This window comes from Bacillus inaquosorum KCTC 13429 (assembly GCF_000332645.1).
Lineage (GTDB): Bacteria > Bacillota > Bacilli > Bacillales > Bacillaceae > Bacillus > Bacillus inaquosorum.
The window spans coordinates 168608-283950 of the sequence record NZ_AMXN01000002.1; the positions used below are offsets into that span (position 1 = coordinate 168608).

117 protein-coding genes, 20 pseudogenes and 1 other annotated feature (2 of these 138 running past the window's edge) are annotated in these 115343 nt (G+C 39.8%); of the genes and pseudogenes, 34 read left to right on the forward strand and 103 right to left on the reverse strand.

Annotated elements, in window-relative coordinates; translation table 11 throughout:
* From dnaG to rpsU, 21 genes are all read right to left on the reverse strand, one after another.
* A protein-coding gene (dnaG, locus tag BSI_RS15665) for a DNA primase (protein WP_003237053.1) crosses the window boundary here: on the reverse strand, positions 1–1794 show its 5' portion. 21 nt of this gene lie to the left of the window's left edge; 1794 of the gene's 1815 nt are visible here — the first part of the coding sequence; the start codon lies at positions 1792–1794; its stop codon lies off the left edge, out of view.
* Between the two features lie 33 nt (positions 1795–1827).
* Positions 1828–2322, reverse strand: coding sequence for a YaiI/YqxD family protein (locus tag BSI_RS15660; RefSeq protein ID WP_003237054.1), 495 nt, complete (start codon positions 2320–2322; stop codon positions 1828–1830).
* A gap of 253 nt (positions 2323–2575) precedes the next feature.
* Positions 2576–3388, reverse strand: a complete 813-nt coding sequence (locus BSI_RS15655) for a pyruvate, water dikinase regulatory protein (protein WP_003237056.1) — start codon at positions 3386–3388, stop codon at positions 2576–2578.
* A 25-nt stretch (positions 3389–3413) separates the two neighbouring features.
* On the reverse strand, positions 3414–4052 hold the full coding sequence (ccpN, locus tag BSI_RS15650; RefSeq protein ID WP_003237058.1) for a transcriptional regulator CcpN: 639 nt from the start codon (positions 4050–4052) through the stop codon (positions 3414–3416).
* A gap of 133 nt (positions 4053–4185) precedes the next feature.
* Complete coding sequence (gene glyS, locus BSI_RS15645) at positions 4186–6225, reverse strand: glycine--tRNA ligase subunit beta (RefSeq protein ID WP_003237060.1); 2040 nt, start codon at positions 6223–6225, stop codon at positions 4186–4188.
* Positions 6218–7105, reverse strand: a complete 888-nt coding sequence (gene glyQ / locus BSI_RS15640) for a glycine--tRNA ligase subunit alpha (RefSeq protein ID WP_003226213.1) — start codon at positions 7103–7105, stop codon at positions 6218–6220. Before glyQ ends, glyS begins: the two co-directional genes overlap by 8 nt.
* Positions 7106–7187: 82 nt before the next feature.
* Positions 7188–7363: a binding site (T-box leader), on the reverse strand.
* A gap of 39 nt (positions 7364–7402) precedes the next feature.
* Positions 7403–8170 carry a DNA repair protein RecO gene (recO, locus tag BSI_RS15635; RefSeq protein WP_003237065.1) on the reverse strand — a complete coding sequence of 256 codons (768 nt, stop codon included), beginning with the start codon at positions 8168–8170 and terminating at the stop codon, positions 7403–7405.
* Positions 8171–8206: 36 nt separating this feature from the next.
* Positions 8207–8350: a YqzL family protein gene (locus BSI_RS15630; RefSeq protein ID WP_003230053.1), complete on the reverse strand. Its 144-nt coding sequence runs from the start codon at positions 8348–8350 to the stop codon at positions 8207–8209.
* 143 nt (positions 8351–8493) lie between these two features.
* A complete protein-coding gene (gene era, locus BSI_RS15625) occupies positions 8494–9399 on the reverse strand; it encodes a GTPase Era (protein WP_003226207.1) in 906 nt (301 codons plus the stop codon).
* Positions 9380–9790, reverse strand: coding sequence for a cytidine deaminase (locus BSI_RS15620; protein ID WP_003237067.1), 411 nt, complete (start codon positions 9788–9790; stop codon positions 9380–9382). Before BSI_RS15620 ends, era begins: the two co-directional genes overlap by 20 nt.
* Before the next feature lie 120 nt (positions 9791–9910).
* Complete coding sequence (locus BSI_RS15615) at positions 9911–10282, reverse strand: diacylglycerol kinase family protein (protein ID WP_003237069.1); 372 nt, start codon at positions 10280–10282, stop codon at positions 9911–9913.
* The gene (ybeY, locus tag BSI_RS15610; protein ID WP_003237071.1) at positions 10263–10736 is read right to left on the reverse strand and encodes an rRNA maturation RNase YbeY; all 474 of its coding nucleotides are present in this window, start codon (positions 10734–10736) and stop codon (positions 10263–10265) included. Before ybeY ends, BSI_RS15615 begins: the two co-directional genes overlap by 20 nt.
* Positions 10737–12872: a cyclic-di-AMP phosphodiesterase PgpH gene (gene pgpH, locus BSI_RS15605; RefSeq protein WP_080010837.1), complete on the reverse strand. Its 2136-nt coding sequence runs from the start codon at positions 12870–12872 to the stop codon at positions 10737–10739.
* 78 nt (positions 12873–12950) lie between these two features.
* A complete protein-coding gene (locus BSI_RS15600; RefSeq protein WP_003237078.1) occupies positions 12951–13910 on the reverse strand; it encodes a PhoH family protein in 960 nt (319 codons plus the stop codon).
* Entirely contained in the window at positions 13907–15103 is a 1197-nt protein-coding gene (gene yqfD / locus BSI_RS15595) for a sporulation protein YqfD (RefSeq protein WP_003237080.1), read from the reverse strand. Before yqfD ends, BSI_RS15600 begins: the two co-directional genes overlap by 4 nt.
* An 18-nt stretch (positions 15104–15121) precedes the next feature.
* Positions 15122–15403, reverse strand: coding sequence for a sporulation protein YqfC (gene yqfC / locus BSI_RS15590; protein WP_003237082.1), 282 nt, complete (start codon positions 15401–15403; stop codon positions 15122–15124).
* Between the two features lie 56 nt (positions 15404–15459).
* Entirely contained in the window at positions 15460–15876 is a 417-nt protein-coding gene (locus BSI_RS15585; RefSeq protein ID WP_003237083.1) for a YqfB family membrane protein, read from the reverse strand.
* 24 nt (positions 15877–15900) lie between these two features.
* A complete protein-coding gene (gene floA / locus BSI_RS15580) occupies positions 15901–16896 on the reverse strand; it encodes a flotillin-like protein FloA (protein WP_003237085.1) in 996 nt (331 codons plus the stop codon).
* A 21-nt stretch (positions 16897–16917) separates the two neighbouring features.
* The gene (locus BSI_RS15575; RefSeq protein WP_003237087.1) at positions 16918–18231 is read right to left on the reverse strand and encodes an NfeD family protein; all 1314 of its coding nucleotides are present in this window, start codon (positions 18229–18231) and stop codon (positions 16918–16920) included.
* A gap of 130 nt (positions 18232–18361) precedes the next feature.
* Positions 18362–18808 (reverse strand): GatB/YqeY domain-containing protein, encoded by a 447-nt coding sequence (locus tag BSI_RS15570; protein WP_003230022.1) that lies wholly within the window; start codon positions 18806–18808, stop codon positions 18362–18364.
* 14 nt (positions 18809–18822) lie between these two features.
* Positions 18823–18996 carry a 30S ribosomal protein S21 gene (gene rpsU / locus BSI_RS15565; protein WP_003152957.1) on the reverse strand — a complete coding sequence of 58 codons (174 nt, stop codon included), beginning with the start codon at positions 18994–18996 and terminating at the stop codon, positions 18823–18825.
* Between the two features lie 172 nt (positions 18997–19168).
* Between rpsU and BSI_RS15560 the strand changes: the two genes are divergently transcribed.
* Positions 19169–20092 carry a Na/Pi symporter gene (locus BSI_RS15560; RefSeq protein ID WP_003237089.1) on the forward strand — a complete coding sequence of 308 codons (924 nt, stop codon included), beginning with the start codon at positions 19169–19171 and terminating at the stop codon, positions 20090–20092.
* 34 nt (positions 20093–20126) lie between these two features.
* Here the strand turns inward: BSI_RS15560 and mtaB are convergent, their stop codons facing one another.
* The 12 genes from mtaB to gpr form a co-directional block, all read right to left on the reverse strand.
* Complete coding sequence (gene mtaB, locus BSI_RS15555; protein ID WP_003237091.1) at positions 20127–21482, reverse strand: tRNA (N(6)-L-threonylcarbamoyladenosine(37)-C(2))-methylthiotransferase MtaB; 1356 nt, start codon at positions 21480–21482, stop codon at positions 20127–20129.
* Complete coding sequence (locus BSI_RS15550) at positions 21482–22252, reverse strand: 16S rRNA (uracil(1498)-N(3))-methyltransferase (RefSeq protein WP_003237093.1); 771 nt, start codon at positions 22250–22252, stop codon at positions 21482–21484. The genes mtaB and BSI_RS15550 overlap by 1 nt, the downstream gene beginning before the upstream one ends.
* Positions 22253–22274: 22 nt before the next feature.
* The gene (gene prmA, locus BSI_RS15545; protein WP_003237094.1) at positions 22275–23210 is read right to left on the reverse strand and encodes a 50S ribosomal protein L11 methyltransferase; all 936 of its coding nucleotides are present in this window, start codon (positions 23208–23210) and stop codon (positions 22275–22277) included.
* 24 nt (positions 23211–23234) lie between these two features.
* Positions 23235–24362, reverse strand: coding sequence for a molecular chaperone DnaJ (gene dnaJ / locus BSI_RS15540; protein WP_003237095.1), 1128 nt, complete (start codon positions 24360–24362; stop codon positions 23235–23237).
* A 199-nt stretch (positions 24363–24561) separates the two neighbouring features.
* Positions 24562–26397: a molecular chaperone DnaK gene (gene dnaK, locus BSI_RS15535; RefSeq protein ID WP_003237096.1), complete on the reverse strand. Its 1836-nt coding sequence runs from the start codon at positions 26395–26397 to the stop codon at positions 24562–24564.
* 23 nt (positions 26398–26420) lie between these two features.
* Positions 26421–26984, reverse strand: coding sequence for a nucleotide exchange factor GrpE (grpE, locus tag BSI_RS15530; RefSeq protein WP_003237097.1), 564 nt, complete (start codon positions 26982–26984; stop codon positions 26421–26423).
* A gap of 71 nt (positions 26985–27055) precedes the next feature.
* Positions 27056–28087 (reverse strand): heat-inducible transcriptional repressor HrcA, encoded by a 1032-nt coding sequence (gene hrcA / locus BSI_RS15525; RefSeq protein ID WP_003237098.1) that lies wholly within the window; start codon positions 28085–28087, stop codon positions 27056–27058.
* Between the two features lie 80 nt (positions 28088–28167).
* A complete protein-coding gene (hemW, locus tag BSI_RS15520) occupies positions 28168–29307 on the reverse strand; it encodes a radical SAM family heme chaperone HemW (protein WP_003237099.1) in 1140 nt (379 codons plus the stop codon).
* A 52-nt stretch (positions 29308–29359) separates the two neighbouring features.
* Positions 29360–31198 carry a translation elongation factor 4 gene (lepA, locus tag BSI_RS15515; RefSeq protein WP_003237100.1) on the reverse strand — a complete coding sequence of 613 codons (1839 nt, stop codon included), beginning with the start codon at positions 31196–31198 and terminating at the stop codon, positions 29360–29362.
* A gap of 132 nt (positions 31199–31330) precedes the next feature.
* Positions 31331–31669, reverse strand: coding sequence for a YqxA family protein (locus BSI_RS15510; protein ID WP_003237101.1), 339 nt, complete (start codon positions 31667–31669; stop codon positions 31331–31333).
* A gap of 16 nt (positions 31670–31685) precedes the next feature.
* Entirely contained in the window at positions 31686–32891 is a 1206-nt protein-coding gene (gene spoIIP / locus BSI_RS15505; protein ID WP_003237102.1) for a spore autolysin SpoIIP, read from the reverse strand.
* A 62-nt stretch (positions 32892–32953) separates the two neighbouring features.
* Positions 32954–34060 (reverse strand): GPR endopeptidase, encoded by a 1107-nt coding sequence (gpr, locus tag BSI_RS15500; RefSeq protein ID WP_003237103.1) that lies wholly within the window; start codon positions 34058–34060, stop codon positions 32954–32956.
* 202 nt (positions 34061–34262) lie between these two features.
* Here gpr and rpsT point away from each other — a divergent pair, with 202 nt between their 5' ends.
* Positions 34263–34529, forward strand: a complete 267-nt coding sequence (gene rpsT / locus BSI_RS15495) for a 30S ribosomal protein S20 (RefSeq protein ID WP_003229989.1) — start codon at positions 34263–34265, stop codon at positions 34527–34529.
* 14 nt (positions 34530–34543) lie between these two features.
* Here the strand turns inward: rpsT and holA are convergent, their stop codons facing one another.
* Both holA and BSI_RS22655 read right to left on the reverse strand, forming a co-directional pair.
* Positions 34544–35587 (reverse strand): DNA polymerase III subunit delta, encoded by a 1044-nt coding sequence (gene holA, locus BSI_RS15490; protein WP_003237104.1) that lies wholly within the window; start codon positions 35585–35587, stop codon positions 34544–34546.
* A gap of 39 nt (positions 35588–35626) precedes the next feature.
* Positions 35627–35776, reverse strand: coding sequence for a hypothetical protein (locus tag BSI_RS22655; protein ID WP_003229985.1), 150 nt, complete (start codon positions 35774–35776; stop codon positions 35627–35629).
* Between the two features lie 40 nt (positions 35777–35816).
* On the opposite strand from BSI_RS22655, the gene BSI_RS15485 reads away from it, so the two are divergent.
* Positions 35817–35951: a YqzM family protein gene (locus BSI_RS15485; RefSeq protein WP_003229983.1), complete on the forward strand. Its 135-nt coding sequence runs from the start codon at positions 35817–35819 to the stop codon at positions 35949–35951.
* A 39-nt stretch (positions 35952–35990) separates the two neighbouring features.
* Here BSI_RS15485 and BSI_RS15480 read toward each other — a convergent pair whose 3' ends face one another.
* The 3 genes from BSI_RS15480 to BSI_RS15470 form a co-directional block, all read right to left on the reverse strand.
* On the reverse strand, positions 35991–38321 hold the full coding sequence (locus BSI_RS15480; protein WP_032731956.1) for a DNA internalization-related competence protein ComEC/Rec2: 2331 nt from the start codon (positions 38319–38321) through the stop codon (positions 35991–35993).
* Between the two features lie 3 nt (positions 38322–38324).
* Entirely contained in the window at positions 38325–38894 is a 570-nt protein-coding gene (locus BSI_RS15475) for a ComE operon protein 2 (protein WP_003237106.1), read from the reverse strand.
* A gap of 66 nt (positions 38895–38960) precedes the next feature.
* On the reverse strand, positions 38961–39578 hold the full coding sequence (locus BSI_RS15470) for a helix-hairpin-helix domain-containing protein (protein WP_003237107.1): 618 nt from the start codon (positions 39576–39578) through the stop codon (positions 38961–38963).
* An 83-nt stretch (positions 39579–39661) separates the two neighbouring features.
* Here BSI_RS15470 and comER point away from each other — a divergent pair, with 83 nt between their 5' ends.
* A complete protein-coding gene (gene comER, locus BSI_RS15465; protein ID WP_003237109.1) occupies positions 39662–40483 on the forward strand; it encodes a late competence protein ComER in 822 nt (273 codons plus the stop codon).
* A 65-nt stretch (positions 40484–40548) separates the two neighbouring features.
* On the opposite strand, the gene BSI_RS15460 is transcribed toward comER, so the two are convergent.
* Genes BSI_RS15460 through BSI_RS15425 form a run of 8 tightly spaced genes read right to left on the reverse strand, consistent with a single transcriptional unit; the run spans position 40549 to position 45561 of the window.
* Positions 40549–41292 carry a class I SAM-dependent DNA methyltransferase gene (locus BSI_RS15460; protein ID WP_003237111.1) on the reverse strand — a complete coding sequence of 248 codons (744 nt, stop codon included), beginning with the start codon at positions 41290–41292 and terminating at the stop codon, positions 40549–40551.
* A complete protein-coding gene (gene rsfS, locus BSI_RS15455) occupies positions 41289–41645 on the reverse strand; it encodes a ribosome silencing factor (RefSeq protein ID WP_003237112.1) in 357 nt (118 codons plus the stop codon). Before rsfS ends, BSI_RS15460 begins: the two co-directional genes overlap by 4 nt.
* Before the next feature lie 17 nt (positions 41646–41662).
* A complete protein-coding gene (gene yqeK, locus BSI_RS15450) occupies positions 41663–42223 on the reverse strand; it encodes a bis(5'-nucleosyl)-tetraphosphatase (symmetrical) YqeK (RefSeq protein ID WP_003237115.1) in 561 nt (186 codons plus the stop codon).
* Positions 42213–42782: a nicotinate-nucleotide adenylyltransferase gene (locus BSI_RS15445; RefSeq protein WP_003237117.1), complete on the reverse strand. Its 570-nt coding sequence runs from the start codon at positions 42780–42782 to the stop codon at positions 42213–42215. Before BSI_RS15445 ends, yqeK begins: the two co-directional genes overlap by 11 nt.
* An 11-nt stretch (positions 42783–42793) precedes the next feature.
* Positions 42794–43084, reverse strand: coding sequence for a ribosome assembly RNA-binding protein YhbY (gene yhbY, locus BSI_RS15440; protein WP_003226133.1), 291 nt, complete (start codon positions 43082–43084; stop codon positions 42794–42796).
* Positions 43078–43920: a shikimate dehydrogenase gene (gene aroE / locus BSI_RS15435; protein WP_003237119.1), complete on the reverse strand. Its 843-nt coding sequence runs from the start codon at positions 43918–43920 to the stop codon at positions 43078–43080. Before aroE ends, yhbY begins: the two co-directional genes overlap by 7 nt.
* An 18-nt stretch (positions 43921–43938) precedes the next feature.
* Positions 43939–45039: a ribosome biogenesis GTPase YqeH gene (yqeH, locus tag BSI_RS15430; RefSeq protein ID WP_003237122.1), complete on the reverse strand. Its 1101-nt coding sequence runs from the start codon at positions 45037–45039 to the stop codon at positions 43939–43941.
* A gap of 3 nt (positions 45040–45042) precedes the next feature.
* Positions 45043–45561 (reverse strand): YqeG family HAD IIIA-type phosphatase, encoded by a 519-nt coding sequence (locus BSI_RS15425; RefSeq protein WP_003226126.1) that lies wholly within the window; start codon positions 45559–45561, stop codon positions 45043–45045.
* 361 nt (positions 45562–45922) lie between these two features.
* On the opposite strand from BSI_RS15425, the gene BSI_RS15420 reads away from it, so the two are divergent.
* Positions 45923–46063 carry a sporulation histidine kinase inhibitor Sda gene (locus BSI_RS15420; protein WP_003226124.1) on the forward strand — a complete coding sequence of 47 codons (141 nt, stop codon included), beginning with the start codon at positions 45923–45925 and terminating at the stop codon, positions 46061–46063.
* Between the two features lie 138 nt (positions 46064–46201).
* Here BSI_RS15420 and BSI_RS22955 read toward each other — a convergent pair whose 3' ends face one another.
* From BSI_RS22955 to BSI_RS15410, 3 genes are all read right to left on the reverse strand, one after another.
* Entirely contained in the window at positions 46202–46333 is a 132-nt protein-coding gene (locus tag BSI_RS22955) for a hypothetical protein (protein WP_019258943.1), read from the reverse strand.
* 75 nt (positions 46334–46408) lie between these two features.
* Positions 46409–47140 carry an SGNH/GDSL hydrolase family protein gene (locus BSI_RS15415; protein ID WP_003237124.1) on the reverse strand — a complete coding sequence of 244 codons (732 nt, stop codon included), beginning with the start codon at positions 47138–47140 and terminating at the stop codon, positions 46409–46411.
* A gap of 252 nt (positions 47141–47392) precedes the next feature.
* Positions 47393–48145, reverse strand: a complete 753-nt coding sequence (locus BSI_RS15410; protein WP_003237126.1) for a peptidoglycan recognition protein family protein — start codon at positions 48143–48145, stop codon at positions 47393–47395.
* A 194-nt stretch (positions 48146–48339) separates the two neighbouring features.
* Between BSI_RS15410 and BSI_RS15405 the strand changes: the two genes are divergently transcribed.
* A complete protein-coding gene (locus BSI_RS15405) occupies positions 48340–48966 on the forward strand; it encodes a TVP38/TMEM64 family protein (protein ID WP_003237129.1) in 627 nt (208 codons plus the stop codon).
* A gap of 18 nt (positions 48967–48984) precedes the next feature.
* Here the strand turns inward: BSI_RS15405 and gnd are convergent, their stop codons facing one another.
* The gene (gene gnd, locus BSI_RS15400) at positions 48985–49878 is read right to left on the reverse strand and encodes a phosphogluconate dehydrogenase (NAD(+)-dependent, decarboxylating) (RefSeq protein WP_003237130.1); all 894 of its coding nucleotides are present in this window, start codon (positions 49876–49878) and stop codon (positions 48985–48987) included.
* A gap of 312 nt (positions 49879–50190) precedes the next feature.
* Here gnd and BSI_RS15395 point away from each other — a divergent pair, with 312 nt between their 5' ends.
* A complete protein-coding gene (locus BSI_RS15395; RefSeq protein WP_032731892.1) occupies positions 50191–50913 on the forward strand; it encodes a YqeB family protein in 723 nt (240 codons plus the stop codon).
* Between the two features lie 32 nt (positions 50914–50945).
* Here BSI_RS15395 and nucB read toward each other — a convergent pair whose 3' ends face one another.
* Complete coding sequence (nucB, locus tag BSI_RS15390) at positions 50946–51356, reverse strand: sporulation-specific Dnase NucB (protein WP_003237136.1); 411 nt, start codon at positions 51354–51356, stop codon at positions 50946–50948.
* 194 nt (positions 51357–51550) lie between these two features.
* Here nucB and sigK point away from each other — a divergent pair, with 194 nt between their 5' ends.
* Positions 51551–52279 (forward strand): RNA polymerase sporulation sigma factor SigK, encoded by a 729-nt coding sequence (sigK, locus tag BSI_RS15385; RefSeq protein WP_003237137.1) that lies wholly within the window; start codon positions 51551–51553, stop codon positions 52277–52279.
* Between the two features lie 255 nt (positions 52280–52534).
* On the opposite strand, the pseudogene BSI_RS22960 reads toward sigK, so the two are convergent.
* From BSI_RS22960 to BSI_RS15370, 4 genes and pseudogenes are all read right to left on the reverse strand, one after another.
* Positions 52535–52713 (reverse strand): annotated as a pseudogene (locus BSI_RS22960) (hypothetical protein).
* Between the two features lie 124 nt (positions 52714–52837).
* Positions 52838–54052 carry an MFS transporter gene (locus BSI_RS15380; protein ID WP_003237139.1) on the reverse strand — a complete coding sequence of 405 codons (1215 nt, stop codon included), beginning with the start codon at positions 54050–54052 and terminating at the stop codon, positions 52838–52840.
* A 264-nt stretch (positions 54053–54316) separates the two neighbouring features.
* Positions 54317–55618: an MFS transporter gene (locus tag BSI_RS15375; RefSeq protein WP_003237141.1), complete on the reverse strand. Its 1302-nt coding sequence runs from the start codon at positions 55616–55618 to the stop codon at positions 54317–54319.
* Positions 55619–55840: 222 nt separating this feature from the next.
* Positions 55841–56605 carry an MBL fold metallo-hydrolase gene (locus BSI_RS15370; RefSeq protein WP_003237143.1) on the reverse strand — a complete coding sequence of 255 codons (765 nt, stop codon included), beginning with the start codon at positions 56603–56605 and terminating at the stop codon, positions 55841–55843.
* A 200-nt stretch (positions 56606–56805) separates the two neighbouring features.
* On the opposite strand from BSI_RS15370, the gene BSI_RS23225 reads away from it, so the two are divergent.
* Positions 56806–56928 (forward strand): winged helix-turn-helix transcriptional regulator, encoded by a 123-nt coding sequence (locus tag BSI_RS23225; RefSeq protein WP_323135013.1) that lies wholly within the window; start codon positions 56806–56808, stop codon positions 56926–56928.
* A gap of 235 nt (positions 56929–57163) precedes the next feature.
* Here BSI_RS23225 and BSI_RS15365 read toward each other — a convergent pair whose 3' ends face one another.
* Positions 57164–57700, reverse strand: coding sequence for a cysteine hydrolase family protein (locus tag BSI_RS15365; protein ID WP_003237147.1), 537 nt, complete (start codon positions 57698–57700; stop codon positions 57164–57166).
* Positions 57701–57815: 115 nt separating this feature from the next.
* On the opposite strand from BSI_RS15365, the gene lrpB reads away from it, so the two are divergent.
* Positions 57816–58265 (forward strand): transcriptional regulator LrpB, encoded by a 450-nt coding sequence (gene lrpB / locus BSI_RS15360; RefSeq protein WP_003237149.1) that lies wholly within the window; start codon positions 57816–57818, stop codon positions 58263–58265.
* 143 nt (positions 58266–58408) lie between these two features.
* Here the strand turns inward: lrpB and lrpA are convergent, their stop codons facing one another.
* On the reverse strand, positions 58409–58819 hold the full coding sequence (gene lrpA, locus BSI_RS15355) for a transcriptional regulator LrpA (protein ID WP_003237151.1): 411 nt from the start codon (positions 58817–58819) through the stop codon (positions 58409–58411).
* Between the two features lie 262 nt (positions 58820–59081).
* Here lrpA and BSI_RS15350 point away from each other — a divergent pair, with 262 nt between their 5' ends.
* The gene (locus BSI_RS15350; protein ID WP_032731960.1) at positions 59082–60083 is read left to right on the forward strand and encodes an LLM class flavin-dependent oxidoreductase; all 1002 of its coding nucleotides are present in this window, start codon (positions 59082–59084) and stop codon (positions 60081–60083) included.
* A 308-nt stretch (positions 60084–60391) separates the two neighbouring features.
* Here BSI_RS15350 and BSI_RS15345 read toward each other — a convergent pair whose 3' ends face one another.
* From BSI_RS15345 to BSI_RS22965, 9 genes and pseudogenes are all read right to left on the reverse strand, one after another.
* Positions 60392–61168: a sulfite exporter TauE/SafE family protein gene (locus tag BSI_RS15345; RefSeq protein ID WP_003237156.1), complete on the reverse strand. Its 777-nt coding sequence runs from the start codon at positions 61166–61168 to the stop codon at positions 60392–60394.
* Positions 61169–61230: 62 nt separating this feature from the next.
* Positions 61231–61458 carry a sulfurtransferase TusA family protein gene (locus BSI_RS15340; protein ID WP_003237159.1) on the reverse strand — a complete coding sequence of 76 codons (228 nt, stop codon included), beginning with the start codon at positions 61456–61458 and terminating at the stop codon, positions 61231–61233.
* Positions 61459–61492: 34 nt separating this feature from the next.
* Positions 61493–62624 (reverse strand): annotated as a pseudogene (locus tag BSI_RS15335) (MBL fold metallo-hydrolase); the annotation flags it as partial.
* A 35-nt stretch (positions 62625–62659) separates the two neighbouring features.
* Positions 62660–63054, reverse strand: a pseudogene (locus BSI_RS22010) (DsrE/DsrF/DrsH-like family protein).
* 21 nt (positions 63055–63075) lie between these two features.
* Positions 63076–63633, reverse strand: coding sequence for a sulfurtransferase TusA family protein (locus tag BSI_RS15330; protein ID WP_003237167.1), 558 nt, complete (start codon positions 63631–63633; stop codon positions 63076–63078).
* A gap of 66 nt (positions 63634–63699) precedes the next feature.
* Complete coding sequence (locus BSI_RS15325; protein WP_003237168.1) at positions 63700–64068, reverse strand: rhodanese-like domain-containing protein; 369 nt, start codon at positions 64066–64068, stop codon at positions 63700–63702.
* Between the two features lie 43 nt (positions 64069–64111).
* Positions 64112–64594: a DsrE/DsrF/DrsH-like family protein gene (locus BSI_RS15320; RefSeq protein WP_003237169.1), complete on the reverse strand. Its 483-nt coding sequence runs from the start codon at positions 64592–64594 to the stop codon at positions 64112–64114.
* A 153-nt stretch (positions 64595–64747) separates the two neighbouring features.
* On the reverse strand, positions 64748–65008 hold the full coding sequence (locus tag BSI_RS15315; RefSeq protein WP_003237170.1) for a metal-sensitive transcriptional regulator: 261 nt from the start codon (positions 65006–65008) through the stop codon (positions 64748–64750).
* Between the two features lie 18 nt (positions 65009–65026).
* Positions 65027–65391: pseudogene (locus BSI_RS22965) on the reverse strand (rhodanese-like domain-containing protein).
* A 169-nt stretch (positions 65392–65560) separates the two neighbouring features.
* Between BSI_RS22965 and BSI_RS22020 the strand changes: the two are divergent.
* Both BSI_RS22020 and BSI_RS23280 read left to right on the forward strand, forming a co-directional pair.
* Positions 65561–65677, forward strand: a pseudogene (locus tag BSI_RS22020) (suppressor of fused domain protein); the annotation flags it as partial.
* Positions 65678–65740: 63 nt separating this feature from the next.
* Positions 65741–65807 (forward strand): annotated as a pseudogene (locus tag BSI_RS23280) (hypothetical protein); the annotation flags it as partial.
* A 122-nt stretch (positions 65808–65929) separates the two neighbouring features.
* On the opposite strand, the pseudogene BSI_RS0120840 reads toward BSI_RS23280, so the two are convergent.
* The 5 genes and pseudogenes from BSI_RS0120840 to BSI_RS15295 all read right to left on the reverse strand — a co-directional run bounded on the left by BSI_RS0120840 (position 65930) and on the right by BSI_RS15295 (position 70407).
* Positions 65930–66059, reverse strand: a pseudogene (locus tag BSI_RS0120840) (hypothetical protein).
* A gap of 449 nt (positions 66060–66508) precedes the next feature.
* Positions 66509–67522: an NADP-dependent oxidoreductase gene (locus tag BSI_RS15310; RefSeq protein WP_032731893.1), complete on the reverse strand. Its 1014-nt coding sequence runs from the start codon at positions 67520–67522 to the stop codon at positions 66509–66511.
* Positions 67523–67785: 263 nt separating this feature from the next.
* Entirely contained in the window at positions 67786–68535 is a 750-nt protein-coding gene (locus BSI_RS15305; RefSeq protein ID WP_003237172.1) for an SDR family NAD(P)-dependent oxidoreductase, read from the reverse strand.
* 59 nt (positions 68536–68594) lie between these two features.
* Positions 68595–69170, reverse strand: a complete 576-nt coding sequence (locus BSI_RS15300; RefSeq protein WP_003237173.1) for a TetR/AcrR family transcriptional regulator — start codon at positions 69168–69170, stop codon at positions 68595–68597.
* Positions 69171–69672: 502 nt separating this feature from the next.
* The gene (locus BSI_RS15295; RefSeq protein ID WP_003237174.1) at positions 69673–70407 is read right to left on the reverse strand and encodes an NADPH-dependent F420 reductase; all 735 of its coding nucleotides are present in this window, start codon (positions 70405–70407) and stop codon (positions 69673–69675) included.
* Between the two features lie 222 nt (positions 70408–70629).
* On the opposite strand from BSI_RS15295, the gene BSI_RS15290 reads away from it, so the two are divergent.
* Complete coding sequence (locus BSI_RS15290; protein WP_003237175.1) at positions 70630–70989, forward strand: winged helix-turn-helix transcriptional regulator; 360 nt, start codon at positions 70630–70632, stop codon at positions 70987–70989.
* 390 nt (positions 70990–71379) lie between these two features.
* Entirely contained in the window at positions 71380–72120 is a 741-nt protein-coding gene (nfsA, locus tag BSI_RS15285) for an oxygen-insensitive NADPH nitroreductase (RefSeq protein WP_003237176.1), read from the forward strand.
* A gap of 95 nt (positions 72121–72215) precedes the next feature.
* Here the strand turns inward: nfsA and BSI_RS22025 are convergent.
* Positions 72216–72338, reverse strand: a pseudogene (locus tag BSI_RS22025) (recombinase family protein); the annotation flags it as partial.
* A pseudogene (locus BSI_RS22970) lies at positions 72287–72475 on the reverse strand (hypothetical protein). The pseudogenes BSI_RS22970 and BSI_RS22025, both read right to left, overlap by 52 nt.
* A 360-nt stretch (positions 72476–72835) precedes the next feature.
* On the opposite strand from BSI_RS22970, the gene BSI_RS15280 reads away from it, so the two are divergent.
* A complete protein-coding gene (locus tag BSI_RS15280; RefSeq protein WP_003226084.1) occupies positions 72836–73285 on the forward strand; it encodes a DUF1569 domain-containing protein in 450 nt (149 codons plus the stop codon).
* Positions 73286–73923: 638 nt separating this feature from the next.
* On the opposite strand, the gene BSI_RS15275 is transcribed toward BSI_RS15280, so the two are convergent.
* Entirely contained in the window at positions 73924–75051 is a 1128-nt protein-coding gene (locus tag BSI_RS15275; protein WP_003237178.1) for a Rap family tetratricopeptide repeat protein, read from the reverse strand.
* Between the two features lie 709 nt (positions 75052–75760).
* On the opposite strand from BSI_RS15275, the pseudogene BSI_RS0120850 reads away from it, so the two are divergent.
* From BSI_RS0120850 to BSI_RS15265, 3 genes and pseudogenes are all read left to right on the forward strand, one after another.
* Positions 75761–75890 (forward strand): annotated as a pseudogene (locus tag BSI_RS0120850) (phosphatase RapE inhibitor PhrE).
* Positions 75891–76114: 224 nt separating this feature from the next.
* Positions 76115–77998, forward strand: coding sequence for a ribonuclease YeeF family protein (locus tag BSI_RS15270; protein ID WP_032731894.1), 1884 nt, complete (start codon positions 76115–76117; stop codon positions 77996–77998).
* Between the two features lie 16 nt (positions 77999–78014).
* Positions 78015–78305 carry a contact-dependent growth inhibition system immunity protein gene (locus BSI_RS15265; RefSeq protein WP_003237183.1) on the forward strand — a complete coding sequence of 97 codons (291 nt, stop codon included), beginning with the start codon at positions 78015–78017 and terminating at the stop codon, positions 78303–78305.
* Positions 78306–78350: 45 nt separating this feature from the next.
* On the opposite strand, the pseudogene BSI_RS22030 reads toward BSI_RS15265, so the two are convergent.
* A pseudogene (locus BSI_RS22030) lies at positions 78351–78719 on the reverse strand (peptidoglycan-binding domain-containing protein); the annotation flags it as partial.
* Between the two features lie 196 nt (positions 78720–78915).
* Between BSI_RS22030 and BSI_RS15255 the strand changes: the two are divergent.
* On the forward strand, positions 78916–79113 hold the full coding sequence (locus BSI_RS15255) for a hypothetical protein (protein ID WP_003237189.1): 198 nt from the start codon (positions 78916–78918) through the stop codon (positions 79111–79113).
* A gap of 483 nt (positions 79114–79596) precedes the next feature.
* Here the strand turns inward: BSI_RS15255 and BSI_RS15250 are convergent.
* The 5 genes and pseudogenes from BSI_RS15250 to ynzI form a co-directional block, all read right to left on the reverse strand.
* A pseudogene (locus BSI_RS15250) lies at positions 79597–80463 on the reverse strand (LysM peptidoglycan-binding domain-containing protein); the annotation flags it as partial.
* Positions 80459–80626, reverse strand: a pseudogene (locus BSI_RS0120855) (phage holin family protein); the annotation flags it as partial. The pseudogenes BSI_RS15250 and BSI_RS0120855, both read right to left, overlap by 5 nt.
* Positions 80627–80671: 45 nt before the next feature.
* Positions 80672–81280, reverse strand: a pseudogene (locus BSI_RS15245) (phage portal protein); the annotation flags it as partial.
* Positions 81281–81542: 262 nt separating this feature from the next.
* The gene (locus tag BSI_RS15240; RefSeq protein WP_003237195.1) at positions 81543–81941 is read right to left on the reverse strand and encodes a hypothetical protein; all 399 of its coding nucleotides are present in this window, start codon (positions 81939–81941) and stop codon (positions 81543–81545) included.
* 199 nt (positions 81942–82140) lie between these two features.
* A pseudogene (gene ynzI / locus BSI_RS0120860) lies at positions 82141–82306 on the reverse strand (small membrane protein YnzI).
* A 261-nt stretch (positions 82307–82567) separates the two neighbouring features.
* Here ynzI and BSI_RS22660 point away from each other — a divergent pair.
* From BSI_RS22660 to BSI_RS15220, 6 genes and pseudogenes are all read left to right on the forward strand, one after another.
* Positions 82568–82771: pseudogene (locus BSI_RS22660) on the forward strand (ImmA/IrrE family metallo-endopeptidase); the annotation flags it as partial.
* A pseudogene (gene sknR, locus BSI_RS22665) lies at positions 82766–83017 on the forward strand (transcriptional regulator SknR); the annotation flags it as partial. The pseudogenes BSI_RS22660 and sknR, both read left to right, overlap by 6 nt.
* Positions 83018–83519: 502 nt before the next feature.
* Positions 83520–84362: a sialate O-acetylesterase gene (locus BSI_RS15235; RefSeq protein ID WP_029419308.1), complete on the forward strand. Its 843-nt coding sequence runs from the start codon at positions 83520–83522 to the stop codon at positions 84360–84362.
* The gene (locus BSI_RS15230; RefSeq protein WP_003237203.1) at positions 84359–84886 is read left to right on the forward strand and encodes a PadR family transcriptional regulator; all 528 of its coding nucleotides are present in this window, start codon (positions 84359–84361) and stop codon (positions 84884–84886) included. Before BSI_RS15235 ends, BSI_RS15230 begins: the two co-directional genes overlap by 4 nt.
* A gap of 580 nt (positions 84887–85466) precedes the next feature.
* On the forward strand, positions 85467–85985 hold the full coding sequence (locus BSI_RS15225) for an ImmA/IrrE family metallo-endopeptidase (protein ID WP_003237205.1): 519 nt from the start codon (positions 85467–85469) through the stop codon (positions 85983–85985).
* Positions 85985–86383, forward strand: a pseudogene (locus tag BSI_RS15220) (sigma-70 family RNA polymerase sigma factor); the annotation flags it as partial. The gene BSI_RS15225 and the pseudogene BSI_RS15220, both read left to right, overlap by 1 nt.
* Positions 86384–86621: 238 nt before the next feature.
* On the opposite strand, the gene BSI_RS15215 reads toward BSI_RS15220, so the two are convergent.
* The 3 genes from BSI_RS15215 to BSI_RS15205 form a co-directional block, all read right to left on the reverse strand.
* On the reverse strand, positions 86622–86951 hold the full coding sequence (locus tag BSI_RS15215) for a LysR family transcriptional regulator (protein WP_003237210.1): 330 nt from the start codon (positions 86949–86951) through the stop codon (positions 86622–86624).
* Positions 86952–87398: 447 nt separating this feature from the next.
* On the reverse strand, positions 87399–87548 hold the full coding sequence (locus tag BSI_RS15210) for a YrzO family protein (RefSeq protein WP_003237213.1): 150 nt from the start codon (positions 87546–87548) through the stop codon (positions 87399–87401).
* Positions 87549–87565: 17 nt separating this feature from the next.
* The gene (locus BSI_RS15205; RefSeq protein ID WP_003237215.1) at positions 87566–88531 is read right to left on the reverse strand and encodes a DMT family transporter; all 966 of its coding nucleotides are present in this window, start codon (positions 88529–88531) and stop codon (positions 87566–87568) included.
* A gap of 125 nt (positions 88532–88656) precedes the next feature.
* On the opposite strand from BSI_RS15205, the gene BSI_RS15200 reads away from it, so the two are divergent.
* Positions 88657–89523, forward strand: a complete 867-nt coding sequence (locus BSI_RS15200) for a LysR family transcriptional regulator (RefSeq protein WP_003237217.1) — start codon at positions 88657–88659, stop codon at positions 89521–89523.
* Positions 89524–89789: 266 nt separating this feature from the next.
* Here the strand turns inward: BSI_RS15200 and gmuG are convergent, their stop codons facing one another.
* Together gmuG and BSI_RS15190 are read right to left on the reverse strand one after the other, a co-directional pair.
* The gene (gene gmuG, locus BSI_RS15195; protein ID WP_003237220.1) at positions 89790–90887 is read right to left on the reverse strand and encodes a mannan endo-1,4-beta-mannosidase; all 1098 of its coding nucleotides are present in this window, start codon (positions 90885–90887) and stop codon (positions 89790–89792) included.
* Positions 90888–91394: 507 nt separating this feature from the next.
* Entirely contained in the window at positions 91395–92336 is a 942-nt protein-coding gene (locus BSI_RS15190) for a DMT family transporter (protein WP_003237222.1), read from the reverse strand.
* Between the two features lie 113 nt (positions 92337–92449).
* Here BSI_RS15190 and BSI_RS15185 point away from each other — a divergent pair, with 113 nt between their 5' ends.
* Positions 92450–93334 (forward strand): AraC family transcriptional regulator, encoded by an 885-nt coding sequence (locus BSI_RS15185; RefSeq protein WP_003237224.1) that lies wholly within the window; start codon positions 92450–92452, stop codon positions 93332–93334.
* A gap of 419 nt (positions 93335–93753) precedes the next feature.
* On the opposite strand, the gene BSI_RS15180 is transcribed toward BSI_RS15185, so the two are convergent.
* The 3 genes from BSI_RS15180 to BSI_RS15170 all read right to left on the reverse strand — a co-directional run bounded on the left by BSI_RS15180 (position 93754) and on the right by BSI_RS15170 (position 96534).
* Entirely contained in the window at positions 93754–94746 is a 993-nt protein-coding gene (locus BSI_RS15180; RefSeq protein WP_029878411.1) for a DMT family transporter, read from the reverse strand.
* Positions 94733–95392, reverse strand: coding sequence for a GntR family transcriptional regulator (locus tag BSI_RS15175; protein WP_003237229.1), 660 nt, complete (start codon positions 95390–95392; stop codon positions 94733–94735). The genes BSI_RS15180 and BSI_RS15175 overlap by 14 nt, the downstream gene beginning before the upstream one ends.
* A 638-nt stretch (positions 95393–96030) precedes the next feature.
* Positions 96031–96534, reverse strand: coding sequence for a DinB family protein (locus tag BSI_RS15170; RefSeq protein WP_003237230.1), 504 nt, complete (start codon positions 96532–96534; stop codon positions 96031–96033).
* A gap of 286 nt (positions 96535–96820) precedes the next feature.
* Between BSI_RS15170 and bltD the strand changes: the two genes are divergently transcribed.
* Positions 96821–97279, forward strand: a complete 459-nt coding sequence (gene bltD / locus BSI_RS15165; protein WP_003237232.1) for a spermine/spermidine acetyltransferase — start codon at positions 96821–96823, stop codon at positions 97277–97279.
* A 192-nt stretch (positions 97280–97471) separates the two neighbouring features.
* On the opposite strand, the gene BSI_RS15160 is transcribed toward bltD, so the two are convergent.
* Together BSI_RS15160 and BSI_RS15155 are read right to left on the reverse strand one after the other, a co-directional pair.
* Positions 97472–98752 carry an MFS transporter gene (locus BSI_RS15160; RefSeq protein ID WP_003237234.1) on the reverse strand — a complete coding sequence of 427 codons (1281 nt, stop codon included), beginning with the start codon at positions 98750–98752 and terminating at the stop codon, positions 97472–97474.
* A gap of 111 nt (positions 98753–98863) precedes the next feature.
* Entirely contained in the window at positions 98864–100252 is a 1389-nt protein-coding gene (locus BSI_RS15155) for an aminotransferase-like domain-containing protein (RefSeq protein ID WP_003237236.1), read from the reverse strand.
* Positions 100253–100323: 71 nt separating this feature from the next.
* Here BSI_RS15155 and BSI_RS15150 point away from each other — a divergent pair.
* A pseudogene (locus BSI_RS15150) lies at positions 100324–100508 on the forward strand (sigma factor-like helix-turn-helix DNA-binding protein); the annotation flags it as partial.
* Positions 100509–100812: 304 nt separating this feature from the next.
* On the forward strand, positions 100813–100890 hold the full coding sequence (locus BSI_RS22040; RefSeq protein ID WP_080030810.1) for a YjcZ family sporulation protein: 78 nt from the start codon (positions 100813–100815) through the stop codon (positions 100888–100890).
* 192 nt (positions 100891–101082) lie between these two features.
* On the opposite strand, the gene BSI_RS0120870 is transcribed toward BSI_RS22040, so the two are convergent.
* From BSI_RS0120870 to sigZ, 10 genes and pseudogenes are all read right to left on the reverse strand, one after another.
* Positions 101083–101454, reverse strand: a complete 372-nt coding sequence (locus BSI_RS0120870) for a YrdB family protein (protein WP_032731967.1) — start codon at positions 101452–101454, stop codon at positions 101083–101085.
* A 47-nt stretch (positions 101455–101501) separates the two neighbouring features.
* Positions 101502–101657, reverse strand: coding sequence for a hypothetical protein (locus tag BSI_RS22670; RefSeq protein ID WP_003237242.1), 156 nt, complete (start codon positions 101655–101657; stop codon positions 101502–101504).
* 207 nt (positions 101658–101864) lie between these two features.
* Positions 101865–101993, reverse strand: a pseudogene (locus BSI_RS22975) (hypothetical protein); the annotation flags it as partial.
* Between the two features lie 393 nt (positions 101994–102386).
* Positions 102387–102956: a flavin reductase family protein gene (locus BSI_RS15145; RefSeq protein ID WP_003237246.1), complete on the reverse strand. Its 570-nt coding sequence runs from the start codon at positions 102954–102956 to the stop codon at positions 102387–102389.
* A gap of 449 nt (positions 102957–103405) precedes the next feature.
* Positions 103406–104314: an arginase family protein gene (locus BSI_RS15140; RefSeq protein WP_003237248.1), complete on the reverse strand. Its 909-nt coding sequence runs from the start codon at positions 104312–104314 to the stop codon at positions 103406–103408.
* An 81-nt stretch (positions 104315–104395) separates the two neighbouring features.
* The gene (locus tag BSI_RS15135; protein WP_003237250.1) at positions 104396–105241 is read right to left on the reverse strand and encodes a MerR family transcriptional regulator; all 846 of its coding nucleotides are present in this window, start codon (positions 105239–105241) and stop codon (positions 104396–104398) included.
* 677 nt (positions 105242–105918) lie between these two features.
* Positions 105919–106251, reverse strand: coding sequence for an MmcQ/YjbR family DNA-binding protein (locus BSI_RS15130; protein ID WP_003237252.1), 333 nt, complete (start codon positions 106249–106251; stop codon positions 105919–105921).
* A 385-nt stretch (positions 106252–106636) separates the two neighbouring features.
* Positions 106637–108418, reverse strand: a complete 1782-nt coding sequence (locus tag BSI_RS15125) for an acid phosphatase (protein WP_032731896.1) — start codon at positions 108416–108418, stop codon at positions 106637–106639.
* Between the two features lie 349 nt (positions 108419–108767).
* Complete coding sequence (locus BSI_RS15120; protein ID WP_003237259.1) at positions 108768–109541, reverse strand: metal-binding protein ZinT; 774 nt, start codon at positions 109539–109541, stop codon at positions 108768–108770.
* A 145-nt stretch (positions 109542–109686) separates the two neighbouring features.
* On the reverse strand, positions 109687–110223 hold the full coding sequence (sigZ, locus tag BSI_RS15115) for an RNA polymerase sigma factor SigZ (protein WP_003237261.1): 537 nt from the start codon (positions 110221–110223) through the stop codon (positions 109687–109689).
* A gap of 134 nt (positions 110224–110357) precedes the next feature.
* Between sigZ and BSI_RS15110 the strand changes: the two genes are divergently transcribed.
* Positions 110358–111338: an aldo/keto reductase gene (locus BSI_RS15110; protein WP_003237263.1), complete on the forward strand. Its 981-nt coding sequence runs from the start codon at positions 110358–110360 to the stop codon at positions 111336–111338.
* A gap of 160 nt (positions 111339–111498) precedes the next feature.
* On the opposite strand, the gene csn is transcribed toward BSI_RS15110, so the two are convergent.
* The gene (gene csn / locus BSI_RS15105) at positions 111499–112335 is read right to left on the reverse strand and encodes a chitosanase (protein WP_003237265.1); all 837 of its coding nucleotides are present in this window, start codon (positions 112333–112335) and stop codon (positions 111499–111501) included.
* A gap of 445 nt (positions 112336–112780) precedes the next feature.
* Here csn and BSI_RS15100 point away from each other — a divergent pair, with 445 nt between their 5' ends.
* Entirely contained in the window at positions 112781–113044 is a 264-nt protein-coding gene (locus tag BSI_RS15100) for a CD3324 family protein (protein WP_003237267.1), read from the forward strand.
* A gap of 136 nt (positions 113045–113180) precedes the next feature.
* Positions 113181–114005, forward strand: coding sequence for an alpha/beta fold hydrolase (locus BSI_RS15095; protein ID WP_003237269.1), 825 nt, complete (start codon positions 113181–113183; stop codon positions 114003–114005).
* A gap of 122 nt (positions 114006–114127) precedes the next feature.
* Here the strand turns inward: BSI_RS15095 and BSI_RS15090 are convergent, their stop codons facing one another.
* Together BSI_RS15090 and BSI_RS0120875 are read right to left on the reverse strand one after the other, a co-directional pair.
* The gene (locus tag BSI_RS15090) at positions 114128–115003 is read right to left on the reverse strand and encodes a DMT family transporter (RefSeq protein WP_003237271.1); all 876 of its coding nucleotides are present in this window, start codon (positions 115001–115003) and stop codon (positions 114128–114130) included.
* Positions 115004–115316: 313 nt separating this feature from the next.
* Positions 115317–115343, reverse strand: the 3' portion of a protein-coding gene (locus tag BSI_RS0120875) for a sugar O-acetyltransferase (protein ID WP_032731897.1). The gene runs 534 nt beyond the window's last position; 27 of the gene's 561 nt are visible here — the last part of the coding sequence; its start codon lies beyond the right edge, outside the window; its stop codon occupies positions 115317–115319.

The following is a 115343-nucleotide window of genomic DNA, read 5'->3' on the forward strand; positions in this document are numbered from 1 at the left end:
TGTAACGATTTCTTGAGCCAGAGAAGCAGCTCTTAAAAAATCTTTTTGCCTTTCGGCTTCGGCTCTTTCCGCCTCTTTTTCTTTTATCATTGACCAATTTCTGTGATTCAACACTTTTTTTACATAATCTGATAACTCGGCTTCACTGAGCTCTTGATTGACCTGGAGCATTAAAATATCAGACAAGAGCTGGCTTATATGATCATCCGTCACTCTGGCCATCAGATGCTGAGGCGTCAGCTCGGCTCCCTCCTCATAAAAAGCGTAAAGATAGGCGGCTAATGCGCGATGCTCATCAATATTAAATTGAAAGCCTACCCGGTCAATCACTTTTTTGATGACGCTTCGATCTCGAAGCATGTGGGCGAGTAACAGCCTTTCCGCATTTTCATACGCCGGACGCAGACGTTTTTGCCTTGCTTTTGTCGTCAGATGCGCTCGCCGTGTTTTCGTTTCACCGCCACCATTGTCAGCAGGTTTGTTTTGCTTGCTGAAAACAGTCAGCTGCTCAGTTAAAGACTCCTGTGAAAGCGAAAACTCTGAAGCAAGCTGTTTTACATAGACTTCCTGCTCAAGAGACCCTGAAAGCGTGCTGATTTCTTTCAGTACGTCTTTAATGTAAGCTAAGCGATCGCCTTCATCGGACAGGTTCTTTCCTTTTCGGAAATATTGCATTTTGAACGCCATCACGGTGACACTAGCGTCGATAATGTCGTTTTTAAATTTGTCCCCGCCGAACTTTTTGATGTAATCATCAGGGTCCAATCCGTCAGGAATCATTGCAACTCTGACTTTGCAGCCTTTATTTTGCAGAAGCTCAGAAGCTTTTAAGGTGGCTTCATAACCGGCTTTATCAGAGTCATAGCAAAGAATGATTTCTTCGACATTTCTTCTCAGTATCTTGACATGATCATCTGTCAGAGACGTTCCCATCGTGGCTATGCTCTCTTTTACACCCGAGCTTACGGCCGATATGACATCGGCAAACCCTTCAAATAAGACTGCTCTTTCCTGCTTTCTGATATGAAGGCGGGCCTTATAAAAATTGTAAAGCAGTTTACTTTTATGAAAGAGCGGTGTTTCTGGACTATTCATATACTTAGGCTGCTGGCTGCCAAGAGCCCTGCCTGAGAATGCAATAACAGCCCCGTGATGATCATGGATCGGAAACATGACGCGGTTTCTGAAACGGTCAAAATATCCGCTTCCGTCTTCGCGTCTGATCAGGAGTCCCGCTTTTTCCATTTGCGCCTCACTAAAGCCCCTCTTCACGAGAAATTTCGTGATGAAGTCCCAAGAATCAAGGGCATAGCCGATCTGAAATTCATCAATCAGCTCTTTTGTAAAGCCCCTGGAAAGCAGATAATCCAATGCCTCTTGACCTTCTTTTGTATTTATTAACAAATGATGGTAAAATTTCTTCAGGAGCTCATGAGCCTCAGCCATTTTTTGATCTCCAGAAGATTCTGGCCGAGCTCCGGAATGGACTGTTATATCATCTGGAAAATCAATTTGGTATTTGTCAGCAAGGTGAGAAACAGACTCAGCAAATGAATAGCCTTCCATCTGCCTTAAAAAAGAGAAAACATTGCCGCCCGCTCCGCAGCCAAAGCAATGAAAAATCTGTTTGTCGGGCGATACGGAAAACGAAGGTGTGCTTTCTCCATGAAAAGGACAGAGTCCAAAGTAGTTTCGGCCTTGCTTCTTTAATTGAACATAATCACCTATGACTTCAACGATATCTGCCGACTTTTGTACCTGATCCACAATTTCATCTGGTATCCGATTTCCCATCTTATAACACTCCGTCGTACATTATTCGATGCTTTAGTGCAAAATCCCTTCATCGTTCGACAGGATTTTTTGCAGCAGTGTAATAAATCGTTCTCGATCTTCATTATTCAATTTTTTAGGCCCTTTGGCGTATATGCCTTTTCTCCTTTGTTTGCCTGAAAAATGACGGCTCTCAAGAGCAAAATCAATCGTGTCTTCTTTGTAAAGACGCCCTCTTTCCGACATGACGGAGACATTTCTGTTCAACAGCAGGGATGCTAATCCGATGTCCTGCGTTACAACGATATCTCCCGGTTTTACGTGATTTGCGATATATAAATCAGCAGCTTCTTTATGAGGATCAACATACTTCCATTTTTCTTCCTTGCTTCTGGAAAGCTGATAATGTTCAAATGAAGCGACAAAAAGAACTTGGACTTCATAATCGGATGCTGTTTGTAAAATTTCATCTTTTACCGGACAGGCATCAGCATCGACAAAAATCGTCTTTTCTTGTTCATTAAGAAGAGTAATTCTCCATCCCTCCATTAAACTCCTGCATAAAAGCAAGCAAAATCGCACATCCTTTATCATTGCGGATGTACATAAATTTGTCGAAAAATTTCCGGGAGAAATTCTTGACATCTTACCCATAATAGTTTATTCGTATCACACGAACCTTAAACCTAAAATTAATCATTTTATCACAATTTTTTATTATAATACAAACTTCACAAAGATGCTATTGTTTTTCATTATTCCCTTTTGGCATAGCCAAAAACCCAGGATAGAGCGTCCTGAGTTACATGTTTTTTGTTTTGAGATGATGGATGATATTCGCTGTTTCTTCAACCGCTTTATTTGAAACATCAACAACCTGGCACCCGATCCGATCCACAATCTTTTCGAAATATTCCAGTTCCTCTTTGATTCTGTTGATATTTGCATAGATCGCTTTGTCATTAAGCCCGAGTGATTTTAACCGTTCTTTTCTGATATGATTCAGTTTATCCGGGCTAATCTTTAAGCCGATGCATTTTTTCGGATCAACATTAAAGAGTTCTTCCGGCGGGTCAACCTCGGGAACAATCGGAACATTGGCAACCTTCAGGCGCTTGTGGGCGAGATATTGAGACAGCGGTGTTTTAGACGTTCTTGATACGCCGATCAAAACGATATCAGCTTTTAAAATCCCTCTTGGATCACGTCCATCATCGTATTTAACTGCAAACTCGATGGCCTCCACTTTTTTGAAATAGTCTTCATCAAGCTGGCGCACCCGCCCCGGTTCGTATTTCGCTGTTAAACCGTAGGCTGTTTCCATTTTATCAATTAACGGGCCGATAATATCATAATATAAAACATTTGCTTTTTCCGCTTCGGCAATCAAATATTCTCTGATTTCCGGCACCACAAGTGTAAAACAGATAATGCCGCCGTCTGCCTTTGCAAGTGAAATCACTTCATTGATAGTGCCTATATCTTCAACATAAGGAATTCTTCTTACATGTGTATCGTCCGCTGAACCGTTAAATTGGCTGAGCGCTGCTTTTACTACCAATTCAGCCGTTTCACCGACTGAATCCGATACGACATAGATGATGCGGTTATTCATATTATCCCCCCGTTAGTTTGCGATCTTATAGGATTTCATTTTCAGATAAACTGACAAGTATTTTTGTCATATTCGTTTTTGTCACTCTGCCGATCACTTCAAAGCCTTTATCGGTATCTTTGATGACAGGCAGTGCATCAATTTGTTTTTCTATTAAGTGCTTTGCAATGTCCATCACATAATCCTCGCGCCTGCACACCGTAATGTTCGGCATCCTTGTCATAATGATGTGAACAGGGACTGATGTAAGCTCCTGCTGGCCAATGCTCGCTCTCAGCAAGTCTTTTCGTGAAAGCACCCCGACTAAAACAGCATCGCGGTCCACCACAAACAGAGTACCTACATCTTCTAAAAACATGGTGCAAATCGCATCGTACACAGAAACGTTTTCGTGAATCACAACGGGGATAGATTGAAAGTCTTTCACCTGAAGCTTTTTGAGTTTATCTGCCAAAAGCTGTGTGCCGGTTTTTCCAGTGTAGAAATAACCGACTCTCGGGCGCGCCTCGAGGAATCCTGACATGGTGAGTATGGCTAAATCCGGACGCAATGTTGCCCTGGTTAGGTTCAGCTTTTCTGCAATATGCTCCCCTGTAATCGGCCCGTTTTCTTTTACAATCTGCAAAATATGTTCTTGCCGTTTATTTAGTTCGATCGTACTCACCACCTTTTCACTTCATATCTATGTAAAGAAACAATAATCCATATTATATCGTAAATATCTTGTAATCAAACAAAAAAACTTATAAATGGGGAAAAGACGATTACCGATCACACAGCAACCGCCTTTTCTCTCTTTATTTTACAATAAGGGCATTCATATTCGCAAAGGACTTGATCTCATCCGCCAAGTTTACCATTTGCGCTAGTCGGTTTGCCTTTAATGTCTCGTTATCCGCTATAACCATTGTATGATCGAAGTATGCATCGATCGGTTCTTTTAAGGCTGAAAGTGAAGAAAGGGCCGCCTCGTAATCTTTTTTACTGAAGCTTTCCTGCAGATTTTGCTTCGCTGTTTGATAGGCATCAAACAGTTTTGCTTCGTATTCATTTTCAAATAGATCAGGCTGAATGTCTCCGCGGACTCCTTTTTTGCTGATAGAAATCACTCGGCCTAAAGCTTCCGCTGTTTCCTTAAAGCCCGGCGCACCAAGTTTTTGTTCCAGCACTTGTGCTTTATGCAGCGCTGAGTATGGCTCAAGCTCAGAGCTTTCCAGCACGGCATCGATGACATCGTGTCTGATCTGTTCAGCATTCAAGACATATTTCAGGCGCTGAGTGAAGAAATCCAGCAATTCATTTTCTTTTTCGGTTTGTACGAAAGTAAGCAGCTCTTCAAACGAAATTCCCCAGTTGCGGTCAAGAAGAATTGCAACAATACCGCTCGCTTGGCGGCGCAGCCCGTAAGGATCCTGAGAACCGGTCGGAATAACACCGATAGAGAAGAATGAAGCGATTGTGTCAAGCTTATCCGCCATTGCTACAACTGCTCCGATGAAAGTAGAAGGCGTTTCTCCGCCTGCTGATCTAGGCATATAGTGTTCGTTGACTGCCGTAGCCACTGCTTCATCTTCACCAAGCATTCTCGCATACTTTTCACCCATAATTCCTTGAAGCTCAGGGAATTCGTATATCATATGAGTGACAAGGTCGAATTTAGAAATTTCAGCAGCTCGCTTCACATGTTTTAATGTATCTTCATCAGCTTGAAGACGAACGGCAAGCTTCTCTGCGATTGAAGTGACTCTTCTAACCTTATCAGCAAGAGAACCAAGCTCTTCATGGAAAACAATGTTTTCAAGCTTCTTCACGTTTGCATCAATGTTTAGTTTCTGATCTTCCTTGTAGAAGAATGAAGCATCAGATAAACGCGCGCGCAGCACTTTTTCATTGCCTCGGGCCACATTTTCGATCGCGTGGCTGTTGCCGTTTCGGACTGTGATAAAGTGAGGCAACAAATCACCGTTCTTGTCTTTGACAGGGAAGTAGCGCTGATGCTCTTTCATTGTCGTGACAAGCACTTCCTCAGGAATTGACAGAAACTCAGATTCAAATGAACCGTAAAGAGCTGTCGGATATTCTACTAAATGATTCACTTCATCAAGAAGGTCTTCGTCAACTGGAATGCTCCAATTGTTTTCTGCAGCCATCGCTTCCAGCTGAGATTGAATCATTTGTTTCCGGACGTTAGGATCAGCAATAACGTGCTGTTCTTTCAGCTGCTCTTCATAAGCTGAAGGTGATTCAATTGACACTTCATGTCCAAGGAAACGGTGTCCCTGTGTTGTCCGTCCAGACTCAACGTTTGTGATCGAAAATGGAATGACATCCTGTCCAAATAAAGCAACAATCCATTTGATTGGCCGGATATAACGCAAATCTTCATTTCCCCAACGCATGTTCTTCGGGAAATGCAAGCTCGTAACTAAGCCGCTCAGTTCCGGAAGAAGCGATTTCGTTTCTTGGCCGGCTTGGAACTTTTGCACGAATACATACTCTGTGCCTTTCACTTCTTTAATGTACAGGTCTTCCACATTCGCGCCTTGGCCTTTTGAAAAGCCGATCGCCGCTTTTGTCCAGTTGCCGTCTGCATCAAGAGCAATTTTTTTCGCAGGCCCTTTCGCTTCTTCTTTTATATCAGCCTGCTTTTCTGCTACATCTTTTACAAAGACAGCGAGACGTCTCGGTGTATTGAAGAGCTTTACTTCACCGTGATTAATATTTTTTTCTGTAAGCCAGCCTGTCAGCTTCTCACCAAGCTGAACCATGCTTTCATTCAAAAAGCGCGCCGGCATTTCCTCTAATCCGATCTCTAAAAGTAAATCCTGTTTACTCATGAGAAGAACCCTCCCCTTTAAGCATTGGGAACCCTAGTTTTTCTCGTTCCTCATAATAGGTTTTTGCTACTTTTCTCGCTAAATTCCGCACTCTTGCGATATAGCCTGTCCGTTCGGTAACAGAGATCGCACCTTTGGCATCAAGCAGGTTGAAAGTGTGCGAGCATTTCAGCACATAGTCATATGCAGGGTGAACAAGTCCGTTGTCCATTTGCTTAATCGCTTCTTTTTCATACGTGCTGAACAATTGGAACAGCATATCGACATCTGACGTTTCAAACGTATAAACGGAATGCTCGTATTCCGCCATCATGAATAAATCTTTCACCGTAAAGCCGGACGTCCATTCCAAGTCGAAAACATTTTCTTTATCCTGGATATAAGACGCAAGACGCTCAATTCCGTACGTAATTTCTACAGAAACCGGTTTACATTCAAGTCCTCCGACCTGCTGGAAATACGTAAATTGTGTAATTTCCATTCCGTCAAGCCATACTTCCCAGCCTAGACCCGCACAGCCTAAAGACGGATTCTCCCAGTTGTCTTCAACAAAGCGGATATCATGCTCAAGCGGATCAATTCCAAGAGCGCGCAATGAATCTAAATACAGCTCTTGAATGTTATCAGGAGACGGTTTAATAATGACCTGAAATTGATGATGCTGATACAGTCTGTTCGGGTTCTCCCCGTATCGTCCGTCAGCAGGGCGTCTGGAAGGCTCTACATAAGCCACTTTCCACGGCTCAGGCCCAATACTGCGCAAAAATGTATACGGGCTCATCGTGCCGGCCCCTTTTTCTACATCGTAAGCCTGCATAAGCACACAGCCCTGACTGGACCAATGCTTTTGCAAGGTTAGAATCATGTCTTGAATGTTCATTTCAAGCACCTCCACTTTTCCTTCATAAGATGACTGCGGCAGCAACCAAAAAACTCCCGTCTCTATGCTTGCCAGCCGCAAACATAGGGACGAGAGTTCTCCCGCGGTTCCACCCTAGTTGCTGAGATCAAAATCCCAGCCTCTTTTTTTAAAATTGCTCAAGAATGCCTTTCGTTGCGCGCTCATCCTTAGCTTACACCGCCCTAAGGTCGCTTTCATGAGGTAAACGCAAGTACTTCTTTCTCTCACTGCAACATATTTTATAATAAATGATCATATAAAAAGATGGACCAGATGTCAACTTTTGTTTTCACCCATAAGATGTTTCATGCTTTCCATTTGATCTAAAAAGCGCTTTGATTTTAAATATAACCCTGAATATTCCTCATAATATAAATCAATCACTTGCTTCAATTCAGCTTTTGTTTCCTGTTTTAAGGACACATTGCCCAGCCTCGACAGATCGAAGTAATAAAACAGCCTCAACAGCCTTGCCGTTTGCGGTTTAATCGGAATCCTGTAAGGATCTTTTTCAAAACAGCGATGGCAAATAAACCCGTTATCACGGACAGAGAAATGAAATGTCCCGTCCTGGCTTTTACAATGCACACAGTGATTCAGCTCGGGATACAGCCCCATGACACCGAGCATCTTCATTTGAACAATGAAGGTGATGACATCCGGATCTGTTCCTTCATTCAGCTGTTTAAACGATTCTAAAATGAATTCAAACAAGAAAGGGTTTGGCTTTTTTTCTTCTGTGCCTCTGTCGACTAGCTCAGCAATATACGCAGCATATGCTGTTAAAAACAAATCTTCCCTGATGCCTCTCATGCTGAGGATCATTTCACCCTGCTGAAGCGTTCCGAGGCCCGTTGTTTTTTGCATTAAGAATGAACCATACAAAAAGGGCTGGCTGACTGCTGATAAACGGCTGTTCGGTTTTTTGGCGCCTCTTGCCATAACACCTATTTTTCCGTGTTCTCTTGTCAGTAAAGTAACGATTTTATTCGTCTCTCCGTAATCGTTTGTGCGAAGAACGATTCCTTCACATTTTGTCAGCATTTCCGCACCTTCCTAAAGCAGGAGCGGCCAAGAGGTTTATAAAATTGGATAATCAAATCGGGCTAGCTCATCTTCTAGTTCTTCGGGTCTTTCCATGTTCTCTTTTTCCAGCTCTTTAAAAAGAAGATACGTATCAACATTTCCTGTTTGAGAAAATACGTTCCAGGTAAAATTCAACACAAGAAACCCACCTTTCTGTAGTTAAACTAGCTTACCTAAACTCCAAATTCTTACCTTTATCTTGACCAGATGTCCTCCATTTCATGTTAAACAAAATTTGCTAATGCATCCCTGTTCCTGTGAGATAATGACACAGCAAGAGATTAATATTCGTCCTCTTTGAAGCCAAAATCGCGAAGCTGGGACATTTTATTGCGCCAGTCTTTCTGCACTTTGACCCACAATTCAAGGTAGACACGGGAGCCTAACAATGCTTCAATATCCGCTCTCGCTCTTTTTCCGACCTCTTTCAGCAGACTTCCTTTTTTCCCGATCACAATGCCTTTTTGAGAATCACGTTCGACCACAATCGTTGCCGCTACATGCACAGAACCGTTGTCCTGCCCTTTTATGGATTCGATGGCCACCGCAATGCTGTGCGGGATTTCTTCTCTCGTCAGATGCAGCACCTTTTCTCTGATTAATTCAGAAATGATAAAGCGCTCCGGGTGGTCAGTTACCTGGTCACTTGGATAGAATTGCGGCCCTTCCGGCAAATATGCTTCAATCTGGGCGAGCAATGTTTCGATATTATTTCCTTCTAAAGCAGAAATCGGAACAATTTCCTTAAAAGGATAACGTCCGCGGTATTCGTCAATTAACAGAAGCAATTGATCAGGATGAATTTTGTCAATTTTGTTTACGATTAAAAATACAGGCGTAGACATCTTCTGCAATTTCTCAATGATGAATTCGTCGCCCTTCCCGTAGCCTTCCTCTGCATTGATCATAAACAAGATCAAATCGACTTCTTTTAATGTATTTTGTGCCACTTTCATCATAAAGTCCCCAAGTTTATGCTTAGGCTTATGAATCCCTGGTGTGTCAATAAAAATAGTTTGTGATGTGCCTGTCGTCAGAACTCCTTGCACCTTGTTTCTCGTCGTTTGGGGCTTATCGCTCATGATCGCAATTTTTTGTCCAATGACTCTGTTCAAAAATGTAGACTTTCCTACGTTTGGTCTTCCAATAATGGATACAAATCCTGATTTAAAACTTTCGTTCGTCATGTAAATCCTCCGATGAAAATGCGCCTGGCAATAATTCTTCCACAGTCATTTCTTTTATTTGTCCTTGTAAATTAGTCAGTACGACAATAACGTCCTTTGTGCAAAGCTCAGAAATCACCTGGCGGCAGGCTCCGCACGGAGATACCGGTCCAGGGGTGTCAGCCGCAACGGCCAGCATCTGAAACTCTGTATCCCCTTCAGAAACAGCTTTAAATAAAGCGGTACGCTCAGCGCAATTGCACATGCTGTATGCCGCGTTCTCGATGTTGCAGCCTTTGTACACTTTTCCATCCTTGGTAAGAAGAGCGGCTCCTACTTGAAACTTGGAATACGGCGCATATGCCATATCACGCGCTTTTAAAGCTTCTGTTATTAATTCTTGTTTGTTCATGTGTACATGTTCCTCTCTTACCTTTAATGGTACCGCTATCACTTTATATTTTACATAATCGCGCGCTTTTTTTCACGCCCATTTCTAAAAATGTAAAATAAATGTAAGAATTTTCAGCCATTACAGCTTTGGCAAAAAAATAAGTAAACCAATGATACACGAAATGACAGCAAAAACGCAAACAGCCCCGGCGGCAGCGTCCTTAGCCGCTTTAGCAAGAGGATGATGTTTGTCTGTTATTAAATCAACCGTATGTTCAATGGCTGTATTTAAAAGCTCAAGCGAAAACATTCCGCCGATCAAAAGGAAAATAATTGCCCACTCAATCGGGCTGAGCTCCACAAGGAAGCCGCAAATGAGAACAGCGCAGGCGGCTGCGGCATGAAATTGGAAATTCCGCTCCGTCCGCGCTGTTTCCCATATGCCCCGGCCTGCATGCACAAAGCTTTTGAAGAATCGCTTCAGCTCATTTCTATGATCTCTTGAGTCCATAAGCGTCCAGCAAATCCTTTTGCTTAGTAAACATCTCCTCTTCTTCCTCTTTCGTCATATGGTCATATCCTAAAAGATGCAGAAATCCGTGCACGGCAAGAAACCCGAGCTCTCTCTTAAAAGAATGATTATACTCTTCGGCCTGCTCCCTTGTGCGATCTGCACTGATGATAATATCACCTAAAACCGGCGGCATTTCCGCGCCTACGATTTCAACCTCGCCTTCTCCCTCTTCTTCAAGAGCAAATGAGATGACGTCTGTCGGCGCATCCTTTCCGCGATAGTCTTTATTAATCTGCTGTATGTCTTCATTGGTAACAATCGTGACAGAAACTTCAGCCTGATCCTGAACACCTTCACGCTCAGCGGCAAATTGAAGCAGATTTTCTACTTCTTTGAGCATCTCTTCTGAGACACTCCCCGTTTCATCAACGATATCAATCAGTAAACTCATCTATTTCACCTTCTTAGTAGCCTCCGGATATTCGATCCGGGAGTGGAAAATTCCTTTTAATGTTGCACAGAGCGTTTTTGCGATTGTATCAAGCTCTTTAAATGTCAAATCGCATTCGCTGAACTGTCCGTCCTGCAGCTTATCGGATATAATACCCCGGACAAGCTTTTCAATTCGTTCAGGGTTTGGATTATGCATGGATCTGACGGCCGCTTCAACACTGTCAGCCACTGATATAATCGCAGCTTCCTTTGACTGCGGCTTCGGTCCCGGATAACGGAACTCTTCTTCTGTAATCTGATCGCCTTTTTCCTTCGCTTTATAATAAAAGAACTTTAAAAGCGAGGTTCCATGATGCTGCTCAGCAATGTCGACAAGCTCTTTCGGAAATTTATAGCTTCTCAGCATGTTCGCACCGTCAGTGGTATGCGAAATGATGATATTTTTACTTAGCTGAGGAGACAGCTTGTCATGCGGATTATCAATATTCATTTGGTTCTCAATAAAATATTGCGGCCGCTTTGTTTTTCCGAGATCGTGGTAATACGCGCCGACTCTTGCAAGCAAGCCATTAGCCCCAACCGCCTCACAGGCTGCCTCTGACAAATTGGCGACCATTACACTGTGATGATATGTACCTGGTGTTTCTGTTAGTATTTTGCGTAGCAACGGATGGTTAGGATTAGACAGCTCGATCAGCCTCATAGTGGATAAAATGCCAAAGCCTGTCTCAAAAAACGGCATCAGCCCGATGATCAATACAGACGAAGCAAATCCTGATACAACCCCCATCAGCATTAACGTGCCGATTTCAAGGCCCGACAGCGCAGTGTTTTGGATCAATAATAAGGAAAGAACGACAACCATATTGATAAACGCCACGAAAAGCCCGGTCTGCAAAATCTTTGATCTGGCATTGTGTTTTCCTAAAAATAAAACACCTGAAATCCCGCTGATCAAATAATAAATTCCGATGACATAATTGAATGTTCCTGTCACACCCTGATTAAACATCATACTTCCGCAAATCGCAAGAATGATACTTCCCAAAATGGCGATGCGTTCATTCATCAGCAGTTTGATTAAGATCGCGCCGGCCGCAATAGGAACAAGATAACCGATATTATTATATTCCATCTTCTGAAATAAACTGACGACCTCCATGATCACAAGCAAAAGCGTTGTGATAATGGAGAAAAGCAGGATGGATTGGTTTTTAACCTTCAGGTTTTGTTTCTGTTTTTCAAAATAATATACAAGTGTTGCAATGAAAAGTCCGATCATAATCAATAGGCCGCTGATCGGCTTAAAGAGATTTGAGTTATTTAACAACCCGGTCAGCTCGAGTTTTCTGTACACTTCCCGATCAATGAGGTCATTTTCTTCCACGAGCACCTGGCCCTGTTTGATCTGAACCTGCTGGACATTGTCTGACGCTTCCTGACGCTTTGCCTCTGTCGCTTTCGGATCGAAGACGTAATTCGGAATAATAGCAAAACGCCCGATTTCTGTCGCAGCTCCTAAGTATTTAGACGGAATAGAATTGCTCTTTAGCTCTTTTTCTACTTTATCCTTTGCATCAGATAGTTTATCCGACGGGATTTCACTGCTCATCACCGTATTCACTGCCGTAATGACCGTATCTCTGACGAAAGAAAAGTCTTCACTGTCTGCTTTCAGCAATGTCTTGATGGAATCCTCTGAAATAGAATCATTCACATCTGACGTCAGTTTGTTCTTCACAGACTTAACCATTGATTTTTCCGACGGTGATTTGCTGTCTTCTTCCGCCGATTTTTTCACTTCGCTGATACTGTCGAATATAGATGACACAAGGTCAATCCGATTGTCTGTATATTCTTTTTTCAATGTATATTGATCTTCAACCGCGTCCTCAGCGGCTTGCTTTTTTTCCTCTGTGGCTTTTTGATCTTCCACGGTTGCCGGAGCATAAATGGTCTTGTCGCTGACTGAAAACAGGTCTAAATCAAGTGTTTCCGGCTTAACATGTACAAAGAGCAAAGCAAACATAATGGCAGCCAGCAGAAGATACAGCAGGACATGCATGGAGCGGGCATTTTTAAAGCTGCTCCATTTGTTTGGTCTGCTTTTGGTCTTCCCCTTCTTTTTCAACACAAGAACCTCCTCTTGAAACATCAAGCCCATAAGCAATCATAAAAATGACCCGATAACGCGCGATCGGGTCATTCAGCATTAATTTTGCTTATCGTATGCTTCAATAATTTTCGCAACAAGCGGATGTCTGACCACGTCTGTCTGGTCTAGCTCAATCATAGAAATGCCGTCTATTCCCCTCAGCATCTCCTTCGCTACTGCAAGTCCCGATTTGACGCCTTTCGGCAGATCAATTTGGCTAACGTCACCTGTAATGATCATTTTAGAGCCAAAGCCCAGTCTCGTCAAAAACATTTTCATTTGAGCAGGCGTGGTATTCTGTGCTTCATCAAGTATAACATAAGCATCATCAAGCGTCCGTCCCCTCATATATGCAAGCGGAGCAATTTCAATGATGCCTCTTTCCATTAGACGTTCTGTATGATCTGCCCCAAGCACATCATGAAGAGCGTCATACAGCGGGCGCAAATAAGGATCTACTTTCTCTTTGAGGTCACCTGGCAGAAAACCGAGGCTTTCACCGGCTTCCACGGCAGGTCTTGTTAAAATGATTTTTTTGATATGTCCGTTTTTTAAAGCATGGACTGCTTTTACGACAGCCAGGTACGTTTTCCCGGTTCCCGCCGGGCCGATGCCGAATACAAGGTCATTCCGCTTCATGGCGGCCACGTATTCCCGCTGTCCTATCGTTTTTACACGGATTGATTTGCCTTTTGCGTTTTTTGTAATTTCTTCTTCGTACATGCTTTCAAAGTATTCAAGTTCATTCTTCTTTGCCATTTTGACGGCGTAAATCACATCACGTTCAGAGATCTCTATCCCCCTGCGAATTAAAGCGAGGAGCGATCCCAGCAGCTTATCTGCAATCTGAAACGATTCTTCATCGCCTGAAACATAAATCGTTTCGCCGCGCGTAATGATATTTACATTCAGATCTTTCTCCATCAATTTCAAAAAAGAATCTTGGTTCCCGAACAGTGAAAGCGCCTCGTCCGGGCTTTTCAGTTTTTGATTCATCGCAAGTAAATGTTCTGTCATTCTTCAGTCTCCCTGACAATAGGTGTGGTTTGAACGATATCTTCTATAACTTGGTAGAGAATAATCAACTTTACTTTACCATTCTCAACAGTCTGGTGCAAAACTTTTTCACTTTTCACCTCGCCGTTTTCGCCTATTTTATCCTCTACATCCAGTTTACCCATTTTTATGCCTTCTTGAACTGCTTCTTCTTTCGTATATTTTCGCAAAGCTTCTTCACTTTCTCTCGTTTGCTCTTTGATATAAGATATAGGGAGCTTAAATCCGAGAAAATTCAGCGAATGCTTTTCTTGTTCTGTTTTTGGGTGCTTCAATTCCTCTTTTTTAAACGTCATACCCCAGATCGGGATGGCCAAAGAGCCAAAAGAAAGCTTGTGCTTTGTCCTTACTTTGCCCGTATAGACGTTAAATAATGTTTCAAGCGGGACTGTCACTTCAGATCTGTACCAGGTTTCTCCGTAAATTTCTGCTTTTGAGGCGACTTCCTGCTGTTGCTCTTCGCTGCCAATGAGTCCCGAAACAAGCAGCTGTCCCTTTTCCACATGATCGTGGATTGCGGCCATCGGCTGTCCTTTTTGCACAAACATTCTTGTAATGGTTGCTTTCTTTTTGGCGACAATATCGCGCGGGCTTACATACTTTTCTTTTTCGGGCTCATTTTTCTCCACGACTTTCATATGAATGGTCGTCCCCTTCAGATCAACACCGACCCAGGTGATATTGTCTATTCCATTGGTTAACGATTTTTGTATTTTTTCGGGCGACATCATTAAAAACTGCAGATGTCCCTTTTTGACGCCGATTTCATTAAGATGCTGCATCATTTGATGTTCCGTTTCAGGCTTAGCGCCTGTCACATCAATTTTCCACACCATATTGGAAAGCAAAAACAAAAGGATGAAAAACATTGCAAAACCGATCGTAAACCCTATATTCAGCTTTGATTTCAGCAACAGGAAAGGGAATCCCTTCCTATTAATAAATCGGGCTTTACATTTAAATTTTCTTCTCACCCGCCGAAAGGCATGTACATCCTGAAGCTGTATATATAACGATACGGCTTCTTTCTTTTTTTTGACATGAAAGACCGGAATCCCCTGTCTTGTGCATTCATTAAGAAGCCGTTCAATCCCTCTTCCCGTCAATTCAAGCTGGACCTTACCCGAAAAAAAAGACAGCCATTTATTTTTCACAACATTTCCCCCTCGGCTTTATGACTCAACATATCGAACGACATCAATCGTACCCTCCAAAAGAATTTCTTCCGGAAGAATCGCCTTGATGACAAAGTTTTTTCCTGATATGATGCACTGGCCCTGCTTCAGCATCAGCCTCACTTCATTCTCACTGAAAAGCAAAAGGCCTCTGTGGTTTTCTATGTAGATATGAAGTCTGCCAACCATTGTAATCCGCGGCAGATCCATCATAACGTCCGGGGGAATTTCCAATGCTCTTGTCAGCCAAGCTTTCACACGATTCTTTCTTTGCCCCATACAAAAAGAACCCCCTTTCATCTCATATGTATGATTTGAAAGGAGGTTCTAACACTTTAATTTTTACGGGCCGAGCGCATCGTATGGTGAGGTTTTTTCGCCCTTGGAGGCCCGAATACCTCTCCTAAGACGATCCCCTGTACCACAGTGTCTTTATTAACCTGGAGCATTTTTTGTTTTGTGTATACTGCTTTTTGTTTACCTGCAGTAAGATCACGTTCCAGCCCTTTCAGGTTTCTTTCTGTTTCCCTGCGTCTTTCTTCCGCTTCCCGTCTTACCTGTTCCATGCGGTTAGGAATAGGGACAGATACTTCTTCTGCCTGCTTCTTTTGAGGAGAAGCAGTTTGCATCTGCTGAGGTTCTTTTCTGTTTTGGCTGCTTTTCTTTTCTTCTTTGTTCTTTTTGCCGAAAATCGCAGAAATGATTCCGATAATCACTGCAATAATAAGCGGATTGGTCAGTATATCTTCCATCAGAGTTCTCCCTTCTTAGAGAGATTATGATTTGCGGTCTTCATCAGACGAATCTTTCGTCAGCTTGCCGAATGAATCACGCATTTCTGTGTCAGCATCGATGTTTTTGATATTCATGTAGTCCATGACGCCAATATTCCCTTCACGTAAAGCTTCTGCCATCGCAAGCGGTACTTCCGCTTCGGCTTCTACCACTTTCGCGCGCATTTCTTCTACGCGGGCGCGCATTTCCTGTTCCTGAGCGACAGCCATCGCACGGCGTTCTTCCGCTTTTGCTTGCGCGATGTTTTTATCAGCCTCAGCCTGATCGGTTTGTAAGATCGCACCGATATTTTTACCGATGTCAACATCAGCAATATCAATCGAGAGAATTTCAAACGCAGTTCCTGAGTCCAATCCTTTTCCAAGGACTGTCTGAGAAATCATATCAGGGTTTTCAAGCACTTTTTTATGATTATCAGATGAACCGATTGTAGAGACAATCCCTTCGCCGACACGGGCTACAATGGTTTCTTCCCCTGCTCCCCCGACGAGGCGTTCGATATTCGCTCTTACTGTGATTCTCGCTTTCGCTTTCATTTCAATCCCGTCCATGGCAACACCGGCAATAAATGGTGTTTCAATCACCTTAGGGTTAACACTCATCTGCACGGCTTCCAATACGTCACGGCCGGCAAGATCAATAGCAGCACAGCGTTCGAATGTGAGTTCAATGTTGGCTCGCTGAGCAGCGATCAGGGCATTGACAACTCTGTCAACGTTTCCTCCGGCAAGATAGTGGCTTTCAAGCTGGTTTGTTCCAACGTCGAGTCCGGCTTTATGCGCTTTAATCAGCGGATTAACCACTCGGTTCGGTATGACGCGGCGAAGCCTCATTCCTACAAGAGTGAAAATACTGATTCTCACTCCGGCTGCTAACGCTGAAATCCAAAGCATCACAGGCACAAATGTAAAAAATACAGCTAAAACAATGATTCCTACTACGATAATAGCCAGAATCATGAGTGTTGATGGATCCATATCTATTCTCCTCGTTTCTGTTTAAATTTCTCGCACGACAATGCGTGAGCCTTCTACTTTAATCACTTTTACTTTCTTATCTTTTTCTGTAAACGATCCCTCTGAAACGACGTCAAGACGTTCATCATCAATAATGACGGTACCGGCGGGACGCAGCGGTGTAAAGGTTACACCCACTTTGCCCATTAAGTCCGTGCGTGTTTGATTTGATACGTAGCCGCTCTCCGTATTTGTAGAATCATTTAATATCAATTTCTTAAAGAATTTCATACGCTTTCCCAACACCCTTGTCAGTAAAATGAAAGCTGTAATAGAAACAGCTGAGGCGATCAAGAGAGAAACCGCCATGACAGTGAAGCTTCCCGCGGCTAAAAACAGGCTCGCAATAATCGCTCCTAAGCCCAGTAATCCAATGATTCCCCCGGGAAGGAAAATCTCAAGCAGGATGAGGATCACCCCTGCTATAAAGAGGAGAACCGTTTCGTATCCTGCAAGGCCGGCTGCGAGATGCCCGTAAAAGAACAGCAGCAAAGCAATGAATCCAATCGTTCCAGGTATGCCGACACCCGGGGAAAAAAGCTCCACCGTCAGACCTAAAAAAGCGATTGTCAGCAGAATAGGAACAATGACCGGGTTCGTCAGCCATCTTGCTGTCTTTTCCGCAAAGCTTTCCTTTGCATAGCTGATGTGTGCTTTTTCAAACCCAAGCTTCTTTACGAGCACGGATAAATTGTCAGCATTGCCTTCTGAATAGCCAACATCAATCGCCTTATCAGCGTTAAGTGTCAGCAGATCACCCTTCGGCGCGCCGACTTCCTTGGCATCTATATCCGGGTCAGCCATTGCGAGCGCATATTTTGGATCGCGATTATTCTTCACTGCGGCATCTTCCATCTCTGCAAGCCAAAGCGATTCAGCTTTTTGGTCAGCGACATTGCCTTTACCGTCAATAATCGCGGCCGCTCCCATTTTTCCGCCGGGCGCCATATAAATGTTATCGGCTTGCAGGGCAATATATGCACCAGCTGACAACGCGCGTTTGTTTACATATGCAGTTACAGGGATCTCGCTTTCGGTTATCAAATCTGCTATATCAATAGCTGATTTGACCAATCCTCCCGGCGTATTGATATCAAGAATAACATGATCAGCATGGGCTTCTTTTGCATCCTGTAATGAACGGGACAAAAACGAGGCGAGACCCTGTTCGACATTTTTTTCAATCGGGATCACATAAACCGTTTGTTTCTCTGCTTTTGCGTTCAGCTGTACGCCTAATAAAGAAAGTAAAAATATGCTCAATAGAGCAACACGGAATCCTTTGATGTGAAGCAAGGGCGGTGTATCCCTCCTTCCTTTTATAATAAGTGCCTTCTCTTCATACGTAACAAATGTATCAAAGGTTTCATTTTTTTATGTATAAAAAAAGACATCTCTCTTAGAAAGATGTCCTTTTCTTTGCCATTTAAGACAGTTGACTGCTCACAAGTTTATTAATTAAACTTCCGTCAGCTTTACCTTTTACTTTAGGCATAATTGCCCCCATCACTTTGCCCATGTCCGCTTTTGAGCTCGCACCGACCTCCGCGATGGTTTCATTTACGATTGTACGCAGCTCTTCTTCTGACAGCTGCTCAGGTAAATAAACTTCTAAAATGTCCAGCTCTTTTTGAACTTTATCTACTAAATCTAAACGATTAGCGTTTGAAAATTCCTGGAGGGAGTCTTTACGTTGCTTAAGTTCACGAGAAAGGACAGTGAGTTCCTCATCCTCGGTCAAACTGTCTTTCTTAAGCTTAATTGCTTCATTTTGAAGTGAAGCCTTAACCATTCGAACGACAGTCAGTTTGTCTTTCTCACGGTTTTTCATATATAGCTTCATATCCTGGTTAAGACGCTCAAGAAGACTCATAAATCCACCCTCTTTTAGAATTTGCGTTTTCTAGCAGCTTCAGACTTTTTCTTGCGCTTTACGCTAGGTTTTTCATAAAATTCACGCTTTCTTGCTTCTTGCAAAGTACCTGTCTTTGATACACTGCGTTTGAAGCGACGAAGAGCATCTTCAAGCGATTCGTTTTTTCTAACGACCGTTTTTGACATTCTCTTTCCCTCCCTCCGAATACACCAATCGACTACCTTTAAGTTACACATATAAACATGTACTTTGACATTATAATATAAGCCATCAGTCAGGTCAACTAAGTGAGTTCACTTTTCCGTCATGAGCGCGACTGCCTGTCTATATAATGATGGAAAGGGGTTGGTGAATAAGATGTTGATTCTGATCAGTTTTACTGCTCTTATATTATTCTTTCTCGCAGGCATGAACATGCTTCGAAAAGGCTTAATTTCAATGGCGTACTCAAAAATTGAAGAACGTTTGCTTTTATTTACGAACCATCCGTTAAAAGCGTTTCTTATCAGTATTGTATTTACGGGGATTCTTCAGAGCAGTTCAGCCTTTATGGTTATTGTCATTGGCTTTGTAAGTGCAGGCGTTCTTTCTTTTAAGAGAACGATACCGATGATTCTAGGAACAAATGTCGGGTCGACCTTTACAACTGAATTTATTGCCATCAAAATGGATGTGTTGATTTGGATTCTTTTGATAGGCGGTTTATTGTTTTTTCTGACTGGCAGGTATCCCTTAAGACAGCTGGGAACAAGCTTCCTCGGACTGGGCATCATCTTTTTTTGCATCAGCGGGTTTAGCCACCTTGCAGGACCGCTTACAAAGCTGAAAACGGGAGCCGACGTTCTATACCACGTTAACGATTCAAACTGGTCCGCATTGCTCATCGGTATGGTGTTAACTGCCATCATTCACTCAAGCTCCGTCTGCATCGGTATTTTGATGAGCTTTATGAATGAAGGCATTATCGGACTGACACAGGCGATGAGCGTCGTGCTCGGGTCAAATATCGGGACATGCATTACAGCTGTCATGGCTGCTGTATCCGGCGGATATGCGGCGAAACAGACAGCGTATGCCCATGTGGTATTTAACGTGCTGGGCGTGGCTATTGTATTTCCTTTTCTGACAGCAGCGACCGGCTTTGTAGAACAGTTATCACCTGATCCCGCACAAAGGATCGCGCATTTCAGCCTTTTATTTAATGTGGTAACAGCTCTTTTATTTCTTCCGCTTACAAACTTGTTTTATCGCTTGATTCACTTCCTTATTCCAGCTAAATAAAAAACCAGTGCATGTAAATGCACCGGTTTTTAGATTAAGAAGACAAACGCATATGTTCAGTTATTTCGTCCTCAACAATACGGACAAATTGCCCTTCGTTGTAAGGATAACCTGCTTTTTGGATTTTGATCTTCACGATTTTGCCGATCATATCTTCCGTTCCTTTGAAAACAACCTTCATATAGTTGTCTGTGTAACCAACAAACATGTTCTCTTCTTCTGTTTCTTTATACGCTTCCTCAGGGATAATCTCAAGCACTTCATTTTCATACTGAGAAGCGTATTCCTTCGCAAGTTGATCAGAAAGAGCAATCAGGCGGTGTACACGTTCATTTTTCACGTTTTCATCCACTTGGTCTTCCATTCGCGCAGCTGGCGTTCCTGTGCGCTTACTGTAAGGGAAAACATGCAGTTCAGAGAATTTATGTTCTTTAATAAAGTTATAGGTTTCCATAAATTCTTCTTCTGTTTCCCCAGGGAACCCTACAATAACGTCAGAAGTTACAGCTAAGCCTGGCAATGCTTTTTTCAATTTGTTTAAACGGTCTGCAAAAAACTCCATCGTATATTTACGTCTCATCCGTTTAAGCACTGTGTTTGATCCGGATTGGATAGGAATATGCAAATGATTCACAATCTTATCTGAGCGGTCTAAGACCTCGATCACTTCGTCTGTGATCTGGCTAGCCTCGATCGAAGAAATTCTGATCCTTTTAACGCCTTCAACACGAGTGTCTAATTCTCTCAAGAGTTTAGCGAAGTTGTAATCTTTCATATCTTCGCCGTAGCCGCCTGTATGAATACCGGTTAGAACAATTTCTTTATATCCGGCATCGACAAGCTGCTGCGCCTGTTTAATGACTTCTTCAGGATCGCGGGAGCGAAGCAGGCCGCGGGCCCACGGAATGATACAGAATGTGCAGAAATTATTGCAGCCTTCCTGTATTTTCAATGACGCTCTTGTCCGGTCCGTGAAAGCAGGTACATCAAGCTCCTCATACACTCTTGCTTTCATGATATTGCTGACACCGTTAATCGGCTGGCGTTCTTCTCGGTATTGGTCGATGTAGCCGAGCATTTTTTCCCGGTCCTGTGTTCCGACTACAATATCGACACCAGGGATCGCCATAATCTCAGCAGGCGAGGTTTGCGCATAGCAGCCTGTGACACAGATGACACCGTCAGGATTTTGACGAATGGCGCGTCTGATCACTTGGCGGCTTTTTTTATCTCCTGTATTTGTTACCGTACATGTATTGATGACATATACATCAGCTGTTTGTTCAAAGTCTCTTCTTTCATAGCCCGCTTCTTTGAAAAGCTGCCAGATTGCTTCTGTTTCATAATGGTTGACTTTACAGCCAAGCGTATGGAAAGCAACAGTTGCCATTATTGATCACCTCTTAATAACTCTGTTTGATAAGAAATCGCACTCAACGCGTATAGCGGAGCGGTTTCTGTCCTTAAAATTCTCGGTCCAAGGCCGCACGGTACACCGTCTTTCTCTGTGAGCCGTTCAACCTCCGCTTCTGTTAAACCGCCTTCGGGACCAAAAACGACCAAAAGGGATGATCCTTTCGGAAGGCTGCTTACAACCGCGCTGAATGCGCTTATTTCCCCTTGCTTCGATGACTCCTCGTATGCAACGACACATTTATCGAAATCCTGCATCCTTTGAAGAAGCTGCTGAAAAGAATGGACATCCATCACTTGCGGCACTTCGTTACGGTACGATTGTTCAGCCGCTTCCTTCGCGATTTTCGTCCATCTTTCCCGCTTTTTCTTTGCCTTTTTATCATCCAGCTTAACAACTGAACGAGCGGCTTGGAAAGGAATAAAGGCATGAGCTCCAAGCTCCGTCCCCTTTTGGATAATCCATTCAAGCTTATCTCCTTTCGGGAGGCCGCTCGCAATATAAACCTTTATCGGAAGCTCTCTGTTTTCATTCGTCCATTCTACCACAAGACAGGACACATTATCTTTGGAAACAGATTGAAGCTCACATTTTGCCTCGAAGCCGTCCTGAGAGCAGCAGATAATCTGATCTCCCTCATTCATTCTCATCACGTTCACAATATGATGAACATCTTCGCCGGTAATTGAAAAAGCCGGCGCTTCCTCCATTTGCTGCTTCGTGAGCTCGATAAAATATCGTTGCATACGCTGTGACACCTACTAACTGTTATTTTTTCGCAATAATGCTGACCCAATCTTCCATTGAAAGGATTTCTACAATGGTAAAGCCAGCTTGTTCCAGTGCTTCTTTTACTTCTTGTTTTTTATGGGCGATGATTCCTGACGTAATAAAATGGCCGCCTTCTTTTAACAGGCTGTACGCTTGTGAAGTAAAGCGAAGAATGACTTCAGCCAAAATGTTGGCAACAATCACATCATGTTCCCCTTCAATCCCGTCTAACAAATTATTTTGCTTCACTTGAGCAGTATCGCTCACTTTGTTCAGCTTGAGATTGAGGCGTGCACTTTCTACAGCTACGGGATCAAGATCGTAGGCATGAACCGATTCCGCCTCAAGCATTGCAGCCGCAATACTTAAAATTCCGGAACCTGTACCGACATCAATCACCTTATCGCCCTTTTGCACAAAGCGTTCAAGCGCCTGAATGCACAGTACGGTTGTTGGGTGTGTTCCTGTACCGAATGCCATTCCCGGGTCCATCTCAATAATCAGTTCATCTGTATGGACCGGCGTATATTCCTCCCACGTCGGCACAATTGTAAACTTTTCAGAAATTTTCACAGGATGATAATACTTTTTCCAGGCAGTGGCCCACTCTTCTTCATTCACTTCAGAAATCGTGATGTGATTTCTGCCCAAATCAATATTGTAAAGAAGCAGATTATTAATCGTTTCTTTAATGCCATCCACCGTTTCGCCTAGAAAACTGTTAACCGGCAGGTATGCTTTAACAATGACACCCTCGTCTGGATAATCATTGGGGTCGAGCTGGTAGATTTCCCCGTACACATTCTCACGTTCTTTAATTAAATCAAGCGGGTCCTCTATCACAACCCCACTTGCACCAGCTTCATGCAATATATTTGAGATAGGTTCGACCGCTTCATGTGTTGTGTGAATGCTTAATTCGGACCATTTCAAAACTACCAACTCCTCATCCAATAATTAATCGCCTTTAAACGCGCGTTTTACCTTGTCAAAGAAACTCATTTCCTGTTCGTCAGGCAGGTTTCCGCTGACCTCGGCAAATTCGCGGATAATGTCTTTTTGTTTATCTGTCAGGTTTGTCGGCGTAACGACGCGGACGACGATATGCTGGTCACCCTGTCCATAGCCTCTGACATTTTGAACGCCTTTGCCTCTTAATCTGAATTTAGTTCCTGTTTGTGTACCGGCTGGAATTTTCAACTTCACTTTTCCATGCAGCGTCGGAACTTCCACTTCATCACCGAGAGCAGCCTGAGCAAACGTTAACGGCATTTCACAGTAAATATCATCGCCGTCACGCTCGAAAAACTCGTGGGCGCGCACGTGGAACACGACAAATAAATCCCCGGCAGGGCCGCCGTTTACTCCTGGTTCACCCTGTCCCGCGAGACGAAGCTGCTGCCCGTCATCTACACCGGCTGGAATTGTCACGTTAATTTTTTTGCGTTTTTTGATTTTTCCTTTGCCGCCGCAATCCGCACATTTGTCTTTAATAATTTTACCCGTACCTTCACAGTGGTGGCAGACACGTCTGTTAACAACTTTTCCAAACGGTGTATTTTGCTCCACGTTTAACTGGCCGGAGCCTCCGCAGTGGGAGCACGTTTCAGGGGTTGTTCCAGGTTTCGCACCTGAACCTTTACATGTGTCGCACGTTTCCTCACGCGGAATTTCGATGGTCGTTTCTTTACCGAAAGCGGCATCCTCAAACGACAAGGTCATCGTATACTGCAAATCGGCACCTTGGCGCGGTGCGTTAGGATCTCTTCGTCTTGTGCCTCCGCCGAAAATACTTGAGAAAATATCATCGAAACCAAAACCGCCGAAATCGCCGCCGCCAAAACCTCCGCCGCCGAAGCCCTGATTAGGATCAGTATGCCCAAATTGGTCGTAATGCGCACGTTTTTGGTCATCTGACAGGGTTTCGTACGCTTCTTTTACCTCTTTAAATTTTTCATCCGATCCGGCTTCTTTGTTAATATCAGGATGATATTTTTTTGACAGCTTCCGATAAGCTTTTTTAATTTCATCCTTTGAAGCGCTCTTACTTACTCCCAGCACTTCATAGTGATCACGCTTACTCATCTCGCTTCACTCTCCCGAATTTCTCACATAAATTAGATTGTATCATTTTGAATTATGATTTTTCAATTCCTTTTATCCCGGGCAAGAAAAAAAGTCAAAGCCAAGAGATGCCTGACTTTGACTTTCTAATCATTGAATCAGATTATGAAATGGGTTCTTTTCGGTCAGCCCCAGAAGGGGGACTGACTCGGAAAGGAACTTATTTTTTGTTTTGGTCGTCGTTTACTTCTTCGTATTCAGCGTCGACAACGTTGTCATCCGCTTTGCCTTCAGCGTTTGCTCCGCCTTGAGCTTGCTGTGCTTTAGCAGCTTCTTCATAAAGCTTCATAGAAAGCTCTTGAACGATTGTTTGAAGCTCATCTTTTTTCGCTTTGATTTCTTCAAATTCGTTTTTCTCAATCGCTGCTTTTAAAGCGTCTTTGGCATCGTTGGCTTTTTTCACTTGTTCTTCGTCCACTTTGCCTTCAAGATCTTTTAATGTTTTCTCAGTTTGGAAAACAAGCTGATCTGCTTCGTTGCGGATTTCAATTTCTTCTTTTTTCTTCGCATCAGCATCAGCATTTTCTTCCGCTTCTTTTACCATGCGTTCGATCTCATCATCAGAAAGACCTGAAGAAGATTTGATAGTAATGTTTTGTTCTTTTCCTGTGCCTAAGTCTTTTGCTCTTACGTTTACGATACCGTTTTTGTCAATATCGAAAGAAACTTCGATTTGAGGCACGCCGCGCGGTGCTGGCGGGATATCAGTAAGCTGGAAGCGGCCGAGTGTTTTGTTGTCGGCAGACATTGGGCGCTCACCTTGAAGAACATGGATATCAACAGCTGTTTGGTTATCAGCAGCAGTTGAGAACACTTGAGATTTGCTTGTCGGGATCGTCGTGTTGCGGTCGATCAGTTTTGTGAACACGCCGCCCATTGTTTCGATACCGAGAGAAAGCGGTGTAACGTCAAGAAGAACTACGTCTTTTACATCACCAGTGATAACGCCGCCCTGAATTGCAGCACCAAGCGCTACAACTTCATCTGGGTTTACGCCTTTATGCGCTTCTTTTCCAGTTTCTTTTTTGATTGCTTCTTGTACAGCAGGGATACGAGTTGATCCGCCGACAAGGATGACTTTGTCGATTTCGCTTGCAGAAAGTCCTGCATCTTGAAGCGCTTGACGGACAGGACCCATTGTGCGCTCTACTAAATGAGAAGAAAGCTCTTCGAATTTAGCGCGGGTTAATGTAAGTTCAAGGTGAAGCGGTCCTGCTTCTCCAGCTGTGATAAACGGTAAAGAAATTTGCGTAGAAGAAACGCCGGAAAGATCTTTTTTCGCTTTTTCAGCTGCGTCTTTCAAACGCTGGAGCGCCATTTTGTCTTTTGACAAATCAATGCCGTTTTCTTTTTTGAATTCAGACACAAGATGATCGATGATGACTTGGTCAAAATCATCCCCGCCAAGACGGTTGTCGCCGGCAGTTGAACGAACTTCGAATACACCGTCGCCAAGTTCAAGGATTGAAACGTCGAATGTACCGCCGCCAAGGTCATATACTAGGATCGTTTGATCTTCATCTGTTTTATCAAGTCCGTATGCAAGCGCTGCTGCAGTCGGCTCGTTGATGATACGTTCTACTTCAAGACCTGCAATTTTACCAGCGTCTTTTGTTGCTTGACGCTCAGCATCGTTAAAGTATGCAGGAACTGTGATAACTGCTTTTGATACTGTTTCGCCAAGATAGCTCTCAGCGTATGATTTAAGATGTTGAAGGATGATAGCAGACACTTCTTGAGGAGTGTAATCTTTTCCTTCAATTTCAACTTTATAATCTGTACCCATATGGCGTTTAACAGACATGATTGTGTTAGGGTTTGTGATAGATTGGCGTTTAGCCACTTCCCCTACTTGGCGTTCGCCGTTTTTGAATGCAACAACTGATGGCGTTGTGCGGTTTCCTTCAGCGTTAGCAATAACTTTAGGCTCTCCGCCTTCAAGCACTGCCACACATGAGTTTGTTGTACCTAAGTCGATTCCGATAACTTTACTCACTTGAATAACCTCCTGCTATGTAATTATTGATTCACTTTGACCATGGAAGGGCGAATGACGCGATCCTTCAGCTTATAGCCTTTTTGCATTTCCTCAACAACAATGTTGGAGCCGTAGTTTTCATCTTCAGCCTGCATAACGGCTTGGTGCAGATTAGGATCAAATTCCTGCCCTACAGCTTCAATGGCTTCCACACCTTCTTTTTTCAAGGCTTCTACGAGCTGACGGTGGACCATTTCCATTCCTTGGAGCAAACTTTTCGTCTGTTCATTGTCGGCTTCAACCTGAAGCGCTCTTTCAAAGCTGTCAAGAGCCGGCAGCAAATCAGCCACGATGTTTTGAGAACGGTATTTTTGGGACGCTTCCATCTCTAAACGGCTGCGTCGTTTATAGTTTTCAAAGTCTGCTTGAACACGCAAAAGTTTGTTTTCTTTTTCCTCAAGCAAACCTTGCAATTCGTTAATTTGATTTTGAAGAAGTTCGCTTTCATTTGTTTCTTCCTGCTGTTCTTCAGCGGCTGCTTGTTCTTCAATGACTTCTTGCTCTTCTGTTTCGTTTTGTTCAACGGTTTGTTTTTCTTCTGACATTGTGTTCACCTCCCTCAAAGTGTAAGGAGAAGGGCGGGTGCTGCCCTTCGATAAAATTTGCCAAAATTCCCTTATTCATCATACAAACTTGTTAATGCTTTTGACAAGTCCGAAGTCACATGCTGAAGCAGGCTGACAACCCTGGAATAGTTCATGCGGGTCGGGCCGATGATCGCAATTGAGCCGATCTGCTTCTGATCGACAGAATAAGAAGCCGTAATCAGACTGCAGTTTTCCATCTCTTCATAGTCGTTTTCTTTCCCGATTTTAATCGAAATTCCCGTGTGTGGGGATTGAACAAGCTTTAAAACGTCCTGTTCTTTTTCGATTAACGAGAGCAGCGACCGAACTCTAGTAATATCATGGAACTCCGGCTGGTTCAGCATGTTGATTTTTCCGCCGAAAAACAATTTTTCGACGTGGCTTGTGGAATGAAAGGTTGAACGAAGCGCGTCAAGAATATTATCATAGTTCGTAATGTGCTGTCTTAGGTACATGACGACTTCCTTAAATATGCGCTCATTCAGTTCATCCATTGGAACACCGCTTAAACGGTCGTTTAGTATATTTACCAGTTTTTCAATATCAGACAGATCCATTTTGGCTGGAAAATTAATCGTTTTGTTTTCCACATGCCCCGTATTGGTAACGAGAATCGCTACTGCCATATCGGGCTGAATCGGTATGATTTGAATCTGTTTAAGGTAATTCTCACTCAGCTTCGGCCCGAGTACGATGGATGTATAATTCGTCAGATCGGACAAAATTTGCGCTGATTTTTGAACTGTCTTCTCCAGCTCGAAAATTTTCTCTTTGAAGATCGAGTGGATTTGGTCCAGATCGCTTTTTGTCAGTTTGACGGGTGACAGCAAATGGTCAACATAGTACCGGTACCCTTTTTCTGACGGAACACGTCCTGAGGATGAATGGGTTTTTTCAATGAAGCCCAATTCTTCCAAGTCAGCCATCTCGTTTCTTATTGTTGCAGAGCTAAATGTGATTTCATCTTTTTTCGAAAGAGTTCTTGACCCTACCGGCTGCGCCGATTTAATAAAATCGTTGATTATGACCTGAAGGATCAGCAGCTGACGATTTGTTAACATCATCATCACCTCTGTTAGCACTCTCGATAAGCGAGTGCTAATTCTATAACAAAAGTATCAAACCACAAGAAAAATGTCAATTATAACTCACCCAAAAAAGCGCCAAAAACTTCATTACCTAATAATTTTCCCTGATGAGTCAAACAAACGGCAGACTCCGAATTGTGAATCAGCCCTTTTTCAGCGAGGTCTTTTAATACACTTGGGAAAAGTTCATCCAGGGAACGCCCGTATTTTTCTGCAAATCGTTTTTTACTGACACCGGCTGTTTTTCTCAGGCCTAAAAACATTTCTTCTTCAATTTGTTCTTCTATTGTCACTTCATGTGTATCTCTGTACGGAAAGCCTTTTTCTGCTATCAGGTCGATATAATGTTTGACAGGTCCGACGTTTACTGTCCGTGTGCCGCTGATATATCCGTGGGCCCCTGCTCCAAAGCCGAAATATTCCTCGTTACTCCAATACGTCAGATTGTGCTTTGATTCCATGCCTGCCTTGGCAAAGTTGCTGATTTCATATTGATGAATGCCGTGAGCTTCCATCCGGCTCATCACCATTTCATACATTTCAGCTTCCTGCTCCTGTGGCGGCAGATGAAGCCGCCCTTTTTGCATCAAGTTATAAAATACCGTTTTCGGTTCTACAATGAGTGAGTACACGGAATAATGCTCGGCATCCAGCGATAAAGCAGTATTTAAAGAATGATCCAGATGTTTAAGGGTTTGTCCCGGAAGTCCGAACATTAAATCAAGACTGATATTGTCAAATCCGATTTCCCGCGCCCTTTCAAAAGAGGCAAATACATCTTTTTGTTTGTGCACTCGGCCGATTTTTTCTAACAGATCGTCTTCGAATGTTTGGACACCGAAGCTGAGGCGATTTACGCCTGCTTCTTTTAAAATTTTTAATTTCCCTGCGGACAAGTCGTCCGGATTTGCTTCAACCGCAAATTCCGACAAGGCGCTTGAGGGCTTCAGCACTCGGATGATCGTGTCCATCAGCTTTTTAAGCTGTTCCTCAGACAGGGAGGTCGGCGTGCCTCCTCCGATAAAGATCGTTTTAAGGTCAGGCTGCCCTGTTTTTGCAATTGTATTTATCATTTCCTGTTCGAGCGCGTTTAAATACTCACCGACAGGCTGGCTTTGAATAAAATATTTATTGAAATCGCAGTAGTGGCAAATGTGCTCACAAAATGGGATATGGATATAAGCTGATTTCAACGAATTCACCTTCTTTACAGAAAGAAGCCGCAGTACAGGACTGCGGCGGCTTCTATTGTTTTTTCGGACTGTCGTCCATTTTCAGAACTGCCATGAATGCTTCTTGCGGCACCTCAACTGAGCCGACCTGCTTCATTCGGCGTTTTCCTTCTTTTTGTTTTTCAAGAAGTTTCCGTTTACGCGAGATGTCCCCTCCATAACATTTAGCCAATACGTTTTTACGCATTGCTTTTATGGTAGAGCGGGCCACGATTTTCTGGCCGATTGCGGCTTGGACCGGAACCTCGAACTGCTGGCGCGGAATGAGCTCTTTCAGTTTTTCAACGATCACTTTTCCGCGTTCATATGCGTAATCACGATGCACGATAAAGGACAGAGCATCGATTTTTTCACCGTTCAGCATAATGTCCATTTTCACAAGCTTAGACGGTTTGTAGCCGATCAGTTCATAATCAAAGGACGCATAGCCTTTTGTGCTTGATTTCAGCTGGTCAAAAAACTCGTATACGATTTCCGCTAACGGCATGTCATAAATGATGCTGACACGGTTTGCGTCCAAATACTGCATATCAATGAAATTGCCGCGCTTGCCTTGGCAAAGCTCCATTACAGCGCCGACGTAGTCATTCGGTACCATCATTGTCGCTTTTACGTACGGCTCCTCAATCCGTTCGATCTTTTGAGGGTCCGGCATGTTGGACGGGTTGTCGACAACGACCTTTTCGCCGTCTGTCATATACACGTCATAGATAACGCTTGGCGCTGTCGTAATCAGGTCGATGTTGAACTCACGCTCAATGCGCTCCTGAATGATCTCCATGTGGAGCATACCTAAAAATCCGCAGCGGAACCCGAATCCAAGCGCTTGTGAAGTTTCTGCTTCATATTGAAGGGCGGAATCATTCAGCTCAAGTTTTTCAAGGGCTTCCCTTAAATCATTATATTTTGCTGTATCAATCGGGTACAATCCGCAGTACACCATCGGGTTGAGCTTTCGGTATCCCGGCAGTGCTTCGTCTGCAGGATTGGCAGCGCTCGTTATTGTATCACCGACTCGCGTGTCACCGACATTTTTGATAGAGGCAGTCAGGAAGCCTACATCACCGACCGTCAGTTCATTTGTCGGAGTCGCTTTCGGCGTGAATACGCCGACTTCTGTTACTTCGAATTCTTTGCCGGTTGCCATCATTTTGATTTTTTGTCCCGGTTTTACCGTTCCTTCAACGACTCTGATATACGCCACGACACCGCGGTAGGCATCATAAAGCGAGTCGAAGATCAGTGCTTTGAGGGGCGCCTCCGGATCTCCGGTCGGAGCGGGCACCTTTTCTACGATCTGTTCTAAAATCTCCTCAATCCCGATACCGGCTTTTGCTGACGCAAGCACTGCTTCTGATGCGTCAAGGCCGATAACATCCTCTACCTCTTGGCGCACACGTTCCGGCTCGGCGCTCGGTAGATCGATTTTATTGATGACTGGAAGTATTTCAAGATCGTTATCAAGCGCTAAGTAGACATTGGCGAGCGTCTGCGCTTCAATTCCCTGTGCTGCATCCACGACAAGAATCGCTCCTTCGCAGGCAGCAAGGCTTCGGGATACTTCGTACGTGAAGTCGACGTGTCCCGGCGTATCAATCAGATGGAAAATATATTCCTCTCCGTCTTTTGCTTTGTATTTAAGCTGAACAGAGTTTAACTTAATCGTTATGCCCCGTTCACGTTCAAGATCCATAGAATCGAGCAATTGTTCTTTCATTTCTCGTTGAGTGATTGCCGACGTTTTTTCTAAAATACGATCCGCTAAGGTCGATTTTCCGTGGTCAATATGGGCAATGATAGAGAAATTCCGTATTCTCGACTGCCTCTCTAAACGCTTTTCTTTATCTGTCACAATCTATCACTCCTACTATTAAACGCAAAATACACTAGCTTAGATTATATCAATAGGATTGTAAAGATTCAATGTAAAACAAGAAAGAGAAAAGTTCCCTGTCAAACCTGGGCTGCTTTTCTCTTTCACGCACTATTGATTCAGATCCCGTATCCATTCATACATTGACTGGGCAGTGTTGGTTACGGTGTCCGAAAGCGCTTTTCCGGCTTTAGAGAACATATTGAACGTTTCGACCTGTTCCAGCTCTTTTTGTTTTTCTTCTAAATCTTTCGCCGTAACTGTTTCTCCTAAAATCGAGGCTTCTTTTTCATTATTTTTTCCGTCGGTGAGCGTAAACGCTCCCTTAAGTGAAGGGTCATGATAGCCTTTCATACTCAGCATCCCGTTATTCGCCTGCTGCATGCCGAACAGTACGCCTAAAAACATGATCGTGACAAGCAGTAAGCATTTGCCAAAGTATGCAATCAAATCAACCACCTATTTCTTATTGTTTTTTCGTCTCGCCGCTCTCTGCGTTGACCTTTTCAGCATCCCAGTATATTTCGCTGAATACGTCTGCGGCTGCGTCAGCTGCACGCTGCAGCTCCTCGAGGTTATTATCTACTCCGCCAAATTCGAGCAAAAGCGCTCTGTCGGTTAAGTCCTGATTGTAAACACCGTTATCTCCTGGCGAGCCTTTTGAAAAGACACCTGTGCTGAGTCCGGGGTATTTTTTCTCCATCAGCTTATGAAGCTCGCTTGCAATTTTATAGTTTTCTTCGAAATTCTTGCTTTTTTTGCCGACGACAAAGGCTACCCGGGCATAGCTTTTCCCATTAATCGTTGCTGTCGTATCTTTTTTGCGCCGTGAGTCTCTGTGGATGTCAATGATATATTGCAGATTTTTGTTTGAGGTGAGCGCATCTTTGACAACCGGCCTTGATTCATCATAGGATCTGGCATAGTTTAAGCCTTTTTTGTTCAGTTTTGCCTGTATATCGGTTTTATTCACTGTGGCTCCGATGCCTTGGGATTCAAGCGCTTTTCCGAACATATCTCCTACGAGCGTGACGTTGGCTTTAGAATGGCGCGCCATATCAGGATCGGTCTCGCCTTTTAATAGAGGGAGATATGATTCCGTATTGTGTGTGTGATAGATAAAGACGACCTTTTTATCACCGGTTGTTTGTTTCGGCGGATCTTTTTGCGCATGATCTGATTGTGTTTGCTGTTTTTCAATCTCTGCCAAATTCGCTTCTCTTTCTTCCTCCATCACCTTTGACGGCGGCGGCGATTCCGCCGGCATATTCGTATAATCCGTGCCTTGTCCAGCTAACAGGATCTCGGTATCAAATTGTGCAAACCCCGGCAGCTCCCGGCCGAGAAAACTCCGCGGATCTTCGAGGTTAATGCTTGTCGCCAGCTTCAAAGAAAGACGTGAAAGATGGAATGAGCTGTCGGTTTGAGAAAGGTCAGAAGCGAAATAATGGTTTTCCATCCGCAGCAAGTGTGCAAACATGTCTCCCGGCAATTCTTCAGCAATCCCGTAAAAAGAGTCAGACGACGGCCTGAGTTCCGGCCGGAGAGACGTCAGCACACCGGATAGAACAAAAATCACGATAAGGCTTGCGATAAATAGAAAGATGGCTTTTACCGCTTTCCCGCCATTTACCGCAACAACAATTTGTCTGTTTCTGCGTTTATTTCTCATTGAATCCCTCCAGCGCTTGTCTAGTAATTACTCTATGAACAAGCTAGAGGAAGTAGAACAGTTTAGTGATTGTAGGAGCCTTTGTTTTCTTGTGACACTTTTTCATGAAGCGCTGTGTTTAATCCGTTCGCCAGCACATTAGCCATATCGTCGATAAAAGAATCAACTTCCTTCGGCGTGACCATTAAATTGTGGCCTAAAGGCGACAGCACCTCGTGAATGAGCTGCCGTTTTTCATCTTCTTGAAGGGTTCCGACGATGCCGAGGAACGATTGACGCTGCTTTTGATCAGGAAGATCTTCTTCAGTGAGCACTTTCTTTTTCCCAAACGTCATGCCAGCCGGAACAAGCGATCTTGACGGCCTGTCATCCTTCATTTCTCTGCCAAAATGTTTTAATATGTAGTCCACCGTGTCGCTGGCAATCGTCACCGCGTCAACGACCGTCGGAACTCCGATGGCGATCACCGGTACGCCGAGCGTGTCTTTGCTTAAATCTTTTCGTTTATTTCCCACACCTGACCCCGGGTGAATGCCTGTATCCGATATTTGAATGGTTGTGTTGACCCTTTCCACGGCCCGCGCCGCCAGTGCATCAATGGCAATGACAAAATCAGGCTTCGATTGCTCTATCACGCCTTTAATAATGTCGCTTGTTTCGATCCCCGTAATCCCCATCACACCAGGTGCAAACGCACTGACAGGCCTATACCCTTCCTGCACGTTTTCCGGCTGAAGCTTGAACAAGTGCCTTGTTACCAATAGATTTTCTACAGCCATCGGTCCCAGCGCGTCAGGTGTCACGTTCCAGTTGCCGAGCCCGACGATCAAACAGCTCGCATCTTTTGAGATATTAAGGCTTTCAAGAAAAGCCGAGAATTCCTCCGCAAAGACAGCAGAGACTTTTTCCTGCATTTCCGAATCATTCTCTCTGATTCCTTGCGCCTCAAGCGTTAAATAGCGCCCTTCTTTTTTTCCCGATAGCTCCGCGCCTTCCTTTGTAATATCAACAGTGCGGATTTTAATGCCGCCGCGATCTCGTTCTTTTTCGATAAAACCTTTAATTTCTTTTGTCGGCACAGCCTGCTGATTGGCCATTGCTTCCTTCGTTTCCACTGCCAAATCGGTACGTATCAAATACTGATTAACATCCAGTTCACTCTTTTTCATCAGGGGCCTCCTTCACATTCAGTACCTATATTGTTGCCATTTGCTGTATGAATCATGCTAAAAAGAGATCCTTCAATGAAAAATACTTTACATTTATATTGCAATCTAAAGATGTGTTTGATAGAATACAATTTGTTCTATTGTGAAGAAGATTTAACCTTAAGACACTGTGCTACAGGTTGTATCTTAGGAGGTGAAACACATGCCAAACATTAAATCAGCGATTAAACGTACAAAAACAAACAACGAACGCCGCGTTCATAACGCGACAATCAAATCTGCTATGCGTACTGCAATCAAACAAGTTGAAGCTTCTGTTGCTAACAACGAAGCTGACAAAGCGAAAACTGCTCTTACTGAAGCAGCTAAACGTATTGATAAAGCAGTGAAAACAGGTCTTGTACACAAAAATACCGCAGCTCGATACAAATCAAGACTAGCGAAAAAAGTGAACGGACTTTCTGCATAATATAAAAACGATCCTCAATGATGGGGATCGTTTTTTTCGTTTCTTTTTAACAGCTGTAAAAGGAACAGTTCGAGCAGGAGCTGCTTGTCCTTTTTCCCTGTTTTCATCTCATAGTCCATTACGGCAAGCTGTTCAATAATTGACCGGAGCTCCGCCTCTGAAAAAAGCCTTGCTTGATCCATCGCCAGCTTTACACGAAATGGGTGAACTTTTAAATTAGAAGCGATTTGTTTTTGTCCGTATCCTTGCTCCGCGAAGTATTTTGTCTGCAGAATCAGCCGGAACTGGTTCGAAATAAGCGCCATGATTTTGATCGGTTCTTCATTTTGTTTGAGCAAATCATAAAAAATTTGCAGGCTCTCTGTCCGTTTGCGGTTGACGATTTTATTGATCAGCTCAAAAATATTTTGCTCCAGGCTTCTCGCAACAAGCATTTTCACATCATCAAGCGTAATTTCTTCACGATCTCCAATAAACGTGCAGAGCTTTTGAATCTCCTGAAAAATCGATGAAAGATGTCCATTCACAAGCAGAACCAAATGTTCCGCCGCTTCAGTGCCGATTGTTTTCTGCTCGGTTTTTGCAAGGTTAACAGTAAAGTCTGTGGTCTCCTTTGCGTTTAATTCCTTCGCCTCCATCATAAACGCGTGCTTCTTTAGCGCTTTCGTCAGTTTTTTCCGCTCATCCAGCTTTTCATACGGGGCAAGCAGGACAAAGACCGTGTAAGGCGCAGGCGATTGTATATATGTTTCAAGCGCACTGACGTTGTGCTCAATTTTTTCTTTTTTCTTCTCACCTGTTAAAAAATATGGATTTTTCACAATGACAAGACGTCGCTCCCCCATAAACGGAAACGTTTCAGCATCTGCAATCGCTTGATCCAGCGGGTCCTCTTCCAGATCAAAAACGGATAGATTGAAATCCTTTGTCTCCTGATCAACGACCGTCTGTCTGATCCTGCTGACGGTTTCTTGCAGCAGATACGTCTCTTTTCCGTATAAACAATAAACCGGATGGACATCTCCTTTTTTCAGGCTTTTCCACACATCAAATACCATTGTTGTACGACTTCCTCTCTTTCGTCATCCCCTTCTATCCTAAATTGAGTTTGCAAAATAGTAAAGAGGAAGCCTGACTGCTGCTTCCCCATTTATATTAAACGCCTGTTCGCAAGCCCCCGGGACAGCTTGTAAAAAGGCGATAATCACCAGAACAGAAAACGTTACCTTCGCTTCTAGATTTTTCAAAACGATTCCATTATACTTAAAGCAGTCAGGAGGGATAAAGTTGAATGATTTTGAAAAAAACGTTCAAAGCAAACGAAATGATGCTGTAGATTCAGCTGTTGGTTTTGTTGTGTCCTTCGGATTTTTCGCCTTCTTGTTTGTTATGGCAACGGTTATTCACCTGGTTGGTTCATAACAGCGACTGCCCGGGCTGCTGATTTCTCGGCAGTCTTTTTTAGTTCGTCTCTGTTATATCTGATGTATCATATGGAGGATAGACAGAAAAGGTTCCAACTCTGTTTTTATATCGATATTGGATCGTTCCGCATTGATCGGTACGCAGCACGCGGATGGAATGTCTCTGTAATATTTGCAGAACCTCTTGATGGGGATGATGGTACCGATTGTTTTCTCCCGCTGAGATAATGGCCGTTTTCGGCTGAAGCTGTTTGATGAATTCTTCACCGGTAGAGCCTTTGCTTCCATGGTGCCCCACCTTTAACACGTCTGCTTTTATATTCGGAAACACGTTCATCACCTCCTGTTCCCCTTCTTTCTCCAGATCACCCGTCAAGATCCAGCTCATACCGCCCATTTTCATCCACAGAACGAGAGAAGAATTATTTTTGCTTGCCGGATCAGGTGTTTCCGGTGACAGTACTTGAAACTGCAAATCCTTTATTTGCAATACATCGCCTCGCTTCACCTCCTCTATTGTCACGCCCTCTTCTCTGGCTGCCCGCAGCACTTTCTCGTCTTTAGGTTCAGAAACGAACCCTTTCGGAATCACAAGGCGCTTCACTTTGTGGTGCTTCAGCAGAGTCTCCGCCTCTCCGATATGATCTTGGTCAGCGTGCGTCAGAATTAAAGCATCAAGCTGTTTGATTCCCTTGGCGGTTAAAAACGGAATCAGCACCTTTTCCCCGAGTGAAAACGGGTGCTGTTTTTCCCGCCAAGACTCTGATGAGTAAGACAAAGTGCCGCCTGTATCAATTAAGACACGTCCCTGCTGATGCGGAGCACCGACATACATGCTGTCACCCTGCCCAATATCAATCATATCGACTTCTCCCTCGGAGCTAAGACTCGGATAAATGAGAAGAAGACAGAGCACCGCGCAGCAAAGACCTCCAGTAATCGCCAGCTGCGAAAAGGAACGTTTTTCAATCGTCATAAGCATTAGGATGATCGTAACCGTGAATAAAAAGAGCAGAGCAGGTGCAGGACATGCAATGATGATCGTGAATACATCAATATCTGCAATTCTTGTGATCAGCCTGTTGGTCCAGCTCATCAAGAAATCAAACCAGCAGAAGAAAAATCGACCAGCCGAAACGGAAAGGCTTAATAGAAAAACACCTGCTACAGCCCCCGGCAAAACACAGAATGTATAAAAAGGAACCATCAACATATTCATCGGTATGCTGATTATCGAAAACTGCTGGAAATGATACAAGAGAATAGGAAGTGAGCCCAGCTGAGCGATTATAGATACCATTGTCAGCTGGCCCAGTGAGGTTTTGAGTTGTTGAAAAATAGAAGAGGATAGAATTAAAGAAAAACTGACGGCGAATGAAAGCTGAAAACCGGCTTCAAAGAGATGGTAAGGATTGAAGAGCAAGAGGACGATGTATGAAAGGCAGATTGCACCGGCAGAATGTACCCGCCATTTAACGAGGCTCCCAGCTAAGTAAATACCCGACATCAGAGCGGCGCGAAGCACTGAAGGAGCAGCCCCTGTCAAAATCACATAGAGCGGCAAAAATAGCAGTAACAGGAGTGACGCCTTTTCTCTTGTTATGCCTAGACGAATCATGATATAAAACAACCCGGCTGTCAAAATGCCGACATGGAGTCCTGAAATCGCCAAGAGATGGACGACACCAAGCTTTTGATATGCGTTAAGCACTTCGTCTTCCACATAAAATCTGTCACCGACTGTAAGTGCTTGTACGATTCCTGCCGAATCAGAAGGCAGCAGGCCGTTTGTGAATGATACGATGTATTTTCTCAAACTGAGCAGTTTATCCTTGAAATTTACAGGTTCGCTGCAATTATGGATAGATGTGACAGAATAGTTCCAGTGAATATGCTGCCGGTAAAGATACTCATTATAATCAAATGTGCCCGGCACAGTTGCGTGTTTGGGCTCTCCCAGTGCACCCGTCAACTCACATGACATTCCTGGTTCTATGTATGACAGCTGATCTTTTTCATCAGCAGACTGAATGCGATATGAAGCGGCCCATTTTTCGCTATCAGGTGTCTTAATCACCATAGACATACGGTCTCCGTCAATTTTAGGAATACTGTCAATCACTGCCTTGGATTTATAAGTGCCCTGCTGATATGAAGAGACATTCCGGGAATCTGTGACCGTATACAGTGCAAAAAACAATATAAAAGAGAAGAAACAAACAAAAATGAGGAAAGCGTGTCTCGTTTTGATGAAAATGATAAGGAGAAAGAGGAAGAAAAGAAAAACAGCGGAGAAATAAGCGGCGGCAGTAATTCCAGCCGTTGCCGAAGCTGCCGCCAAAGGCAATAACAAACGCGAATTACGCATCAATCACACGTAGCTCGTAAAAAGTGTATTCGCCTGTTCATGTATTTTCTTCAAATCTTCCTCTGCAAGACCAGCATCCGCTAGTTTCTCTAAAAGACCAGCTACAAATGAAAGCTTTTCCCTATTTTTCAGATCAACGATCATTTCATCGAGTTCAACCTGTTCAACAGTTACACCCGCCTGTTCAAATAATTCCTGTGCATACGGATTTGTTTTGTAGTCCTCAGCATAATAAACCGTTTTGATACCAGCTTGAATGATAGATTTACAGCATTGAATGCACGGATAATGCGTCACATAAATCTCCGCTCCATCAGTCGGCACCCCGAACTTAGAGCATTGAAGAATTGCATTCATTTCAGCGTGAATCGTTCTTGCGCAATGATCATCTATCATCAGGCATCCTTCGTCTGCACAATGCACGCCGCCCGCGATTGACCCGTTATAGCCTCCTGCAATCATGCGTTTGTCTCTGACTATAGTAGCGCCGACAGACAGTCTCGGGCAGGTGCTGCGCAGCGCCAGTAAATGGCTTTGAGCCATAAAGTATTGATTCCATGAAATTCGTTCCACGTTGTTCCCTCCAAATGTTGTGTTGCCTGACCTCTAGTTTACCTATCATTATGCATGACCGTCAAATCACTTTACTGTAATGGAAGACTTTATTTTCTCAAATGACTTTTCACCTATTCCTGAAACCTTAGTGATATCTTCAATTGTCTGGAAACGCCCGTTTTCCTCCCGGTATGCAATAATAGCTTCAGCTTTTGACGGTCCCACCCCTGAGATGCCTTGTAATTCCTCTAAGGTGGCTGTATTGATATTTACGAGCGCTCCCTTCCCTCCATCGCTTTGAACAGCGCCTCCGGCTCCTTGCTGCACCGCCGTCTCCTCTCCCTTTTTCGGGATGTACACCACTGTCCCGTCCTGAAGCAGCTCCGCCAAGTTCACTTGCATTTCGTCTGCTTGTTCACTGGCCCCGCCCGCTTTCTCAATTGCCTGAGATACTCTGTCTCCTGTTCGCATTTCATAAACGCCAGGATGCTGAACAGCACCTTTAATGTCAATCACAATTGTTTCGTTTGACTCGTCTTTTACTGCTTCCTGCTTTACCCCCGCATTTTCTGTCTCAGTTGATACAGCCTGCTTCACCGGCTCTTTGTTTTTTCCGCTGGAAAAGATGAAAAATAACGCTATGAAAACAGCCGCAGAAGCCGCTAAAATAATTGTTTTTTTATGCTGATTCAACCAATTCATCGCGCATGTTCCCCGCTTTCGTCATATTTTAGTTCGATAACACATATGGTTTAGAGGATAATAGCTCAAAGGAGGGGAAATCATTGAAGATAGGCTTTATCGGCACAGGAAATATGGGTACGATCCTTATAGAATCATTTATTGAATCAAAAGCAGCCGATCCCTCAAACATAACAATCACAAACCGCACAATTGAAAAAGCGTTGCACATAAAAAACCGATACAACAGCATAAACGTAACAGAAAGTCTGGAAAAGCTTGTTTCTGAAAACGAGATGATTTTTATTTGTGTTAAGCCGCTTGATATATATCCTTTACTGGCAAGAGCGGTGCCTTATTTAAGAAAGGATCATATTCTCATTTCAATTACAAGCCCAGTTCAAACTGAACAGCTCGAACAGTATGTGCCGTGTCAAGTGGCGCGAGTGATCCCAAGTATTACGAACAGAGCGCTGGCAGGCGTTTCTCTCGTCACTTTCGGCACAAGCTGCGAAGAATCTGCAAAAATGAAAATCAATGAGCTGATGGAGCACATCTCTCAACCGCTAGAAATTGAAAGTGATATCACGAGGGTGGCATCAGATATTGTAAGCTGCGGTCCCGCTTTTATGAGCTATCTGATTCAGCGGTTTATAGATGCAGCCGTTTCGGAAACGTCAGTGTCTAAACAGGACGCTATTCTGATGTGTAAGGAAATGCTTGTCGGAATGGGAAAACTGTTAGAAACCGAATTGTATACCCTGCCTGCGTTACAGGAAAAGGTTTGCGTTAAAGGCGGTGTGACAGGAGAAGGCATTAAAGCGCTGGAAAGCGGTGTGCAGGATATGTTTCACCGGGTATTTCAAAATACTCATTTGAAGTACGAAGAGGATATTTCTGCAGTGAAGAAGCAGTTTCATGTGTAAACGAGTATGTCATGCTTTTGTCTGTACTGCAAAAGCTTAAAAAAGCATTTTAAAAAACCATCGTTTTAGGAAACGATGGTTTTTGACTTCTGCGCCTTGAAAAATAGGCGTTCTGATTGTCCTGATGGCTCTGAATCCGTAAAATCAGCTGTCACATGGTGAAGCTGAAAGCCGCAGCTCTTCAGCATTTCTTCGTATTCATCCACTGGGAACGTTCTTTGTTCGTGCGTCTCATCAAAACGGTCATACGCTTCTCCGTTCCACACAAAAAACGACATGTCATGAATGACAGAAAGCTCTTCACTTCCGGCAAAGCTCTGCCAAATATAGCTGATATCTTCGTCCTGGTCAGCAAATGTGCTATCCGGAAAGACTTCAGCAATTTTATAAGATGAATGAACATCAAACAGCAAAATGCCTTCAGGCTTCAACACCCGAAATACACTTTTAAAGGTTTCGATCACATCATTTTTCGTTTTTAAATAATTTAATGAGTCACAGCATATCGCAACAGCGTCAAACTGGCCATCAAAGCCGGCAATCTCTCTCATATCCTGCTGAAGAAAAAGAATCGGCTGGTTACTAGAGACCTTTTGCTGGGCGTAAGAAAGCATTTCCTCACTGAGATCAATGCCCGTGACCTCGAAGCCTTTTGCGGCAAGCCGGATTGAGATTTCTCCCGTACCGCATGCCAGATCAAGGATACGGCCTTTTTCCGGGAGAGATGCTTCAATCCACTTTGTCCATTGATCGTAAGGTGCGTGAGACATTAACTCGTCATACACGCTTGCAAAGCCTTGGTAAATCATTGGTTCATTCCAAGCTCAAGATCCGCGAGCGGAGCGTCTCCCCACAGCTTTTCCAGGTTGTAGTAGCTTCTTTCATCCTTGTGGAAGACATGGACAATCACATCGCCAAGGTCAACGAGCACCCATCTTGCTTCATCGAAGCCTTCCATCTTTTTGACTTGAATGCCGTTTTCTTCAGCCTGATCCTTGATTTCACGGGCAATCGCCTGCACCTGTTTATCTGAATTTCCGTGGCAGATCAGAAAATAATCAGCAACCAGAGATATGCCTTCCATATCCAATGCTAAAATATCCTCTGCCCGTTTATCATCGCAAGCCGCAGCTGCGATCTTTAAAATGGACTTTTGGTTCATTCACAAATTCCTCCTGTTCAGTTGCCAGACACAAGCCAGTTATACGTTAAAAATGTGTCTGGAAAAACCGGTTGATTTTTTTTCATAAGAAAAACCATTGTATTTTTGATGGATTGAATCAGCGCTTGATTCAAATCTGTCTCAGCAAGCTTACGCACCTCATCGACACCGGGAAATGCCCGGTTGGGCTCAATGTAATCGGCAACGTAAATGACTTTTTCTAAAAGTGTCATGCCAGGCCTTCCAGAGGTATGATACCTGATGGCGTCAAGAATGTCTTCATCTTGTATCCCCGCTTCTCTTTGGACCAAATAAGCGCCGACCGGAGCGTGCCACAGTTCCGGATTATGGTCCAATAATTGCGAAGGCATTTTTTCCCGTGCAATAATTTGTTTCATTTCTTCTTTCGGGCGGAATTTAGCGTAATCATGAAAGATAGCCGCTGTTTCCGCTTTTTTAGAGTCGGCTCCAAAACGCTCCGCAAGTTCGATCGCCGTGTTCATCACGCCAATTGTGTGGATATATCGGTGTTCGGTCAATTGCTGCTTAACGCAGGCAAGTGCCTCCTCACGATTCATACAAACCATTCTCCTCTACATACTTCTTCACTTTATCAGGGATTAAGTAGTCAGTGGGCTTCCTGCTTTTAAACCGTTCCCTTATCATAGTTGATGATACCTCAAATTCCGGAACGTCTGCAAAGAGAAGCGGATAAGGGGTTTCAACATGAAAACCGGGGCGCTTTACTCCAATAAATTGAATGAGGTTCAGCAGCTCGTCCAGCTTATACCATTTCGGCAAATATTCAATCATATCAGCACCGATAATAAAGAACAGCTGATCATTCGGATAACGCTGCTTCAGTAAAGAAACGGTATCAAAGGTATATGAAGGCCCTTCTCTTTCCATTTCAGCCAGCTCCAGCTTAAAGGATGGATTAGACTCAATCGCAAGCTTCAGCATCTCCACTCGGTGAAAGCTGTCCGTATAGTCTTCATCCTGTTTATGGGGCGGAATTTGATTAGGCATAAACCAAATTTCATCAAGCCCCGCCTGATACAACACCTCATTCGCCATTAAGAGGTGACCGTTATGCGGAGGATCAAACGTGCCTCCAAAAATTCCGATTTTCTTCATTTCAACCACCTTTAAGGAAGCTCGATTTGTTTATTTTCCTTTGATTCCTTATATAACACAATTGTATTGCCGATTGTCTGCACCAATTGAGAGCGGCTTCCTTTTACGAGAGCTTCCGCAACATCGTTTTTATCCTCTTCACAATTCTGAAGAACACTGACTTTAATCAGCTCTCTCGCTTCAAGCGCCTCAGCAATTTGTTTAATCATGTTGTCGTTTACTCCGCCTTTACCTACTTGAAAAATCGGCGTTAAATGATGCGCTTTTGAACGCAAAAAACGTTTTTGTTTACCTGTTAACATTCTTTTCCTCCTAATTGTCCTATTACAATTGATCTCATTTTTTCAATATCAGGCTCTCGCCCAGTCCACAATTGAAAAGACAACGCTGCCTGTTCAACAAACATGCCCACTCCATCGAGTGTTTTCAGGCCTTTTTGGTTTGCTTGTTTTAAAAGGGCTGTCTGAATTGGATTATACACGATATCACAAACAACGGCACTGCTTGCAGCACGTTGTAATGAAAGCGGCACATCGTCCACGTTCGGATACATGCCCACAGACGTTGTATGGATAATAACATCATACTGTTCAAGCCGCTCTTCTGCTTCTTTTATGCTTAACACTTCTTTATTATGGAACGAGGGAGTGGATTCTGTAAGCTGCTTGGCTTTTTCTAACGTCCGATTGCAAATGTCAAACTTTTTTGGGATGTCACGGGCGATTGTTGTAAAGATGGCTCTTGCCGCTCCGCCCGCACCGATCATTAAGAATGACAGTTCAGAGATGGGCTTGTCCAATACCTTCATTAATGACTTTACAAAGCCTTCCCCGTCGGTATTGTATCCGACAAGCTTGTCTCCCTCTCTTCTGACCGTGTTTACGGCACCGATCACTTTTGCACTTTCATCAATATGATCCAGATAATCCATAATGGAAACCTTATGCGGAACAGTCACATTGATTCCTTGTATACCAAGTGCTCTTATTCCTTTTACCGCATCTTCCAGATCATCTTCTTCTACTTTGAAGGCATGGTAATGTCCGTCTAAACCGAGATCTTTCAATGATGCGTTATGAATATCAGGTGACATGGAATGGCCAATCGGATTTCCGATAACCCCGTACAGCTTTTTCATACTCCTCTCCCCTTTTCATTAAATTAATGAGCGCCGAACAAATACGTGAACGCCTTTTGGCGCGTAAGCAGTTACTTTTTTATCGGCATCATGCACTGTTACCCAGCCTAACCCAGAGAAAACGATATCTGTCTTTTTGTCTTTGATCGTAAACGTATGGGCCACTAATTCCGGAAACTCATCCATTTCGTCTTTTCCCGGAGGTGTGAGCAATTCCCCTGCATGCTTTTCATAAAGCGCGTCTGCATTTTCCAGCTTTGTTCTATGAATCATCAGCTCATTTGGCATATAGCAAATAAAAGGAGACCTTTCCCCGGACACATAATCAAACCTTGCAAGTCCGCCAAAATACAGTGTTTGCTGATCATTAAGCTGGAATGTGCGAGGCTTCAGCTCCTTTTTAGGAGATAATATTTTTAAATCCTTTTTATTAACATAATGCGCCATTTGATGGTGGTTGATAATTCCCGGCGTATCATAAAGCGCTGAGCCATCGTCCAGCGGGATCTCAATTGCATCAAGGGTTGTGCCCGGAAATTGGGATGTCGTAATAATATCTTCTTCACCTGACACTTCTTTAATAATCCGGTTAATAAAGGTTGACTTCCCTACATTGGTACACCCGACAACATAGACGTCTTTGCCGTTGCGGTAATGCTCAATTGCATCAATGACTTCTTTGATCCCCTGGCCGCGTCCAGCACTGACTAAGAATACGTCAACCGGTTTTAAGCCAAGCTCTTTCGCTTCACGCTTCATCCACTGGATCAGACGTTCTCTTTTCAGTGACTTAGGCAAAATATCGGCTTTATTGCCAACCAATAAGATAGGGTTTCCTCCCACCAAGCGCTGCAGCCCATTGATCCAGCTGCCGTTAAAATCAAAAATATCAACAATTTTAACAACGAGAGAATCTGTTTCCCCAATTCCATGAAGAATGTTTAAAAAATCATCATCCGTTAAGGAGACGTCTTGTATTTCATTATAGTTTTTCAGTCTGAAACAGCGCTGGCAAATCACATTTTCTTTCGTAAGCGATGCAGGCGGCGCGTATCCCAGACCTGTTTTGTCCTCGGTTTGGATTGCAACTCCGCAGCCGATACAAACAACCTTTTCCATTTCTTACTCCTCCCACTGAATGTGCCCTTTTCGTTTGAGAGCACTCAGTATTCTGCGTTCGACCTGGCGGTTAAAGCGCGTAATGAATCCGTCAGAGGAAGCGACAGGTACGACCAAAATCGTATGGTAGCCGTTTCGGTTTCCCCCGAGTACATCGGTCAGAAGCTGGTCTCCGATAACAACGCAGTCCTCTTTTTTCAGCTCCATATTGCGCACCGCTCTGTTAAAGGCTTTGCCCATCGGTTTTCTTGCTTTATAGATGAATGGGATTCCAAGCGGTTCTGAGAAAAGTTTTACTCTTCTTTCATTATTATTAGAGACAATCGTCACTTTAATGCCGTGCTCCTTCATTTCTTCGAACCACTCGATCAAACGCGGCGTCGCATTCGGTCTGTCCCACTCAACAAGCGTATTATCCAGGTCAGTAATAATTCCTTTTACATTTCGTTCCTTTAATTTCTCAGGTGTAATATGAAAAATATTTTTTACAAACTCGTCAGGTAAAAAAAACTTTTTTAACAAAACCCGCACCCTTCCCTTTTCTTTCTCTTTAAAATGATTGTCGAAAAAAATCGAACTTGCGTCTAAAGAAAAACTGAGCAAAAAAATTTCGACAAAAATTGGGTTTCTTCACCAGGTGTGGATAAAATTACACACACTATCCACTCTTATTACATCACTCTTTAGACAAATTATAAACACGATACTCACAAGTTATCCACTTTCTGGTGTGGATAACAGAACGATTGTTCTTATATGAAATTCATGGTAGATTAAAGATAACTTCAGCCTCAGAGGAACGCAACTTATCAATGTATGCGTTAAAATCATGAATGATTCCAACTTTTAAGGAGGTGTCTCTCCCATTAATTGGGTTCCTAGCATGAGAAAACTGTCTGATGAATTACTAATAGAGTCTTATTTCAAAGCCACCGAAATGAATTTAAACCGTGACTTTATCGAGTTAATTGAAAACGAAATAAAAAGAAGATCGCTCGGACATATTATTTCCGTATCTTCTTAATAGGAATTTGTCTATTTTTTCCGGGCGTATTTCCTTTTTTTACTCAGATGACTGATATTATATCACTTCGGTTACGCGCTTTACTACTGTTTTCAGCAAAAAACACCCCTAAAAAGAGGTGTTTTAAAGGGACGGTTACTATGCTAACCAATATATGCCGCCCACAACCAGGAGAACAACAACTAAAACAACGATAAAAGCGTATCCATATGCCCGACTGGCGTATGGCCAGCTGCCGAAAGGATACGAATAGGAATAACCGCTGCACATGTGAAGTGCCTCCTTTAATAAGGTTTTTTAACAGCCTATGTAGGTGAAATAAAACGGCTTAGGCCGTTGTCCGGCTCAGCGCTTCAGAACCTGCCCATCTTGTATTCCTTCATATATAATCCTTGCCCCTTTAGGTGTCATATGATTGCCTGAAGGATCTATCAGACCGGATTGGATAAGCGCTTCATCAGTTGCTTTTCCGCCGTCTTCTTCTACAAAATGCTGCCAGTTGTCTACAAGAGGGACGTCCAAGCGCTTCGACACATCTCTTGTAATATCATTGTATGAGTTGTGCCATTTCCTCGCCCCGCCTTTCGGTTCAAAAGCAGCTGCTTTATATCTGGAATAGTAAAACAGGTGGTGCTTCCCGTTTCCTTCAATAATTGGGATACACGTCATCAAGATTGGCTTGATACCGTGTTTTCTACTTTCTTTAATAAAATAAACCAGATTTTCTCTAAAACGCTGCTTCGACACTCTCGGTTTCCCCTCAGTCAGTATCGCTGCGTCATTCGTGCCGAACATAATAAACAAATGCTTCGGTTTTTGATCCAGCACATCTGTCTGAAACCGAAGACGGGCATCCTCTGTTGTCTGTCCGCCAATTCCCGCATTGAGTATATCAAGATTTCCTCGTTCAGCCGTTTTTAATATATTGACCCACTGCTGTGCTTTTGGATAATCGCGATAATCCCAATTTGAGCCTCGCGTGTTGCTGTCTCCAAATGCTACAACGTCTTCGTATCCCTTTCCATCGCATCCTGCTGTAACGAACAGCAGAAGGAAAAGGATCAAAAAATGCTTCATCTTTACACCCCCAAAAGCCTCATCTTAATGTTATACCTCTGTTCCCCTTCGTTCAACGAAGAGTTTTTTCGTTATCACTGTTTTTTTCCTATTGTTAACGTGTCCCCCTTAGTGAAAATCATTCTGCTTTCATTTCTGCATATCAGGTGATTCTTTTAAAATTCCCTTCTTCTCAATCGAAAAAACCCGCAAGCAATAGGAAAGAAAATAACCTGTATCCGCACTGGAAACAGGTTATCCTTACCCCTGCATTCACTTTAACTTCGATTTAAGCTTGGCCTTTGTTTTTGGTCCATAGATGCCGTCAGCAGTTAATCCGTTCATAAGCTGAAAACGCTTGACGGCATTTGCTGTTTTCGGTCCGTAAACTCCGTCTATCCCATTATTTTTGGCACCTTTATCAGGATAAAAATGAAGCGCGGCTAAAGCCTTTTGCAGCTGCAGGACTTTCGTGCCCTTACGATAAGGCGAAGTGAGTTTGATAATACCTGACGGCAGAGGATATGTTGGAGACGACTCTTTTGGAGGTGTATCGGAAGAAGAAATTCCGTTTATAAAAGAATTCCAGCGATCCAAGAGTTTGCGCGGACATTCTTTTCCGGACCAATTTTTGTGGGGAACGACATGTTTCAGCGGAATATTGTTTTCCTTCATTAGTTTCCGGATCAGCCACTGGGCATTTGCTGTTGCTTTTTCAAAATCGCCGTCAGCATTTTCGCAGATCTCAATCCCGATCGATTTGCGATTCCCTGTCCCATTTGTGCCGTCGCCCGCATGCCAGCCATTTTCATCTATCGGAAGATGCTGATAGATGACTGAATCATCAACTGTAAAATGCCAGCTGACAGATGTGCTTGGATTTTTCACATAATTGGCGTGCATTTTCGCATTTGCGCCTTTTTCGGTATTTGCTGTATTATGCACCGTAATGTAAGCAGGACTCATCGCATAGCCAGGACGATTATCGTTCGATGTCGGTATAAAATCCTTTTTTATCGTTACCATTTCCATCCCTCCCTACTATTAAAAAATGCAGAAAACAGAAAGATGGACAGCCTATTTTACAAGATAAAAAAGAATTGTGTTCTCAACCTAAACATGGTTTTCAGTTGAACCGCTGAAATGACACCAGTTATACTAACTCTAGATGACGGAGATTGTGGCTCCTGACATCATCTTAGTTGGGAGTGACCATAGAAATGTTAAAAAAGATACTAGGTATCATCATAATTATTACTATCATTGCAGTCGGTTTTTTTCAGAAAGAAGCTTGGCTTGATGCGATTAAAGCAGGAGGAATGTTTTCTGTTTTATTCAGTATGCTGCTGATTGCTGCCGATGTTTTTTTCCCAATTGTGCCGTTTGCTTTGGTTGCCGCTTTAAATGGCGCTGTGTTCGGAATGGCAAATGGGATCTGGATTACACTGACCGGCTCAATGCTTGGTACGATGATGCTGTTTTTTCTCGCCAGGTACAGCCTTAGAGATTGGGCCAGAAAAAAAGTTCAGGCCTATCCTGCCATCCAAAGCTACGAGGCTTCCTTTCACAAAAATGCTTTTACCGCTGTTTTACTAGGAAGACTCATCCCGGTCATTCCTTCTCTTGTAATGAATGTGATATGCGGGCTGAGTCAGGTCCGCTGGCATGTTTTTTTCTTCGCGTCTTTCATAGGGAAAATCCCGAATATTGTCGTTGTCACCATTGCAGGTGCCAATTTCACCAGCAATAAATTACTGTCTTTCAGCATTTACGGAGCCTACATTCTGATCATTATGCTGATCATTTATAAAAAGTTCCCTCATTTGCTGAACGTGCAAAAAAAATAAGGTGGCCTGTTCGCCCCCTTACTTTTTTTCTGTCGCATGGCCTCCAAATTCATTTCGAAGCGCAGCGACAACCTTTCCTGTAAACGTATCGTCTGTTAAAGAACGGTATCTCATCAGTAACGACATGGCGATTACCGGAGTTGCGGTCTGCAGATCAAGCGCTGTTTCCACTGTCCATTTTCCTTCACCTGAGGAATGCATAATGCCTTTGATCTGATCCAGCTTCGCATCTTTAGAGAAAGCTCGCTCAGTCAGCCCCATAAGCCAAGAGCGAATGACAGAGCCATGATTCCACACTCTGGCAACCTTTTCGTAGTCAAAATCAAATTGGCTGTTTTCCAGCACTTCGAATCCTTCACCGATTGCCGCCATCATTCCGTACTCAATGCCATTATGAATCATTTTCAAGAAATGTCCGCTCCCCGCTTCACCAGCGTAAAGATATCCGTTTCTGACGGCAGTGTCTCGAAACAGCGGCTCTACAATCTCCCATGCCTCGGGGTCACCTCCCACCATAAAACAGGCTCCATGGCGCGCGCCTTCCATTCCGCCCGACGTTCCGGCATCGAAATAATATATACCCGCTTCTTTCATTTGATTGTAGCGACGAATCGATTCTTTATAATGAGAGTTTCCGGCTTCAATGATAATATCGCCTTTGCTTAATAAAGGTGTCACATCACGCAAAACAGCATCGACAACGCCATGCGGTACCATAACCCATAGTATACGCGGCGTGTCTAATGAAGAAATCAACTCATTTAGATTTGTTGTCCCCTCAGCCCCATATGCTTTCAGTTCATCGACAGCCGCTTGATTTACATCATACCCGACCGCTTGATGATTGCGGTCAATGAATTGCTTTCCTATGTTTATGCCCATTTTCCCTAAGCCGATTAATCCGATTTTCATGTCTGTTCCTCCCGGTTGTCTAAAAAACCTTTATTCTTTATGTTCCCTGTGAACTGTATTGTGATACGTATAAAATGAGGCCGAAAGGATTTAACTGTCCCCTCTCCTTTGTGATTTGTATGTTCTTCCGCTTGTTTTTTTCGAAACAGCTTTAATTGCACGACTGTAAAATCAGGTGCGTTGCTTATGTTTTTTGTTCCCCCATAACCGACTCTCCCTTTATATCAAAAACCATCATTTTATCCTTGATTTACCATCTATTTAAGTTAAAATATGGGGGAGAATTCGATTTATTCAGTAAAAGAAGGTGACATGTTGCAGGATCAATCACACACTCTCATTGGAGTTACGAAAACCGCTGCATCTCTTTTATACGCCGCACTTGCAATCATCGGACTTACGATCGGGTATTTTATCCCGCAGTTTGCGAAATGGGCATTATCCCTCCCGTGGATTCCTTTTGAGGGACCGCTTCGGCTGGTCACATCTTTTCAAGGGTCACTAACTGCATTTATCACTGCGATACTTGGCATGTGTGCAGGGATTTGGTTCGCTCATTCTGTTATTGCAATGCTGCTGTCTGTAAAAATTACAGATGACACAGTGGAATTAATCAAAGGAAAGAAAGTGCAAACAATTCGTTCCAACGACATCGCTCTTGTGTTTATCGATCACAAACGGCTTGTCCTCCTAGGAACAGCCGGATATGAATTGGCACGAGAAGAAATTGATGAAAAACCTGAAAAGGTCGAGAAGGCCTTTAGAAAGCACAATTACGATTGGGCAGCAGATGGTGATCCGTTTAAAGATCAATTTCGCCGGTGGATACCTGATGCACCAGAACTCTCGCCAAGTGCCCATGCATTATTGAAAGCTCGTCACAAAGCACTGAAAGACGAGGAAACAGACGATGTGGAAGAATTCCGTCTCGAGCTTGCACAGTTGGGCATCGTTGTTCGAGACGAAGACACACGCCAGTATTGGCGAAAAGCAGAAACCTATCCTCCGAACATTCAGCATCGCGATGGATCGTAACAACAGAGGCTCAAGAAAGAGCCTCTTCTCGATTACTGCACAATAAACCGCACTCTGGTGCCGTCAGGATAACCACTCATTTGATTCCCTACCCACGAGCCGGCCCCACGATTATCAGAAGGCGTCACATATCGGACGTCAGCTCCTGCGCCGCCTTCCTCGCAAACCGCCATTGGCCACTCATCCCGGTCATAGCCCGGCTTCGTCGGAATTCCTTTTAATGATTCCTCTCGCCTTTTGTCCGCTCCATCCCTGTCGATGGTACAAATATCAGAATGTCCCTCTGCTATCGCATCTCTAATATGATCCCCTGTTTCCGGATAACGAGACAGCGGAAAATACAACACTTTGTCATACAAAGAAGCGCTCTTGATCGGCTGCGGAACCACTAAACAAAGAAAAACTGCTGCAGCAAGAAGCAGGCCTGCCATCCATTTTTTCATTCCCATCCCCCCATACATCGTTCATTTCAATGTATGGGCGCATGATAAAGATTATTTTTAAAATTTGAAGTTGACCTGCTGCTCACGAAAGCCAGGCTCCCCTGCGAGAAATTTCCCGGTACAGACACAGACAGCCTCCTGCTCACATACATTTACATATAGGCTTTTGCCTACATACTTTTGTGGAGGTGACGATGGTGACAGGTGTTTTCGCAGCGTTCGGCTTTGTTGTTAAAGAGCTTGTCTTTTTAGTATCTTACGTGAAAAACAATGCCTTTCCACAACCGCTCTCAAGCAGCGAGGAAAAAAAATACTTAGAGCTCATGGCTAAAGGAGATGAACATGCCAGAAACATGCTGATTGAGCATAATCTTCGCTTGGTCGCCCATATTGTGAAAAAGTTCGAAAATACAGGTGAGGATGCAGAGGACTTAATCTCCATCGGAACAATCGGGCTGATCAAAGGAATTGAAAGCTATTCCGCCGGAAAAGGGACAAAGCTGGCGACGTATGCTGCGCGGTGTATTGAAAATGAGATTCTCATGCATTTACGCGCATTGAAAAAAACAAAAAAAGACGTTTCCCTTCATGATCCGATCGGGCAGGATAAGGAAGGGAATGAAATAAGCCTGATCGATGTACTAAAATCAGAAAATGAAGACGTGATTGATACGATCCAGCTCAATATGGAGCTTGAAAAAGTGAAACAATACATTGACATTTTAGATGATCGTGAGAAGGAAGTGATTGTCGGACGGTTTGGGCTTGATTTGAAGAAGGAAAAAACGCAGCGTGAGATTGCCAAAGAACTCGGTATCTCGCGCAGCTATGTATCGCGGATTGAAAAACGGGCGCTGATGAAGATGTTTCATGAGTTTTATCGGGCGGAGAAGGAAAAGCGAAAGAAAGCAAAAGGGAAATGATTTAGAACAGGCCGGATCTAATATTCCGGCTTTCTCTATTTCATTAAAGTTTCTTTTAAAAGAAATAGAGGAAGAATATATGAAAGAGTTATGAAAATCATTTTTTGTCATCGCTGATAAGCTCTCCGAGAAACAGATGACTTTACTTATAAGCCCTTTACTTGCTTACTTGCATCCTCTCTCAAGCAATCCAAAGCCGGACGTTATAAAAGCTCGCGCTAGAAACCCCTTCATAGCATGCTTCAACACACCTATTTATACAGGCCGCGATCTGGCTGTCGATGCTCGATCCCTTGATCGCTTGTTCCTCGGTTGATACCCTTACATATATTGCTATCACCCTAGATCTCCTTCCTATAAAGTTTTATTAAATAATGATAGCAATCGTTAATGCATTTGTCAGCTTGCGGTCCCTCGATGATGATTACCTTCATAAAATGCATCACCCCTTGGGTAATGCTATGTAACAGCTGTTTGTCCAAATGAGGTCATTTTCAAAGAATATGAAAACAAATAAAAAAACCGAGGTTTAAATCATCGGTTTTTTTACTATCCCCACTAGGATCTCAAGTTTTTCGCTAAGCTTTCTCCCAACCGGTTTTCTTTCCACATAATTGTAATACCGAAGCCAATGACCATAATGACAGCAGCGAAAAGATAAGGATAGTGGATGTTTACGTCAAATAATATTCCACCCATGGCTGGCCCTCCGATATTACCTAAGCTCGTATAGGTTGAGTTCATTCCAGCAACAAATCCTTGCTCTTTCTCGGCAGCTTTTGATAAAAAAGTCGTCAATGCCGGGCGAAGCAAGTCAAATGCGAGGAAGATGAAGCAAGTTACCGCAAGCACTGCTAAAAAGCTAGAGATTACAGTAGATACCACTGCCAATATTGCACCTATAATTAACAATAATTGAATTAGTTTCTTTTCACCAAGTATATCTACCATTTTTCCAAACATAAATAATTGAATAACAACTCCGAAGATTGAGCTGATTGTAATAATAGTTGCAATTTCCTTCGGCGTGAAGCCAAATTTATGATCAGAAAATAGGCTGAAAACTGTTTCATATGCTGATAATCCGAAAGCAAGTACAAATACAATGATAAAGGCAGTAAAGTAACGTGGATTAAGTGATCTTTTGAAATCGCCTATTAAGTTTGTTTGCTTTGTATTTGCAGAAATTTCTGCAAGCTGTTCCTTTGTTAGCGGCTCTTTTAAAATAAATATGGATGAAATGCATGCTAAAAAGGCAATGCCTGCCGCAAAGAAGAGGGGCATACGTATACCGTATTCTGCAATAAAGCCACCGATGCCAGGTCCGATAATAAAGCCAGTACTAATGGCGGCAGAAATATAGCCTATCGCTTTTGGACGTTCCTGAACGGATGTAATATCTGCAACAAATGCAGTAACTCCTGTCATAATAAAGGCAGCACTAATTCCCCCTAGAATCCTTGATATATAAAGCGCTGATACAGTCGTGCCTAAACTAAAGATAAGTTCTGAAACACCAAAAAGAAACAAACCGCTTATGATGATTTTCTTTCTGCCATAATGGTCAACCCATCGTCCTGCGAGCGGTGAAATAAGCAGTTGTGCTACCGCAAGTACGGCGACAAGATAGCCCATCGTTTTTCCCGATAAATGCATGATATTCATAAAAGACGGCATAACGGGGACGATGAGACCTATACCTAGAAATGCAATGAATATATTGCTAAGAAGTATAATTAATACCAACTTTTGTTCTTTAATTGTTTTCTTCATATATAAACACCCCTTTCTATATAATCATTGATGTACAGTGCCTCTCCGAAATAATGTCCAAGAGACTTCTAATTTATCACTCAGGCGTTTTTCATCATTACCGTATACAAGCTCCAGCACAACAATGGAATCGACTACACCTAAGAAGGCGAGAGTCGAAGTTTTGCTACATCTCCGCTTATACCTTGAAGTTACATAACACCCAAGACACCTTAGAGTAATGTCTACTTAGGCTCTTCAAAGGTTTAGGAAAGATACTTAAGCTTATGCTTTTTCCTTCCTTTTAAAATACCAAATAACTACTGGAATAAGTAACAATGATAAAACGGCTCCAGAAATTGATAGTATTGTATAACTAAATTGTGCAACAACCATTCCTGACAAGGCTCCACCCGCTGCTCCTGATAGTGCTACCAAGACATCAAATGTTCCTTGTGTTTTTGCACTTACAGATGGATGTGTTGAATCTATAATGAGGGCAGTTCCCGTTAGTAAACCAAAGTTCCAACCTACTCCTAGTAATACTAGTGCCAGGATAAGCAATGATAATGAGTCTGCCGGTGCAATAGCTGCCACCAATCCAGCGGCAAGAAGAGTAGCACCTGAAGCAATGGCCATAGTAGTTCGACCAAACTTATCTACTAGTAAACCAGTCAATGGTGAAGGAAGATACATCGCAGCAATATGGAGCCCTATAACTAATCCCACTTCGCTCAAACCATGACCGTGATGACCCATGTGAACTGGTGTCATTGTCATAATAGCTGTCATGATTAGTTGAGCTAATATCATAATGACAGCTCCTACCATTATTCCATTTTTGTTTATGGCAGGATTTTTTAGACTTCCTCCTATCTGTACTTTATCGTCTTTTTTCTCAGCATTCGCAATAGCTGTTGATACAAACAGCGGATCTGGACGAAGAAAAATTAAGAGAATAAATCCAGCAATTATAAAAGCTGCTCCTGACATGATAAACGGACCAGCTAGATTGGGAACACCAATTGAATCTGCAAATTCCCCCATCGTATTAACTAAGTTAGGACCCACTACAGCTCCTAAAGTAGTAGAAACTAAGGCCATACTTGCAGCAGTTGCCCGTTGTTTCTCATTTGCAAGGTCTGTCCCAGCATACCGAACTTGAAGATTAGAAGCCATACCTGCTCCATAAATAAGAAGGGAAACAAATAATAGGGCAACGCTGTTGATTAAAGCCGCAATTATAACACCTATAGCACCTAATCCACCTATAAGGAAACCACCTGCAAGTCCGGCTCTACGACCAAAACGTTGTGAGGATGCTCCTATAAGTAGGGCAGCTACGGCAGATCCAAAAGTAAAGAGGGCAGTTGGAATTCCTGCTACATTTTCCGATCCTATCATATCTTGTGCAAGAAGCGCCCCAACTGTTATCCCAGCACCAAGTCCTGCTCCCCCAAAAATTTGTGAAACCATCAAGATTTTTAATGTTTTTTTATAAAGTTGGTTTTGTTTTTCTGGTGAATCAATATAACCTTGTAACCAAACAGGCTGCTGTGTTGATATATTTGTATCTTTTTTTGTCATTATCTCTACCTCCTAACGACATATCTCTGTTGCTGTTCAAGTTTTTTTGTCATCATTGGAAATTCCATTTTTGTTATTCCATATATTTAGGATTTTCGATATATTTAAAATTTCTTTATATTCATCATTAGAAGAAGCTCATGATTAGTTTTTATATTATGAGCTTCTTCTATTTCTTATTTTTTAATATGAACAAGACAATATTGTTTGTCGGTGTTCATATTAAAATGTGTAAGACTCGCCATCTTCTGGTACTAAAATATTACTTGAGAATCCTTTTTCCTTACTAAAGTTTTTTAATTCTTCTCTAGATAGTGTCCAATGGTTAACAGCTTCCATATGAACAGATATAATCTTAGCATTAGGAGCAGCCTTGTGAACTTCATAGATGTCTTCTTTTCCCATGATGAGTGAACCTAATTCTAATCTTTGATTGTCTCCACCATTAACAACAATGATTTCTGGTTGATGTGTATGAATCTCGTCTTCGATAGCATCATACCAAACTGTATCACCAGCTACATATAAAACTTTTTCACTTGGGTGCTTGAATACTAATCCACAAACTTCACCCATTAAGTTTAATAACTCTTCTCCTCTACCATGTTCACCTTTTGTTTTTACTAATTGGATCCCTTCAAAAACTGTGTCTTGTTGTAGTACTTCTACATTTTTGAAACCACTTGATTTTACTTCTTTTGCATCTGCTTCATTTTGAACAAACATTTTGATATTTTTCGGCAATACGTTTCTTGCCACATCATCAAAGTGATCTAGGTGTAGATGAGTAACAATGACTGCATCTACGCCATCCAGAATGTTATCAATTGACGTTGGCAAACTCACCAAAGGATTAAATAGATCTTGTCTGATCGTTTCAGGGAAAGTAGCGTACGTACCTTTCTCTGCTAACATAGGATCTATTAAAAATTTTTTATTTGCGTATTTTACAACAATTGTTGCATTTCGAATTTGTGTAATATTCATATTTACAACTCACTTTCTTTTTTTTATTTGTCTTAGTTCGACAGAGTTAAGTGTATAATATCAGCAGTGTTCAAATACATAGATAAAAAAAAGTGTTTTAACTCTTTGACTTTATTTTCGAAAGGAATTAACGTTCAAATAGATCAAACAGATAAAAAATTATAGAGAAATTATGTATAATAGCCGAATTACAATGAAAGATCTGGGAGAGAGTACATTTAACATGGCCAGCAGCTACAGCTAGAGTAGAGAAATTAGAAGAGAATGGAGTTATTGAGGGATCTAACATTAAAGTAAATCAAGCAATTAGGTGCTTTATGTAAACCTTCATCAATATCTATATGGCAAAAACAATTCCTGTACATGGTCTTACTATGGATCAAAAACAGGACATCTTGATCTTTTATCAGATGGGAATAATGATACCGAAAAACAAAATAAAGATAATGAATAAAGGATGTCCAGAAGTTATTTTTCTGAACATCCTTTTTTAAGTTGTTGAATCATCTTTCTTGTGAAAAGAAAGACGTTATGTTCGCAAAGGAAATTCTTTTATTTTTAAAATGCCTCTGTGGTTTTCACTGTTGCATAGACACCATTTAATGCGGCCATAAATGCGTAATGGACATGTTCAGCAGGAACGATTTTATCTTCAATTTGCAATGTTGTTGTTGCGCAAGCATCTTCTACCACTTGGCATACATAACCATGTTCAACTGCAGAACGAACTGTTGCATCAATACACATATGGGACATCATACCGCAAACAACTAATTCTTTAACCCCTTGTTCTTGTAGCTTTTCATGTAAATCTGTATTGAAAAAGCTATTCGGCATATATTTTACAATAACTGTCTCTTTCTCTAATGGACGTACTGACTCATAAATTTCGACACCTTCTGTATTTGGATGGAAAAAATGAGCCATGTTACCTTCTGTGATATGCTGTACATGAAAGACTGGTGCGCCTGTGTTTCTGAAGTGTGAAAGTAGTTTAGCCGCATTTTGTGCTGCTTTCTCAGGGTTTGTTAAAGCCATCTTCCCATTTGGAAAGTAATCATTTTGAATATCAATCACTAATAAAGCTGTTGTCATTTTTTTCACCTCTTAAAATTTTTATACTGTATAAGGATATATAATTTCCATTGAATTTTCGATGGTCTCATGAAATACTATTATGTAAAACTTTTTCACTGTGAAAGTAGTTACTATGCAAATTGATTCAATTGATTTTCAAATTCTCCAATTATTAAATAAAAATGCTCGGATACAATGGAAAGAAATCGGTGAAAAAATTCATATGACAGGACAAGCGGTAGGCAATCGCATCAAAAAAATGGAGGATAACGGTATCATTAAGGCATATTCGATTGTGATTGATGAATTGAGGGTGGGGCTTTCTTTTACAGCCTTTGTCATCTTTTTCATGAATGCATATAAGCATAATGATTTATTGAAATTTATTGCTGCTCGTAATGAAATTAGCGAAGCACATCGTATTTCAGGAGACGCATGTTATCTTCTGAAGGTAAAGGTTCATTCACAAGAAGTTTTAAATCACCTTTTGAATGATTTATTGAAATATGGAAACTATCAGCTTTATTTGTCTATTAAGGAAGTAAAAAATCATTATAATACGTCATTAATGTCTGATGAATAATGTGCTTGTTATCATAATGTATAAGTGTTAAATCATGTATAAAAAAAGCTCTAGCTTGGTAAATTTCATATCCAAACTAGGGCTTTTTTAGAGCAGATATATATCATGTTATATGACCACACATCTCCGTTTTATAAAGTTAACTATTTACCAATAACAATCGACACTTTATAGTTTGCATGTTTGTTTAAGTCATTTAAAAATTGATCTAATACCTCGTTTGAAGGAAATTTACATTCAAGCAAATAACAACCGTCTCCACTAACTTTATAATTGTTTATTACATAGTTACCTTGTGTTTCTATAAAAGCTAAATAGGGTTGATGATGGATTTTTTCGATATAAATATTAAGAAAAGCATGTATAGAGAAGCCTAATTTCACTTGATTCACTTCAATACTACATCCTTTTATTATGCCATTGTCTAATAACTTTACTACTCTTGATGCGGTTGCTGGTGCAGTGAGATGTACTTTTTCCCCTAATTTTTTCATTGTAAGGCGACTATTTTTAGACAGCTCATCAAGTATTTTTTTATCTATTTCATCAATCATTTTCTTGTATCCTTTCTGAAAAAATAAGATGTATTTTACATAGTCTGTTCGCTGTGCAATTTTTTATGTATGCTTAAAACTTTAAAAATAAAGTGAAATTGTGAAATAACTTTATTTTCCCTATGTATTGATCGATTGAGAAAGTATATATTTATTTGCATACAAAACAAAAGAGGAATGTACACCATTTAATATGAGACATTTATTTAAAATGGTTTTTCCATTGATTTTGTATAAGTTCATTATTTTTAGAGGTGAAATTATGAAAAAATTTGATATATCTGTTTTATCAGTTGCTCCATTAAGACAAGGAGAAACAATGAAACAAGGGATTGATTCTGCAGTTTCATTAGCTAAAGCTGTAGATAATATGGGCTATAAACGGATTTGGTTTGCAGAGCATCATAATCACGACGCTTATGCAAGTGCAGCAACCGTATCAATTGTACAACATATATTAGCAAATACAAAGGACATTCGCGTAGGTTCAGGGGGTATTATGTTGCCAAATCATTCCCCATTAGTCGTAGCGGAGCAATTTGGAACACTTGAAACATTATATCCAAATCGTGTAGATTTGGCATTAGGACGCGCACCGGGAACGGATCAAAAAACGGCCGATGTGATTCGTCGTTCCAACCATAATGGAGTGTTTTTCTTTGAAAGAGAAGTAAATGATATTTTGCGTTTTGTTGGGGATAAGAGTGTGCAGAGAGAGGTTCGCGCTTATCCAGGTATTGGAACGCATGTGCCTGTATTTGTGTTAGGATCCTCAACGGATTCAGCGAAAATTGCTGCAAAGCTTGGTTTACCCTATGCATTTGGCGCTCAATTTTCACCTCATGCGATGGAAGAAGCGCTCGCTATTTATCGAGAAAATTTCCAACCGTCTTCTTATTTACAAGAGCCTTATGTGATTGCTTGTATTAATGTGATTGCAGCAGAATCTATGGAAGAGGCATCTTTTATTTCTGCAAGTCATTTGCAGGTGTATATTGATATTTACACAAATAATTTAAGTAAGCTTATTCCACCCACTGAAAACTTCCTAGAATCGTTATCACAGTTTGAATTAGAAATTCTCCATAGTCGACTGGGGTATACAATCATGGGTGATTCAGAAACAATTCGTCGCGAACTAATTGAATTCCAACAAATGTATCAAGTAGATGAATTAATTGTATTATCTAATATTTACGAATTGAGCAAGGAAATTCAGTCTTACGAGATTTTAAAACATGTTGTGGATGAGTTGTTTGAATAAAGAATGGAGCAACTTTAGAAGTCGAGTTATGTGAGTTCGTATTCCTCGTAGCTTTATCCTTCTTTTAAAATACTCAAATTCTTCACTATCCGTGTATAAAAATGCTAATCGACAGTAGACAATACTAATTCAAATACTTTATATGGGCTATCATATAGATTGGTACGAGTCATCCATTATCAAAAAGAATTTCATCCTGTACAAACATTTATTGAACATTATGTAAATGTCTTAACATAAAAAAGAAAGGCCAACATTTGAAACACTCTGTTGGTCTTTCTTTTAATCATACGTAAGAAAGTGATCTGTTACAGAATATCCAACCAAATTTTAACAGCCGTCACCAAAATCAGTAAAGCTAAGATCCACCGCAGGATTTTTTCATTTACTTTTTGTCCCAGTTTTGCTCCTAGAGGCGAAGCGATTAAACTTGAGATAATAAGAATCAAAGAAGGTAAAAAAAGTACCTGACCTGTAATCACCTTTCCAACTGTTGCTCCAATAGATGAAAGAAGTGTAATCGCAAGAGATGAAGCGACGGTGATTCTAACAGGAATATTTAAAATCGATAACATAATGGGGACTAGGATAAAGGCGCCGCCAGCTCCTAAAATACCTGATACGCCACCAATGATAAACGCTAGGGACGAAGCCAACCATTTATTAAATATCACTTCTTTGCCGTCTCTATGTGCTTGTCCTTTTTTAGGTATAAACATTAGAATAACAGCTATAATAGCCAGAATTCCGTATATAAAGTTAATTCCTTTTTCAGATAAGTGATGAGAAAAATAACTCCCCAATACACTCCCTAAAAGGATGCTGCTTCCCATGTAAATAATTAATGCTTTATTTAAAAGACCACTCTTACGATAAGCCCAAACACCGCCAAGTGTCGCAAAGAAAACTTGAATAGCCCCTATCCCTGAAACTTCATGGGCAGTTAATGACATCACCCCTACTAAAGAAGGAATGTACAATAACATTGGATAATTAATTACTGAACCGCCAATACCAATCAATCCGGAAAGAAAGGCACCAATAAACCCTATAATGAAAAGAGTTGTGATAAAGGCAATATCCAATTTGGTTTTCCTCCTTTTCAAAGGAAAAGGGTATCTTTTTATTCGATACCCTTTCACATTCATTAGCCTTTTTCAATCCAGAATTTCAGTACATCTCCTTCTTGAGCTTGCTCTAAGATGTCATGCCCACCTGATTTAGACCAAGCCGCTAGGTCACTTTTGAATCCTTTATCGGTTGCATGCACTTCTAATATTTGACCTGATTCTATTTCATTCATAGCTTTCTTTGTTTTGACGATTGGCATTGGACATGCCAGCCCTTTAGCATCTAATACTTTATCTGATTTCATGTTCATCTCTCCTCTGTTTGGTAATAATCATCTTTTATCGAATTGCACAACGATTTGGCCCAATCTCCATTTCACGCTGTTTTTCTTCATCTGGGTTGATTTTCCCCATATTTGTTTCGCGAATCTCTTGATATGCATTGGGTTGTGGAGGTAAATTACCTGTCACTAAGTGCCTAAATTCTGCTTCATCAGCAATGTTCAAACCATGGTTCTCGGCAAATAATGTACTTAGTTTTTTACCAACACTTCCATCATCATTTAGCTCATCAATGATCATAAAGTGTGCCGGTAATACAATTAAATCCTTTGATAACGCGTTGTAACGGCTATAAAGAGTTTTTCTTAAATCTCCTACCCAATCTCCTGCCATACCGGCTAAATCCGGTCTGCCGATTGAATCGATAAATAAGATATCACCTGAAAGAAGATACTGATCATCGACAATGAAAGAAGTGGAGCCAATGGTATGCCCTGGAGAATAAATCGGTTGAATTCTAATCTTTATATTTCCAATGATAATATCATTTCCTTCTTCCAACGGCTGATAATCGAATACCACTTCTTCAGCATCTTTAGGCGGTAACCAGTAGGTTGCTTTTGTTTTTTCGGCAATTACTCTCCCACCTGAAATATGGTCTGCGTGAAGATGTGTATCAAATACGTGAGTAATCGTTACACCTTTCTCCTTTGCAAAATCTATAAACACTTCTGCCATACGCGTAGCGTCTACTATGGCTGCTTCTCCATTGGAGAATATCATGTATGATAGGCAACCTTTCCCAATTCGAACAAACTGATAAATTTCACCACCATCTTTTAAATCTCCGACTTTTACCGGCTCTAAATGTTCACTCCATGCTTTCATTCCGCCTTTAAGATAGGATACAGAAAGACCTGCTTCTGAAAGCATCTCGGATACCATTACGGATGAACCTTCTTTTGCGCAAACGACTAGCACTTCTTTATCAGAAGGAATTTTCTCCAATATATCTTCTACTCCATCTAAAAGATCGAAATAAGGAACATTCAAATGGTCAAAGTCATGCCCTTCAATCTTCCAATCACTAAAATCATTTTCATTACGCACATCCAAAATAAATAAAGGTTCTTTGTTAAAGATTTTTTTTGTCACTTCTTTTGGGGTCAGTGCCTTTACGGTCATGTTTAAATACCTCCTATATCGAATCTATTTTTAACGAGACTAAAATGTTAAGGATACATCAGCATCTTTAGCAAAATCTAAAAAGGTAACAGCCCCGCCTACTTCAATTCCTTCTACAAAATCATCTTTGGTTAAACCCATAACGTCCATCGTCATTTGACAACCAATAAATGTAACTCCCATTTCTTGTGCCATTTCAATCAGTTCAGGAATAGACGGCACGCTTGCTTTCTTAAATCCTTCCGCAAAGTGTTCTTTTCCTTTCGGCATTTCTAATTCTTGATGTGCTTGCTTATGAATCAGATTTAATCCCTCGAATGTAAAGAAGATAGATACTTCTTGATCACTTGCTGCTGCGGCAGTCGCAATATTAAAAACTTATAGGCATCAAATAGACCACCATTTGCCGCAATAATTGCTACTCTTGTACTCATTTGTTATCACCCTTTTCTTATTTATTCTGTTTTACCTGTCCAATCACGCATACCAGGGACAACATTAATAACCTTTTTAAAACCTTGTTTTTTCATCGTTTGGGCTGCCATTTCACTTCTTCTTCCAGAATGGCAAATGATATAAATTTCATCATCTTTGTTTAACTCGTTAGAGCGCTTTTCCACTTCCCCAAGAGGGATATGCACAACTCCCGGGATATGAGCTTCTTCATACTCATCTAACTCCCGGACATCTAAAATGTTAAGAGACTCCTCACTTTCAACTTTCTGTTTGAAAGCTTCTAGTGAAACCTCAGGAATAGAAGGTGTGCTTTCTGATGAATGTTCTCCTCCTTTACGAAGAAAATGATGAAGTATTTCTCCCTCTGTTTCAGTACCTAGATATTCATGACCTGTGCTATTTGCCCATGCTTGCAAATCTGCCGTAGAGCCTTTATCTGTTGCTTCAATTTCTAGTATCTCACCAGCTTTTAAATCCTTAATTTTCTTCTTCGTTTTTACAATGGGCATTGGACACGTCAAACCTTTAGCGTCTAACACAATATTTGCCTTCACCATTTTTTTCCTCCTTTTTAAATAGGGGTGGGGGTATATAAATATACAAAAAAAATACTATCTAAGGTTTTATGACCATGTATTCATACCACCTTTAATATTTGTGATATTTTTAAATCCTTGTTTTTTCAATACCTTGCTCGCCTTTAGACTTCTCATTCCACTTTGACAAATAATAAAAACTTCTTTATCTTTCGAAAGTTGATTGGTTTGACGAAGCAGATTTGACAAGGGAATGTTTTTAAACCCTTGAATATGTCTTGTACGAAATTCATGAGGTGTTCGTACATCGATAAACTGTTTGCCTTTATTTTTAAGCTCTGACTTTAAATCAGCAGTTGTTATTTGTTTAACACCTTGCACTGGTAAAAAACGTCGAAATACAATCCAAAGTAAAAATAAAATAAGTAAGGTATTGATAAGTACGCCACTGTCCATAGTGTCCCCCCCCTTTCATTTATTGAATTTGCAATGGGTAACGTTAGATAAATAAGTTGACACTGCCTTCTTCAGCATCTGCCAAATAAGCTGCTACTCCAGCATAGTCGATATCATCTAATAGTTCTTTTTCCTGTAAACCAAGAAGATCCATTGTCATCGTACAAGCTACAAGCTTTACATCCTGTTCTTGAGCCGTCTCAATTAACTGAGGCAATGTCAGTGAATTATGCTTTTTCATCACATTTTTAATCATTATAGGACCCATACCTGCAAAGTTCATTTTAGATAAACCCATCTTATCAGCACCGCGAGGCATCATTTTACCAAACATTTTTTCAAGAAACCCTTTTTTCACTGGAACAGGTTCTTCTTTACGCAAAGCGTTTAATCCCCAAAAAGTGTGGAAAATCGTCACTTCATGATCGTAGGCAGCAGCACCATTTGCAATAATATAGGCTGCCATTGCTTTATCATAATCCCCGCTAAATAAAACAATTGTTGTGCGTTTTGTTTGTTCTGTCATGTTTATTCTCCTAACCAATTACCCGTGGGGGTATATCGAGATCAAAAAATTTTTTCGAAAGATCTGCTATTATTCAACTCATTAAATACCGGCAGGGGTATAATATAACACATATAAAAATTCGTCAACCTTAAATATAGGTTGATGAATTTTTTATCGACTCTTTACCAATAAGTCGACTGCTTCTTTTACTAAGTTTTGTGTGTCTTCGCCCTTTTCTAAACTTTCACGAACACAATGTTCAAGGTTTGTGCTCACAATTAAACCCATTGCTCGATCGATAGCATTACGTGAAGCTGCTAGTTGGGTCACAACCTCTCTACAATCTTTTCCTTGTTCCATCATAGTCAATACACCTTTAATTTGTCCTTCTATTCGGCGTAAGCGGTTTTTAATCTTTTGATCATACTCCATATATCGATGAAATCCTTTCTATAATTTATTTTTACATTTACATGTTGCCAATTCATAACTATTTACATGGATACCTTTGCTCTTCAGAAAACGCACTCCTAAATTTAATTCCACCCTATCATGAGCTATTATTGTATTTTATCACGTGGAATCTCTAAATAAAAACGTTTTAGATACGCATATGGGATGTTTAAAATAATACCATCCGAAAAATTGGGTACATCGTTATAATGGCGAATATCTAATATTGTTATGTCCATGGTCTCTAATTTATCTTTATGGGTACAAGAGATTCCGGTTATAGGATAATAACGTCTATACGTTGCATGGATAATAACAAAAATAAGCAGAAATGCAACAACTAAATAATTGATACTAACCACACCACCTTATTAACCCCTTGTTATTCATAACGCAATAATATACCCCTATAGGTATATAGTCAAGTGTGAAAGCTAATTTCTTTGAGCTATTAATTAATTTTAACCTCTAAAGACTGAAAAACACTCACATTTCGCTAATGCCAATTCGACTAAAAGTAACTCAAATAAAGAAGAAACCGATATGAAACATGTTATGTTCGTTCCCCCATTTTTATGGGAGGAAGATTTAGAACTACTTGAATTTAGTAACAAAAATGTTACTTGGCTAATGGCTTTACCTATTTCAGGCAGAGGCCGGATCTAACATTCCGGCTTTCTCTATTTCATTAAAGTTTCTTTTTAAAAAAATAGAGAAAGAATATATGAAAGAGTTATGAAAATCATTTTTTGTCATCGCTGATAAGCTCTCCGAGAAGCAGATGACTTTACTTATAAGCCCTTTACTTGCTTACTTGCATCCTCTCTCAAGCAATCCAAAGCCGGACGTTATAAAAGCTCGCGCTAGAAACCCCTTCATAGCATGCTTCAACACACCTATTTATACAGGCCTCGATCTGGCTGTCGATGCTCGATCCCTGGATCTCCTTTCTATAAAGTTTTATTAAATAATGATAGCAATCGTTAATGCATTTTTCAGCTTGCGGTCCCTCGATGATGATTACCTTCATAAAATGCATCACCCCTTGGTAATGCTATGTAATAAGTGTTTGTCCTAATGAGATCATTTTCAATGAGTGTGAAAAATGCACTAAAAAAAACCGATAGTTAAAACCATCGGTTTTTATTGACATTTACTAATGCCTAAGTCCCCAATAAAGAGTTTTCTTTTATAACTAGGTAAATAACATGCCACTAGTGACATGTCTGTTAGAGAAAGCACCTGTCTCAATTTCATTCCAACATTTTCCATAAGAAACAATTGAAATGTCTAGTTCTCCATGTTTTATCATTACTGCTACAGGACTCCGGCTTGCTGAAGTTTTTCTATGATCTGACCTAGCTCTTTATCTTTTCCATTTCTTAATAGCAGATCTCGCGGTTTGTAACTTTATTATTGCCTTTCAAAATCCTTTACATAAATGATCTCAACTTTTTGACTGCTTTCTTCATATTCCCCTTAAAATTTAATAATCACTTTCCCTTTTGATCGTCCATTTGCGACTAGTTTTAGCGCTTCATTTACGTTGTCTATGGTAAATAGTGTTGGATGAATTGCTGGAACAATGTTGTTTTCTTCAATGATTTTTGTAATTTCTTTAAGTTGTGCGCCGTCAGAACGAACGAAGATAAAATGGTATTCCACGTTTTGTTTCTTGGCTTTGCGGTCATACTTTGCGCCAGCAAGGGAAAATAGCATTTGTTTCCACAATGGAAAATTTCGGTCTTTTCCAAAGCGTTTATTTGGTCCTGTACGGAGAGAGAGCAATCTTCCCCCCGGTTTGATAATACTCAATTCACTGTCAAATTCTTTAGGTCCCAGTGTATCAATCACGTAATCCACATTCAACAACAAGTCAACATAGTTTTCTGTTGAATAATCCAAATATTGATCTGCACCCATTTCCAAAATGCGTTCGCGCGCTTCTGAGCTACCGCTAACAATGACATTTAGGTCCATTGCCTTTGCGATTGGTACAGCCATTTGACCAAAACTGCCTGATCCACCTGGAATGAAAACAGATTTACCTGACTGTGCCTCAAGTTCTTCATGCAGACCTTGATACGCTGTGAGTCCAGCCAGTGGTGCAGCAGCGGCTTCCACGTAGGACAAATTTTTTGGCATGGGTGCAACTGCGGCAGCGTCAATTGCGGCATATTTCGCAAAAGCACCAATATTTTCTAGAGGGAGACGTGTATAGATGGCATCTCCTACGTGAAATTCTGTCACATTTTTTCCGACTTTTTCGATAACACCTGTCAATTCATTACCAAGCGTTAATGGGAATTCATAATCTTGAATCAGTTTGACGCTGCCTGCAATAATTAACATTTCGAGTGGATTGACCGCCGCAGCTTTGACCTTTACCAAGACTTCGTTGTCATCGATTTCAGGAATTGGAATGTCATTGATTTGGGCATAGAGATCTTTAGAGTACTTGGTGATCTGAGCTGCTTTCATGAGTGTTTTCATTTTTTTATCAGCATCCTCTATCATATTACATTTATTAGGTTTTTACCTTTTTATATAATCGTTTAGGTGGAGGGGAATCTTACTTTAAGCGAAGTCTGACTTCCTATTTTATGATTAACCGGCCACCTAAACATTAGTGATTTTTAGAACGATCATTCTCAAATGATTAAATTTTTTAGAACCGATACTGTAAATAAATGTTTTTCATCTTCCTAGTGTTAGTGATATAGAGCATCGTTATATAGGTTTAATAACTTGAAATATTACATCTCTAGAATCGGATAGATTTGATCTCTTAATTGAAATTCATAGTTTTCGTCTACAATTCCTACTACTTGATTACTATCATAAAGCTTCATCATAAAACTCGCCACTTGCTCAACTGTGTGGTACATCGGGATATTTGCTTTGTAATCAAATTCTTTCGTATCAGATGCATTTTTCATGAATTCTGTTTCCGTGATTGCTGGTCCTAAAACTTTCACCTTCATTTTCGCACCTTTGCGTTCCAGTTCTTTTGCAAGCCCTTCTGTAAATGCACTAACAAAGTATTTAGATGCAGAATAAGTAATACTGCCAACAGCAATTGCATATCCGAGTGCTGATGATACGTTAATTAACTGAGTTCCCTCTACATCCGAATAATCACGTACAAATAGTGTAGAAAGAATCGTTAAGGATTCTACGTTGACACGTAACATGGTTTCCACTTTATCTAAATTCTGATCCGTGACAGAAGAAGATTCACCAAGCCCGGCATTATTAATCCAAGTCTCAATTTGATATTCCTTTAAATTGTCATACAGTGTATATGCCTGAGCTGTGATAGATAAGTCACTTGTACGAATAATAACATCCAAATCAGGATGAATATTCTGAATTGTTGATTTAAGCTCTTCTAATTTATCTAATCTTCTAGCTACAATAATTAAGTTTTTGCCGCGAGCAGCAAACGCTAATGCTGCCTCATATCCTATACCTGAGCTTGCTCCTGTAATAACTGTGTACTTCATATTATTCTCTCCTCGAAAACAAATTTTTTTAATTAGTTAACCCGTATAACAAAATAGATTCAGTCTAGTGTCGACAAAGTCAAATCAATAATGTTTTCTAATTTTCCCTTATCATTTGTCGTTTTTGCTAATACTCGTATCCCTACGAGTGAATTATGAATAAATTGAGAAAGCCCTTTGATGTCATAGTGTTTAGGAATTTCTCCTTGTTCTTGACCATGTTTTAGCAGATCAAATAATAATGCTTCCGCATTTATAAAAATCTCTGTAATTTTCTTAGCTACTTCTTCATCTATTAGGGATAATTCAACAGCTGCATTAACAGCTAAACATCCTTTTGGATGATTTTCTTTTGGGTAAATAACCATTTCAAATAATTTTCGTATAGCCTGCTTAACCGTTAATTCTGTTTTCACTTCATTCTTCATTCTTACTTCCATTATTTCTACATAGTGACATAAGGCTCGCATAAATAAAGTATGTTTGTCGCCAAATGTATCATAGATACTTCTGCGGTGAACGCCCATACGGTCCACCAAGTCTTGCATGGATGTTTTTTCATAACCCTGTTCCCAGAAAAGCTCCATTGCTTTTCTTAATGCTTTTTTTTCATCAAATTCTTTATTTCTAGCCATGTAATCCCACCTTAGAACGTATTACCTCTTTATACTGAGAAAGGACTGAGAATCATTGATGCATTCATCCCTCCCTCATTCTTAAATCATTAAAGAATGATCATTCTCATTTGAGTAGCAAAACAGTTAGATCTAACCTGTCTCAAGTATATCAAATTTGAGAACGATCGGTAAAGAATTTAGAACTTATTCATATGTTATGTATTTTAAGTCTTAAGGCAAAACTTTAAAATAATCAAAGAAGATTTAATAATCTCTGAAGCAAAAACAAAAAAGATACCAATATGATTTGGTATCTTCATCTAAACCGAGTCCCTCAACATAGTAAATCCTTATCACTGGTTATGAAAGCTTGTTTTCATTACACTCTTTTTACTCATTTGTCATCAATTCTATACGTTTATATCAATTATGGTAAAAAATGTTGAGCCAAAACAATAAACGTCTAACCTTTCATCTTTTATATGATTAATTTTTAATTTCTTCCTTTGATAGCTTGTTTTTATGAATTGTATATTTCTCTGTTTAGATTCACAACATCCTCGTGTAAAAATTCAACATCCTTTTTCTCTGCAAATATTTCCATCACTTTGTCGCGTAGTAATGGTGCTTTTTCTTTATTCGCCTTTTTCAACGCTTTCGTGAGTTCATCTTTTGTTAGCTCTGTGCAATAAGCAGGAGTTCCTGGCTGCTGTCTCCAAGAGTCACTTAAAGAACCACTGTCTACTGCATCGAAGCCTAACTCGGATACTACGTTCATAACTACTTGTTTTTGCGATGCGTCATTACCGGAAACTGCCATCGCGATTCGTTCACTAGAATCTGCGGATGTTCCTTCATTTTCTAAAGTATAGGCTAATAAGTTGTTGAACGCTTTAATGACAGGTCTGCCTAATTGATTTGAAACCCAAACACTTTCAACCATCCCGTTCTCGATTTCTTCAATTTTGTCGTCTCTAAAAGGATAATAATTTGAAGTATCTACAATGATTACTTCCTCTCCGACTTGATCGATGGTGTTCCGAATGCTTGGCATTGCTTTTGTAGGAAGAGATATTATAAGAACATCAATATTTTTAATTGCATCCTCTACGCGCACAGGTGTTCCAGCAAGCTCTTTTCCTTCTACATATTCAATTCCCCTTGCATCTGCAATTTTGACATCATGCCCATTCTCAACTAATTTTTTAGAAATAATTGACCCAATTGTTCCTGCACCTATAATTCCGAATTTCACTATTTTTCCTCCTAAAGAATTTGTATATAAGAATAATTCTGCATAAAGTTACACCATTATATGTTCACCAAATCGTAAACATATATTAAGAAAAGCGTAATGAGTATTGAGTATTTCTTTTACATATACTAGAATAAAACCGTTTCTCATCTATTTAAAGTAGGCAATTTAAATTGCCGTAGTACATTTTTCTGTACTTAACAGCGGAAAGCAGGTGAAAAGGTGTCTAAAATATGTAAGGATGGATTTGACAAAGAGTGTATAAAGGAACAAAGAGAAGTATATGGAATTGCATATGCCCAAAATATGCTTTCGGGACGCTGGAAATATATTATTCTCTGGTTTTTAAAAACAAAAAAACGTCGTTATAGCGAAATTAAAGCTTTTTTATGGGACATTTCACAAGGTTCTCTTACAAAGCAGCTGAGAGAACTAGAAACAGATGGATTAATTAAGCGAGAGGTGTTTCCTGAGGTTCCTCCTCGTGTAGAGTATTCACTAACCTCAAAAGGGAAAGAATTCATTCCTATAATTGATTTGATGGAAGAGTTCGGGAAGAAGTTTGGGGAGCAGGTAGACTAATTTTATATGATAAGAGTTTGTGAAGAAATGTATTATCGTAATGGGGGCAAGAGTTAAAAGATCAGAAGCTGTCTAATGTGGCAGCTTTTTTTTACTAACTAAGCAGGTTGACACAAGCTTCCTTTTTCGGGACATTTGCCGGATTAATAATCTTTTGTTTATTCCATTTAAATTCTTTTTCAAATCCGTTTTAACAAAATCTAGCCATCTTTTTATCTAGTTTTTGGTATTAAGTACAAAAAAATGTACTACGGCAATTTAAATTGCCCTCTTCATAAATTAGAGTGCTGATTTTATCATATTGTATACAAGTTACACTATTTTTCAAAAGTAACTCTGGCCCAACTTAATCAGTTTGAATCTAATATGTAAGAAAGGAAGAGTGTCAATATGAATACTACAATTGAATTACTTAGTAATCATACATCCATACGATCTTTTACAAATCAACCACTGACAGAGGAGCAACGAGAAGCAATCTTTAAGGCAGCTAATCAAACTTCATCTTTCAGCCTTCTTCAGGCCGTTTCTATCATTAGAATTACAAATCCAGATCTTCGAAAAAAAGTGATGGAGCTTTCTGCGAACCAGCCTTATATTGAAGAGGCAGCAGAGTTTTGGATTTTTTGTGCAGATTTTAACCGAAATCATCAAATCGCTCCCGATGTAGATCTTGAGTATATTGAATACCTTTTAATAGGTACATTTGATGCTGGGCTAATGGCTCAAAATGCTTTGACTGCAGCCGAATCAATGGGACTCGGTGGTGTATATATTGGCGGAATAAGACTTCATATTACAGAATTAACTGAGGTATTACATTTACCAAAACATGTGGTTCCTTTAGTAGGGCTATGCATAGGTCATCCTGCTGAAGAGAAACCTGGACTAAAACCACGCTTGCCTCAATCAATGGTCATGTTTGATAATCAGTATCAATCACTAGATGATGAAAAATTAGCAACCTATGATCAACAGATGCGTGAGTACTACCGAGACCGTCCTGTTAAAGCTCCTTTCACAGTGAAAAAAGTAAAGGGATGGAAAGATCATATTGAGGACCATCTCGAAAGAAGCAAACTACCCTTCATGCTTGAATATTTAAATAAACAGGGATTTGCTAAAAAATAAATTTTCCCATGAGAAAATTTCGGCATTCCATCCATAAAAGCGGAAGAGTTTTGACGCTCTTCCTTTTTATGCACCAACTCGAACTGCGGCAATTTTGAATCCTTCCTTAAGCGATTCAAAGCCGGACGTTCCAAAAGCTCTCCAGAAAATCCTTCATCGGCATACTTCAGCACATCCTTAGAGGCCTCGAGCTGGCTGTCGATGCTCGATCCCTTGATCGCTTGTTCCTCGGTCGATACCCTTACATATATTTGCTATCACCCTGGATCTCCTTTCTATAAAGTTTTATTAAATAATGATAGCAATCGTTAATGCATTTGTCAGCTTGCGGTCCCTCGATGATTATCACCTTCATAAAATGCATCACCCCTTGGGTAATGCTATGTAATAACTGTTTGTCCTAATAAAGTGATTTTCAATGAGTATAAAAAAGCAGTAAAAAAGCTAACGGTTTTTCACTACACTCATTAGGTCCTCACATGGTAAATCCTCACAGCATTTCCATTTCCCTCTCTTATGTCTCTTAAATTTTCACAGACAGATAAAAGGTTCAAAAGTTTAACTTAACAAGGTGATTACATCGGCAGAAATTTTAGGATATATTATACATATGAGTAAGAGGAAAAGGTTTTCCAGTACGAAATTTCATTTTGGGCTTGCTGGGTACACTAGGTATCATTTTATTAGCAGGTGTAGAATAGGGGGAGATGCATAAATGAAAAATATTTTTAATCAATTGCATTTAGAGGAAATTTTAAATCGTATTGACAAATTAAGCCCAATTTCCAAGCCCCAATGGGGTAAAATGGATGTTTCCCAAATGTTAGCACATTGCTCATCCTTTCAAGACATTGCAATGGGACTTTCTTTTCCAGCGAGAGGTTGGTTAGGAATATTAATAGGAAACTTTGTGAAACCAATTTTTTATAATGACAAGCCATTAGCCCAAAATATGTCCACGATTCCTGACATTTTGATTGTAGATGAAAAAGAATTTGAAACAGAGAAGGAAATACTGAAACAAAAAATTATAACTTTCCAAAATAATGGTCCAGAGAAGTGTACGACTCATCCACATCCTTTTTTCGGTAAACTGACTTCTGAGCAATGGGGAAAAGGGATATACAAGCACCTTGACCATCATTTGAAACAATTTGGAGTTTAGTTAGATTTAGAAATATAAATAAATGATGACCAAAGAGAACAGTAACGCAATGCTTTAACTGCTTAGAAATAAATAATCATCCTATTTTTAAAAAGAAAATTCTTCTTCAACTAAAGAGTGCTTTAGTGTTCAAACAAACACTTTGTCTATTATAAAGTAAATATATTAAACGTAAAAAGGAAGGGCCTAATCCCCTTCCTTTTTATGCACCAACTCGATCTTCAGCAATTTTGAAACCACCATTTGAAGCACTATCTTCATCTACTATAATGAGCTAATCCCCAAAAGCACTTAATCCTCCATCGAGAGATTTTCCCTGAGAAACAAAAAGTTATTGCGGTCTCACCGAAAATTTAAATTACGGTGCCGCCCTATTGCCTTTTCCTCTCCCAAAAAAATAAGGTTATGCCTCAAGTATTTAAAAGGGGATACTAATTATATCGCATTTGATTCAATTGTTTCTGTTGATATCAAATAAAAAAACCTCCATTTATGAAGGAGGTTTAGGGTAGTATTATCAAGTTTGAAGACGATCTGAAGCAATATGAAATGTGTTTTGAGTTTGGTTCTCTGTAAAGTCGGTACCGAAACCACATACTAAAACAAATGACAAACCCAGGATAATGCTTAACCTCTTTTTAAAAGTCATACAGGCATTCTCCCCTTTGAATTTGTGTTTGAGTTTCAACCATTTTCTGATGATAAACATAAGATGTTTCAAATTCTTTTGAGTTTGCATAAGCAGCTGCGGTCTCACAGGCAATGTCTTCAACATAAGAATAGTTCTTATTCTTCTCTAAGTATTCTATGGTTTGATTAACTCCATGTTGATCCACCGCATCGACGTAAAGAGCTTTTAAATAACCCTGTAATTTTGCAAAAAGCTCATCACCTTGATAAAGAGCTGCTGACAAACCTTTCTTACTTACTTGGATAGCTTCATTCATTTTTCCTTGTTTAAAAAGGATTTTTGCATAAGAAAATAAAGAATGTGGCAAGTTTGTGAGCTTTTCTTTTTCTGTTATCTCCACAGCTTGCTTCATGAATACTTCCGCTTGCTCGTAATCGCCACTGTCAGCAAAATTTGTGCCTAAATTATATAACGCAGAACTAATCAACCTCTTGTTATTCAATTCCCTAGATAACTCTAATGCTTTTTCAAGATGCGGCTGACTTTTTTCATAACGTTTAAAATCTATATAATTCCCTGAAATAACAAACATACATTGAACTTTCCGCACCTTATAAAGTTCATATTGATTATAAATATCCAATGCTTGTTTAACGTGATGCATAGACACATGACTTTGCTTCATACCATAATATGCTTCAGCTAACTTAAAATGAAACTCTGCCCTTTCGATCTCATCAGGGACATGTATAAGCTGCTTTTCGGCTTCTCTATAATAGTAGATAGCTTTCATGTATTGCTTCTTATCAAACTCGTACATCCCTCTGAAAAACAGAGAATAATACGACAAAAGACCAGATATGCCTTTATTTGAAGTCTCAATTTTTTCAAGAAGTTCGTCAATAGTTGGTCTTATACGTGTTGTTACGGGTTCCAAATAATCTAACATGAGTTGATGACGGAATTTCATTAGGGAGAAGTAAATGAGTAAATACTCATCTTCCTCCATCCGTTGGATTTCTTGCTCCACCTCTGCCTTTAAAATCTCTGCATCCGGGACACTAAATTGACGTATCATTTTATACCATTCATTGATCTTTACGCCAACTTCTGACGATGATAAAACCGGATTCACAGGACCCCTCCTTTTATGTCTTTTTATGTAATATTCTAACATTTCCAAAAAGTGTTTGAACCGCAAAAAAACCGCAAACTTTTTATTCGGTTCGTTCATAATAAAAAAGCAGGCATTATGCCTGCTTTTTTGTAAGGACTCTATCAATTAAAAACATAAATAAACTGAATAACAAGGACATAACTAACATGTCGAGTATAGTAATCCCAGAATCTCTTTTTATTCCAAAAAACAAAATAGCTTGTAAAATTAAAGAGACCAGGAAAAACAATATGTACTTCATACTATTCATGTTAGAACATCTCCTTTACCTTTTTAATCACCGATATAATGAATTCTACTTCTAAGATAAATCAAAGGCCAAAAAATTATCACTTATATCTTGTTCAGCTTGTTCCTCTAACTGACCAATTTAGGTGCACCGGACTTGTTTTACCAGGTTGTTTCTATATGACTATCAATTTTTCGTTTTCCCGTTCTTTATAACGGTAAAGAAGGTTATTCAAGTACTTTTATAAAATTGGCTATTCACGCATTTTATCTGTTGCACCTTACTGTGATAATCCTCATTAAAGAATTACTTATAGTATAATACTATTCACAAACATTCTGAAAATGTTTTCATCATAAAAGATGCAACATGATATGCGCAGACCGAACAGCAGTAGGACTATCCTTCCAAAAAGATAGTGTATATACTAAAAAGCAAATATCTAAATTGTTTATCATTTATCCGCCGTTTTAATCGGACTTGCCTTTTTCGGATCTATGTCTAAGGCGAAATGGAGGAAGCATCCCGGAATGTAACTCCCGCACCTACTCATGAATTCCTTGTTTGATTCGATAAACAACATTAGTTGTAATTCCCTTTAGCCGTTTTAATAACGGCTTTTTCTTATTTTAGCCATGAAAAGCATTTCACAAAAGCTGGTCAAACCCCAAAAACTAGATCAAAAGACACAGATCGAATGATTCATTTCCACCATTTGATCCACATAACAGTTAGTTTCATCATTCTTCCATGGTAATATTTTGTTATACGATTAAATGAGAGGGTATGATTATGAAAGTCTTTGAAGCTAAAACACTTATGTCTGAAGCTACAGACCGCGCCAAAGAATATAAAGAACTAAGGACGCAAATGGTCAACTTGAGAAAAGCTTTACAAAGCGTCGCTGAACTGGACGACAGCGAATTCTCAGGTAAAGGTGCTAACAACATTAAAGCATTCTATCACGACCATGTTGGTGTCACTGATCAATGGATCGACTACATTGATATGAAAATCGCATTTTTTAACAGCATTGCCGGAGCTGTAGAGGACAAAGGTCTCTCTGATGCTTATATTGAAGAGTCTTTTTTAGAACATGAACTGGCTAACGCCCATAAAAAATCAAAGTCCATCATGTCTGAACAGAAAAAGGCCATGAAAGATATCCTAAACGATATTGACGACATCCTCCCGCTCGACCTGTTTTCAACAGAAACCTTCAAGGATGAGCTTGCGGATGCCAATGACAAACGCAAAAAAACAATTGAAAAACTAGGTGACCTTGACGAAGATTTACTGACAGAATATGCCCTATCAGAACCAAATGAACAATTCATCAAGTCAGATTTCCAAAAGCTCCAAGAAGCAACGGGCAAAGGTAAAAACGCTACGCCCATTCACTACAACGCTAAGGCGTACCGTGAGAGTGATATACATAAGAAAAAAGGTGATATTGAGAAACAGACTGAAGCCTATTTGAAGATTAAGAAAGAAGAAGCGAAGGAACGAGAGATAAAAGACTTAAAGAAAAAGCTTGCGAATGGTGTCTCAGATCCGGATGAGTATTTAGAAATTGCGAAGAAAATCGGATATGAGAACCTTGAACCTGCACAGTTACAGTATGTGGTGCAGCTAGAACAAGCAAAACAGCTGAAGTCCGTCGGTGAAAGTGTAATCAATGCAGGTAAAACGGCATTGGATATCATCGATGGGGTTAATGATGGGCTTAACGATGCGATTGATGATACGATATATAGCATCAAGGACTTGGTTGTAGGCGCATGGGAATTTTCACAGCTCCCTATGGAACTAAAACTTGCAAAAACAATTACAACAGTCTTAAGTGTCCCCTCCTACCCTAAAATAATTTGGACAAACATCGTCGATTCATGGAATGATAAAATGATAAATGGCGATGCATATACAAGAGCACATTATATCAGTTATGCGGTCGGTAATATCGTTGGTCCAAAAGGTGCAGGTGCTGCAGTGCAAACCCCTACTAAGCTTTCTAAAGTAGGTAAAGTGGTTGAAGGTGGAACAGCTGCTGCTCATGTCAATAAAGGGATAAACAAAGGCAAAGCTTACATCAATTCTATTGTGAGAAATAAGAATGATCTTGCACTTGTCGGGATTGCCCAAGACATCGATAATACGTATAACTCAAAAAACACTCCTCTACTAAAAAGTATTATTGAAGATAAAAAAGAGAGTGTACTTAGAAAATCTGAGACTTCTAACAACATGGGTATAGGTAATGTCAAGCAAGGTGATAGTACCCCTCTCGCACCTGGTGGAGGATTAGCTGCTCATGAGGCAAAAGGCGGGCATCTTATAGAAAGACATGTTGGGAAAACAGACGAAGAATTAATAGAAAGACTGAGAACTGATCCTAACCCACATATTACAGCTTCATCTACTTTTAAAGATAGGGCTACGGCTGAGAGAATTGCTAATTCAGTTTTAAACGATCCAAAAAATATAAAGAAAATCGAAAATTGGATTGATGATCCTAAAAAACCTAAATTAATGTTAAGATACAAGGGCGATGGAGAAATAATCGGCAGAAGTGTATCAAGAAATTCAGAACTAGTAGAAAACGTTACAAACGCAAAAATTATACTCAAAAAAGATAACAACGGTAACTTTATTCTTACAGGATATCCAACCAAATAGAAAGAGAGGAAGTATCATGGATGAAAGTTATGATTTCTTAGACGAATTAGAAAATTTTTTAGGTGCAACATTTCATCAAGATATCCGATCCCCTGAACACGCATTAGATGAATTTATTGAGGAAATTAGTAAAGAAGGTTTGCTATTTACAGTAAAGTACTGCGAAGAGTTTCTAAATAGCGATCTAACTAAAGAAGAAAAGGAAGACATTATAAAGTGTAATGCAGAAATATATTTCCCGACAATTGGATTACCACCTATAGAATGGTTGAAAAGTGTAATAGAACAACTAAAAGAAGCTATTTAAAAGAAACACTGAAAGGCCCCCATTTTATGAGAGGGCCTTTTTATATTACTTCAATTTCGCTTCAATTTTCGCTTTAGTCTTAGGACCATAAATGCCATCTGCTTTTAAACCATTCATCAGCTGAAATCGTCTAACTGCATCTGCTGTTTTCGGACCATATACACCGTCAATGCCGTTATTCTTCGCCCCTTTGTCTGGGTAAAAATAAAGAGCCACCAACGCTTTCTGAATCTGCCTTACGTCGTCTCCTTTTCGCATCGGGCTTGTCACTTTATAGACACCAGCAGGCAGCGCGTAAGACGTTTTTTTGCTGCTTGAGTTTGTTGTTTTCTTTTTAGCTGCACTTGCACTTGTTTTACTTGAGCTTGTTTTCCCACCTTACGCCTTTAATTCTTTTTCAATGGTAGCTTTAACTTAATTCCATGTTCCTCTTACACCAATCGACTTACGGTTCCCTGTGCCGTTTGTGCCGTCTCAGTGCGCCCGCTTATTCAACAATCATTTTCACCTAAATGCTTTTGTTTCGAACTGTGCAAAAAAATTACTTTGTACAAATCCACGCACCATTTTAACAGTAAAGTAATACTTTATAAAAAATGGAGGAAAAATCATGAAAGATAACCAATATGAGGATTATATTATTGGGACTGTTATTTCGTTATTAGACATTCTAGTGATCATCCAAAGTAAAGATAATCAAATTTTAAAAATTGTACTTGTTGTCCTTTTAAATACGGTTACAAAAGATCATTTAATACGCATTTTATTAGTTTTGTTGACTATTATCTGGAGTGAGGTTTCAGAGTAGAAAGCAGACCAGATAGTGTACTATTTGTGCGATTTTTGCCATCCTAAGCTTCTTGCACAAACATGCCCCGTTAATTGAATAACAAAAGAGCCTACAGTAGCAAACAAGGCTTTAACTCGTAGGTCGTGCGGCTTGGGTCTAATAAGCCTCATGGGATTCTTATTAAAATAAACTGTATAAAATAACTGCTCACTTAGGCTATTTATATAGATATGACATTTATGTACAAATGATTTTTATATAATAACTCATGGTACTGGTGAGGAATTATTTTATTAATAACGTACACACAAGTTTTCAAATATACCTAGGCTTCGTAATGTAGTTCTCATTGTCAAAAGGTTATTTTATGGAGTGTAATAGCATTGGAGATATAAAAAATAATCACCTCCTACTTAGAACATAATATACAAGCAGGAGTGACATATAAAGAAAAAGGAGACAGGTATAAATGGTATTTTGCCGCCCTATTCTTCCTCTTAATTATTTCAAGAGAGATTCAATTTTCGCTCTCGTCATAGGTCCATAAATACCGTCCGCTTTCAGACCATTTACTGACTGGAACCGTTCAACCGGATTTGCTGTTTTCGGTCCATAAACACCATCTATACCGTTATTCTTTGCCCCTTTATCCGGGTAGAAGTATAGAGCTGCCAGCGCTTTCTGAATCTCTGTAACAGACGAGCCTTTCATCATTGGGCTTGTCACTTTAAAGACACCAGAAGGCAAGGAGTATGATGATTTTTTACTGCTTGTTTTAGTGCTGGAAGAATTTGAGCCTTTCAGTTTCAACTTTTGGCCAACTGTGATTTTATTTGGATCCTTAATGTTATTCCAGCTCTGGAGGTTTGCCACACTTACCCCTTCCGACTTTGCAATTCCGGAAAGAGTATCGCCTTTTTTGACTGTGTAAGTCGATCCTGAAGAGCTACTTGAAGAACTATTAGTCTTCCCTCCCAAGGCCTTTAGTTCTTTTTCAATTGCAGCTTTTACCGCATTCCACCTGGTCTCTGACAAAATACGATGTGGGCAGTACTTCCCGTTCCCGTCTTGATGCTTGCGGACACGATCAATGCCCCAGCCGCGTTCTTTAAGTAGCTGCGCCACAAACTTAATAGCGAGTTTTTCCGCTGCCTTATATCGTGCGCCTCCAGACTTGCTATAACAAATTTCGACACCAATCGACTTACGATTCCCTGTGCCGTTTGTTCCATCTCCTGTATGCCAGGCGTTACGATTTGTAGGAATTCCTTGAATGACTTGTTTATCATCTACGGCAAAGTGAAAACTCGTTGAGCTTGTGTTGTTCTTCATATATGAAATTTCATTGGCTGCTGAAGCATCATGCGCTTCGGCTTCGCAGTTTCTTAAATTTCCATGCCTTAATTACTCCTGTTAAAACGTCAATTATGCTAAGTACTAGAAGTAAATCAAGGTACTTCACCCCTCCAAATAAATATACTCTTGCTAAATCTAATGTTTCAAAATTGATAAACAAACTTGTCTCCTCCATTTCTAATCACCTCCTCAGAGGCAAATAAAAAAGGACAGCCGGATCTTATGAGACGGCAGTCCCTCTTACAGAAAAGTTCCCATTTGATAAAGCTGTAAGCTCCATAACAATTTCTTTAAAACCAGTAATGTCAAAAGACCAGGCTTCAGATTTTCCTTTTGTGCTAGTGGCAAACGTTCCATCATCCACTTTTTGCCCTCTAAGGGCTCTTTTTGTTCCCGATAAGGATTTACCCCAGAACTTCAATTCACTTGTCTCAGCCGTTCCATAAACCTCAATGAGTAACGTTTTGAATGATCCAACGGTGAATAGGTTACCCTCACCTATGGTTTCTGTTTTATCGTGAAAGACAAAATCCATTGTTTTTGCTTGAGTGTCTAATGAGCTAAGGTTCAGGCCTTCAGTCTGAACTTTTAAACGACCATCATCAGTTAAGCCGCTTTTATCTAACTCGACTGACAGCGGAGCAACTGCTGTAATAGGAACAGCTTGGTTAATGTTTATATCCTCTTCACCTGCGCCCAGTGACTGGTATAGTATAAATTCAGATTGTTGAAGGTTACCATTTACGTATCTGAAACGGAAATAGCGTTTAGTTAAGTGAATCCATTCAGTCTCGCCAAGCGTATTTGCTTTAACAACCAATGAAGAGATTACGTTGGTTTTACCGCTTCAATTGTTGTCTTATTCAAACCAAAGTTGAGCAGTGTTTTACTTTTTATTTCAGGGATTGGAGGACTTATATACATTGACTGGTTCTACTTAATACCAGCTATACTTATGACCATCCCTGGAATCATGGTATTTCTAAGGAAAGAAAAAATCGCTCCTAAATCAGTTTGAACCTGAACATAAAAGAACCGCGACTTGCGGTTCTTTTAGTGTATATTCCTATTTTAAATAAACTGATTCATTATTATTGGACAGTACCATAATCAAAATCAATATCTTTCTTGTCTAAATCCCCCTTAAAATTTTTAGCAAAAGTCATGGTTAAATGTACGCTTTTATCTATCCACCAAGTTCCATCATCGGTATTCGTATCCCAAGTAACCTCTATATCTCTGCCGAAATTCTCAAAAAACACCAAATTCCCAACAGCTACTGTTTTTCCGTTGATCTTGTAATATATTAAAACAATTTTCTTATCGAATATACCTGTCCCGTGCTTTACGATTGTTAAACTATAAGGCTTATTAGGACATTGCTCTTCAAGTATAATTTCAGGATTTAAAAATAAAACATAACAGATGAATAAAATTGGCACAATCATTAACCTTTTTAGTAATTTTTTATTGATATTAAACCCCTCCAACAAGAAAACTCCGTTTAACAATACATTTCATTTGGGATACACCCCCATCATTTGAACGTACTTCCTATGAAAAATGATTTTTGAACCTCATAGAAACCCTTACATGACAAGGGTTTTTGTTGTTTTTCTTATTTATATTTTTATTTATGTTCTCATATAAAAAAAGAGCGTTTATTGTGAGGAAAAAGGGATCTTCTTGTTAAAAACCTTGTAAGGTGTAAGTGAAAAAATAAACAATACAATTATCGTTACGACAATAATTGTTTCTTTAATATAATTTTTATCATCTTCATGCTCTTGTTTCTTTTTTTTATCTCTTCTCTATATTTTCTTTGAACCTCTTTCATCTTTTCATTCATTTTCATGATTAAACTCCTTTGAAGTCCATTTGGTTTACATGCCCCTTTCACTTGCAATTTTAATACTTTACAAATAATTACACCAGCAAAAAAAGGATTAGCAATGCTTTACACTCAATGGTGCAGCTCTTTAAGTACGGCAGTGGGCTCTCTTTTATTATATTCCATCACCTTTAGACGCATTTTCCTACGAAAAAAGTCGTGGTTTTCCTATAATATTTAACGAATCCAATTTTTAGATTATCGTCTTTAAGGAGGTTTTTCATTTTGAGGTATACAAACAGTCATTTAGAGGATTGGATTGAAAACTTATACAGGAAGATTGATATTACAGAGCCTGAACAAATTAATTTTGAACGTATTGCCGAGTCATTAGATATCAGGCTTTCATTTAAACCTGTTACAAGCTTCGCACTTAAACACAGCGGAATTTATAATATATGCTTGGACAGCCGAAAAAGCCGATATGAACTAGGTAGTCGTGAGCCTGACTATAAAACCTTAATTAATATTTCAAACATACTTGATGTTTCTTTGGATTATCTTCTTAAAGGAGAAAGCAATGAAAAAGAATTCCAAGATCAAGCGAAAAAAGTATTAAACGATCCTGAAACTTTCCTTGCAGCAAAAGACGGTGAGGTAACAGATGAGATCTTACAGGCTGCTTTGGAGATTATAACGGAGCAATTAAAAGAAAGACGGAAATCAGATAAATAAACGCCGTTTGTTTATTATTTATTTCTGTTTATTATGTTTAATTCTGTTTACTAATAAGATTTAGATTCTCATTTATATTTCAATCATATCCTCATTTATAATGTGATTTTTGAACCCCTTAGAAACCCTTACAAGACAAGGGTTTTTGTTGTTTTTCTCATTTATATTTTCATTATTTATCAAGACCTAAATCAAAAAAAGTCATAAAAAATAAGGAGTTATACATATTTTACATGACTAATATGTATCACTCCTTTAGTTCTTGTTCAATAATCGCGCCCGATTGTGGAAGATCGTTATTGAACTAAAGCCCCCGATAGTTGGATAAGAAAAAGCAAAAGAACTTGCTATTTCTCAAATACATCCACCAAATTTTCAGTGTTAGTTTGTTTTTCATACATACTAATAAAAAAATAAAACCTTGTTAAAGCTTTACAAGACAAACTGAATTGATTATAGTCTAATTAGACTAAAATATTGATGTAAAGAAGTGAAAAATGAGATGATAAAGTCTTTTTTAATGTTGGGGCAGTCGAATATGGCGGGCCGTGGATTTTTGAATGAAGTAGACCCTATCTATAATGAAAAAATAAAAATGCTGCGCAATGGACAGTGGCAGATGATGACAGAGCCGATTAATTACGACCGTCCGGTTTCCGGCGTTGGCCTGGCGGCATCTTTTGCAGATGCATGGTCGAAAGCTCATCCCGATGAAGAAATTGGCTTGATCCCGTGTGCTGAAGGTGGCAGTTCATTGAATGACTGGCATCCGGAAGGCATCCTTTTTCAGCATGCTTTGTCCGAAGCCCGCTTCGCCCTCCGGTCCAGTCAAATTTGTGGAATCCTTTGGCACCAAGGTGAGAGTGACAGTTATCGTTCGCTACATGAAACTTATTACGAGAAATTAACTCTTATCATCGAGACGCTAAGAAACGAGTTGAAACTTGATGAGGTACCGTTGATTATTGGAGGGCTTGGTGACTTTCTAGGGAAGACCGGTTTTGGACAGCACGCGACTGAGTTTCGACAGGTTAATGAACAATTGCTGCGTTTTGCTAATGAACAACAGAATTGTTATTTTGTTACTGCAGCAGGTTTGACTGCGAATCCTGATGGCATTCATTTAGACGCAGCTTCACAACGCAAATTCGGTTACCGCTATTTCGAGGCTTTTTCGAAAAAGTACCATATCCTGAAACCCATTTCGGGAGAGGAGCAATCACTGAAAGTGAATGGTGACTATTCTAAAACAGAACAGATTTACCTTCATAGTATGGATTTGGCTTCGGGTAAAATCACGTATGCGGAATTTGAGGCGCGGATGGCGAAGGTGATGAAACCATGATTCCCTTACTTATCCTTGGCTTGCTAATCCAAAACCCCGGAGCTCACGGCTATGAACTTCTGGCCTTAATGGAAAAACGTCATTACAAATACATTGTTAACTTCACGAAAGGTTCATTTTATTACAATCTGCAGCAACTTGAAGAAAAGTGTTTTATTGAACAGATTCAGCAGAAACCCTCAACCAGCGGGCGTGAAATCCGTAACTTTAAAGTCACAGAATCGGGAAGGGCAGAATTCGAAAAATTAATGATCAAATACGGCACCAAATCGGAATATGTGAACCTGCAATTTTATGGGGCGTTACTCTTTGCCGATGAATTCGACAAAAATAAATTACTGGATCTGATCCAATCACAAATCGATCAGACTAAAACTCGAATCGAGCTCCTTGATGAATACCTGTCCATCACTCAAGAAATTCCCGGCACAATCAATTACTTTCGCCGTATGAACGAAAATTCCCGTTCACATCACTTGGTTAATTTAGAGTGGTTCGAAAAATTGAAAGCAGAAATAGAGTGAACTATTGCATAAAAAATGCAATGTTAAATATATAAGAATATTAGTTACCTAAATATAAAACCTGTGTCGTAGATATCTAGTAACATCATTGATACAGGTTTTATACTCCTTCTTTAATTAAACCAGTAATAGGGTTGTCAACACTTGCCCCCCAACAAGAGCAAGTGAATCTGCTGCGTGTTCTTCTTTTTCAATCCTTCGTATTAATAACCACTTTTTACACCTATTTTAGTATACAAGTAAGTCAACTGATTTTTCTCCTTCTTCCGCTAAACTGCTGCTTTAGTCAAATAAGAAAAAGTGATCTCCCTTAAGGAGGAATCACTTCCTCTAATTGAACAAGAAGTGAAGGTGAACATCGTTCTCGACATAAACTAAAATTTTTTATATACCTCTGCGTAAGCAATTTTCAATTGATTGATATTAAACCCCTCCAACAAGAAAACTCCGTTTAACAATCCATTTCATTTGGATAACCCTGCATCTTTCGGACGTTTTTCCTATGAAAAAAGTTGTGTCTTCCCTATAATATTTAACGAATCCAATTTTTAGATTGTCGTCATTAAGGAGGTTTTTCATCTTGAGGTATACAAACAGTCATTTAGAGGATTGGATTGAAAACTTATACAGGAAGATTGATATTACAGAGCCTGAACAAATTAATTTTGAACGGATTGCCGAGGCTTTAGATATCAGGCTTTCATTTAAACCTGTTACAAGCTTCGCGCTTAAACATAGTGGAATTTATAATATATGCTTGGACAGCCGAAAAAGCCGAGTTGAACAATGGTATGATTTCGCTCATGAATTTTGCCATATATATAGACATGAAGGCGATAAAAAAACAATGCCTGCAACTTGGACTGATTATTTAGAGTGGCAGTCCAATTATTTTACATATCACTTTTGCATTCCAACTTTCATGTTGCGTAATATTAATCTTTCGTACATACAATCACATGCAATTGAAAATGTAGCTTGGTTATTTAAGGTATCTCCTTCATTCGCTAAGAAACGTTTGAGCATTTATTACAGGAAGCTGACTCAACATTTATTTAATCAAACAGTTACGGGAAATCTGTGCGCCCCCCTTTTGTAATGAATAATGAAATTCTCATGCATTTACGCGCATTAAAAAAAACAAAAAAAGACGTTTCCCCTCATGATCCGATCGGGCAGGATAAGGAAGGGAATGAAATAAGCCTGATCGATGTACTAAAATCAGAAAATGAAGACGTGATTGATACGATCCAGCTCAATATGGAGCTTGAAAAAGTGAAGCAATACATTGATATTTTAGATGACCGTGAGAAGGAAGTGATTGTCGGGCGGTTTGGGCTTGATTTGAAGAAGGAAAAAACGCAGCGTGAGATTGCCAAAGAACTCGGTATCTCGCGCAGTTATGTATCGCGGATTGAAAAGCGGGCGCTGATGAAGATGTTTCATGAGTTTTATCGGGCGGAGAAGGAAAAGCGGAAAAAGGCGAAGGGGAAATGATTTAGCAGAGGCCGGGTCTAACATTCCGGCTTCCCCTATTTCATTTAGATGCTAATAGTGACAGAATATATGAAAAAGACATGTGGCCTTTTTTCTAACTAGCTACTGCAAGGCGGCATCACTGATAAGCTCAATCATCAATTTCCGAGAAGACGGAAAGGGTTGAAGCAGATTAGCTGCTTTATGCCCCCTCCCTCTATCGATTCAAAACCGGTTCTTAAAGCTGGCTAAAAATCCTTCACCCGCATGGCAGCTTATATAAAGCAAAAGCTCTGGAGACACATAAACGAATGGTTCCGTGAATATGGTCCCCTATATTCCATAAGTTCTCTTCCATTATTTTTAATTGTCTTAGCATGTCTTTTGCATAGGTAACAAGATATTCTCCTTGCTGCGTGAATTCCACGCCTCTTCTGCCTCTATTTAAAATTTTAATATTAAATTCTTTTTCAATTTGCTGAAGGCGGTACGTTAAAGTTGGCTGTGCAATAAATAAACGTTCTGCTGCCTTTGTAATATTTTTTTCTTCATAAACAGTTTGTAAAATGATCCAATCTCTTTTTTCCACGTTCCTTCTCCTCTTTGATTTTTCAATCATATATTTTCAACCTACAATATTTTAAAGATACTACATTACATTTAAAAATAATCCAAAACAGTTTTCTAACTATATTTGAACTTTTTCTCAAACGTCAATAGAATGCGTCCATTTTAATAGGTGCGTCAAGAGAGTAAAATTAATCAATTCTTAAGGGCTTTTAGACTTGCAATAAGCCACTGAATGATAGTGTAGTTATGCATACCCTAGAAAAAAAGTTTTAGCAAAAAAAAGATACCAAAATAGATTGGTATCTTTTTCAATTAATTCGAGCCCTTCATTAAATGAAAGTATATCTTCAGTTAAAAAATCCTGAATTTCAAGCATTTTAGGTCATGCATTACACTCATTTGCATCATTTTATATCTATATTGGACACAAAATGAGCACTGTTTTAGCCTAATAACAAACCTCAACTTATTTGGAATTGATGTCTTTGTTAAGGAATTCTTTTAGAACTTGAATCAATTCCTCCTGTTGCTTTATATTTTTGCGGCCATTTCGATTAATTGCCGCAAGTTCACAGACAATTCCGGCTGAAATGAAAAACAATAAACCTTCAAGCATACCTTATCCTCCAACGTCTAAGAGATAGTCAGATGTGTTTGTTCATTTTTTAAAACCTGCTTATAACTTTCTTTACGCTGATATATGTTATTTAGAATAAGTGCAGTAATTACAAACAGTGTTCCTATTACATCAAAAGTAGTTATTTTATATCCTTGTATCATCATGATTAACAATGTAGTAATGGGGACAAAGTTAATAAATAAAATCCCATTAATGGGTGATAAGATTTTAATACCATAGTTCCAACTAAGGAGGGCTATGATACCTGGTAAAGTAATCATAAATAAAAAATCATACTTAATTTCTGCAATCACTTCTATACTCGGTATAGACACATATCCTTGCGCGGTAAGTATAGCTGTAATGACTCCTGTTATAGCTGTACCGAATAAACATGTCAAAGTTGAATAGCGAAGTGTAGACCATTCTCGAAATATCTGTCCTCCCATTGTGTAGACTACCCACCCTAAAACACCAATCAATATAAAAGTTAATGGGAATAGATTATCTCCCAATGAAAAAAAGAAGTTCATATTACCTTTCGTAATAACGAACGAAGCTCCAAAAAAGGCAATCAACATACTTATAATTGTATATTTTTTGGGTTTCACATGTTTATATCCCCATAGAATAACAATTGAAAGCATCGGCATGAGTGCCTCCGCAATAGACGCAGTCATAATTCCAGACTTCCCCATCAACCTTTGACCTAAAAAAATAAGAACGTTGTATATCGTAAACGCCATCACCCCAAATAAAATGAGCAATTTTGCTTTACCCTCTAAACGAAATGATTTCTTCCCTTCCCTCGCCAATAATAAAAACACTAAGATAACTGCTACCACACCGTAGCGAATAAATGAAAAATAAAATGGATCAACATATTCTAATGCATGATCTGCAACTGGAAACATTGCGCCCCAAGACATACTTGCTACTAAACATGTGAGGACACCAATGAATAATTGACCTTTTTTCATTGAATTCCCCTCCTTTTCTTTATCATTACAATGAGAATTATAAAAAGAAGAATACATCATGTAAAATGAACAAAAATGATGAAAAACATCATTTATAATGATACTTTAATGAAGGAGGGATCTAAATGGAACTGCGAGACTTACAAATTTTCAAAAGCGTTGCACATCACAAAAGTATAACCGGTGCTGCAAAGGAATTAAGTTATGTACAATCTAATGTAACGGCTCGGATTAAGCAATTAGAGAATGAGCTCAAAACACCTCTTTTCAATCGCCATAAAAAAGGGGTGTCATTAAGCCCAGAGGGCCGAAAAATGATTGAATACGTTAACAAAATTTTGAAAGATGTTGAAGAAATGAAACAAGCCTTTCTTGATAGTGATGTACCATCCGGAATATTAAAAATTGGTACAGTAGAAACAGTAAGGATACTACCGACCATCTTAGCCTCTTATTATAAAAAGTATCCTAACGTGGATTTATCATTGCAGGCTGGTTTAACAGAGGAACTTATTAAAAAGGTAACAAATCAGGAATTAGACGGGGCTTTTATATCAGGGCCTATTAAACATTCAATTCTTGAACAATATGATGTCTATACCGAAAAGCTTACACTAGTAACGACTAACAAAACGTTTAATATAGAGGATTTTTTAACAACGCCCATTCTTGTTTCTAATCGAGGATGCGGGTATCGTTCTAGGTTGGAACATTGGCTTCAGGATGAAGGCTTACTTCCAAACAGAATTTTGGAATTTAACATTCTAGAGACAATTTTAAATAGTGTTGCACTCGGTCTTGGCATAACAGTCGTACCGGAATCTGCTGTTAGGCATCTTTCTACCGCAGGTAAGGTTTATTGTCACCCATTACCTGAGAAATATAGCTGTATCTCAACAGTCTTTATACGGCACAAAGATGCTTACCTGACAAATTCGATGCGCAGCCTACTTAAGACTATTGTTGAGCATAAAAATATGAGTATGTCTTGAAGAGATTTTTCCCCTGCTTCTTACATATAAATGAGAAGTCACATCTCTGCTTTCCTTTTAGGACTTATAATACAATGTAAAACTTTTAAGCATGCGGATTTCGCACACTATTATCCAAATTTTACACACACAGAAAAAAGAGGAAACTCATGGTCTGCTCCTTCATTTTTCCATTATTGATTTAAGCTTCTCGATAAAATTTCACAAGTTTTTCAAAAAAGCACCATGAAGAAACAGTTGTATCTTCATGGTGCTTTTAGTTCTATTTATTCAACTATTGGTGTAAGTGAACTTCCTTCCCACATTTCTCCCTTATTGAGTGTCCAACTATCATTATAAAAACTAGAACCACCTTTATTAACCGAAGGGCTGTGAACCTCATCCCAAGTTAGAAAGTAAACGGTTTTCGGATATTTTTGTTTGACTGTATTAAGAAAAGCAGAATAATCCAAATTACCATCTTGTTTTTGTGTACCGATTTCTGTGAATGCAAATGGCTTATTAAGAGCTGTTAACTCATCATATCCTTGAATTGTAAAATTGTCTGAGAAATACGCATCTAATCCAACAATATCAACATATGAAGATCCAGGATAAAAGTCAGTCTTAAAGTCTCGATTGGCGTCCGGTGAGTAAACCCATATCAGGTTGTCCAAACCTCTTGTATCAGTCATATAATGATAGATTTTTTGATAAAGTTGTTTGTAAAGTGAGAAGCGCTGGCTGTCTTTTTTGTTATATTCGGTTAGTCCCCACCAAAACCATTCTCCATTCATTTCATGAAGAGGCCTGAATAGAACAGGAACACCTTCATTTTTCAACTGATCGAGACCATCTGCAACTTTGCTCAGAACAGCCTCTAATCGCTTACCCTCTGTAGTTGATGAGTCTAAGATTTTTTCATACTCACTGTTTGAGATATGGGAAGCATTTTTCCCAAAAATACTTGATGCGGGATTAGCTAAATGTAAGCTAATCTGTGGTATTCCACCACTTTTCCAATATGAGATTAAGTCACTGTTACAACTATAGTCGATCGTCTCAGTAATATCAGAAATATATGGCTTCTCCAACCATCCACTGGAATAGTCACAACCATAAATTGCGGGTGACTGGCCTGTAGCATTCTTTATTCGGTTGGCTTCTTTCATGGAAAACGAAGCATTTGTGAATCCGCCGAATGCACCTGACAGTATGCGATTTTCAGATCGGTTTGGCAAATGAGCCAGCCAATTCATCAACTCCTTCGTTGTCGCCTGAGCATTGGGATTCACAGGGTTAACTGTATGAGCAGATGCCGTGTGTGAAAAAGCTGAAATGATTAATAAAGAAAGTAATATAAAAACACTAGTTTTTTTAAACATTCATATTCTCCGTCTTCTTTATTTTTATTATTCTAATCATTAGTTCTCTTAAGAATTTATAAAGCACAGAATCCATTAAGTCATTTACCTTTTTAATCTATCTCTCCTCTTCTAATTATTAGTTGTTTGGAGTATCATTCCCCTTTCAGTTTTAAATAAGAGAGACCTTTCCTTCGAGATATTTACATTTACCCATCGTGAATCTCCATTTTTTGGGCATTAATTATATTAAACCGAAAACTACCTTCTTTCATCAGACAGTATTCCTATTTTTGTCATATGCCTAACAGTCTATAAAATAAACTGTTCCTTTTACATTGGAGACTTTTCCCCTATTTATCTGGTTAAATTATTTACGATATAAAGAGGTGGATGATTTTTACTCTCTTTTTTATCATCACTTCGAAATTATTTTAAAAAAACAATACTCCCCAATAGCAGCTAACAACTTTTACGACTTGACACCAACATCACGACGACCTTTTTATAGACAGAAACTTTTTTACATTATTCCCCAATCTTCAATATAGATTTTTCACTCTGCATAGAAGGCTCTTTATTTAAAGCCAATATTAAAGTTATACCTATAATACAGAAAGCACCACCCCATTGAAAAAAACCAAATGGTTCTTTTAGCCAAACGACAGTTGTTACTACTGCTGATAGAGGCTCTAAGCTGCCTAACAGGCTTGTCTCTTTGGGTGAAAGGCTTTGCAAACTTTTTATAAAGAACCAGAACGCAATCATTGTTCCAAATATTGTAACAAATAAAATATATACATATGCCTCAGCAGTTAAGCTTTTAAAATCCATTTGCCATGGCGGATGAATAAAACTTAATGCAAAACCGCCAATAATCATAGCCCAACCTACAACAACAAGGGAATCAAATTTATTTAATAAACCAACGGCATATAAAGTATAAAAAGCTGCCGCGAATCCTGATAAAACTCCCCATACTACTGCAATTTCCGGTACTGAAAGCTGAGAAATGGAACCATTTGTCAGCAGAAAAAAGCACCCCGCCAGCGCAAGCAATACTGTTATGATATCTTGTTTGGTCAGAACAGTTCTTTTTCGCAAAACCGAGTAGATAATGACGATTACTGGGGATAAATATTGTAATAACGTAGCAACAGCAGCATTCCCATGTTGAATGGATGCCATATATGTGTACTGCACAGCAAGCATTCCAAACAACCCAAAAATAAGAAGCTGACCAGCTGATTCTTTGTTTTTCCAAACCTCAATAACTTGAGACCGATTCTTTCTGAACAATTGGAGCATTAAGAGTAAAATGCCTGCCGTAAGCAAGCGTATCGTTACAAGCCAATTGACATCAACTTGATCATCTTGAAAAAGTTTTTTTGCTACTGTCCCCCCAATTCCCCAACATGTCGCCCCTGTTATAACATAAAACAATCCCATTCTTCTTTTAGAAGTATTCATACATGACTCCTCACTAATAAATATAATAATAGTGTTATAATAAGTGCAGATTCTCATAAAAAATACTCAAATCGAATGAAAAAATATAAATATATTGAGGTGAGAATGTCCAAATGAAAAGTTTTATGATTGATCAAAACTTAAAAGAATTAACAGAGCACCGAACGGTAGAATTACCAGTTGCATGTTACGAGACAAGAATCAATCAAAATATAAATGGCTATATTCCGCTTCATTGGCATGATGAAATTCAATTTGTTTTGATACGAAAAGGGGAAGCTGTCTTTCAAATAAATGAAGAAAAAATAGTGGTTCCAGAAGGGGATGGATTATTTATCAACAGTGGCTGCCTGCACATGGCAGAAGAAAAGGATGGCTCAGATTGTACGTATATTTGCTTAAATGTTTCACCCCATTTCGTGTTATCTCAAGAACTGTTTTCAAGCTATGTTCAGCCCTATATTTTTTCAACCAATTTATCCTATTTATTTTTGGATAGAAATCAGCATTGGGCAAAAAACATTCTAAAAGCTGTAAAAACAATAAATCAATTGGTTCAACAAAAGAAATCGCTTTATGAAATTGACATTACCATGCAATTAACTTTGATGTGGAAAAATTTGATTTTTAATGGTTTTCAATTAGAGTATGATCAATCTGAAATGATAAAAAGTCATCGAATGAAACAAATGTTAAACTGGATACATCTCCATTATGCTGAAAAAATTACATTAGAGGACATTGCAAAAGCTGGCCAATTGAGCCGATCTGAGTGCTGCCGTTATTTTAAACGAATGCTGAATAAGACGCCGTTACGTTATGTACTGGATTACAGAATCCAAAAAAGCTTATTGTTACTGCAACACCCGGAAACCAATGTTACAGAAGTGTCTTATCAAGTTGGATTTAACAGTACCAGTTATTTCATAAGTAAATTTCAACAAGCTATGAATATGACACCATTCTCATACAAAAAAATTCATATGGGAATTAATTGATACGGTTATTTTACGATTTGAAATAAAGTCCTTGTTTAAGGTGCTCCCTTCTAATTTTTTAATAAGCTGTTCAACTAGCCATTGGTGTCAAGTTCGTATAGCTACACATACCTGAAAGTCCAAGAGGATCTCGGCATAGAATGATTTGTTCCCCATTGCTGTAATGTAATTTCGTTTTTGAATTGGATGTCAATGGGGAAGCACCAACAAAACGCGAATTTCGTACGCTAAAGCAAAATTTCATTTCATAAAGAAAAAACCGATGTTCCTATATGTGCGGGACATCGGTTTTTGTTCGTATCCTTTTACTTAGTTATTAAATTTTGACATAAAACTTAGAGTGCTACATTTTTCAAAAAGTAATAAAATTACCTATACTAACTAGAAAAGGGTTCATACTATACATTTTAAAATATCAATTAAGCACTAATATTTGGGTTATGCGCTGTTTCACCTTTATGGGAAACATAACTATGTGCTATCATTCCTAGCATTATTACAAACATACCACACCATGATAAAATAGAAGGAAATGAAGAATGTAATAAAATTAGTTCTCCGATAACGGCAAAAAGTACCTCCATGGATTGTGTTGCTTCAACAGTTGCAAGTTTCTGCATATCTCCTTTAACCATATCAGTCGCTTTAAAAAATAAGATAGTTGCAATTACACCCGAACAAATAGCAACTAAAATAGATTGCATAGTTTGCTCTTTACTAGGCAATCCTTCTGTAAAAAGACCATACAGGGATAGTAAAAACCAAAATGGTAAGCTAGCTAATGTCATTCCAAGGACACGTTGATAAGCATCTAGACGATTTCCACAAACCTCCATCATCTTACGATTCCCGAGCGGGTAAGCGAAAGATGCTACAATAACAGGGATAATACCTAACAAAATATCTTTTACAGCAAGCGATTTTGCTTGTTCCATTTGCATAAAGAAAATACCAAGAAGAATAATTAATGACATCCCCATACCTTTCATTGGGATTTTTCCTCTTTTCTTAAGAATTCCATCTGGTGTTTCAATGGTTTGAATAAAAAGAGGAGCTAACAAAGATCCTGATATAATAGTAATTTGCCATGTCCCAGCAATTATCCATCCTGGTGCATGTACAGCGGCAAAGCATAATGGAGCGTAAAATAGACCAAAACCTACGAAACTCCATAAAAACCATGCTCTTAAATTCTCTCTCATAACTTGTAATAATACTTTTAATTTTTTCCTACTCATAACAAGAAGTAAAAGAAATGGAAGCATGAAAACAAATCGTAATGAGGCACTCCATATCCAGCTACCACCTGATAATTCCATTGCTCGATTCAATATAAATGTGAAAGCAAAAAAGAAAGCAGCACATATACCTAAAAAAATAGGGCGCAAATTTCTCACCTCAATCTGTCTCATAAGTCAGTAATTCCCCCAGACTTAACCAGTTTTGTTCTACAAGATGTGCTGTTGTTTCTTTATCTTTATTTTTGCATGCTTCTATAATGTGCTGATGTTGTTCTACTGATTTCAAACCATTTATAGAAGTGAACTGAGAAATTTCAAGGCGTTGAATCTTAGATATACTTCGTTCTAGCGCGCGAATGATTTCAGGATTTCCCGCCACATCTAGAAAAACATTATGGAATAACTCATCGGCTTCAATTGCTTTTATAATATCTTTTTTCTCAATAGATAGTAGTAAGGCTTTATTACTGAACTCTAATTCTTGAATATCTGCCTCTTTGAGTAATGGTACTGCTAAACGAGCTGCTAATGAATGTAAAGCTGCTACCACAGTAAATGCGTGTTTTGCCTCCTCAAGATTTAATGGTGCAACGCGAGTCACTGAACCAGGAATAGATTCAACCAGTCCTTCATCTTCAAGACGTTTTAGAGCCTCTCTAACCGGAGTACGGCTAATTCCGAATTCTTCTGCTAACTCTTTGTCATTTAAGCGTTGCTCCGGTTGCAGCTCTAATGTAACAATTGCTTTTTTCAAAGTTAGATATACTTCATCTCTTAATGACGTACGTTTAATGGGTTTAATAATATCTTTTTTCATAAAACCAATATATCGGATATTGGTTTAATGGTCAACTGTAATTTTTCAATAAAATACATTCAATTAGCAAGTTCTAAAAACGACTGTTTATGGTACTTGGTTATTTTAAACAAAAGCACTAAAAACTCATCCATTTTAAGTACCAAAACCCCGCTGCAATGTTGGCGATGGGAACTAACATTGGTCTAACTAAAATGGCTGATGCTACTCCTGGTATCTCCTACGAAAATAAGAGATATACCATATATCCAAATTTGTTGTTTTCTAATTATTCTCTAATTATCTTCATATTGATAATCTTGCCTCGTTAATTCTTAAGGAAACTTTGTTCTTTTTCTATCCCTGAAACCCCTAGTTAACTACTTCTTACTTGAAATTGGTGCGATGTCATGGATACCATATAAGGGTATATAACTCTAAAGAAAAAACAAAGAAGATACAAAGTATCGTTTTGTATCTTCTTTGTTAGTTCGAGTCTCTTTAAAGTTGAGGTATATTTCCAGTTACAAAAGCCTGTTATTTCAAGAATTTGAAGTGTTTCGAATAAAAATTAATCAAAATGATGTTAATAACAGTAATAAACGAACAAAAGGAAAGAACATGTTGTAATGGCTTAACTTCTTTATAAAAAAGTTTGATTACATTTTCGGGGCTTCCAAACCGAATTTTGTCCATTCCTCTTTTGCTGGACCATAAATACCTGGAACAGTTAAACCTGCTTGTCTCATAAGAACAGTCATTTGTCCTCGGTGGTGATTTTGATGTTGAATTAAAAACATCAAAAGTGAACCATTTGGCAATTGTTGACCAATAAAGTTGATACGTTCTTGAAGTGTATGGTCAGTCCACTGGTCTTTTAACGCCTGTACAAATGCATTACTTGCTTGATGATAGCTGTCAGCTATAAACTGAGCTGAAGAAGGAACAGGATAATCTTCAGCTGGAGCGTGAAACGTTAAGTTTGTGTTTGAGGTAATGATGCGAATAGCAGCAACAGTATGCCAAGCTATACGGCCTAAAGTCCAATTTTGTGAAGTTATTTCTTGTTTAAGCGATTCATCAGTTAGACTATTTAGTAGTTTTTGTGTAGCATCGGCTTCGAACTCCCAAGATTTTAAAAAATGGTCTAAGGTTTGAAACACAAAAATCCTCCTTATAAATTTTTTGTTTTTCTATGAACCTATAATTCAATTATAGTGCCCCGTTTAGTTAAAAAGAACATACTTTAGACAAAAATTATCTAAGGAAAAAAGGCATCACGACATTCTTATAAAGTCATGGATTTATTTTAAACATCACATCTTTTTTACAAACATGGTGACTATCCAGTGGATTAATCGCTGAAAGTCTCCATACTCACTCCAACATGCATATAAACCCGTAAATGTATATTATCCTTTGCAGAATAAGAAATAAGGAGAGTGTAGTATGAGTATCGAAATAAAAGCAGTAACTGATAATAATCGTGCCGCAATTCTTGCTCTACATGTCAGCGAGAATCAAGCATCATATATTGAATCAACAAAAGTATGTTTAGAGGATGCAAAAGAATGTCACTATTATAAACCTGTCGGACTTTACTATGAAGGAGATCTAGTCGGTTTTGCAATGTATGGATTGTTTCCTGAGTATGATGAAGACAATGAGAATGGGAGAGTCTGGCTTGATCGATTCTTTATTGACGAACACTATCAGGGAAAGGGATTAGGAAAGAAAATGCTTAAAGCTCTTATTCAGCACCTTGCTGAGCTATATAAATGTAGGAGAATTTATTTAAGTATATTTGAAAATAATATTCATGCTCTATGCCTTTATCAGAGGTTTGGTTTTCACTTTAATGGTGAACTCGATTTTAACGGCGAGAAGGTAATGGTAAAAGAACTATAGGTTCTTAGAGGGTTTCCATAAAGCCATTTCAAAATTAGGCAAATTAATAAAAAAAGATTTAGTATTCTGGCTTTCTCTATTTCTTATACAGGAGATTACATATTTAAGAAGACTAATATGTAATCCCCATTCCTAAACAACTATCGCAGCCAACCAGTTCCACAATTTTACTGTTCACAAAACAATTTGGGCTCATTTTTTACCTCCACGAGACCATACCACCACTGGAATGAGCAATAAGGATAAAATCCCTCCAGTAAATGATAATGTTAGGAAACTTGAACCTGCCACAATCATCCCAGACAATGCTCCGCCAGCAGCTCCTGACAACGCAATCAGAACATCCACTGTACCTTGAGTTTTAGCACGTGTGGCCGTTTCAGTTGAATCAACAATAAGTGCAGTCCCACTTATCAAACCAAAATTCCATCCTAATCCAAGTAAAGAAAGAGCAATGACGAGAAGAACCATAGAATCTCCTGGTGCAAATGCTGCCATTAAGCCTGCCAGAAGTAACGTCGTTCCAGAAGCAATCGCCATTGCAGTACGTCCCAGCTTATCAACAAGAACACCTGTAACCAGTGAAGGGAGATACATGGCACCTATATGAAAACCAATGACAAGACCGACTGCACCCAAGCCATGTCCATGATGACTCATATGGACTGGTGTCATTGTCATAATAGCCACCATTACAATTTGGGTAAGAACCATAATCGCAGCACCAACAATTATGCCTCTTTTGTTTTCTGTGTGCTCGGTTGTTTCCAAATGTCCTTTATCACTAGGTTCTTGGTTGGTCACTTCGATTGTTCTTGCTATCACTAATGGATCTGGACGAAGCATGATGAAAAGGACAACACCTGCTAAGATATATGCTGCTGCTGCTAAAATGAAAGGGCCAGCAAGTGATGGAACACCAATAGAACGAGCAAAATTCCCCATGACATTCACTAAACTTGGACCCGCAACTGCGCCAAATGTTGTAAAAACCATCGTAATACTTACAGCAGTCGCCCGCTGTTTATTATTTGCTAAGTCCGTACCTGCATAACGAGCTTGTAAATTTGTCGCTGTTCCAGCACCGTAAATAAGCAATGAAGTAAATAACAAGAAAATACTATTTATGATGGCTGCAATGATGACTCCTATTGCTCCAAGTCCGCCAATCACAAAGCCAGCTGAAAGACCTGTACGGCGGCCATAGCGTTGAGATAGTCTCCCGACAAATAATGCAGATCCTGCTGATCCTAAAGTAAATAAAGCAGAAGGCAGACCAGCAAACGCATCTGTACCAAGCATTTGCTGTGCTATAAGCGCTCCGACAGTAACTCCTGCCGCAAGCCCTGCACCGCCAAAAATTTGTGAAATACTTACAACAAATAAAGTACGCTTGTATAATGCTTTTTGTTTTTCTGGAGAACTGATGTAACTTTGTAATGAAGCTGTTTGAATGTCTGTTGTTTTTAACATACTCTGACCTGCCTTTCGTAAAGCCTAATTATATAAACCTCCCTCTAGATGTGGATCATCATAACACGCGCAAAAAAGCCATACAATATAATAATTGTATGGCGAACAATATTAGGTAATACCGTTTATCAAACGTTTAAGGATCATTAATCCTTGCTCAAGCTCTTCGATTGTTTTTGGTGCACATACAGAAACCCTTACAGCCCTTTCCGGACAACTATTTCCCACTACAAAGCGTTCAGCCGCATACACTTGCACTCCATGCTGTGCAGCTAATTCTTCAAATTCAGCACCAGTCATTTTACCCGGCAACAACAACCAACGAAAAATGCCTGTTTCTACACCTAAACATGTATAGTCCGCAAAATATCGGTTGACGATTTGGTTTCTGCGAATGGTTTGTTTCCGATGCCCCTCAATTAAGACTTCAAATTGATTTGATACAATCGTGCGTGCAGTAAGTTCAGCTAATAGCGGGGAAACGGTTATATTTAAATTATAGAGCGCCTTTGACATTTGCTCCTTAAATTGACTCGGCACTGCTACATAGGCCAGTCGCAGCCCTGGTGCTAACGACTTTGATAAACTTGCAATATGGATAACCTGTTCCGGCGCGAATGATGCAAGTGCTGGAAGTGGATTTTTGTTGAGAAGATGGTACGATGCATCTTCAATAACAAACAGATTATATTTCTTTGCAATTTCTGCAATCATTCTTCGTTTCTCAACAGACATAAAGGAAGCTGTCGGATTATGATAATCTGGGATCAAATAAATGCCTTTAATATTTTCATTTTTACACGCATATTCAAGTGACTCCGGACTCATTTCATAGTTCTCTGATTTTATCGGTACGATTTGCACACTAAGCATTGATGCAACAGTTTTTAATCCAGGGTATGTATGATGGTCAACACCAATGCGATCTCCAGGCTTACAAAGACTCGCCAATGCAGCAGCAATCGCATTTTGCCCCCCATTTGCAAATAAAATGTGATCAACGGCTGTTTCAAATCCGCCTCTTCGGATTAGCTTTACAGCTGCATCCTTTTGCCAAAGGCTTTCGCCTGCCCGACCATAACCAAACCATTTTCCGTAATCTTCATCTTGCAGCATGTTTTTTAGTTGAAGTAACAGGGGCTCGTAAGAAGCATTATCAGGCAGTGTAGCTCCCATTTCAATTAAATGTTTCGGCTTTGTATCCTCAAGTAAATACGCATTTGATAACGCATCGTATGATACAAATGTGCCGCTTCCTACAGATGCACTTAGCAAGCCCTTTAACTCGCAAACTTTAAACGCTTTTGAAATGGTACTTACGTTTAAATCCAAATAATCAGCCAGTTCTCTCTGTGGAGGAAGTTTTGTTCCAGGTAATAAAACTCCGTTTACGATATCCTGTTCCAATTGCCCTGCAAGTGCTTTATAGATAGGCTTTTCCGTTTTATCAATCGATGGCTTCCAGCTCATCGGATAGTTTTCAAAAGAATTAATCGGCATGATACGCATCCTTTTTCACTCAATTATAAGAAGGTGCTGTTTATAAAACAATGATAATACTCTATCATAGGATTGTCGGGCGGTTTGGACTTGATTTAAAGAAGGAAAAAACGCAGCGGGAGATTGCCAAAGAACTCAGTATTTCGTGCAACTATGTATCGCGGATTGAAAAGCGGGCGCCGATGAAGATGTTTCATAAGTTTATCGGGCAGAGAAGGAGAAAAGGAAGAAAGCGAGTCGGCTGCATATTCAATAATTTCATTTATATCTACTCATTTTTTTCATCTGCATTTATGATGAACATGCTTCCTTCATCTCCATTCCCAAATCGGGGTGACCTCATATAACACACTTGCATCAGGAAGATTAACAAGAGATTGGTCGGAAACAACACATCATTTTGAAAAGGAACAAATTCAAAAAGATACGTATAATGCAACGATCAGTTAGGAGTACAGATTAGACTAAAAACTTATTTTATACACAATTAAACTATCATCACTATCGAATAAGCTCGATCAGCATATCATGTACTATCCTCTTTTAAGGAAGGTGATGTTATGCGGTCATTTCCATTAATTGTGGTGCTATTCATCCTATTAATTATCGTTGGGACATCTTTCTTTGGCAGCTATTAAGAACTCACCTTGCCCCATATCCATCAGACGCCATAAGAAATCTTTATGGCGTCTGTTTTGTTATGTGATTAACTCCAAATGCTGATAAAGTTTCTGAACCAGGCCATTTTTACAAATCTTCATCTTTCTGAAGCTGTATATCGAGCTTTAGTTTTTTAAAATCGTCCCCAATGTTTGCTTAAAAATAATTCACTATTGTTTTAGAAGCCATTTTATACGATCAGCTGAAGTGATGTAGTGTAGCAATATAAGACAAAAAAACATGATACCAACCGTTTTTGCATTACTAAAATAAAGCGCTGCAACAGCCATTGTGAAGATCAATAATTCAATAACTAATCTTGTTAGCCCGTTTATGGCTATTACAGTTTGTCCACTTCGACTAGGATCATTAGGCACTGCAAACACGGACCAGATCACCATAACTACAATCGGTAAAACTAATGATAGAACATATTTAAAAAAACCATTAAAGTGGGTCCATGCAAACACACCTATGGAAATGAGTGCAGCGATTTCAAGGGCGAATCTTAAAAATAAATTCGTTTGATTCAGTTTTCCCAACTCCTCTGTATTAAAAAGCACCCCGCAGGAGATGCTCTTTCTCTACTTTATTTCAGCGTATAAAAGCTTTTCTGTTCTTCCTCTTTAGACTCTATTGGAGTTTTCGGAGAGATCATCTCCACTTTTAAAGATATGACACCGACTGCTGCTGTTACCAATGCTCCGATTAATGCAACAATTATAAGTATAATGAAATATGACAACTTTTCCCCTCCTATCAGATAATTATCCAAATAGTCAGGAAGTTGTCTACAATTCACGGAATTTGTCGAACGATACTATGGAATAAAACCATAATTTGTTGGTCCTCAAATTAATAACATCTAATAGTAAAAGAACCAATGGCTAAAAACCCTTGGTTCTTCAGATAACCAGAATATTCCAAGGATGACGTTCGTTCACCTAGAATATTAAAGCACTTCCTTGACCTTACTTCCTTCTTCATCATTTTTTATTACCTGATACTCTTTCTCCCAAAAATGTGCATTCTTTATCCCTAGTTTTTCCGGATCAAATACTGGATCTCTCCCCTCTTTTTTCGGACATAGAGAAGTTGTAAAAACTGGTTTCCAATTTCCCTATTGTTTTTCGGAATATATGCCTCCTTCAAAGCTAAGAGCTGTTCCTGCTAGAAACGCTAATAGATAAGAGAAATAACGCATTACATGATCCTTCTTTTCATTTTGTGAGGGAATGTTCTTTATGGACTTTGTTGATGAAAGAGAAAGTTGAAATACCTTTTCAGAGTGAGATGAATCGGGGCTTAGAAATATAAACCGCAAAGCTTTCTTGAAGAAGCTTTGCGGTCTAAGGTTTCTTTTTGCTTAGTTTAAGTCAATGGATTTCCAGCGGAATCCACTGCACCCCAAGGCATAGTGGTTTTATGAGCATTGTATGCCACGTAACAATGAATGTGGAGGAACCTGAATGTTTCAATCAGTTTTGGAATAAAAGTCGTGTTGACGTTCCTCTGCTTTACTATTTAATATTCGGTAGCTAGACTTTCCAATATGAAGCGGAATATCTAATTTTTCTAAATTTGGCATTCCATTTTTTAAGAAAAGCTCTTTATCTTGATATCTCTGTAAAACTTCTCCCACAATCCACTCTTGATCGCCCAAAGTGGATATACTGTGTACTTTACACTCATAAGCAAAATACGCATCAGTTAAAATCGGTATCTCAGCTTTTAGCCCTTCTTCGTATTGAATATTAAATTCTTCAAACTTATTTATATCTCTGCCACTGTGGGTGCCTAATGCTTGGATGAATTCCGAACATCTCCCTGGAAGGAAATTCACACCGAAAACACCACTTTTCTCAATCATTTTGTAAGTATATGTCTCTTTGTTTACTGATATCCCATACATTCCAGGAGAAGATCCGATATACGTATGCCAACCGGAAGCCATTGCGTTTTTTTCACCTTCATATTGAGCCGTAACTACAGCTACCATTCCAGGGTAGGCATACCAAATCGGTTCATCTATCGGTGCTCTCATATTCATCGCTCCTTTTGTTTTAGATTCATTTTTTATTAGAATTGGAGATACGATAAAACGTGTTTGAACGTAAACGCTATCAAAAGCTAAAGCAGCACGTACAGCTCTAATATGATTAACTTCATTATTCTGAGGAGTCTATCTTCCTTCACCATACTTTTGAGCTAATTTGTCACTTCAAGGCTGGTGTGCTTTAATTAGGCTTTTATTAACAGCAGTGAACTGTTAAATAACTTCTTCTCTCATTCATTACGTCCATTGATGACATAACGAACGGATATTTAAGTAAACAACAACCTTCTGCGTCATGTAAATCATTCTTGTTTTGGGCAGGTAAAGCCTTTTCCCTTTATTAACGGCGAAACGGAAAACTTAAAATCCCGTTTCACTTGAAGATCATGTAGAAATTAGTTGGTTCTAAGTATTCTAGGTTGGTTTTTTCATCATGTTTAAAAGATCCAGTTAAATGGGGCTTTATCCTTTTTATTGATATCCCCCAGTAATGGAAGTCGCTGCAACATATTTTGTAAGTTATACGCATCCCATGGAAAATGTTCTGTAATCCCTAATCCTGCAACATCATGGGCTTTGGCTACATCTTGAAGCACCCGTATAATTGTTTCGATGCTGGATGCTTTTGGAGCTTTTCCAACCATTTCATCGTAAGTATCAGGATTCGCAATTAAGAGAGAACGGAATTCCCTTAGGTCCAGTACATCTAAATCAAAATGAACGATAACCTTAGAAGGTTTGCGTGAATCCAGCCACTGAAGTACCTTGGAACTGTCTTCTTCAATATCATCTGGGGTTGCAATATCGAATTTCATATTCTGTAACGGTTTAGAGTGAAGTGCTTCCATCATATCGTTCAACCCGACAAACAATACCTGTTCCGGTTTAAATGGACGAGGTACCTCAGCGACGAATTCCTTATCACCGATACCCAGCAAATTAGCAAGTACATGAGCATGGTGGTTTGGCCAATCCTCAGGAATGGAGACGTCAGGATGTAAATCGACCCATAACAAAGCAGTATCTCCATCGTATTTTTCGTTTAAGTATGCAAAAGGAGCAAGTTCTACACCGCAATCGCCGCCAAGAACGATAACACGATCAGGCCTGTGCTTTTGAATTAAGCTTTTGGCAGATCGAGCTTGCTTTAATAAAACACTCCTGCCAACAATCCCCTGCTCTTTTTCAAGGCACACATCTAAATCGACAGGTACTTCTTCAAATGGACCATTCGTTTTAGGAGCAAGCCAGTTTAATAAGTGTGCTCCGAGTACGTACGGAGGGTTGTTGCCGCCTTGCCATTGCGGCATGAGTAATCGAAGTGTCTTATCTTCTTTATTTGTCATCTTATACACCTTCCTTTCAAATATTCATAAGAATGATGAACAAATCATAAACCCTATAGCAACTATAGGGTCAAGGGTTAGTTATTTTTTTAGCACTCTTAATTCTGTGAGGAAGTTTTCTTCTCTTAATGAGTTAAAGTCGATTGGAAGAGAAACTTGATATACTTTTCCCTCTGTTTGGATGCCATGAGATTCAATATATTGATAAAGTTTTTGATAATATTCATCATAATTTTTTGCAGACCAATCAAATGCGATACATACATATTCACCGGACGGTATCGTATCTAACCTTATGTTTTTTTCTACTATGTCTATCTTTTTCTCCTTGCAAACAGCCGTATAAATACTGTTGCAATAAATGTCACGAGAATCCTTATAGGGCTTGAAATCATAAATGAATCCATAATAGTTATCTACTACATCTCCTATTTTTTCTAGAACATCAGCCAGCTTTCTGTAATACAAATCTGATTGATTATGAGGATTAACTTGAGGCGTCTCTACTTTTAATATTGTTTGTTCATCTATATACCGAAAATAAACGAAACCTTCATCTTTTTTACTGCATATGTCTAATTGTTCATTAAGCTGATTCCTTCTCCTATGAAGTAATTGACGGGCACGTTCGAGTTTTTCCATTTCTTGCACAATAACGCTTTCTTGCTTCTCAAGAAATTGCTGCATATGTTCAGGGGTACAAGTAGATGAGGTGAAACGCTTGATTTCTTCCAGAGGCGTTTTCATATATTTTAGATACTTGATAATATCTAAATAAAAGAACTGTTTAACATGGTAGTACCGATAGCCATTATCCTGATCTGTATAATAAGGCTTGAAAATTCCGATCCTATCATAATAGCGCAATGTTTGAATTGAGATGTTATTTAGACGGGCTGTTTCTCCAATTGTAAAATATTCCTTCATCAATCTCTTCCTTTCTTCTTAGTTCTAAGAATTGTTTCTTTCACTATACACGGTTACCTTCAAAATCCTAACTGACCGATCTTGAGAAAAAACCTGTTTAAGACGATCTTCTTTTTCGTTCTTTGTTAAACATATCCACCAAGAAATTATCTAGCCCATTTCATAGCGATCGCTCGTTAAGCAGGCACAAAAGGATTGCCCTTATAGTCACTATAGGGTTTATGATTTGTTACGCAGTTTTAAAATGGTTGAAAAAAGGAAGGTAGTATCTCTTAGAAGATGTGTAAAGTGATCCATTGTGGCTCGAGTGTTAAATGAACATTCTATATCGTCTTGTGATTTCTTTGACTCCATCTTCTGTGCTTTATGTAGTGATTCACGATAGGCTCGCTGGATGAAGGAATTGTCTCTGTGAACACGGCTATAGATCTCATTACTGAGGTAAAGAGCTGTGAAGACATCGTTCAGGAATTAATGGCTGACTTTATAAAGAAAGTTATTCAAGGCTGATAGGCATAGATTATGAATATGAGTTATTAAAAAAGCTTATTCCTTAAAAGATTAAGCTTTTTTCCTTTACTATGTTCAAACCAGTTGCCATCTTTCCATATTATGCGACGCAAGGCTCTTTTAGCGCTTAAGGCTTTAGGTATAACCCTCTCCCTCAGGTCTGTCGCTTACTTAGTTTTAGTTAACATGTAGCTTTGTTTGATCATATCGTATATGTCTTCCTCTGGAACAGTTCCGTCAAGAATGATAGAATTCCAATGGTCTTTATTGAGATGAAATGCTGGAACTACCGAAGTGTATTTGTGTCTCCAGAAATCGATAAAACCGGGTTCACACTTCACATTGATCCAAATATAATCATCTTTTTCAAATATCCAGGCAAACACTTTTCTGTTTTTATCGTGTCGCATTAATGTCCAATTCTTATCACGGAACGGATAATCTTCATATACATTTTTAAAACTCAAACAATAATCAATTGCTTCCTTTCTATTTTTCATTGATTGCCTCTCCTTCAACATATAACTGCCTAAGTTTTTTCTTTAACTACTGATTTCCTCTACTTTATTTAACCAAAAATGAATAAGTGAATAAAACAATCCGATTGGTTAATTTGCACGATCAGCACCTCTAAAATCATACCTCTCTATACTATTTCCCATGTATAAAAAAATCCTTCCAACGCTAATTAAACAAATAGAAGCTCCCGTTGGTGTACTGCCTGTGTATGTTTACTGGCGGTGCGTTAACCTGTTTACCAGTATCATCAATCATAACGGGCACCATAAACAAAAAAACTGGTGCCAACTTAGCACCAGCTTGAAAACATATTCTTTATGGAGTAAACTGCTCTTTTTTAAGTTGGCAGATGCTTGGGATGCAAACTTATTTTGCCTTGACTTTTAATTGGATATGGTTGGACTTATAGATGACTTCCACTTTGTACTCGCTTGGCAATCCGACGGTCTCGATTGAAGAAAATGCCCCATGCCGATTTTGATAGGTGATGATTGTGGAACCATCAGCCGGTGCGTAATTGTCCGTAAAATGGAGACGTAATGTCCCTTTCATTTTTGCCTTGCCCTTAATGTGAAGCAGATCATTTTTTCCGCTGAGATTCAGCTCAAGTATACCTTTGGCAGATTGTTTGTAGTCTCCTCCGATGACCAGTTTTCCTGATACCTCTTCCTTCAGGGTGCCTCCGTTGTTTGAAACATCGCCTCTCCCAAAGGCTGTCTTCGAGTCGCCCTCAAGTGTTCCCTGATCAATCCGTATACCGCCGGAATATGTATTGTTCCCCTCCAGCTTTAATGTGCCTGTCCCCTTTTTAGTCAGCTTTCCGGTACCGGAGATATCGTTGCGCCAGCGATCCAATGCATGGAAGCCGCCTTTTGAAGAATCCATATTCACGGTAACGTCTTTGGCAAAAGCGCCATATCCATCTGCGGCCGAAAAGAGATTAAGCCGTCCCCATCCCTCTGGATCATCAAGAACAGGATAGCCGGAAGGAAGACTGGTAGTAGCTAAAATCCAACGGCGCTGCGTGTTGTCAAGGTAAGGAAAACGAGTTTCCAGCAGGACTTCAGCTCCCTTAGAAACCACCATTGGTTTAGCAGGTGAATTGATTTGCTCAAATCCGTATGTCAATCGTTGAATATATTGTTTTTTATTCATGTCATAATCGCTGAATCGATCTTCCGCTGTACCAGTTTGCGTTAACAACTTACTGTGGGCTTCATCATAAGCAGCCTTTTTCAAATTTTTATTGGCGGGATCAGATAAAATTGCAGCCGCCAAGCCAGTTGCCATGACACGTCCTCCCATTACATCAAGCGGGGAATGCATACCGGCAACAATGCGGTTATTGCCGAGCTCCGAAGCCCGGGTAAGGAGTTCCTGATAACGCTCTGGTACGGCATAAGCCATAGCAAAAGCGCTAAGGTATGCGGCATTCGTATGTCCGCTGGGAAAACCTCCGTCTTTGCTCGGATCAGGATTGATAGCGGGAACAAGGGTTGGAACAAGAATAGAATTGCTTTCCCAGCGAAACGGGCGGGGATATTGAAAGTATCCCTTAGCCGGGTTCGTTGAAGAATAGGGGCCGCGTAACGTATTGACCAAGCTCACGATGCTGCCGAGACTGGAACTCGTGCTGCCAGAATTGGTTCCTTCATCATGATATTTTTTTATCGTGGCATCTGCCGGGATACTGTTGATCGTTGTCGTCGCGCCCGCCTTCATTCGATATACATCGGTAAGCGGACCTAGACCGTCAATCACACTGTAGCTCTGATTCCTGCGATCATCAAAATATGCGGCATTTTCCTCACTAATCGTACGGCGTTCAGCAATGTCAACAACTTTTTGAATGTTGGCATCCAACACGCTGCTGTTCAGTTTGGCACCACTATCCCAAGTACTTCCGGGAGTCCAAAGCTTATTAAATTCGGAAAGTACCCCGATCGTAGGATTGGAATTCACTGTAGTATTAGCAGAGCTGTTATTTTTGTAATGATCTACGAAATATCCTGAAGGAGGGGGCGGCGGCAGTGTTACAGTTTTGGCTTTCGTTGTTGTGCTCGCATAACATTCACTCACAGAACTCTGAAATAATACCAGAGAAAATAAAGCCACTACTAAATGCTTCTTCATCCTTAGTAATTTCATTTTTTCATCATACTCTCCCTTACTCTTATCTCAAAAAGCTTTTCCCCAACCGTCAAGTTATTATTGATCGTATCTTACATTTATTAATGAAATAGCGTTGTTTTATTAATGTTTTGTTTATTTTTTCTAGGCGTCAATGAAATAGAAGTCACCTACAAGCTGAGAGAAAGAAACGGAAGAAAACTACAGAAGCAAAAAGCTGCTGACGAGGAGCCAGCAGCTAACACAGGGGCATCTAAGCATTCATAAAGGACTAGGCGTGTTTCCGCATTCTATAAATTTTTCACAGTGAAAACATTACAGAACAACTTTATTATAAAAGAACACCATATTTTATGGTAATCATCATTTAATGCGCCATCATATCATGGGCAATATCGTGTCCATCCATTTTTGACGGGTAGTAGGTAGGCCAGTGTTTGACTTCATCAAGTAAAGCTTCACGGTCATCACCCCAATACAGATGGTAATGACTAGCTTTAGTCGGATAGATACTATGATCACTAAACTGAATATACTGAGGGAGCCCTTCAGCTTCTTTAGCTAGTTTGAATATGTATCTTACCCCTCTATTGCCTCCATCATATGTTAGAATTTCGTACCCGTCATAGGTATACTTACCAGAATATTCTTTTCCATTTTTGAAGAACGTTACAGCATCTTTTTGAATTAAGATACGGTCAACATCTGTTTTATACCCTTTTTTATAGTACTCTTTATATTCTTCAGCTGTCTTGTCACCTTCATGTTCTGATTTATATGAAAATACTTCGTCAAGAGTACCATCTTGCAGGTATGGATATACAGATTGCCAGTCTCCTTCCCAATCAGAAAGTGAACGATCCTTTACTTGGCTGTTTTTAAAATAGCCTTCATAAATTTTTTCTGTTTCTTCATCATGCGCATGACTATGATCGTGCTCATGATCATGAGCGTGAGCACTTTCGTGTGTGTGACTTTCAGATGCTTGCTCTTGCGTTTTGGAAGAGTCTTCTGCAACAGCCGAGGATGATGTTGTTTTATTAGACTCACCTTTTGATGAACCGGAAGTCTGACATCCTGCCAATACGAGTAATGAACCAATAGTTAATATACCTAACCTCTTTGCAAATAAAATCTTCATTCCAACACTCCTTTTTCATTAAATCGAAAACATTACGATTTATATTATACATATATCTCGTGGAAACATCAAAGGGAAAATGCTCCTCATATTACTGAATCGTATCTGGCAGCGGATGGCCAATTTCATTAAAAAACTGACTTTGTTAGTCAGTTTCCTTTACAATACGAAAGTCTACGATATTTCCATATCGATCGGCTTCAATATGACAGCATCCTTCAAGCAGTTGTTTTAATTTTCCCCGTCCGCGTTGTACCCTTGATTTTGCGCCCGAGTAAGAAATGCCGAGCTTTTCACTTAACTCCTTTTGTGATAACCCTTGAAATTCAGTCAGTTCGAGCGCCTCTCGATACTTTTCCGGCAACCTTTTGATGGTCGAGCGAATACAACCCGCTGCTTCTTTAGTGAAATTTTCTTCCTCTGCATTGTCATCAAAATGCAGAGGGTCAGGCAGTATTTCACTTGATTTTTTTGTGCGATAAAAATCAATAATTGTATTTCTAGTAATCTGATAGATCCAGCTATGAATCTTTTGTTCATCAATCAGATTTGGGAGATGAACTTGTATTTTCATAAATACGATTTGCAATATGTCATCAACCATAGATTGATCGTTAACCCTATGCGAAATAAATGTTTTTAACGGCTGGTGAAATTGATCCCATAGATCCTCAATATTCATTTGAAAAAACCTCCTATTATTTTTGCGTCTGCTTTACGTTTGTATCGTCTTTGTAATCGTAACAGAGAATGAAACAATTGTTGAATCAATTGAATTGCAGCTGTTGCAAAAAAAATGATGAGGAGAGATTTGTTATGGAATATACCTTTTTAGGAAGAACAGGATTGCGGGTGAGCCGTTTATGTTTAGGCACGATGAATTTTGGAGTTGATACAGATGAAAAGACGGCGTTCCGTATCATGGATGAAGCGCTCGATAACGGCATTCAATTTTTTGATACTGCCAATATTTACGGCTGGGGCGAAAATGCAGGTTTGACAGAGAGCATCATTGGAAAATGGTTTGCACAAGGAGGACAGCGCCGCGAGAAAGTCGTTCTGGCGACAAAAGTATATGAACCGATTTCTGATCCGAATGACGGACCAAATGATAGGAGGGGGTTGTCTCTATACAAAATCAGACGCCATCTGGAAGGATCGCTGAAGCGGCTTCAGACGGATCATATAGAATTATACCAAATGCATCATATCGATAGGCGGACGCCGTGGGATGAGGTATGGGAAGCTTTTGAGGCTCAGGTTCGCTCCGGCAAAGTAGACTATATTGGATCCAGTAACTTTGCAGGCTGGCATTTGGTTAAAGCGCAAGCTGAAGCTGAAAAACGGCGATTCATGGGACTCGTCACTGAACAGCACAAGTATAGTTTATTAGAACGTACAGCTGAGATGGAAGTGCTGCCGGCTGCACAGGATCTTGGTTTAGGGGTAGTGGCGTGGAGTCCCCTTGCAGGAGGACTTCTTGGCGGGAAGGCACTGAAAAGCAATGCCGGAACCCGTACAGCAAAAAGAGCAGATTTAATCGAAAAACATCGCTCACAACTCGAGAAATTTTCAACTTTATGCAAAGAACTAGGAGAAAAAGAAGCAAACGTGGCTTTGGCATGGGTGCTAGCAAATCCAGTTTTAACTGCGCCGATCATCGGACCAAGAACGGTTGAGCAGCTGCGTGATACGATAAAAGCCGTTGAAATCAGTCTGGATGAGGACATTCTCCACATGTTGAATGATATCTTTCCCGGACCTGGAGGAGAGACACCTGAGGCTTATGCCTGGTGATTCTTTCATGATCAATAACTGACATTTTTCTAAAATCTTTATGCTGAACAATCATATATAGGAAAGACAAGAGCTTGTTTGTCTCTTGTCTTTTCCAAATCATGCGAAGAATTCTGACTAAACATCGACAAGAAACGCTGCCGCTTTATTCACTCAATGCTTATTTGATTACGAAATTACCGTATTCGTTTGAGCGAACATGAATCGGTCCGTTTAAATTATAGTTGTTCTCCTTGGCGATTGAGCGAAGCACGTCCACACGGGCAACCGATTCTCTCCACTCATCACGGGTGTCAGGATCTGCCGGATTCATCAGGTCGTCATATCGCACATCCAGGAATTTATTTAACCATTTCTTCTCATCAATCCCGTCTTTAGGTGAACCGCCCGCTTTTTTGTTCGTGCGTTTGATCAAGGCATAAAAGGAGTCGGGGTCATCACCATCGCCATGCTGAATAACTGTATCGTACATCACAGCTCTTGCCAGTGCCGTTTTCAGTCCGGCATGATCGGATCGTTTCATGGCAGGCTGATAATACAAGCTGTCATTTACTGCGTCTTGAGCAGCGCGGAAGTCCTTATCATTTCCAAGCGACTCCCAGGCGGAAGCGAATCCCTTGAGATTGCTGATGTCATCGCTTTCTTCCTTGGCCAGACGACGCAATTCAGGCAGGTACTTTTTCAGTTTGTTATTCGGTACCGCCTTTGTGTATACTTCCACTACTTCCAATGCATCCCCGGTAGCTGTTGTAAAGCCTGCCCGTCCGCATGTATAGCCTCTTCCATCATTCAATGGCTCGACATATCCGTATTGGATCTCCGTCGTGCCGTTTTCAAAGATACTGGTCAGCTGTTCTGCCCGGCGTTTTTGATCCTTATTCAGTCCCGCCGCAAAAACCGTTTCACTCATCATCAGGGTAAAAAACATGATGAAAACAAGTGATGAAATCGCTGCTTTCTTCCAGAAACCCGCATTTTTCTTCAAACTGATTTTCATTCGATTACCTCCTTCTAAATATTGTAAATACAGACACAGTATACATCAAGGAGCTGCTCTATTGTTGAAAATACATCGTTTTGTCAATATTTTGAATCTAAAGTAATAATAAAAAGCTTTCGGCTTGAATCTTACTCTTTTTTTATTGCCAATCAGCCTTAGCCCCTCTCTCTAGGAAAAGCCCTTTTGCTACAACTTTATTTAACAAAATGCAATAAGGCTTTAATCTATTTTATAATGGAAATGATCATCGAATAGTTGGGAGGTGATGAAAATGGCAAGTAAGATAAGAATGCTAGATTCCGCAACGTCCCATGCAAAGCCTATGATTGGAAAGGCGATACTTTGCATGGGGTAGACTTTCTAAAAGATCGCCCAAGTAAGCTTTTCTGATATAGTGGCTTTGCACCTTATTTGGCTATAAAAAAATAAGGAGCTGGCAGATATGGCATATGTAAAAGCAACCGCTATTTTACCTGAAAAGCTGATATCGGAAATTCAAAAGTACGTTCAAGGAAAAACAATATATATCCCTAAGCCTGAAACCTCTCATCAAAAATGGGGTGCGTGTTCAGGAACAAGAAAGCTAATCGATGACAGAAACACTTCTATTAAACAAGCATTTAAAAACGGCAAAACAATTAATCAATTATCTGATGAATATCACCTCTCTACTGAAACAATAAAAAAAATTGTCTACTCTAAATAAACAAAACGGAAGCACTGATGAAATGTAATCAGTGCTTTTGATATGGCGAGTTTGTTTCTTAGTTATTTCCTGCATATGATATCATTGGCCAATTGTGTAGAGTTAAGGGAGATGAGAAGAAAGGAAGGATTTACAAATGAATATAGTAAACAATGGAACATTGCAAGTACCTGGAGCGAACATCCACTATAAGTTGCGTGGCACAGGTCCAATCATTCTTTTGATTCATGGCGGAGGCGGTGATGCCGACAAGTTCCATCATGTTGCAGACCATCTGGCTAACTGGTACACGGTCGTTACTTACGATCGCCGAGGCCATTCCCGCAGCAATCTCGCCAATCAGACTGAGGATTACCGTGTGGAAACACACAGTGATGACGCCCACCGTCTTCTAGCCAAACTCACCAACAAGCCGGCATACGTATTTGGAAGCAGCTCCGGCGCTGTTATCGGGCTTGATCTGTGCATACGCCATCCCGAACAGGTAAGTGTCATGATCCCTCACGAACCAGTCTTATTGCAGTTTTTAAATGGAAATGAGCTGAAACAAGCCAAGCAATTCATGGAAGACCTTAAGAAAAATCACCGAAATGAGGTCATTACATTATTGTCAAGTTTAGAAACAAACGAACAATCAAAGGATGTGCTGGCAGAGCGGCTTCTCGGTAATTCAACGTATTTCACTGAATATGAAATTCAGGGAATTCTCAACTATACATTAGATATCGAAGCATTAAAGATGGTGTTTACATCTGCTCCGATGAAGGTACTCCCAGCTGGCGGAAGTGCTTCACGGGATTTTTTTCCTTATCGTTGCGCAAACGCCTTAGCGGAACATTTGGAAACAGAAATTGTTGAATTTCCCGGAAACCATGCAGGTTATAACACAATTCATCATAAAGAATTCGCTGAGAGGTTACACGATATGTTAGAAAATAAACATAGGACCATGTACAACTAACTCAGATTATCGGAGAATTTCACAGGAGCGTTTTTTACTCTTTAGCTATTTTTGTTATATGATCTTAAAATAAAAAAGAAACCTTTGGACTTTGTGAATCCGCAGGTTTCTTTTTTATTCATCTACTTTTTTTCCCGGATAACTAATAGCACACCAACTAGAATCAAAGTTGAACCTGCCCAGAAGGTTCCGCCTATACGTTCTCCTAACAAAAGCCATCCGAGCAATGTTCCAACGAGAGGCTGAAAAAAGAAAAATAAACCTCCACTTGATGCATTCAGCATTTGTAATCCGCGATTCCAAAGTATAAATGCACAAGCTGTTGAAACAATCCCCAAGTATAATAGCCCGCCCCATATTGTCGGATGAGCCAGCTGCGAGAAATGAACTTCATTTACGTTCATCCATACAAAAGGAGTCAAAATAATCATGGCAACCAAGATTGAGTAAGTTGTCACCACAATGGGAGAATAATGATTTGGAACACGTTTTAAAAGAACAGACATCAGCGCCCATGTTAAAGCAGCAATTAGCAGCGAAATTCCGCCCATTTGATTCGTCATGTCAATGTGACCGTTCCCTAAAATCATTAAAACGCCGATAGTCGCCAAAGCCACAGATATTCCCTTTTTTACATTCAACCGTTCTTTTAGCAAAAGCCTAGCAAAGATCACCATAAATGCAGGTGTGGAAGAAGTAATAATGGCTCCCATTTGTGCAGATGATAGATTAGTGCCAACTTCCTGTGTAACGATTGAAATTGTATTCCCAATGATCCCAATGGCTATGATTAACAAAAGGTCACGTCTGTGAATTCGCCAGGATAGCCTTTTTACCAAACCGATAATGAGCAATGCGAGAATTGCTACTGCATATCGCATCCATACCAGCTCTAATGGGGGTATAACCGATACGACAACCTTTACGACAACATACATACCACCCCAAATGCTGGCGGCTAAAGCCAAATATATAGAACCTAACAAAGTGTTTTTCATTTTTGCACCCTCCGTTTTTCATTTAGGTCAATAAATGCCCCTAACGGAGAGAAGTAGTCACCTTACTCCACTAAGGGCGGAGAAGTGCTACTGGTACATCATTTTCAAATAATGGAGCCCAGAACATGTTTATTCACCTCTGTCAAAAAATGAAGGTATTGATAGTTTAAAAGAAAAACGTAATGAAGTAAATGAGAGAATCTAATCTGCTTGCCAGTTAAATCATAATTTCTTCGTATTTATGTTTTACCTTCTATACGTTTTTTTGTCATTAAAAAAACATGATGAGTTTTTTGAGGATATACCCTATCAGCTATTCTACAATCCGCTTCAGTATCTT

Bases quoted from the DNA above. Each gene is read 5' to 3' on its own strand.
- BSI_RS15550 (WP_003237093.1), bottom strand. From the start codon at position 22,252: ATGCAACGATATTTTATCGAGCTCACGAAGCAGCAAATGGAGGAAGCG.
- BSI_RS15205 (WP_003237215.1), bottom strand. From the start codon at position 88,531: ATGAAAAAAGGTCAATTATTCATTGGTGTCCTCACATGTTTAGTAGCA.
- BSI_RS15410 (WP_003237126.1), bottom strand. From the start codon at position 48,145: ATGGTAACGATAAAAAAGGATTTTATACCGACATCGAACGATAATCGT.
- BSI_RS15305 (WP_003237172.1), bottom strand. From the start codon at position 68,535: ATGAAGTACACAGTTATTACAGGAGCAAGCTCAGGTATAGGATATGAG.
- grpE (WP_003237097.1), bottom strand. From the start codon at position 26,984: ATGTCAGAAGAAAAACAAACCGTTGAACAAAACGAAACAGAAGAGCAA.
- glyQ (WP_003226213.1), bottom strand. From the start codon at position 7,105: ATGAACATTCAAGACATGATTCTAACCTTGCAAAAGCATTGGTCCAGT.
- BSI_RS15280 (WP_003226084.1), top strand. From the start codon at position 72,836: ATGAAAAATATTTTTAATCAATTGCATTTAGAGGAAATTTTAAATCGT.
- BSI_RS15315 (WP_003237170.1), bottom strand. From the start codon at position 65,008: ATGGAGTATGATCAAAAGATTAAAAACCGCTTACGCCGAATAGAAGGA.
- BSI_RS15185 (WP_003237224.1), top strand. From the start codon at position 92,450: ATGAAAAGTTTTATGATTGATCAAAACTTAAAAGAATTAACAGAGCAC.
- BSI_RS15300 (WP_003237173.1), bottom strand. From the start codon at position 69,170: ATGGCTAGAAATAAAGAATTTGATGAAAAAAAAGCATTAAGAAAAGCA.
- BSI_RS15585 (WP_003237083.1), bottom strand. From the start codon at position 15,876: ATGGAAGATATACTGACCAATCCGCTTATTATTGCAGTGATTATCGGA.
- BSI_RS15325 (WP_003237168.1), bottom strand. From the start codon at position 64,068: ATGGACAGTGGCGTACTTATCAATACCTTACTTATTTTATTTTTACTT.
- BSI_RS15415 (WP_003237124.1), bottom strand. From the start codon at position 47,140: ATGAAGCATTTTTTGATCCTTTTCCTTCTGCTGTTCGTTACAGCAGGA.
- bltD (WP_003237232.1), top strand. From the start codon at position 96,821: ATGAGTATCGAAATAAAAGCAGTAACTGATAATAATCGTGCCGCAATT.
- BSI_RS15420 (WP_003226124.1), top strand. From the start codon at position 45,923: ATGAGAAAACTGTCTGATGAATTACTAATAGAGTCTTATTTCAAAGCC.
- mtaB (WP_003237091.1), bottom strand. From the start codon at position 21,482: ATGGCAACTGTTGCTTTCCATACGCTTGGCTGTAAAGTCAACCATTAT.
- BSI_RS15330 (WP_003237167.1), bottom strand. From the start codon at position 63,633: ATGGTGAAGGCAAATATTGTGTTAGACGCTAAAGGTTTGACGTGTCCA.
- BSI_RS15100 (WP_003237267.1), top strand. From the start codon at position 112,781: ATGGCATATGTAAAAGCAACCGCTATTTTACCTGAAAAGCTGATATCG.
- rsfS (WP_003237112.1), bottom strand. From the start codon at position 41,645: ATGAACCAAAAGTCCATTTTAAAGATCGCAGCTGCGGCTTGCGATGAT.
- BSI_RS15620 (WP_003237067.1), bottom strand. From the start codon at position 9,790: ATGAACAAACAAGAATTAATAACAGAAGCTTTAAAAGCGCGTGATATG.
- nfsA (WP_003237176.1), top strand. From the start codon at position 71,380: ATGAATACTACAATTGAATTACTTAGTAATCATACATCCATACGATCT.
- recO (WP_003237065.1), bottom strand. From the start codon at position 8,170: ATGCTGACAAAATGTGAAGGAATCGTTCTTCGCACAAACGATTACGGA.
- BSI_RS15180 (WP_029878411.1), bottom strand. From the start codon at position 94,746: ATGAGACAGATTGAGGTGAGAAATTTGCGCCCTATTTTTTTAGGTATA.
- holA (WP_003237104.1), bottom strand. From the start codon at position 35,587: ATGGTATTTGATGTGTGGAAAAGCCTGAAAAAAGGAGATGTCCATCCG.
- BSI_RS15375 (WP_003237141.1), bottom strand. From the start codon at position 55,618: ATGACAAAAAAAGATACAAATATATCAACACAGCAGCCTGTTTGGTTA.
- BSI_RS15190 (WP_003237222.1), bottom strand. From the start codon at position 92,336: ATGAATACTTCTAAAAGAAGAATGGGATTGTTTTATGTTATAACAGGG.
- BSI_RS15405 (WP_003237129.1), top strand. From the start codon at position 48,340: ATGTTAAAAAAGATACTAGGTATCATCATAATTATTACTATCATTGCA.
- floA (WP_003237085.1), bottom strand. From the start codon at position 16,896: ATGGATCCATCAACACTCATGATTCTGGCTATTATCGTAGTAGGAATC.
- BSI_RS15255 (WP_003237189.1), top strand. From the start codon at position 78,916: ATGAAAGATAACCAATATGAGGATTATATTATTGGGACTGTTATTTCG.
- BSI_RS15135 (WP_003237250.1), bottom strand. From the start codon at position 105,241: ATGAAGGAATATTTTACAATTGGAGAAACAGCCCGTCTAAATAACATC.
- BSI_RS15615 (WP_003237069.1), bottom strand. From the start codon at position 10,282: ATGGACTCAAGAGATCATAGAAATGAGCTGAAGCGATTCTTCAAAAGC.
- BSI_RS22955 (WP_019258943.1), bottom strand. From the start codon at position 46,333: ATGTGCAGCGGTTATTCCTATTCGTATCCTTTCGGCAGCTGGCCATAC.
- rpsT (WP_003229989.1), top strand. From the start codon at position 34,263: ATGCCAAACATTAAATCAGCGATTAAACGTACAAAAACAAACAACGAA.
- nucB (WP_003237136.1), bottom strand. From the start codon at position 51,356: ATGAAAAAATGGATGGCAGGCCTGCTTCTTGCTGCAGCAGTTTTTCTT.
- BSI_RS15340 (WP_003237159.1), bottom strand. From the start codon at position 61,458: ATGAAATCAGATAAAGTATTAGATGCTAAAGGGCTGGCATGTCCAATG.
- BSI_RS15320 (WP_003237169.1), bottom strand. From the start codon at position 64,594: ATGACAGAACAAACAAAACGCACAACAATTGTTTTATTTAGCGGGGAT.
- BSI_RS15095 (WP_003237269.1), top strand. From the start codon at position 113,181: ATGAATATAGTAAACAATGGAACATTGCAAGTACCTGGAGCGAACATC.
- csn (WP_003237265.1), bottom strand. From the start codon at position 112,335: ATGAAAATCAGTTTGAAGAAAAATGCGGGTTTCTGGAAGAAAGCAGCG.
- gmuG (WP_003237220.1), bottom strand. From the start codon at position 90,887: ATGTTTAAAAAAACTAGTGTTTTTATATTACTTTCTTTATTAATCATT.
- BSI_RS15155 (WP_003237236.1), bottom strand. From the start codon at position 100,252: ATGCCGATTAATTCTTTTGAAAACTATCCGATGAGCTGGAAGCCATCG.
- BSI_RS15145 (WP_003237246.1), bottom strand. From the start codon at position 102,956: ATGAGAGCACCGATAGATGAACCGATTTGGTATGCCTACCCTGGAATG.
- hrcA (WP_003237098.1), bottom strand. From the start codon at position 28,087: ATGTTAACAAATCGTCAGCTGCTGATCCTTCAGGTCATAATCAACGAT.
- ybeY (WP_003237071.1), bottom strand. From the start codon at position 10,736: ATGAGTTTACTGATTGATATCGTTGATGAAACGGGGAGTGTCTCAGAA.
- BSI_RS15655 (WP_003237056.1), bottom strand. From the start codon at position 3,388: ATGAATAACCGCATCATCTATGTCGTATCGGATTCAGTCGGTGAAACG.
- yqfC (WP_003237082.1), bottom strand. From the start codon at position 15,403: ATGGGGCAAAGAAAGAATCGTGTGAAAGCTTGGCTGACAAGAGCATTG.
- spoIIP (WP_003237102.1), bottom strand. From the start codon at position 32,891: ATGAGAAATAAACGCAGAAACAGACAAATTGTTGTTGCGGTAAATGGC.
- BSI_RS15270 (WP_032731894.1), top strand. From the start codon at position 76,115: ATGAAAGTCTTTGAAGCTAAAACACTTATGTCTGAAGCTACAGACCGC.
- BSI_RS15160 (WP_003237234.1), bottom strand. From the start codon at position 98,752: ATGTTAAAAACAACAGACATTCAAACAGCTTCATTACAAAGTTACATC.
- BSI_RS15365 (WP_003237147.1), bottom strand. From the start codon at position 57,700: ATGACAACAGCTTTATTAGTGATTGATATTCAAAATGATTACTTTCCA.
- gpr (WP_003237103.1), bottom strand. From the start codon at position 34,060: ATGAAAAAGAGTGAACTGGATGTTAATCAGTATTTGATACGTACCGAT.
- aroE (WP_003237119.1), bottom strand. From the start codon at position 43,920: ATGAAAAAGCTGTACGGGGTTATCGGAAATCCGATTGGCCATTCCATG.
- BSI_RS15210 (WP_003237213.1), bottom strand. From the start codon at position 87,548: ATGCTTGAAGGTTTATTGTTTTTCATTTCAGCCGGAATTGTCTGTGAA.
- BSI_RS15230 (WP_003237203.1), top strand. From the start codon at position 84,359: ATGATTCCCTTACTTATCCTTGGCTTGCTAATCCAAAACCCCGGAGCT.
- rpsU (WP_003152957.1), bottom strand. From the start codon at position 18,996: ATGTCAAAAACGGTCGTTAGAAAAAACGAATCGCTTGAAGATGCTCTT.
- BSI_RS15570 (WP_003230022.1), bottom strand. From the start codon at position 18,808: ATGAGTCTTCTTGAGCGTCTTAACCAGGATATGAAGCTATATATGAAA.
- BSI_RS15560 (WP_003237089.1), top strand. From the start codon at position 19,169: ATGTTGATTCTGATCAGTTTTACTGCTCTTATATTATTCTTTCTCGCA.
- BSI_RS15235 (WP_029419308.1), top strand. From the start codon at position 83,520: ATGATAAAGTCTTTTTTAATGTTGGGGCAGTCGAATATGGCGGGCCGT.
- BSI_RS15265 (WP_003237183.1), top strand. From the start codon at position 78,015: ATGGATGAAAGTTATGATTTCTTAGACGAATTAGAAAATTTTTTAGGT.
- BSI_RS15470 (WP_003237107.1), bottom strand. From the start codon at position 39,578: ATGAATTGGTTGAATCAGCATAAAAAAACAATTATTTTAGCGGCTTCT.
- BSI_RS15445 (WP_003237117.1), bottom strand. From the start codon at position 42,782: ATGAAGAAAATCGGAATTTTTGGAGGCACGTTTGATCCTCCGCATAAC.
- BSI_RS15600 (WP_003237078.1), bottom strand. From the start codon at position 13,910: ATGACAGAACATTTACTTGCGATGAATCAAAAACTGAAAAGCCCGGAC.
- BSI_RS15310 (WP_032731893.1), bottom strand. From the start codon at position 67,522: ATGAAAACACTCATGAAAGCAGCTCAGATCACCAAGTACTCTAAAGAT.
- yqeK (WP_003237115.1), bottom strand. From the start codon at position 42,223: ATGAATCGTGAGGAGGCACTTGCCTGCGTTAAGCAGCAATTGACCGAA.
- gnd (WP_003237130.1), bottom strand. From the start codon at position 49,878: ATGAAAATCGGATTAATCGGCTTAGGGAAAATGGGCATAAACATAGGA.
- BSI_RS15370 (WP_003237143.1), bottom strand. From the start codon at position 56,605: ATGAATATTACACAAATTCGAAATGCAACAATTGTTGTAAAATACGCA.
- BSI_RS15110 (WP_003237263.1), top strand. From the start codon at position 110,358: ATGGAATATACCTTTTTAGGAAGAACAGGATTGCGGGTGAGCCGTTTA.
- BSI_RS15090 (WP_003237271.1), bottom strand. From the start codon at position 115,003: ATGAAAAACACTTTGTTAGGTTCTATATATTTGGCTTTAGCCGCCAGC.
- BSI_RS22040 (WP_080030810.1), top strand. From the start codon at position 100,813: ATGCGGTCATTTCCATTAATTGTGGTGCTATTCATCCTATTAATTATC.
- yhbY (WP_003226133.1), bottom strand. From the start codon at position 43,084: ATGTTAACAGGTAAACAAAAACGTTTTTTGCGTTCAAAAGCGCATCAT.
- lrpB (WP_003237149.1), top strand. From the start codon at position 57,816: ATGCAAATTGATTCAATTGATTTTCAAATTCTCCAATTATTAAATAAA.
- sigZ (WP_003237261.1), bottom strand. From the start codon at position 110,223: ATGAATATTGAGGATCTATGGGATCAATTTCACCAGCCGTTAAAAACA.
- BSI_RS15175 (WP_003237229.1), bottom strand. From the start codon at position 95,392: ATGAAAAAAGATATTATTAAACCCATTAAACGTACGTCATTAAGAGAT.
- lrpA (WP_003237151.1), bottom strand. From the start codon at position 58,819: ATGATTGATGAAATAGATAAAAAAATACTTGATGAGCTGTCTAAAAAT.
- BSI_RS15125 (WP_032731896.1), bottom strand. From the start codon at position 108,418: ATGAAATTACTAAGGATGAAGAAGCATTTAGTAGTGGCTTTATTTTCT.
- BSI_RS15380 (WP_003237139.1), bottom strand. From the start codon at position 54,052: ATGAAGAAAACAATTAAAGAACAAAAGTTGGTATTAATTATACTTCTT.
- era (WP_003226207.1), bottom strand. From the start codon at position 9,399: ATGACGAACGAAAGTTTTAAATCAGGATTTGTATCCATTATTGGAAGA.
- BSI_RS15140 (WP_003237248.1), bottom strand. From the start codon at position 104,314: ATGACAAATAAAGAAGATAAGACACTTCGATTACTCATGCCGCAATGG.
- dnaJ (WP_003237095.1), bottom strand. From the start codon at position 24,362: ATGAGTAAGCGTGATCACTATGAAGTGCTGGGAGTAAGTAAGAGCGCT.
- BSI_RS15130 (WP_003237252.1), bottom strand. From the start codon at position 106,251: ATGAAAAATAGAAAGGAAGCAATTGATTATTGTTTGAGTTTTAAAAAT.
- BSI_RS15660 (WP_003237054.1), bottom strand. From the start codon at position 2,322: ATGGAGGGATGGAGAATTACTCTTCTTAATGAACAAGAAAAGACGATT.
- glyS (WP_003237060.1), bottom strand. From the start codon at position 6,225: ATGAGTAAACAGGATTTACTTTTAGAGATCGGATTAGAGGAAATGCCG.
- yqeH (WP_003237122.1), bottom strand. From the start codon at position 45,039: ATGGAAAAGGTTGTTTGTATCGGCTGCGGAGTTGCAATCCAAACCGAG.
- BSI_RS15395 (WP_032731892.1), top strand. From the start codon at position 50,191: ATGTTGCAGGATCAATCACACACTCTCATTGGAGTTACGAAAACCGCT.
- sigK (WP_003237137.1), top strand. From the start codon at position 51,551: ATGGTGACAGGTGTTTTCGCAGCGTTCGGCTTTGTTGTTAAAGAGCTT.
- BSI_RS15350 (WP_032731960.1), top strand. From the start codon at position 59,082: ATGAAAAAATTTGATATATCTGTTTTATCAGTTGCTCCATTAAGACAA.
- BSI_RS15460 (WP_003237111.1), bottom strand. From the start codon at position 41,292: ATGATTTACCAAGGCTTTGCAAGCGTGTATGACGAGTTAATGTCTCAC.
- BSI_RS15200 (WP_003237217.1), top strand. From the start codon at position 88,657: ATGGAACTGCGAGACTTACAAATTTTCAAAAGCGTTGCACATCACAAA.
- BSI_RS15120 (WP_003237259.1), bottom strand. From the start codon at position 109,541: ATGAAGATTTTATTTGCAAAGAGGTTAGGTATATTAACTATTGGTTCA.
- BSI_RS15480 (WP_032731956.1), bottom strand. From the start codon at position 38,321: ATGCGTAATTCGCGTTTGTTATTGCCTTTGGCGGCAGCTTCGGCAACG.